Genomic DNA, 112,133 nt, shown 5'->3' with positions numbered 1-112,133 from the left:
GGCAGCGCGGCCGGCATCGCGCTCGGCACCGCGCTGGCGCAGCTGGCGCTCAAGCTGCTGGGCGGCGACCTCGGCGGCGGCTACTTCGACGGCGTGGCGCCGACCCTGCGCTGGAGCAGCGGCGCCGCCCTCGCCTACGGCGCCCTCGGCGTGCTCGCGGCCGGGGTCGGCGGCTGGTGGCCGGCACGGGCCGCCCAGGCGCTGCCCGAGGCCCAGACGCTCAAGGGCCTGGGTGCCGCGCCGGCCGGCGGCGGCAGGCACTTCGTCGCCTTGCTGCTGATCGCGGCCGGCGGCGCCCTGGCGCTGGCGCCAGCCATCCACGGCATACCGATCGCCGCCTATCTGTCGGTGGGTTTCCTGCTGGTGGGCGGCATCACGGCACTGCCCTGGCTGATCGCCGGCGTCTACGACCGCCTCGCGCCGCTGGCCGCGCAGCGCCTGCTGCCGCTGCTGGCGATCGAGCGCGCCCGGCGCATGCGCGGCACCGCCGCGGTGGCGGTCAGCGGCGTGGTCGCGAGCCTGAGCCTCGCGGTGGCGCTGACCGTGATGGTGGCGAGCTTCCGCGACTCGGTCACGCGCTGGCTCGACATCGTGCTGCCGGCCGACCTGTACCTGCGCAGCGCCGCCGGCCCGGGCGGCGAACAGGCGCTCTTCCCGCCGGCCTTCGTGCAGGCGCTCGGTCGCCTGCCCGGCGTGGCGCGCACCGGCACGCTGCGCACGCGCGCGCTCCTGATCGATCCGGCGCGGCCTTCGGTGACGCTGATCGCGCGCAGCCTCGACGAGGAGGTCGGCCGGTCGCTGCCCTTGCTGGGCCCGGCGCTGCCGGTGCCGGCGGGGCAGATCGGCATCTTTGTCAGCGAGGCCGTGGTCGAGCTCTACGGCGCCCGCCCCGGCAGCGCCTTCGAGCCTCTGGCAGGCGCCTGGGGACCGGTGCGCGGCGGCCTGCCGGCGCCTGTCTTCTTCGTCGCCGGCGTCTGGCGCGACTATGTGCGGCAGTTCGGCGCCATCACGATGGACGCGCGCGACTTCGAACGCCTCACGGGCGAAGGCGGCGCCAGCGACATCGGGTTGTGGCTGGCGCCGGGCGCGGCCGAGAGCACGGTGCAGCAAGCCGTGCAGGCGCTGGCGGCGCGCGAGGCGGCGGCGGCAGAGCCGGTCGAGATCGCCTCGGTGGCGCAGATCCGTGCCACCTCGCTGCGCATCTTCGACCGCAGCTTCGCGGTCACCTACTGGCTGCAGGCGGTGGCGATCGCGATCGGCCTGTTCGGCATCGCCGCCAGCTTCAGCGCCCAGGTGCTGGCGCGGCGCAAGGAGTTCGGATTGCTCGCGCACCTGGGCTTCACGCGCGGCCAGGTGCTGGCGATCGTGGCCGGCGAAGGCGCGGCCTGGACCGCGATCGGCGCCATCGCGGGCCTGGGACTCGGGCTCGCGGTGTCGGCGGTGCTGGTGCATGTGGTGAACCCGCAGAGCTTCCACTGGACCATGGACCTGCTGGTGCCCTGGGCGCGGCTGGCCGCGCTGTGCGCCGCTGTGGTCGCGGCCGGCACCGTCACGGCCTGGCTGGCAGGCCGCGCCGCCGCGGGCCGCGACGCCGTGATGGCGGTCAAGGAGGACTGGTGAAAGAAACCGGATCGAGCGGAAAGACCGGACGTCGCACTTTGCTGAAAGGGAACAGGCTGTAGTCCGAGCTGGTGACGCCGGGGCTGTCGCACTCCACCAATGCAGCCGACAGTGGCTCGAACACCGGCCGGCAGTACATGCGCGATTTGAGCAGAAGAAAGCGCTCCGTTCGTGGATCGAGCCCAGCGCACTCGAACACGCCGATATCCCACGGCTCCTGCGTGCGCTCGGTGATCACGATGCGTGCCGCGCCGATGTCGAACAGCACCGTGCGTCCCATGCTGCAGCGCTGGCCTGTGTAGGTGGGGCCGGTGATCACGTACTCGCCATCGCTGATGCAGCGCACAGTGCCGGTGAAGCGTACCGGCGTCTTCTTCAAGCCGATGCCTTCGAGCGAGACCTTGTTGCCGAGCGCGACCGTCACACGGGCACCCTCGCCTGCAGAGATCAGCTCCCGAACCGCCTCGGGGTCGCACAGCGGGCCCGCGCCGATGCCGTGCAGACCCTGCGCCAGCGCCTCCTGCAGCACGTCCATGGTGTCGCAGCTGCCGCCCGACATGCAGTTGTCGCCATGGTCGAGCAACAGCACCGGGCGAGTGGCGTCGCTGGCGATCCGCTTGGCGCGCGCGATCGATTCGACCAGGGGTTCACTGCGGTAGACGAAGGCCTCGCGCTCGTTCCAGATCTGCGCGGCGATGCGGTCGGCCGTCGCCTGCGCGCGCTCGGGCGATTGCGCATCGACCACGATCACGCTCATGCACGGAGCCTCGATGTCGGACAGCGAGAAGCCCGCCAATATCGACACCGCCAGCGATTCCGATTTCTCGGCCTCGCGCGCGGCCTCGATGGCCCGCTGCATCGCGCCGGTAAAGGAGGCGCTGCGCAGCGTATGCGCCATCAGGGGCAGCTGGTGCCAGCGCATCGCGGGCCTGCTGCGGCCCGCCAGCATGTCGAGCAGCAGGCGCCCGGCATGCGCGCCGGTCTCGTACATGTCGATGTGGGGATAGGTCTTGAAACCGACGATCACATCGGCGTTTCGGACCATCGCGGACGTGACGTTGGCGTGCAGGTCGAGCGCCACGCCGATCGGCACGCCGGGTGCTGCGGCACGCAGCCGCGCGAGCAGGTCGCCTTCGCCGTCCACGCTGTTGTGCGCCACCATCGCGCCGTGCAGGTCGAGCAGGATGGCGTCGCAGCCCGGTGCCGCATCGACGATGCACTGGGTCAGCAGGATGTAGGCCTGCTCATCGACGGGTCCGCTCGGGTTGGCCGACGCCGATACCGGCGTCACCAGCGTGGCGCCGGCCTCTTCGGCCAGGTCGATGAAGGCCGACATGGCGGTGCGCATGCCCTTGTTGTCGCGGTAAGCCCGCTCGCCGAAGGCAGGGCCATTGGCGCCGAAGGCCGCGAGTGGCGTGGGCACGGGCGAGAAGGTGTTGGTCTCGTGGTTGAGACGTGCGATCAGGATCTTCATGCCGTCACTCCCGAGACTGCCGCGACACCGGCGCTTTGCAGCATCGCCTGCAGCAGAATGTTGCAGCCGGCTTCCAGGTGCTCGGGCTGCGCGTCCTCGATCTCATTGTGGCTGATGCCGTCGAGACAGGGCACGAAGATCATCGCCGCGGGGCAGACGCGCGCGAGATACACCGCGTCGTGACCGGCGCCACTGATCACGTTCATCCATGTCAGGCCCTGCGCCTGCGCCGCATCGCGAACCGCCGACACGAGCTTCGGCGTGAAAGGCTGCGGCGGGAAGTACACGACCTGCTCCACCGTCATCTCGACCTTGGCCTTGGCAGCGATGCGCTGCACGGCCTCCTTCAGCGCGGCGTCCATGGCGGACAGCACCACGTCGTCCGCCGCGCGCAGGTCGACGCTGAGCCGCACGCGGCCCGGAATCACATTGCGCGAGTTCGGATAGTTCTCGATCCAGCCGACCGTGCCGCGCGCGTGCGGCGCATGGGCCAGCGCGATGCGGTTGACCTCGATCACCAGTTCGGAAGCCGGCAGCAGCGCATCCTTGCGCAGTTCCATCGGGGTCGGGCCGGCATGCGCTTCCATGCCCTGCACCACCACGTCATACCAGCGCTGGCCCAAGGCGCCCTCGACCACGCCGATCACGCGTTCGTTGGCTTCGAGCACCGGGCCCTGTTCGATGTGCGCCTCGAAGTACGCACCCACCGGCGACGCAGCCGCCGAGGCGGGCGCGCTACCGGCGTAGCCGATGGCCGCCAGCGCATCGGACACGCTGACGCCGTCGTTGTCGCGCTGCGCCAGCGCGTGTTCGAGCGTGAAGGCATCGGCGAAGACGCCCGAGCCCATCATCACGGGCACGAAGCGCGATCCTTCCTCGTTGGTCCACACCGCCACTTCGAGCGGTGCCTCCGTGACGACGCCCGCATCGTTGAGGGCGCGCACCACTTCGAGCCCTGCGAGCACGCCATAGTTGCCGTCGAACTTTCCGCCGGTCGGCTGGGTGTCGATGTGGCTGCCGGTGGTGACGGGCGGTAGCGCGTTGTCACGGCCCCGGCGGCGCGCGAAGATGTTGCCGATGGCGTCCACGCGCACCTCGCAGCCAGCCTCCCGCGCCCAGCGCGTGAAGAGGTCGCGGCCCTGGCGGTCGAGATCGGTCAGCGCAAGGCGGCAGACGCCACCCTTCGGGGTGGCGCCGACCTGAGCCAGCTGCATCAGCGAATCCCAGAGGCGCTGGCCGTCGATGCGAAGGTCGCGCACATCCGGTGCGGTGGGGGTTTCGTTTTGTGTTTTCATGCTTTTGACGAAGAGGTGCGAAAGGCGGGAGCGCGTTCAGGCGAGGCCCACGCCGAGGAAACGGTCCTTCACTTCATGGTCGGCCATGAAGGCGGCGTTACCGGCCTCGTGCACGATCACGCCCTGCTCCACGATGTAGTGGCGGTCGGCGAGCTGCACGCACACCTCGAGGTTCTGTTCGACCAGCAGGATGGCGACGCCGGCCGCCTTGATGGTCTTGAGCTGCGCCACGATCTCCTCGACGATCACCGGTGCCAGGCCTTCCACGGGCTCGTCGAGGATCAGCAGCCGCGGATGGTTCATCAGCGCGCGGCCGATGGCCAGCATCTGCTGCTCGCCGCCCGAGAGTTGCCCGCCGCCGTTGCGGCGACGCTCCTTCAGGCGCGGGAAGATGCGGTAGATATCCTCGAGCTGCCAGGGCGAATCGCGCCGCTGGCCGAGCATCAGGTTTTCTTCCACCGTCAGCAGCTTGAAGATGCCGCGGTGCTCGGGCACCAGGCACACGCCGCGCGTGGCGATGCGGTGCGGCGGCATGCCCGCCACGTCCGCGCCCTGGAAGCGCACGCGCCCGCTGGTGGGCGCGACCGCGCCGGCAATGCTCTTGAGCGTGGTCGACTTGCCCGCACCATTGCGCCCCAGCAGCGTGACGAGCTCGGCCTCGCCCACGGTCATCGACACGCCCTGCAGCACATGGCTCTTGCCGTAGTGCGCGTGCAGCGCCTCGACTTCGAGGATGTTCCCGCTCATGCCTTCCCCCCGGTGATCATGTTGCCCAGATACGCCGTGCGCACGCGCGCGTCGGCGCGAATGTCGCCCGGCAGGCCTTCCGCCAGCACGCGGCCCAGTTGCATGACTGTCACGGTGTCGGAGATGTCCATCACGATGTTCATGTTGTGCTCGATCAGCACCACGGTGTGGGCGTCGCGCAGGCTGCGGATCAGCCGCTTCATGTCATCGAGGTCGTCGATGCCCATGCCCGAAGTCGGCTCGTCCAGGAAGATCGCCTTGGGCTTCGCGGCCAGCGCCATGCCCACTTCGAGCCGGCGCTGCTGGCCGTGCGACAGCACATTGGCCGGCGTGTCGGCCAGCCGCTCGAGGCCGACGCGCGCCAGCACCTGCGCCACCGTCTCGGCGCAGGCACGGCCGCCGACCGGCTCGCGCCAGCAGTTCATGGCCTGCCGCGGCGCGATGCCCTGCGCCGCCACGCGCAGGTTCTCGCGCACCGACAGGCTGGCAAACAAGCTGGTCACCTGGAACGAGCGCGCCATGCCGCGCTGCACGCGCTTGTAGTCGGGCTCGGCAGTCACGTCGTGGCCGTCGAACAGGATGCGGCCGCCCGTGGTGGTGCCGGTGCCCGTGAGCATGTGGAACAGCGTGGTCTTGCCCGCGCCGTTGGGGCCAATCACCGAGTGCACGGTGTTGGGCAGTATCCTCAGGTCGACGCCGCCGAGCGCGGCGAACTTGCCGTAGTGCTTGGTGACGCCGATGGCTTCGATGAGTGCGGATTGCGTCATGCCTTTTCTCCCTGCGCTTCAGGCGCCTTGACCGCGGGCAGTGCCGATGCCTTGCGGAACACGCGCCGCCATGCGGCCTCGCCCAGCCCCCAGAGGCCGCGCTGCATGCCGACGCTCACCCCGATCAGCAGCAAGCCCAGCAGCAGCAGCCATCGTGGCCACAGCGTGGACAGCCAGTCGGCCAGCAGCACATAGAAGGCCGAGCCCAGCACCGAGGCGAAGAGATTCCCGGTGCCGCCGATCACGGTGATGACCAGGATCATCTCGCTGGTGTGGTACTCGGCGTTCGACAACGGTGCGATGCCGGTCATCATCGCGTGCAGCCCGCCCGCCAGGCCGGTGACCGCGCCGGAGATCACGAAGGCCAGCAGCTTGAAGCGCTTGAGGTTGTAGCCCACCGCGGCGGCACGGTCCTCGTTGTCGCGAATGGCGAGCAGCGTGCGGCCGAAGACCGAGTCGGTCACCTTGAGCAGCAGCGCGAAGGCGATCAGGAAGATGACGGCCACGAAGGCGTAGTACCCCCACGGCGTGTCCATGAACGCGGGGCGCGGCACGTCGAGCAGCCCGTTGTCGCCGCCGGTGAGGCCCGACGCCGTGTAAGCCACGAAATAGAACATCTGCGCGAAGGCCAGCGTGAGCATCACGAAGTACGTGCCACGCTGCCGGATCGCAACCCAACCGACCACCGCCGCGCCCAACGCGCCCATGGCAATGGCCGCCAGCAGAGCAAGCGGCATCGGCAATTGCAGCCGCGTGAGCAGGATCGCGATGGTGTAGCTGCCCAGCCCGAAGAAGATGCCCTGCCCGAACGACAGCAGGCCGGTGTAGCCCAGCAGCAGGTTGCAGCCCAGCGCGGCAAGCGCGTAGATCAGCACCTCGCTGGCGAGCGAACCCGAGCGCAGCACCAGCGGCAGTCCCAGCGCGACGATCAGCGCCAGCAGGAATGTGTATTTTCTCGGCATGACCATCATCCTTTGCGGCCGAGCAGGCCATGCGGGCGCAACAGCAGCACGGCGGCCATCGCGATGTAGATCATCAGGCTCGCCCCCGGCGGCCAGATGGTGCTCATGAGGCTCTGCACGATGCCGATGAGCAGGCCGCCGACGAGCGCGCCGCCGAAGCTGCCGAGCCCGCCGATCACCACCACCACGAAGGCCACGCCCAACGCCTCGACGCCCATGAAGGGCTCGGCTCCGCGGATCGGAGCGGCCAGAACGCCGGCCAGCGCCGCTGTCGCCGCGCCGAGCGCGAACACCAGGCTGAACACGCGGAACACGTTGATGCCGAGCAGCGACACCATCTCCGTCGATTCGCTGCCCGCGCGCACGGCGCTGCCCAGGCGCGTGCCTTCGAGCACCCACCAAAGAAGCACGGCCAGCAAGGCGGTGAAGCCGATCACGAACAGCCGGTACTTGGGGTAGACGAAGGCGCCCCACATGACCACGCCCTGCAGCAGGTCGGGCGTCGGCACGCTGTTGCCGAGCGGGCCCCAGAACACGATGACGATTTCCTGCACCGCGAGCGCAAGGCCCACCGTCACGAGGATGTGGAACTCATGCGCCTTGGCGTACACGCGGCGCAGCAGCAGCTTTTCAGCCAGCCAGCCGAGCGCACCGACGAACAGCGGCACCAGCACCAGCGCGACCCAGAAGTTCAGGCCCCACTGCATGGCCTGGAAGCACAGGTAGGCGCCCAGCAGATAGAACGCGCCGTGCGCGAAATTCACGAAGCGCAGCAGGCCGAACACGATGGACAGGCCAACGGCCAGCAGGAAGTACAGCATGCCGATGCCGATTCCGTTGATGGTCTGGAGCAGGTAGACGGTCATAGGGGTCGTGGGTGGCGGTCGGGTGGCAGCCGCCCTCGCCGCACCGGGAGGAACAGTGCGAGCGACGGCAGAACCAGGGAGGGCCTCAGGCCGGCTTGCAGCCGGTCTTGTCGACCGGGAGGAACGACTTGCCGGAACTCACGACATCGACGAAGTCGGCGGGGTTCTTCATCTTCGACTTGGCCTTGCCCTTGAGCAGGTAGTAGTCCTTGATCACCTGGTGGTCGGCCTTGCGGATTTCCTCGATGCCCGTGAGCCCTTCGTACTTCATGCCCTCGAGGGCCGCGATGACGGCCTTCTGGTCGACCGTGCCCGCCTTGACGATGCCGTCGATCAGGATCTTGGTGCAGATGTACGAGCCGGCCAGGCTGTAGTTGGGCACGATCTTGAGTTTGTCGGCGGTGCGCTTCACGAGGTCCTTGTTCAGCGTGGAGTCGGCCGTGTGCCAGTACTGCGCACCGAAGTAGACGTCTTCGCAGAGGTCGGCGCCCAGTTCGTCGAACTGCTCCAGCCCCGAAGCCCAGGCCATCAGGATCGTCATGTTCTTGTGCATGCCGAAGCTCACCGCCTGGCGCAGCGCGGCCGAGGACTGGGCGCCGAAGTTCAGCAGCAGCAGCACGTCGGGCTTGGCCGCCATGGCGTTGGTGAGATAGCCGCTGAATTCCTTCTCGTTGAGCGAGTGGTAGCTGTTGCCCACATGCTCGATGCCCTTCTCCTGGAAGATGTTCTTGGCCGCGCTCAGCAGGCCGTCGCCGAACACGTACTGCGGCGTGATCGTGTACCAGCGCTTGGCATTGGGCAGGGTGGCGATCAGCGGGCGCACCGTCTGCTCGATGGCGCCGAAGGTGGGCACCGACCAGCGGAAGGTGGCGGGGTTGCAGTCCTTGCCCGTGATTTCATCGGCGCCGGCGGTGGTGATGAACAGGCCGCCCGCCTTCTCGGCCTCCTTGCCCATGGCCAGCGCTTCCGACGACAGGATGCCGCCCGCGAAGAACCTGGTGCCCTGCTGCTGCAAGGCTTCCTGCACCTTGCGCACGGCGGTCGCGGGCTTGCCCTCGGTGTCGAGCACCGTGTAGGCCAGCGGGCGCTTGAGCACGCTGCCGTACTGCTCGATGGCCAGCTTCATGCCCAGGTCGGCGTACTTGCCGTTGGCCGCGAACGCGCCGGACATCGGAACCGGGCAGCCGAAGCGGATCGCATCGGCCGACTGGGCAACGGCGGCGCGGCCGGTCAGCAAGGAAGCGGGTGCGGCCGACAGGGCGGCGAGCTGGAGAAGGTGTCTGCGTTGCATGGGGAAACTCCGTTCGTGGTGGTGATGCAAGGAAAAGGGCTGCCGGCGATTGCTGGCGAATTTAAGCGGATAAATAGGATTAATATGCTGGTAAAAACCCGCTAGCAATCGCCGTGCCCAAAACCAAGCTCGCCTCTTCGATGACCCCGTTTAAGATCGCGCGCTGTTGCGCATCCCGCGCATCTCCCGATGGGCATGGAGCGTGTGCATGACAGTGGGGCAACACCGCCCAAAGCGGCAAAAGCTCTCGGACGTCATCGTCGAAGACGTCAAGCGCTGGATCGTGGCGGAGCGCAAGCAGCCCGGCGACCGGCTACCGAACGAGAAGGAACTGATCGAGCTTTTCGGCTACTCGAAGAGCACGGTGCGCGAGGCATTGAAGGCGCTGGAAGTCCGGGGCCTCATCGCCATTCGCACCGGCCCTGGCGGAGGGGCGTACCTGCAGCAGGTGTCGGTCGACCATGCGTCGGAGCCGCTGCGCAACTTCCTGCACTTCCATCATCTGGACGGGCACCACATCTACCAATTGCGCAAGGTGCTGGAACCCGAATTGGCCGCGAGCGTGGTCGGGCGTCTGACGCCCGAACAGTTCGAACGGCTCGAAGACAACGTGCGCCTGTGCACGATCGAGCCGGGCAACGAGGACGAACTGCGCACGCAGCGCGAGGCCGAACTCGCTTTTCACACCCTGTTGGCCGAAGCCTGCCCCAATCCGGTGCTCTCCTTCATGTGCCGCTTTCTCAACGACCTGCTGCGCGACCTCGTGGTCTACAAGAAGGCACTGGACCATCACCACTTCGGAGAAACCAACGTGGACTACCACACGCAACTTCTGGCGGCCTATCGCAAGGAAGATGCGGACGAAGTGCGCCGCTTGATGGCCGAGCACATGGTCGATGCGGAGGCGCACATGCACGAGATGGAGGCGCACATCGGGGCCCGGCACCTGTTGCTTCCCAGCGGACAGCGCTAGGCAGCGGGCACGGTCGATCGTCAAGCGTGGGCTTGCTCCAGACAAGCCTGAAACGCCAACACCGCCCGTGAAGGCTTCGGCGACCGCCGCAGCAAGCTCACGAACTTGCACGCGTAGTTGAAGCGTGCCGGCAGTACGGCCTTCATCAGTCCCCGCTGCTCGAACACTTGCGCGTAGTGGTCCGGCAGGAAGCCCAGGAAACGCCCCGACAGGATCAGCGTCGCGATCGCCTCCTGGTCGAAACCCGTGGCGTTGCGCGACAGCCGAGCCCGGTGGCTCAGCTCCATGTTCGGCGAGTGATACCCGAGTCCCGCGAAATGGTGCTCGCCAAGCTTCGACCAGCTGAGCTTCGCATGGGGGCGGTCGAACAGCGGATGGCCCTTGCCGCAGTACAGCAGCATCGTCTCGTCGAACAAGTCGGCGTACACCAGGCTCTTCGAGGCGCGGTGCGCAGGAATGATGCCGATCTGGAAGTTGCCCTCCAGCACGCCCTGCTCGATCGCGTTGATCGAGCCCACGTGCACCGCCAGGTTCACCTCGGGCGCCATCTCGGTGAAGCGCGCGATGGCCTCGCCGATGCGCGCCTTCGGGTTGGTCGCCGTCTTGTCGAACAGCGCCACCTCCAACTGTCCGCCCATGCGGTTGTGGATGTCGTCGATGCTCCCGCGAAAGGCGTCGACCGAGGCCAGCAGCCGAAGGGTCTCGTCGTACACGCGCTGCCCTTCTGCGGTGAGCGCGAAGCCGGCCCGGCCGCGCCGGCACAGCACCAGGCCGAGCCGCGTTTCCAGGTCCTTCACGTGCCGGCTGACGGTGGAGGTGCCGATGTTCAATTCCAGCTCGGCGGCCGCCATCCCGCCGCAGTCGACCACGCTCTTGAACACCTTGAGCAGGCGCAGGTCCATGTCACTGAGCTGCCCCAGCACCGCGCGGCTGCGGGTGCCAGGGGCAGCGATTTCGCCTTCGGCTTTTACTTGCATGAATTGTCAAGTGAACATTGATATCGCGCCATTCTCCACACTGAAGGCTCTGCGAACAATCGGCGCATCCCATCACCCCCGGAGCCCGCCCAGCGCGGGAAGCGCCATGACCCTTGCAGCACCCGCCATCGAACCGACGCCCGCTCTTCGCACCGACGCCGCCTGGCTCGACGCGCACTGGATGCCCTACACCGGCAACCGCAACTTCAAGGCCGATCCGCGGATCATCGTGGAGGCCAAGGGCGCCTACTTCACCGACAGCGACGGTCGCAAGATCTTCGATGGCCTGTCGGGCCTGTGGTGCTCGGGCCTGGGCCATGGCCGCCCCGAAATCACCGAAGCGGTGAGCCGCCAGATCGCCAGGCTCGACTACTCGCCTGCCTTCCAGTTCGGCCACCCGCTATCGTTCGAACTGGCCAACAAGATCAAGGAACTGACGCCCGCGGGCCTCGACTACGTGTTCTTCACCGGCTCGGGCTCCGAAGCCGCCGACACCTCGCTGAAGATGGCGCGCGCCTACTGGCGCACCAAGGGCCTGGCGAGCAAGACGCGACTGATCGGCCGCGAGAAGGGTTACCACGGCGTCAACTTCGGCGGCATCTCGGTCGGTGGCATCGCCGCCAACCGCAAGCTGTTCGGCCAGGGCGTCGAAGCCGACCACCTGCCGCACACACAGCTCGCATCGAACGCCTTCACGCGCGGCATGGCCGACAGTGGCGCCGAGTTGGCCGACCGCCTGCTCGACCTGATCGCCTTGCACGACGCCTCGAACATCGCGGCCGTGATCGTGGAACCCTTCGCGGGTTCGGCCGGTGTGGTGATTCCGCCCAAGGGCTATCTGAAGCGCCTGCGCGACATCTGCACGGCGAACAACATCCTGCTGATCTTCGACGAAGTGATCACCGGTTTCGGACGTTGCGGCGCGCTCACGGGCGCCGATGCCTTCGGCGTGACGCCCGACATCATGAACATCGCCAAGCAGGTCACCAACGGCGCGCAACCGCTGGGTGCCGTGGTCGCCAGCAAGGACATCCATGACACTTTCATGGCCGCAGGCGGTCCGGACTACATGCTCGAGTTCCCGCACGGCTACACCTACGGCGCGCATCCGGTGGCCTGCGCAGCGGGCATCGCCGCACTCGACGTGCTGCAGAAGGAAGACATGATCGGCCGCGTGCAGGCGCTGGCCCCGCACTTCGAGAATGCGGTGCACAGCCTCAGAGGCAGCAAGCACGTGACCGACATCCGCAACTACGGTCTGGCCGCCGGTCTCACGATCGCCGCCTTGCCTGGCGAACCCGCACGGCGGCCCTACGAAATCGCAATGAACTGCTGGAAGAAGGGCTTCTACGTGCGCTTTGGCGGCGACACGATTCAGCTCGCACCGCCCTTCATTGCCGAGAAGGCCGAGATCGACCGCATGGTCAACGCGCTGGCCGACGCCCTGGCCGAAACCAACTGATCACGGCATCGAGAACGTCGAGCACGCGGGCTACGCGTGCTCGAGCTGCCTGGAGACGGGTCAACGGCGACAATGCAGCCGATGAACGCCCCACTTTCCGCCAGCGGCTGGCTGAGCCAGGCGATCCTGCGCATCGAGGCCGACTACCTGCGCAGCGCCGACACCCACCTGATCCCGCTGCGCCTGCCGGTCTTCGCCGCCGACGGCATCGACCTCTACCTCAAGGACGAATCGACGCACCCGACCGGCAGCCTCAAGCATCGGCTCGCGCGCTCGCTGTTCCTCTATGCACTGTGCAACGGATGGATCGCCGAGGGCACGACGATCGTCGAAGCCTCGAGCGGTTCGACCGCGGTCAGCGAGGCCTACTTCGCGCGGCTGCTCGGCCTGCCCTTCGTTGCCGTGATGCCGCGCAGCACCTCGCCCGAGAAGGCGGCGCAGATCGCCTTCCACGGCGGGCGCTGCCATTTCGTCGCGCACGCGGGCCAGGTCTACGACGAGGCGCGCACGCTGGCCGAGCAGTGCGGCGGCCACTACATGGACCAGTTCACCTACGCCGAGCGCGCCACCGACTGGCGCGGCAACAACAACATCGCCGAGAGCATGTTCCAGCAGATGGCGCGCGAAAGGCATCCGGTGCCGTCCTGGATCGTGGTCGGCGCCGGCACCGGCGGCACCAGCGCGACGATCGGGCGCTACCTGCGCTTTCGCCGCCACGCCACGCAGGTGTGCGTGGCCGACCCCGAGGGCTCGGTGTTCTCCGCCTTCCACGCCAGCGGCGACGCCACGCTGACGGCACCCGGCTCACGCATCGAAGGCATCGGCCGGCCGCGCGTGGAGCCAAGCTTCGTGCGCACGCTGGTCGACCGCATGATCGAAGTGCCCGACCTGGAGTCGATCGCCGCGATGCGCTCGCTCTCGGCGCTGCTGGGGCGCAAGGTCGGCCCGTCGACCGGCACCAACTTCGTCGGCATGCTGGCTCTGGCCGGCGAAATGCGGGCCAGCGGCCAGCAGGGTTCGATCCTGTCGCTGCTGTGCGATGCGGGCGAGCGCTACCTGCCGAGCTACCACGATGCCGAATGGGTCCGCCGTACTTTCGGCGACATCGACGAAGCGCAACGGCGCATCGACGCCGCGCTGGCGGGTTGAGCATGCTGCCGATCGGCCTGTCGCGCCGCCTGCTGCTGCTGTCGGCATTGACGGCCCCGGCGGCCTGGGCGCTGCCGCCGCGCACGCTGCAGTTCCCGCGCGACTGCGGCAGCCACCCCGAACTGCGCACCGAATGGTGGTACATCACGGGCCATGCCGATGCCGGTGCACGCGCATTCGGCTTCCAGCTGACCTTCTTCCGCTCGCGCATCGATGCCACGCAGGCCATGAAGTCGGAGTTCGCGGCGAAGCAGCTGATCTTCGCGCATGCGGCAATCACCGACCTCGAAGGCCGCAAGCTGTGGCACGACCAGCGCATCGCGCGCGCCGGCTTCGGCATCGCGTCGGCATCGGAAGCCGACACCGACGTCCGCCTGCGCGACTGGTCGCTCGTGCGCGACGGCAGCGGCTATGCGGCGCGGCTGCCGGCCTCGGGCTTCGCGATCGACCTGCGCTTCGCGCCGACCCAGCCGCTGCTGCTGCAAGGCAGCGCCGGCCTCTCGCGCAAGGGCCCCGAGCCCGAGCAGGCCAGCTACTACTACAGCGAGCCGCAGCTCGCGGCCTCGGGCAGCCTGACGGTGCAGGGGAAGCGCTTCGAGGTCCAGGGCCGCGCCTGGCTCGACCACGAATGGAGCGAGGCGCTGATGCATCCCGAAGCCGTGGGCTGGGACTGGATCGGCATGAACCTGTTCGACGGCGGCGCCCTGACGGCCTTCAGGCTCAGGCGCCGCGACGGCAGCGCGCTGTGGCACGGCGGCTCGCTGCGCAGCGCCGACGGCCGGCTGCAGGTGTTCGGGCCCGAGGCGCTGCGCTTCGAGGCCGAGCACCGCTGGACCAGCCCGCGAACCCGCGCCGTCTATCCGACGCGATGGCGCATCGACACGCCCGCCGGAAGCTTCGGCGTGCGGGCCCTGCTCGACGACCAGGAACTCGACGGCCAGGGCTCGACCGGTACCGTGTACTGGGAAGGCCTCAGTGAGCTGCTGGATGCGAACGGCAAGCCGGTGGGCCGCGGCTACCTCGAACTCACCGGCTACGCGCAGGCATTGAAGCTGTAGGCGTTCAGAGATTCGCCTGCAGCGTGACCGACGGCGACTCGCCGAAGCGCCGGCTGTAGGCCTGCGAGAAGCGCCCCAGGTGCACGAAGCCGCAGTCCAGCGCCACGGCCGATACGCGCGTCGCCGCATCCGGCCGCTGCAGCCGCCGGTGCGCGAGTTCGAGCCGCATCTCTTTCAGGTACTGCATCGGCGAGTGGTCCCGAAAGCGCTTGAAGGAATCGAGCAGCGTGCGCACCGGCACCTGGGCCGCCTGCGCGATGTCGGCCAGGCACATCGGCTCCTCGACATGCGATTGCATGTAGGCTTCGGCACGGTGCACGCAGGCCGATGCGATGCCGCGCGCCGCGCGTGGCTCCGGCGCGGCCGCGCGACGGCCCTGGCCTTCGAGCAGCAGCAGCACCAGCAGCCGTTCGAGCTCGACCGCGATCAGCGGATTGCGCTGCGCCGATGCCAGCAGGAAGGGCGAGGTCGCCATCGCGCGCAGCTGCTCGAGCCAGGGCTGCAGCTCGGGCCGGCGCAGGTCGAGCTCCTCGTTGAAGTGCAGCTCGCCGCCGGCGTGGCCCTGCACCATCGCGCGGTCCAGCCGCACCACGAACTGCTCGCAGTCCGGTGACAGCGCCGCGCTGAAATCGCGGCCCGGGGCGCAGACGATGCCTTCGTGCGTGCTGGCCGCGATCGCGCGGCCGTCGACCCGCGTCTCGGCCCGGCCGCGCAGGCAGAACATCAGCAGGTGGTAGTCGTCGATCGCATCGACTTCGAGCTGCACGGCCTCGCCGAAATCGATGGTGCCGAGGCCGATGCCGCCGACGCGGACGAAATCCATGTGCGAGCTCGCGCCGCCATCGGCACGGCCGCCGACGCGCCACACCTCGTGCGGCTGCATCACGCGCGAGATGCGCTCGCGCGCCTCGTCGAGGTCGCGCGACTCGAACAGCCGGTTCGATCGCAGCACGCTGGGCTCGAAGGCGCCCATCCGGTGCGCCGACAGGGCGGGAGCGGCGGCGATGGCGGGAGTCATGAACCGATTTCAGCAAGAAGCGAGCCAAAGCGCCGCACGGTTCTCGCGCGATCCGGACAGGCCACCGCCGATGCTGCGCGAATCGGATAGCCGGCCGCCGATGGCTTCCGAAGAATGGACTGCACGCTGCAAGGCACAGCACCCGACCCGGAGCCCCACCATGAATCAGATCGTCGACACCAGCGCACTGCGCCCCTCGCCCGACCGGCTGCCAGCGGCCAGTTCGGTGCATTTCCCGCGCGCGGATGGTTCCCGCGTGCCCTACAAGGTCTTCAGCTCGCAGGAGGTCTACGAGCGCGAGCAGGAGCGCATCTTCCGCGGGCCGGTGTGGAACTTCGTCGCCCTCGAGGCCGAGATCCCGAAGCCCGGCGACTACAAGAGCACCTTCGTCGGCGACACGCCGGTGGTCGTCACGCGCACGCCCGAAGGCACGCTGGCGGCCTGGGTCAACCGCTGCGCGCACCGCGGCGCCACCGTCTGCCGCCACGCGCGCGGCAACGCGAAGTCGCACACCTGCGTCTACCACCAGTGGAGCTACGACGCCGCCGGCAAGCTCGAAGGCGTGCCCTTCCGGCGCGGCCAGAAGGACGTGGCCGGCATGCCGGCCGACTTCGACCCGAAGAACCACAGCCTGCGCCAGCTGCGCGTGGACAGCTACAAGGGCCTGGTGTTCGCGAGCTTCAGCGACCGCACGCCGCCGCTCTTCGACTACATCGGCGAGCAGATGCGCCCCTGGGTCGACCGCATCTTCCACAAGCCGATCGTCTACCTGGGCTGCACGCGCCAGTACGCGCACTCGAACTGGAAGCTCTACTACGAGAACGTGAAGGACCCGTACCACGCGAGCATGCTGCACCTGTTCCACACGACCTTCAACATCTTCCGCGTCGGCATGCAGGCGCGCTCGCTGCCCGATGCGACGCACGGGCTGCACAGCATCATCACCGCGACCAAGAAGGACGACAGCGACACCGCGAGCGCCTACAAGCAGCAGACCATCCGCTCGATGGACGACGGCTTCCACCTCGAGGACGACTCGGTGCTCGGCTTCGTGAAGGAGTTCGAGGAAGACTGCACCAACCACATCCAGACCCTCTTCCCGCAGCTGGTGATCCAGCAGATCCACAACACGCTGGTGGCGCGCCAGGTGCTGCCCAAGGGGCCGGACCAGTTCGAGCTGGTGTTCCATTTCTTCGGCTACGAGGACGACACGCCCGAGCTGCGCGCGCTGCGCATCAAACAGGCCAACCTGGTCGGCCCGGCCGGCTACATCTCGATGGAAGACACCGAGGCCACCGAGATGGTGCAGCGCGGCACGGTGCGCGACGGCGAGACCACCTCGGTGATGGACATGGGCCTGGCCAAGCCCGACCAGATCGACACGCTGATCACCGAGAGCCTGATCCGCAAGTTCTGGATGGGCTATCAAAAGCTCATGGACTACTGAAGGCACGCCATGAACATGATGACCATCGAACAAGCCGCCCCCACCGCGATCGAATCGATCGTGCTGTGGTTCGAGATCCAGCAGCTGCAGGAGCGCTACTGCGCCGCTCTCGACAACGACCGCCTCGAGGAGTGGGCCACGCTCTTCACCGAGGACTGCCTGTACGAGATCGTGCCGAAGGAAAACGCCGACATGGGGCTGCCGATCGGTGTCATCCACTGCGACAACCAGCGCATGCTGCGCGACCGCGTGCTGTCGCTGCGCCACGCCAACATCTACGAGGAACACGCCTCGCGCCACCTGACTTCAGGCCTGCGGCTGAGCCGCGTCGACGACGACACGGTCGATGCCGAGTCGAGCTACGTGGTGGTGCAGACGCGCACCAACGGCGAGTCCTTCGTCTACCAGGCCGGCCGCTACCTCGACCGCGTGGTGCGCACGCCCGAGGGCTGGCGCTACCAGAAGCGGCGCGCCATCTACGACACCTCCCGCGTGCAGACCCTGCTCGCGACGCCGATCTGAAGACGGGAAAGAACACGATGAACGACACCTCCGCACTCGCGGCCGCCCAGGCGCTCGACTGGCACGACGTCGGCGAGCCCGACGACTTCCCCGATGGCGCGGTCTGGCCCGTGATCGCCGCAGGCACGCCGATTGCTGTGTTCCGCCAGGGCGAAGCGCTGCATGCGCTGCACGACCTGTGCACGCACGGCAACGCGCGGCTGTCCGACGGCTACGTCGAGAACGGCTGCATCGAGTGCCCGCTGCACCAGGGCCTGTTCGACATCTGCACCGGCGAGACGCGCGGCGGCCCGGTGACCGAAGCGGTGCGCAGCTTTCCGGTGCAGGTGCGCGCGGGCCGCGTCGAGGTCGGCGTGCCCGCTGCCGATTGATCCCTTCTCTTCCTTTCATCAAACCACCATCGCCATGAACGCCACACTCCCGATGCCCTCCCTCCGTCGCAGCGCGGCCGCGCTCGCAGCCTTCGCGCTGAGCGCCGGCGCGCTCGCCGCCGACCCGATCAAGGTCGGCCTCGCACTCGACATCTCGGGCCCTTTCGCGACCGGCGGCGCCGAGGCGCGCGACGGCATCAACCTGGCGGTCAAGCTGCTGGGCAACAAGCTCGGCGGCCAGCCCGCGGAGTTCCTGCAGGCCGACACGGCGGGCAGCCCCGACCAGGCCAAGCAGGTCGTGGATCGCTTCATCCAGCGCGACAAGATCGACTTCTTCACCGGCCCGACGCCGTCGAACGTGGCGCTCGCCGTGGGCCCGACACTGTTCGCGGCCAAGGTGCCTTTCGTCACCAGCAACCCGGGACCGAGCCAGTACGCGGGCGCGCAATGCAACCCCTACTTCTTCGGCTCCGCCTACCAGAACGACACCTGGGACGAGGCCGCCGGCAAGTACGCGACCGAGAAAGGCTTCAAGAGCGCCGTGCTGATCGCGCCCAACTACCCGGCCGGCCGCGACCACCTGACGGGCTTCAAGCGCCGCTTCACCGGCAACGTGGCCGGCGAGATCTACAGCAAGGTCGGCCAGCTCGACTACGCGGCCGAGCTGGCGCAGATGCGCGCGGCCAAGCCCGAGGCGGTGTTCTTCTTCCTGCCCGGTGCGATGGGCATCAACTTCATCAAGCAGTTCGTGGCCTCGGGCCTGTCCAAGGACATCACGCTGGTGACCACGCCGGCCTCCGCCGACGAGGACACGATCGCCGCCGTCGGCGAGCCGATGCTCGGCCTGTTCAGCACCTCGCAGTGGTCGCATGACCTGCCGAACGCAGCCAACGAGAAGTTCGTGGCCGAGTTCCGCCGCGCCTACAACCGCTACCCGACCTTCTACGCGGCGCAGGCCTACGACGTGATCATGGCGCTCGACGCCGCGGTGCGCGACGTCGGCGGCAAGGTGCAGGACAAGCCGGCGGTGCTCAAGGCGCTGAAGGCGGCCAAATTCGACTCCGTGCGCGGCCCCTTCAAGTACGGCAACAACAACTTCCCGGTGCAGGACTACTACCTGCGCGTGATCGGCAAGAACAGCGAAGGCAAGATCACCAACCGCACGCTCTCGACGCCGCTCAAGGCCTATCGCGATGCCTACTTCGAACAGTGCCCGCTGAAGTCCTGAGCGCATGACGGCGACCCTCCTCATCGAGCAGCTGCTCAACGGCCTCGGCTACGGCCTGATGCTGTTCCTGCTCGCCGCCGGCCTGACGCTGGTGTTCGGCATCATGGACGTGATGAACCTCGCGCACGGCTCGCTGTTCATGGGCGGCGCCTACGTCGCGGCCGAGGTGCACACGCACAACGGCTCCTTCGTGGCGGCGGTGCTGGTGGCGATCGCGGTGGTGGTGATGGTCGCGCTGCTGCTCGAGGTGTTCCTGGTGCGCCGGCTGTATGGCCGCGACCACCTGTCGCAGGTGCTCGCGACCTTCGGCCTGATCCTGATCGCCGACGACCTCGTGAAGATGATCTGGGGACCTTCGCCGGTGATGGCCTCGGCGCCGGCCGCGCTGTCGGGGCCGGTCGAGCTGCTGCCCGGCCTCTTCTACCCGGCCTACCGCATCGTGCTGCTGGCCGCCGGCGTGGCGGTGGCGCTGGGCCTTTACCTGCTGGTCAACCGCACGCGCATCGGGATGGTGGTGCGCGCCGGGGCGTCGAACCGCGCGATGGCCGAGTTCATGGGCGTGCGCGTCGGCCGCGTGTTCTCGCTGGTGTTCCTGCTCGGGGCGGCGCTGGCGGCGCTGGCGGGCGCGCTGATGGGGCCGATCACGGCCGTGCAGATCGGCATGGGCGAGGACATCCTGATCCCGTCGCTGGTGGTGCTGGTGATCGGCGGCATCGGCTCGATCCGCGGCGCCCTGGTCGCGGCGCTGCTGGTCGGCCTGGTCGACACCATCGGCCGGGCCTTCGTGCCGATGCTGCTGGCGACCGCGCTGCCGCCGACCGTGGTCTCCGACCTCGCACCGGCCATCGCAGGCCTCGCGACCTACGCCCTGATGGCCGGCGTGCTGGTCTTCAAGCCGGCCGGGCTGTTCCCGGCACGGGGCTGATCCCATGACCCAAGACAAACTCGCATCGACCGCCGCGCGCTGGGCGCCGTGGCTTGCCCTGGCGCTGCTGGCGGCCTTTCCGCTGCTGGCGCCCGCCCTCGGCCTGGACTTCTATGTCGGCTTCGTGCGCCGCGCGCTGATCTTCGCGCTGGCCGCCGCAGGGCTCAACTTCATCCTCGGCTTCGGCGGCATGGCGGCGCTGGGCCATGCCGGCTTCATCGGCGTCGGCGCCTATGCGCTGGTGGCGCTGGCCGAGTCTGGCGTGCATTCGGCCTGGATCCTTTGGCCGGCCGCGGTCGCGGTCGCCGCCGGCGCGGCGGCCCTGATCGGCCTGGTGGCGCTGCGCACGCGCGGCGTCTACTTCATCATGATCACGCTGGCCTTCGCGCAGATGCTCTACTTCATCGCGGTCTCGCTGCGGGTCTACGGCGGCGACGACGGCTACAACCTGCCGGCGCGCCCGACCCTGGGCCTGGGCCTCGACCTCGCGCACGAGCCCACGCTCTACTGGGTGGTGCTGGCCCTGTTCGCCGGCATCATGGCCCTGCTGAACCGTGCCACCTTGTCCCGCTTCGGCCACGCGCTGACCGGCATCCGCGACAACGAGACCCGCATGCAAGCCATGGGCTACCCGGTGTTCCGGCTGCGCCTGGCGGCCTTCGCGATCGCCGGCGCGATCGCCGGACTGGCCGGCGCGCTGCTGGTCACGAACAACAGCTTTGTGAGCCCGGCCGTGATGCACTGGACGCAATCGGCCACGCTGATCGTGATGGTCGTCATCGGCGGCGTCGGCCGCCGCTGGGGCGGACCGGTTGGCGCCGGCGTCTGGATCCTGCTGGAGGAGATCACCCGGCAGCACACCGACTACTGGCACCTGCCGCTGGGCGTGCTGCTGCTGCTGATCGTCTTCCTGGCGCCGCGCGGCCTGGTCGCGGTGCTGCAGCGCAAGCCGCGCGCGGCACTCGCTGCAACCCCCGCAGGAGCAACCGAATGAGCCTCTTCAAGGTAGCAGGCCTGGTCAAGCGCTTCGGCGCGCTGCTGGCGACCGACCACGTGGACCTCGAGGTGCAGGCCGGCGAAATCCATGCCCTCATCGGCCCCAATGGCGCCGGCAAGTCGACCCTGGTCAACCTGATCTCCGGCCTGCATGCGCCCGACGCCGGCAGCATCGTGCTCGACGGCGTGGCACTCGCCGGGCTGCCGATGCACAAGCGCGTCGAGGCCGGGCTCTCGCGCTGCTTCCAGATCACGAGCATCTTCCGCGACGCCACGGTGCGCGACAACCTGCTGCTCGCGGCGCAGGCGCATGCGGGCAGTTCGCTGCGCTTCCTGCGCCCGCGCGATGCCGAGCCGGCCTTGTTCGAGGTGGCCCGGGCGCTGGCCGAGCGCGTCGGCCTCGCAGGCCAGCTCGAGCGCATCGCGGGCGCCCTGCCCCACGGCGCCCAGCGCAAGCTCGACGTCGCCTTGGCCCTGGCCGCACGCCCGAAGCTGCTGCTGCTCGACGAGCCGATGGCCGGCATGGGGCCGGAAGATTCGGAGCGCATGACCGAGTTGATCCACAGCCTGCGCGGCGACATGGCGATCCTGCTGATCGAGCACGACATGAAGGCCGTGTTCGCGCTGGCCGACCGGATCTCCGTGCTGGTCTACGGCCGCGTGCTGGTGGCCGGCGACGCGGCCACGATCAAGGGGCATCCTCAAGTGCAGGCGGTGTACCTGGGCACCGAGGACGAAGCGGTCGAGGCAACGGCATGAGCGACTCTTCACCACGCGCACTGCTGGCGGCCCGCGGTCTGGAGGCCGGCTACGGCGCCAGCCAGGTGCTGTTCGGCATCGACCTCGACATCCTGCCCGGCACCGTGACCACGCTGCTCGGGCGCAACGGCATGGGCAAGAGCACGACGATCAAGACGCTGATCGGCGCCCTCGCGCTGCGCGCCGGCGACATCCAATTCGGCGGCCAGCCGACCCGCGGCATGGCGCCCGATGCGATCGCGCGGCTGGGCGTCGCGATCGTGCCCGAGGGCCGCCAGTGCTTCCCGAACCTCAGCGTGCGGGAGCACCTGGTGGCCTTCGCGGACAACCGCAACGGCCTGCGCGACCACTGGACGCTGGAGCGGCTGTGGACGCTGTTCCCGCGCCTGCGCGAGCGCGCCGGCCACATGGGCAACCAGCTGTCGGGCGGCGAGCAGCAGATGCTGGCGATCGCGCGCGCGCTGTCGACCAACCCGCGCCTGCTGATCCTCGACGAGGCCACCGAAGGCCTGGCCCCGGTGATCCGCGAAGAGATCTGGCGCTGCCTGCGCCAGTTGAAGGAAGCCGGCCAGACGATCCTGGTGGTCGACAAGTACATCGACCGGCTGCTGGCCCTGGCCGACCACCACGTGGTGCTGGAACGCGGCCGCGTCGTGTGGCGGGGCGACTCGGCGGCGCTGGACGGCGACCGCACGGTCTGGCGCGACTACCTGGGGGTCTGAAGCGGGCCTGCAGGCAGGCCCTGCCTAGCCCCTGGCGGCGCCGCGCCGCCGATCGATGAAGGCGATGATCTCGCCCATGATCCCGCGGCGGAAGGCCAGCACGCAGATCACGAAGATCAGGCCCGTGACCATGGTCACCGACTCGCCCAGCGTGTTGAACCAGTCGACGGTCGTGATGCGGGCCAGCAGGTGGCCCAGTTCGCCGATCTTGTTCTCGAGCAGCACCACCACGGCCGAGCCGACCAGCGGGCCCGACAAGGTGCCGAGGCCGCCGACCAGCGTCATCAGGATGACCTGGCCCGACGCGCTCCAGTGCACGTCCGACAGCGTCGCGAAGCCCAGCACCAGCGTCTTGAGAGAGCCCGCGAGGCCCGACAGCGCGGCCGAGATCACGAAGGCCAGCAGCTTGAAGCGGCTGACGTCATAGCCCAGCGAGAGCGCGCGCGGCTCGTTCTCCTTGATGCCCTTGAGCACTTGGCCGAAGGGCGAATGGATGGTGCGCACGATCAGCAGGAAGGCGGCGACCACGATCACCAGCGTGACGTAGTACATCGTGAGGTCGCTCTGCAGGTCGACGACGCCGAACAGCTTGCCGCGCGGCACGCCTTGCAGGCCGTCCTCGCCGCCGGTGAACTTGGCCTGCAGCGCGACGAAGAACACCATCTGGGCAAGCGCCAGCGTGATCATCGCGAAGTAGATGCCCTGGCGGCGGATCGCGAGCATCCCGAAGATCCAGCCGAGGAAGGCGCCGGCCGCGGTGCCGGCGATCAGGCCCAGTTCGGGCGTCAGGCCCCAGACCTTCATCGCATGGCCGGCCACATAGGCCGAGCCGCCGAGGAAGGCCGCATGGCCGAAGGACAGCAGGCCGGTATAGCCGAGCAGCAGGTTGAAGGCAGAAGCGAAAAGTGCGAAGCACATCAGCTTCATCACGAACACCGGATAGGCGCCGGCGAAGGGAGCGACGAGCAGCGCGATCAGCAGCAGCGCGTAGACGACAGGGGTGATTTTTCTCATGGCTCTATGCGTTGGGGCCGCGTCATTTCTCTTTGCCGAACAGGCCGGCCGGACGGATGAGCAGCACGATCACCATGATCACGAACACCACGGTCGAGGAAGCCTCGGGATAGAACACCTTGGTCAGGCCTTCGATGACACCGAGCCCGAGCCCGGTCAGGATGGCGCCCATGATCGAGCCCATGCCGCCGATCACCACGACCGCGAAGACGACGATGATGAGGTTCTGCCCCATCAGCGGCGAAACCTGGATCACCGGCGCCGCCAGCACGCCCGCGAAGGCAGCCAGCGCGACGCCGAAGCCGTAGGTCAGCGTGATCATCAGCGGCACGTTGACGCCGAAGGCCTCCACCAGCCGCGGGTTCTCAGTGCCGGCGCGCAGGTAGGCGCCGAGCCGGGTCTTCTCGATCACGAACCAGGTCGCGAAGCAGACCACCAGCGAGGCCACCACCACCCAGGCGCGGTAGTTGGGCAGGATCATGAAGCCCAGATCGGTGGCGCTGGCGAGCGCGTCGGGCGTGTCGTAGGCCAGGCCCGAGACGCCGTAGATCGAACGGAACACGCCTTCGATCAGCAAGGTCAGGCCGAGCGTCAGCAGCAGTCCGTAGAGATGGTCGAGCTTGTAGATCCAGCGCAGCAGCAGGCGCTCGATCAGGATGCCGAACAGCCCCACGATGACCGGCGCCACCGCCAGCATGACCCAGTAGTTGACGTTGAAATAGTTCATCGCCATCCAGGTCAGCACCGCGCCCAGCATGAACAGCGCGCCATGCGCGAAGTTGATGACGTTGAGCAGGCCGAAGATCACTGCGAGCCCGAGGCTCAGGATCGCGTAGAACGACCCGTTGACCAGCCCCAGGAGGAGCTGGCTCAACAAGGCAGGCAGTGATATTTGCATGACGGAAGGGATCGCGATGAAAAGGTCAGGAGGTCAGCTTATTTCCAGATGGCGCACTTGCTCTCGGCCTTGGTCGTGAAGACCTCTTCGCCGGGCAGCTTGGCAACCACCTTGTAGTAGTCCCAGGGCTGGGTCGACTCGCTCGGGGACTTGACCTGCATCAGGTACATGTCGTGCACCATGCGGCCGTCGGCACGGATCGAGCCCTTGGCGTAGAAGTCGTTGATCGGCATCTTCTTGAGCTCGGCCATCACCTTGTCGGCATCGGTGCTCTTGGCTGCCTGCACGGCCTTCAGGTAGGTCGTCGTGGCCGAGTAGTCGGCGGCCTGGATGTCGGTCGGCATGCGCTTGGTCCTGTCGAAGAACTTCTTGCCGAAGGCGCGCGTCTGCTCGTTGAGGTTCCAGTCCCAGCTGGTGGTCAGCAGCAGGCCTTCAGTGTTCTTGAGGCCCAGGCTGTGGATGTCGGTGATGAAGACCAGCAGGCCGGCCATCTTCATGGTCTTCGTGATGCCGAATTCCTTGGCCGCCTTGATCGCGTTGATGGTGTCGCCGCCGGCGTTGGCGAGGCCCAGGATCTGCGCCTTGGAGTTCTGCGCCTGCAGCAGGAAGGACGAGAAGTCGGACGCGTTCAGCGGATGCTTGACGCCGCCGACCACCGTGCCGCCCTTCTCCTTCACGACCTTGGCGGTGTCGCCTTCGAGCGCCGCGCCGAAGGCATAGTCGGCCGTCAGGAAGAACCAGTTCTTGCCGCCGTTCGCGACCACCGCGCCGCCCGTGCCCTTGGCCAGCGCGACGGTGTCGTACGCATAGTGGACCGTGTAGGGGCTGCACTGCTCGTTGGTCAGGGCCGAGGTGCCGGCGCCGTTGACGATGAAGACGCGCTTCTTCTCCTGCGCCACCTTGGCCATCGCCAGGCCGGTGCCCGAGTTGGTGCCGCCGAACAGCATCGTCAGGTTGTCGGTGTCGATCCACTCGCGCGCCTTGGAGGCGGCGATGTCGGCCTTGTTCTGGTGGTCGGCCGTGACCAGTTCGATCGGCAGGCCGTTGACCTTGCCGCCGAAGTCGTCGATGGCCATCTGGATCGCGGTGGCGCCGTTCTTGCCTTCGACGTCGGCGTACAGGCTCGACATGTCGGTGATGAAGCCGATCTTGACCTTCTCCTGTGCTTGGACAGCGCCGGTCGCGAAGGCGACGGCCAGGGAGACAGCAGAAAGCGCGATTGTTTTTTTCATGGTCGGATCGATTGGGTGAGTGAGAGAAAAACGGGGAGTCGGCGCGTCATTTCCAGAGCGCGCACTTGGAGTCGGCCTTGGTCGTGAAGACCTGGTCGCCCGGCAGCGTGGCGTTCACCTTGAGGTAGTCCCAGGGCTGCTTGGAGTCGGCCGGCGACTTCACCTCGACCAGGTACATGTCGTGCACCATGCGGCCGTCGGCGCGGATCACGCCCTTGGCGTAGAAGTCGTTGATCGGCGTCTTCTTGAGCTCGGCCATCACCTTGTCGGAGTCGGTGGTCTTGGCTGCCTGCACCGCCTTCAGGTAGGTCGTCGTGGCCGAGTAGTCGGCCGCCTGGATATCGGTCGGCATGCGCTTGGTCTTGTCGAAGAAGCGCTTGGCGAACTTCCGGGTGTCGTCGTTCAGGTCCCAGTACCAGCTGGTGGTGTGCAGCAGGCCTTCGGTGTTCTTGAGGCCCAGGCTGTGGACATCGCTCAGGAAGATCAGCAGACCCGCCGTCTTCATGGTCTTGCCGATGCCGAATTCCTTCGACGCCTTGATCGAGTTGATGGTGTCGCCGCCGGCGTTGGCCAGGCCCAGGATCTGCGCCTTGGAGTTCTGCGCCTGCAGCAGGAAGGACGAGAAGTCCGAGGCGTTGAGCGGATGGCGCACCGCGCCGACCACCGTGCCGCCCTTGGCCTTGACCACCGCCGTGGTGTCGGCCTCGAGGGCATGGCCGAAGGCGTAGTCGGCGGTCAGGAAGAACCACGACTTGCCGCCGCGATCGACCACCGCTGCGCCGGTGCCCTTGGCGAGCGCCACCGTGTCGTAGGCGTAGTGCACCGTGTACGGGCTGCACTGCTCGTTGGTGAGCGCCGAGGATGCGGCGCCGTTGTTGAAGTAAACGCGCTTCTTTTCCTGCGCCACCTTCGCGGTGGCCAGCGCCGTGCCGGAGTTGGTGCCGCCGAAGATCATGGTCACGCCGTCGGTGTCGATCCACTCGCGCGCCTTCGAGGCCGAGATGTCGGCCTTGTTCTGGTGGTCGGCGGTCAGCAGCTCGATCGGCTGGCCCAGCACCTTGCCGCCGAAGTCGTCGATCGCCATCTGGATGGCGAGCGCGCCGTTCTTGCCTTCGAGGTCGGCGTACAGGCTGGACATGTCGGTGACGAAGCCGATCTTCACCTTTTCCTGCGCCTGCGCTGCGCCCGAGGCGAGCGCCAGGGCCGCGATGGCGAGGGTCAGCGCAGTGAACTGGTTCTTCATGGTTGTCTCCTTCCGATCTGGGGGTTGCAGAAAATCAGACACCGAGCAGTTCGTTGAGCACCGGCATCTTGGCTTCGAGCTCGGAGGCGGCGAACTTCTCGACGATGCGGCCGTGCTCCATCACGTAGAAACGATCGGCCAGCGGTGCGGCGAAGCGGAAGTTCTGCTCCACCATGACCACCGTGTAGCCCTTGCCGCGCAGCGTGTGGATCATCCGGGCCAGCGCCTGCACGATCACCGGCGCCAGGCCTTCGGAGATCTCGTCGAGCAGCAGCAGCCGCGCGCCGGTGCGCAGGATGCGCGCCACCGCCAGCATCTGCTGCTCGCCGCCCGACAGCCGCGTGCCCTGGCTGTTGCGGCGCTCGGCGAGGTTCGGGAACATGGCGTAGATCTCGTCGACCGACATGCCCTTGCCGGCGCCCTTCAGCGGCGGCGGCAGCAGCAGGTTTTCCTCGCACGAGAGGCTGGCGAAGATGCCGCGCTCCTCCGGGCAGTAGCCGATGCCCTGGTGTGCGATGCGGTGGGTCGGCATGTGGATCGTCTCGGTGCCGTTGACCTTGATGCTGCCCTTGCGGGCGCCGGTCAGGCCGAGCACGGCGCGCATGGTGGTCGTTCGGCCGGCGCCGTTGCGGCCCAGCAGGGTGACCACCTCGCCGGGCTGCACCACCATGTCGACGCCGTGCAGCACGTGCGATTCGCCGTACCAGGCCTGCAGGTCCTTGATTTCGAGTGCGGGGACGGCCATCAATGCGCCCCTTGGAGTGCGCCGTCGGTGGTGCCCATGTAGGCCTCCATCACCTGCGGATTCTTCGAGACCTCGGCATAGGGGCCTTCGGCCAGCACGGCGCCGCGCTGCAGCACCGTGATCGTGTCGGCGATGGTCGAGACCACGCTCATGTTGTGCTCCACCATCAGGATCGTGCGGCCGGCCGACACGCGCTTGATCAGTTCGGCGACGCGGTGCACGTCCTCGTGGCCCATGCCCTGCGTCGGTTCGTCGAGCAGCATCAGTTCGGGCTCCATCGCCAGCGTGGTCGCGATCTCGAGGGCGCGCTTGCGGCCGTACGGCAGGTTCACGGTCAGCTCGTCGGCCAGGTCCTCGAGGCCGACTTCGGCCAGCAGCGCCCGCGCGCGCGCATCGAGCGGCTTGAGCGACTTCTCGCTCTTCCAGAAGTGATAGGAGGTGCCGAGTGCGCGCTGCAAGCCGAGCCGCACGTTCTCAAGCAGGGTCAGGTGCGGGAACACCGCGGAGATCTGGAACGAGCGGATGATGCCGCGCCGCGCGATCTGCGCCGGCCGCTCTTTCGTGATGTCCATCCCGTTGAAGAGAATGGTGCCGGAGGTCGGCTCGAGGAACTTCGTGAGCAGGTTGAAGCAGGTGGTCTTGCCCGCACCGTTGGGGCCGATCAGCGCATGGATCGAGCCGCGCACGACCGAGAGATCGACCTTGCTGACCGCGGTAAAACCCTTGAATTCCTTGGTGAGCTGGCGTGTTTCGAGAATGATGTCGCTCATCTCGCGCGGTCACCCGATTGCTGGCAGGAAAGATCAGTCATGCGGTCCATTTATGCGTACTTCGAAACGCGGACCGCATTGTTTGCGGGGGTGGAAAGAATTTCCTACTGGGGCAAATGCCTATGCTGCAATGCAACCTGAACTCGCGCCCAGGTTGCCCGGCCGAAGATCAGTGCGCGCCGGCTGCGGCGTCGGAGGCTCCGGGGCCCTTGGCGGGTTTCGCCAGCCAGACCAGCGGAATCAGGAACAGGAACAGGATCGCCGAGCCGTAGAACACGTCGTTGGAGGCCAGCATGAAGGATTGCTGGTCGACCAGCCGATTGATCTGGCCCAGCACCTGCTCCGGACTGAAGCCGCTGGCGCCGAAGTTCGCGATCGCACTGTTGGCCGCGGTGCTGCCGCTGTTGACCGACTCGACCAGTTGCGCATGGTGCAGGGCGGCCCGGTTCTCCCACAGCGTGGTCGCGGCCGAAGTGCCGATCGCGCCCGCGGTGATGCGCAGGAAATTCGACAGGCCGGAAGCCGCAGGAATGCGATCGGGCGGCAGGCCCGACAAGGTGATGGTCACCAGCGGGATGAAGAAGAAGGCCATCGCCACGCCCTGGATGATGGTCGGGATCATGATCGTCCAGAAGTCGGCCTGGGTGTTGAAGTTGGAGCGCATCCACAGCACCAGCGCGAACACCAGGAACGAGAAGGTCGCGTAGCGGCGCGGGTCGACCTTGCCGACCGTGAGTCCGACGATCGGCGAGAAGATGATCGCCAGCATCCCGACCGGCGCCATGATCATGCCGGCCTGGGTCGCGGTGTAGCCCATGAACTGCTGCAGCCACAGCGGCAGGATCACGACGTTGCCGAAGAACAGGCCGTAGGCCACCGCGGTGGCGAACGCGCCCGACCAGAAGTTGCGCCGCTTGAACAGCGACAGGTCCACCACCGGATGCTTGTCGGTCAGCTCCCAGATCAGGAAGAAGGCGAAGCCGACCAGCGCCACCACGGCCAGTGTCAGGATCACGGCCGAATGGAACCAGTCGAGCTCCTTGCCCTTGTCGAGCATCAGCTGCATCGCGCCGACCCAGATCACCAGCAGCGCCAGCCCGATGCCGTCGATCGGCACCTTGCGCGTCGCGCTCTCCCGCTTGCGGTAGATGGCCCAGGTGATGCCCGCGGCGATCAGGCCGACCGGGATGTTGATGTAGAAGATCCAGGGCCAGGAGATGTTGTCGGTGATCCAGCCGCCGAGCAGCGGCCCCATCACCGGCGCCACCAGCGTGGTCATGGACCACATCGCCATCGCCAGCCCCGCCTTGGCGCGCGGATAGCTCGACAGCAGCAGCGTCTGCGACAGCGGGATCATCGGCCCGGCGACGAAGCCCTGCAACGCCCGGAAGGCGATCAGCGTCGTCATGTTGGGCGCCAGCCCGCAGAGCCACGAGCTGATGATGAACAGCAGCACGCTGGTCATGAACAGGCGTACCTGGCCGAAGCGCTGCGTCAGCCAGCCGGTCAGCGGCACCGCGATGGCGTTGGCCACCGCGAAGCTCGTGATGACCCAGGTGCCCTGCGTCGAGCTGACGCCGAGGTCGCCGGCGATGGCCGGCAGCGAGACGTTGGCGATCGACGTGTCGAGCACGTTCATGAAGGTCGCGGCCGACAGCGCGATCGTGCCCCAGACGCGGGCGGAGCCCTCGAGCGGCTGGATCGGCGTGGGAGCGGTGGCGTTCGACATCGCGCGCGGTCGCCCGATCAGCCCGGATGGGCTGGCGACGCAGCCGGTGCGGCCGGTGCGACGTTCGGGCCTGGCGCCTTGCGCTGCGCGTCACGGCCCAGGTTGGCGGCGATGATGCGCGCGACCTCGGCGTCCGCGCCGCTGTCGAGCTGGCTGTAGACCTGCGTCTGGATCAGCGCGCTGCCGCGCGGTGCATCGGCGAGCGCCTTGCCGTCTTTCTTGGAGACGTCGATCTCGGCGTCCATCGAGAGGCCGACGCGCAGCGGGTTGGCCTTGAGCTGCTCGGCGTCGAGCGCGATGCGCACCGGCACCCGCTGCACCACCTTGATCCAGTTGCCGGTGGCGTTCTGCGCCGGCAGCAGCGCGAAGGCGGCGCCGGTGCCGACGCCGAGGCCGGCCACCCGGCCGTCGTACTCGACCTTCTTGCCGTACAGGTCGGCCGTGAGCTTCACGGGCTGGTCGATGCGGATGTTGCGCAGCTGCACTTCCTTGAAGTTGGCATCGACCCACAGCTGGTTCAGCGGCACGATCGACATCATCGGCGTGCCGGCGGCCACGCGCTGGCCGAGCTGCACGGTGCGCTTGGCCACGTAGCCCTCGACCGGCGCCGGCATCGCCACGCGCTGGGTCGCGAGATAGGCCTCGCGCACCCTGGCCGCGGCGGCCAGCACGCTGGGATGCTGCTCGACGCTGGTGCCTTCGGTCAGCGACTGGTTGCTGGCGAGCTGCTCGCGGGCCGACAGCACGCCTGCCTGCGCCGCGGCCAGCTGGCTCCTGGCGTTGGCGAGCGCGGTCTCGGAGTGGTTCAGTTCTTCCTTCGACACCGCGCCGTTGCCGGCCAGGGCCTGGCGGCGCTTGAGGTCGTCCTGGGCCCGCGCGATGTCGCTCTGCGCGCGCACGATGTCGGCCTGCCGCAGCGTGACCTGGGCCGCCAGCGAACCGTTGTTGACATAGAGCGTGCGCGCCTGGCGCACCGCCTGCGCCAGCGCCGCCTCGGCCTGCTCGAGCGCCACCTTGGCGTCCGAGGGGTCGAGCTGCACCAGCGGCTGGCCGGCCTTCACCAGGTCGGTGTCGTCGGCCATGATCGCCATCACGGTGCCGCCGATCTGCGGCGTGATCTGGATCACGTTGCCCTGCACGTAGGCGTTGTCGGTCGATTCGTAGTGGCTGGCGACCAGCCATTCGTAGGCGGCCCAGCCGGCGCCGGCGAGGACCACGACCGAGGCCAGCGCGGTCAGCGCGCGGCGGCGCTTGCTGCTCGCCGCGGGCGCCTGGGTGACGGGTTCGACAGACGCAGCGGCTTGGGTGTTGTTGCTGTTTTCCATGACAGTGTCTTTCGGATTCGGAGCGATGTTCGGAGGTATCAGGGGTGCCGGGGCGCGGGCTCGGCGGCGGCGTGGTTGGCGTCCGTCGGCTGCCAGCCGCCACCCAGCGCGCGCGCCAGGCCGACCTGGCTCTCGAGCGCACGGCCGGCGAGGTCGACGCCATCGCGGCGCTGCGCCAGCACCGTGACTTCGGCGGTCAGCACGTCCAGGTAGTTGCCGAGGCCGGCGCTGTAGCGCTGCAGGCCGATGTCGTACGCAGCCTCGGCCGCTTCCTGCGCCTCTTTCTGCTGCACCTGCTGGCGCGCCACCGACTGCACGCTCGTCACCTGGTCGGCGACATCGCGCACCGCATCGATGACGGTGGCGTTGTAGCTGTCGATCGCGGCGTCGAGATCGGCCGACTTGCCGCGCAGGTTGGCGCGCAGGCGGCCGCCTTCGAAGATCGGCAGCCGGATCGCGGGACCCACGCCCCACTGCTGGCTGCTCGACTTCAGCAGGTTGTCGAAGCCGATGCTCTGGAAGCCCGCGAAGGCCACCAGGTTGACGTTCGGATAGAACTGCGTCTTCGCGTTGGCGACATCGCTGGTGGCGGCCTCGACGCGCCAGCGGGCGGCGGCGATGTCGGCGCGCCGGCCCAGCAGGTCGGCCGGGATGGTCTGCTGCAAGGCCATCGCCTTGAGATTGGCCAGCCTCGGCGGCGTCAGCGACTGCGTCGCGTTGGGCTTGGCGACCAGGGCGTCGAGCGCATGCCGCGCGATCGCGATCTGCTCGTTGATCGCCTCGATCTGCTGGCGTGCCTCGGGCACGCTGCTTTCGCTCTGCTTCAGCTGCAGGCGCGTGTCGAGACCGGCCGAGACGCGGTCGCGCACCAGCCTGAGCAGCTCTTCGCGCTGCGCCAGTGCGCGCTCGGCGACCACCAGCCGATCGTTCAGCCGCGCCCACTGGACGTAGCCGCGGGCCACGTTGCTGGCCAGCAGCACGCGTGCGGCATCGGCTTCGGCCGCGGCCGAATTGGCGGTGCCCAGCGCGGCCTCGATCGCAGTGCGGTTCTTGCCGAAGAAGTCGATCTCCCAGCCGGCGCTGAACTGCAGCGTGCCGGTTTCCTGGACCGAGCCGCCGAGCGGCGCCGGGTAGATGTAGTTCTCGCTGAACTTCTGCCGCGTGAGGTCGAGCCCGCCGTTGATCTGCGGCTTGTCGGCCGCCTCGGCGCTCATCACCGAGGCCCGGGCGCGCGCAAGACGGGCCTGGGCGACCTGCAGGTTGGGGTTGCCCGCGATGGCCTGGTCGACCAGCGCATCGAGCTGCGGGTCGCCGAAAGCCAGCCACCATTGGCTGTCGAGCGCCGGCGTCGCCGCTGCGGCACCGAGGCCGAGGCTCTCGGCGGTCTGCATCTTCGGGTTCGCGTTGATCGCGCCCATGTCGGCGCATCCCGCGATGGCCAGTGCCAGCACGGCGGCGGCGACAGGCGCGGCACGGCGCAAGGCACGCTCAGGAAGAAGTCGTTTCATCTTTTTTTTCTCCACGGGCCGACAGGGCCTGTGCGTTGTCGAGGATGCGGCGCAGGTAGCCCTTGAGCTGTTCCCACTCCTCATGGCTGAAGCCGGCCAGGTGCTCGTTCTGCACGCGGCTGAGAATCTCGGGCACCTCGCGGGCCGCGGCACGGCCCTCGTCGGTGAGTTCGATGTGGACCACGCGCCGGTCGGCGACCGAGCGCACGCGGCGGCACAGGCCCTTGGCCTCGAGGCGGTCGAGCAGGCGGGTCATGGCGCCGGTGTCGAGCTCGCATTCGCGCGCCAGTTCGGCCACCGTCGTGACCTTGCCCATGTGCAGCTTGTGCAGCGGCACCCACTGCGGGTAGGTCGGACCGCCGGGCTCGCACATGTTGAGCTCGACCGCCTGGGCCACCGCGCTCAGGATGCGGCGCATCATGTAGCCGATGCTCTCCTCGGCGCGATAGTTCTCGGCCTTGTAGAAGGCCTCGACCGCCGGCAGCTGGCTGGGCGCAGCCGGCTCGGGGCGCACTTCGGGGGTCTGGGATTCGGACATACCCGAATATTAGTTGCCTCGGCAATTACTGTCAAGGCTGCCTTTGGTGGGGCAAGCGTTTAGCTAGAATGACCGCGCTATGGCCTCCTCTTCCCCCTCGCCCGCCAAGGGATCGCCGAAATCCTTGTCGGGTCTGGCGCCTTTCCTGCGCCCCTATCGCACGCAGATCGTGCTCGCGATCGTCTTCCTGGTCATGGCGGCGGCGACCACGCTGGTGTTCCCGATCGCCTTGCGCAGCCTGATCGACGGCGGCCTCGTCAGCAACGACAAGGGCGCGCAGACCATGGCGCTGCGCGAGCATTTCGTCGCCCTGTTCGCAGTCGCGGTGGCGCTGGGGCTGTTCTCGGCGGCGCGCTTCTATACGGTCAGCTGGCTCGGCGAGCGCGTCACGGCCGACCTGCGCAACGCGGTCTACGCCCATGTGCTGCGCCAGAGCCCCGAATTCTTCGAGACCACCCAGACCGGAGAGGTGCTGTCGCGCCTGACCGCCGACACCACGCTGGTCCAGACGGTGGTCGGTTCCTCGCTGAGCATGGGGCTGCGCAACGCGGTCATGGGCGTCGGCGCGCTGGCGATCCTGGTCTGGACCAATCCCTACGTGATGGTCCAGGTGCTCGGCATCCTGGTGCTGGTGGTGCTGCCCAGCATGTGGTTCGGCCGCCGGGTGCGCAAGCTCTCGCGCGCCAGCCAGGACCGCGTGGCCGACTCCAGCGCGATCGCGGCCGAGGTGCTGAACGCGATTCCGGTGGTGCAGAGCTACACCGCGGAGGCCCGGGAGTCCGCGCGCTTCGACGCCTCGACCGACAGCGCCTTCCGCACCGCGGTGCGCCGCACGCGGGCGCGCTCGGTGCTGGTGGCCTTCATCATCATCGCCACCTCGGCCGCCTTGCTGTGGGGCCTCTACCAGGGCACGCAGGCGGTGCTGCGCGGCGACATCACGGCCGGCCACCTGGGCCAGACCGTGGTCTACGTGATCATCCTGGCCAGCGCCGCCGCGGTGCTCGGCGAGGTCTACGGCGACCTGCTGCGCGCCGCTGGCGCCACCGAGCGCCTGATGGAGCTGCTGCATGCGCGGCCCGTGATCCTGTCGCCCGAGCAGCCGGCCCAGGCGCCGGTGCCAGCGGCCGGCAGCGCCCTGCGCCTGGAAGGCGTGGGCTTCCACTATCCCTCTCGCCCCGGAACCCCTGCCCTGCGCGATTTCAGTCTCGATGTCGCGCCCGGCGAGACCGTGGCGCTGGTCGGATCGAGCGGCGCCGGCAAGAGCACCGTGTTCCAGCTGCTGCTGCGCTACTACGACCCCCAGTCGGGCCGCATCACGCTCGACGGCACGCCGCTCGCGGCGCTGTCGCTCGAGGCGCTGCGCCAGCGCATCGGCCTGGTGCCCCAGGACGCCGTGATCTTCTCGGCCAGCGCGCTCGAGAACATTCGCTACGGCCGGCCCGACGCCAGCGTCGAAGAGGTCCATGCGGCGGCCCGCGCCGCCTTCGCGGACGGTTTCCTGCGGGCCTTGCCCGAGGGCTACGACACCTTCCTGGGGGAGCGCGGCGTGCGCCTGTCGGGCGGCCAGCGCCAGCGCATCGCGATCGCGCGCGCGATGCTCAAGAACCCGCCGCTGCTGCTGCTCGACGAAGCCACCAGCGCGCTCGACGCCGAGAGCGAGCGGATGGTGCAGGCGGCGCTCGAATCGGCCATGGCGGGACGCACCACGCTGGTCATCGCGCACCGCCTGGCCACCGTGCAGAAAGCCGATCGCATCGTGGTGCTCGACCACGGCGGCATCGTCGAACAGGGAACCCACGCGGCGCTGGTGGCGCAGGACGGGGTGTACGCAAGGCTGGCCGCCCTGCAGTTCGCGGCGCCGCAGGCGGCGGCCGTGGCTGCCTGAGCGGCCGCCCGGCTACTACTGCAGCGTTTCCTTCAACGCCGCCGGCAGCGGCAGCGAAAACACCGGGATGCCCTCGTCGGCCAGGCTCTGCGCCTGTTCGGGCGTGGCCTTGCCGCGGATGCCGCGCTCCTCGGCTTCGCCGTAGTGCATCTTGCGCGCCTCGTCGGCGAAGCGCTCGCCGACGTCCTCGGTCCGGGCCATGACCTCGCGCACCGCGCGCATCCAGCGGGCCTCGGGCGAATCGACGGCCACGGGCTGCGCCGGCTTCTCGGCCGGCGGCTTCGAGCTGCCGAGGTTCAGCCGCGGCGCGGCCAGCAGCTTGGTGATGGCGGTGTCACCGCACATCGGACACTCGACCAGGCCGTCGGCAAGCTGGGTGTCGAATGCGTCCTGCGACGCAAACCACCCCTCGAAACCGTGGCCATGGGCGCACTGGAGGTTGAGGACCTTCATGCCCCGATTATCTGCCGACGGGCGAAGACGCGTCGTGCCAGTCGAGCACCCATGCGCCCGACAGCACGTTTTGCAGCCACAGGGTGCAGGTCAGGGTCTTGGCGTCCGACACCGTGCCGTCGCGGCACCAGGCCATCAGTTCCTCGGGCGTGGCCGCGATCACGTCGAGGAACTCGCCGTGGTCGAGCTGCCGGTCGCCCAGCGTCAGGCCGCGGGCGAAATAGACATGGATGATCTCGGTCGAATAGGCGACCGCCAGGTGCATCGCGCCGGCGCGCGCCCACTCGCGGGCCGTGTAGCCGGTTTCCTCGAGCAGTTCGCGTTGGCCGCACGACAGCGGCTCCTCGCCGGCGTCGAGCTTGCCCGCCGGGAACTCGGTCATCACATGGCCGACCGGGTAGCGGAACTGGCGCTCCAGCACCACGCGGCCGTCGTCGAGCAGCGGCACCACCACGACGGCGCCCGGGTGCACCACGTACTCCCGCGTCGCGCTGTGGCCGTCGGGCAGGCGCACCGTGTCGCGCTTGGCATGCAGGAAGCTGCCCTTGAACAGCAGTTCGCTGGCCGTGAGTTCTTCCTTGAGGTGCTTGTCGGTCATGTCAGTGCCCAGCGTGTCGGTGCTTCATGAGATAGCGCCAGGTGAAGCCGGGAAAGGCGAGCACCACGAAGAGCGCGCCCGTGACCGCATAGAACTCCCAGCCCTGAGATGCGATCTGCCCGACCCGGCGCTCGAACAGCAGTCCGATGCCGCCGGCGGCGAAATAGAGGATCACCAGTTCGCCCAGCCGGATGGCCAGCGACTTGCGGTGCGCCGCGAGCGGCACCAGCGCGAACAGGCGCTCGTTGAGGAAAGGCAGGTTGGCCGCCAGCAGCGCGACGCCCAGCACCATCCAGACCGACGCGCTCTGCGACACGTGGCGCTCAGGTGGCCAGAGTGGCCACGATCGCGTTCGCGCACAGCGTCATGAGGCCGCCAGGCACGATCCCGAGGATCAGGATCAGGGCGCCGTTGAGCGTCAGCACGGTGCGCACGTCGCCCGGTGCCGACACCGTGCTCGCCGTCACCGGGGCGTCGAAGTACATCACCTTGACGACCCGCAGGTAGTAGAAGGCGCCGATCAGCGACATCACGACCGCGAACACCGCGAGGCCGATGTAGATCGCCTGGCCCGAGGCGATCAGCGCCTGCAGCACCGCCAGCTTGGCGTAGAAGCCGACCAGCGGGGGAATCCCGGCCAGGGAGAACATGGCGATCGCCATCACGCCGGCGTACAGCGGGCTGCGCTGGTTGAGGCCGGCGAGATCGGTGATCTCCTCGCTCTCGAAGCCTTCGCGCGCCAGCAGCAGGATGATGCCGAAGCTCGCCAGCGTGGTCAGCACGTAGGTCACGATGTAGAACATCGCGGCGCTGTAGGCGAACTGGGCGTTGTAGGTGTTGCCGTTGACCACGCCCGCCACCAGGCCGAGCAGCATGAAGCCCATCTGCGCGATGGTCGAGTAGGCCAGCATCCGCTTGAGGTTGGTCTGCGCGATGGCCGCCAGGTTGCCCACGAGCAGCGAGGCGATCGCCAGCAGCGCCAGCATCTGCTGCCAGTCGAACGCCAGCGGCAGCAGGCCTTCGACCAGCAGGCGGATGATGATCGCGAAGGCGGCCAGTTCGGGCGCGGCACCGATCATCAGCGTGACCGCGGTCGGCGCGCCCTGGTAGACGTCGGGCACCCACATGTGGAACGGGGCAGCCCCGACCTTGAAGGCCAGGCCGGCGACGATGAAGACCAGGCCGAACACCAGCACCTGGTGGTTCACCTGGCGGCTGGCGATCGCCTTGACCACCTGGTTGATGTCGAGCGAGCCGGTGGCGCCGTACATCATCGACAGGCCGTACAGCAGGAAGCCGCTGGCCATCGCGCCGAGCACGAAGTACTTCATCGCGGCTTCGCTGGCGACCGCGTTGTCGCGGCGCAGCGCCACCAGCGCGTAGCTGGAGAGCGTCAGCAATTCGAGGCCGAGGTAGATCAGCAGGAAGTTGCTGCCCGAGATCATCACGAACATGCCCAGCAGCGAGAACAGGCTGAGCGTGAACATCTCGCCGCCGCGCAGCATGCCGCGGTCGGCCGCATAGGGCCGGCCGTAGACCAGCGTGACCATCAGCGCAAGGGTCGAGAAGCACTTGAGCCAGTTGCCCATCGGGTCGCTGACCACCATGCCGCCGAAGCCGTAGATCGTCTTGCCCAGGGAGGCGTTGAAGCCGGTCAGCACCGCGATGATCGCGAGCGTGAGCAGGGTCAGCACGTAGGTGCCGGTGCGGCGCGGGCTGGTCGAGGCGAGATCGACCAGCGCAATGACGCAGGCCATGATCAGCAATACCACCTCGGGGTAGATCGTCATCCAGCTGAGTTTGTCAATCATCTTTTTCTCTTACGGCAGCTTGGAGATGGACATGTGCTGCAGCAACCCATCCACGGAGGCATTCATCACATCGGTGAAGGGCTTCGGATAGAGGCCCATCCACAGCACCGCCGCAGCGAGCAGTGCCAGCATCAGGAACTCGCGTGCATCGATGTCGGAGAGTTCCTTGACATGGTCGTTGGCGACCGGTCCCAGGTAGACCCGCTTGTACATCCACAGCGTGTAGGCGGCGCCGAAGATCAGTGCCGTGGCGGCACCGAAGCCGAGCCAGAAGTTGGCCTTGACCGCGCCGAGGATCACCATCCATTCGCCGACGAAGCCGGCGGTCGCGGGCAGGCCGCAGTTGGCCATCGCGAACAGCAGCGCGAAGGCGGCGAACTTGGGCATGGTGTTGACCACGCCGCCGTAGTCGGCGATCTGGCGCGAGTGCACGCGGTCGTAGAGCACGCCGATGCACAGGAACATCGCGCCCGAGACGAAACCGTGGGCGATCATCTGGACGATGCCGCCGGCCACGCCGAGTTCGTTGAAGATGAAGAAGCCGAGCGTCACGAAGCCCATGTGGGCGACCGACGAATAGGCCACCAGCTTCTTCATGTCCTGCTGGACCAGCGCCACCAGGCCGACGTAGATCACCGCGATCAGCGACAGCGCGATCATGAGCCAGGCCCATTCGTGCGAGGCATCGGGTGCGATCGGCATCGAGAAGCGCAGGAAGCCGTAGGCGCCGAGCTTCAGCATGATCGCCGCCAGCACCGCGGAACCGCCCGTGGGAGCCTCGACGTGCACGTCCGGCAACCACGTGTGGACCGGCCACATCGGCACCTTGACCGCGAAGGCCGCGAAGAAGGCGAAGAACAGGAAGGTCTGCGCGGTGCCCGACAGCGGCAGCTTGTGCCAGGTCAGGATGTCGAAGCTGCCGCCCGACTGGTTGTACAGGTAGATCAGCGCGACCAGCATCAGGAGCGAGCCGAGCAGCGTGTAGAGGAAGAACTTGAAGGCCGCGTAGATCTTGTTCGGGCCGCCCCAGATGCCGATGATCAGGTACATCGGGATCAGCGTGGCTTCGAAGAAGACGTAGAACAGCAGGCCGTCGAGCGCCGAGAAGGTGCCGATCATGAAGCCCGAGAGGATCAGGAAGGCGCCCATGTACTGGTTCACGCGCTCGGTGATCACCTGCCAGGCCGAGATCACGACGATCACGGTGATGAAGGCGGTCAGCAGCACCAGCCAGAACGAGATGCCGTCCAGGCCGATGTGGTAGCTGATATTGAAGCGCTGGATCCAGGGCGCCTTCTCGACGAACTGCATCGCTGCGGTGCCGTTCTGGAAGCGCGACCAGAGCGGCAGCGTGACCAGGAAGCTCGCGATCGAGCCGACGAGCGCGACCCAGCGGACGCCCCTGGCGTGCTCATCCCGACCGAAGGCCAACAGCACGGCGCCGATGACGATCGGCATCCAGATGGCAAGGCTCAACAAACCCATTTTTGTTTTTCTCCAGAGAGCCGCTTAGCGCTTGAACCAGACGAAGTACGACATCAGGATGAAGATGCCGATCAACATCGAGAAGGCGTAGTGATAGATATAGCCCGACTGCAGCCAGCGCACCGCGCCGGCGATGCGGCCGACCAGCTTCCAGGAGCCGTTGACGATGCCGCCGTCGATGATCCCCTGGTCGCCGCCCTTCCAGAGCCCGGTGCCCAGGGCGCGGGTGGCGCGTGCGATGACGTTCTCGTTGAACCAGTCCATGTAGTACTTGTTCTCGAGCAGGGTGTAGATCGGGCCGAAGGCGCGCTTGATCGCGGCCGGCACTGCCGGATTGATCAGGTACAGGTACCAGGCCACCACCACGCCGGAGAGCGCGAGCCAGAACGGCGCTGCCGTCAGGCCGTGGATGGCCATCGCCACCGGGCCGTGGAAGGCCTCGGCCAGCTCCTTCATGGCTTCGTGCTTGCCGGCGTCGACGAAGATCGCGCCCTTGAAGAAATCGCCGTAGAGCATCGGCCCGATGGTCATGAAGCCGATCACGACCGACGGGATCGCCAGCGCCACCAGCGGCACCCAGACCACCCACGGCGACTCGTGCGGTTCGTGATGGTCGTCGTGGCCGTGGCCATGGTCGTCGTGGTGCGCGTCCGGGTTCTGGTCAAAGCGCTCCTTGCCGTGGAAGACCATGAAATACATGCGGAACGAATACAGGGCGGTGACGAACACGCTCGCCAGCACTGCGAAGTAGGCGAAGCCCGAACCCCACAGGTGGCTCTCGTGCACCGCCTCGATGATGCTGTCCTTCGAATAGAAGCCCGAGAAGAACGGCGTACCGATCAGCGCCAGCGAGCCCACCAGCGAGGTGATCCAGGTGATCGGCATGTACTTGCGCACGTTGCCCATCCAGCGCATGTCCTGGTTGTGGTGCATGCCGATGATCACCGAGCCGGCGCCGAGGAACAGCAGCGCCTTGAAGAAGGCGTGGGTCATCAGGTGGAACACGGCGACCGAGTAGGCCGAGGCGCCGAGCGCCACCGTCATGTAGCCGAGCTGCGACAGCGTGGAATAGGCCACCACGCGCTTGATGTCGTTCTGGATGACGCCCAGGAAGCCCATGAACAGCGCGGTGATGGCGCCGATCACGAGGATGAAGCTCAGTGCGGTGTCGCTCAGCTCGAACAGCGGCGACATGCGCGCCACCATGAAGATGCCGGCCGTGACCATGGTCGCCGCGTGGATCAGCGCCGAGATCGGGGTCGGGCCTTCCATCGAATCGGGCAGCCAGACGTGCAGCGGGAACTGCGCGCTCTTGCCCATCGCGCCGATGAACAGGCAGATGCAGATCACCGTGATCAGCATCCACTCGGTGCCCGGGAACGTGATCTTGGCCAGCGCATCGGCCTTGGCGAAGGCTTCGCCGTAGTTCAGCGTGCCGGCATAGGCGGCGATCAGGCCGATGCCGAGGATGAAGCCGAAGTCGCCCACGCGGTTGACCAGGAAGGCCTTCATGTTGGCGAAGATCGCGGTCGGCCGGTTGTACCAGAAGCCGATCAGCAGGTAGGACACCAGGCCCACCGCCTCCCAGCCGAAGAACAGCTGGAGCATGTTGTTGCTCATGACGAGCATCAGCATCGAGAAGGTGAACAGCGAGATGTAGGCGAAGAAGCGGTTGTAGCCCTCGTCTTCTTCCATGTAGCCGATGGTGTAGATGTGCACCATCAGCGACACGAAGGTCACGACGCACATCATCATCGCGGTCAGGCCGTCGACCAGGAAGCCGACTTCCATGCGCAGGCCGCCGACCATCATCCACTCGTAGATGGTGGCATTGAAATGCGCGCCGTCGCTCACCACGCTCTTGAGCGTCATGGCGGAGATGATGAAGGACACCAGCACGCCGAGGATGGTCAGCGAATGGGTGACGCGGCGGCCGATGTGGTTGCCGCCGAACTTGGTGCCGAACAGGCCGGCGACGACGGCGCCGACCAGCGGCGCCAGCGGAACGGCCAGCAGGGTGGATGCGGAAAGAGTAGCGCTCATGAGTAAACCTTCTTCAGCCCTTGAGCGCGTTGAGCTCGTCGACGTTGATGTTCGACTTGTTGCGGAACAGCAGCACCAGCAGCGCCAGCCCGATGGCCGACTCGGCCGCCGCGACCGTCAGGATGAAGAAGACGAAGATCTGGCCGTGCATGTCGCCGAGGAAATACGAGAAGGCGACGAAGTTCATGTTGACCGCGAGCAGCATCAGCTCCACGCACATCAGCAGCACGATCAGGTTCTTGCGGTTCAGGAAGATGCCGATCACCGACAGCGCGAACAGCATCGCGCCGAGCGAGAGGAAATGTCCGAGCGTGAGCGTCATGCCTTGGTCTCCGCTGCGGCCGCGGGTTGTTCCGCAACCGGTTCAGCCTGGCGCGTGACGGGCACCTGCACGATGCGCACGCGGTCGCGCGCCTTCACGCGGACCTGGTCGGCCGGGTTCACGTACTTGCTGTCCTTGCGGCGGCGCAGGGTCAGCGCGATGGCGGCGATGATCGCCACCAGCAGGATCACGGCGGCGATCTCCAGCGGGTAGAGATATTCCGTATAGAGCAGCTTGCCGAGTTCGAGCGTGTTCGAGGTGTCCGGGCCGGAAGCCAGCGGGCTCTTGGGCGCGCTCAGGCGGAAGCCGCCCATCAGCACCGCGGCCATCTCGAGCGCGATCAGCGCGCCGACGCCGGCGGCCAGCGGGAAGTGCTTCCAGAAGCCCTCGCGCAGGCCCTCGACATTGATGTCCAGCATCATGACGACGAACAGGAACAGCACCATCACCGCCCCGACGTAGACCAGCACCAGCGAGATCGCGAGGAATTCCGCGCGCAGCAGGAGCCAGATGGCCGATGCCTGGAAGAACGCCAGCACCAGGTAGAGCGCCGCATACACGGGGTTGCGCGCGGTGATGACGCGGAAGGCTGCGAACAGCAGCACCGCGGCAAACAGATAGAACAGACCGGTCTTGACGTCCATGGATCGACTTCGTTTTCTTCGAGCTTCGGGCTCAGGCTTCAGCGGTACTTGGCGTCGGCCGCCTTGTTGGCGGCGATCTCTTTTTCGTAGCGGTCGCCGACGGCGAGCAGCATGTCCTTGGTGAAGTACAGGTCGCCCCGCTTCTCGCCGTGGTATTCGAAGATGTGGGTCTCGACGATCGAGTCGACCGGGCAGCTTTCTTCGCAGAAGCCGCAGAAGATGCACTTGGTCAGGTCGATGTCGTAGCGCGTGGTGCGGCGCGAGCCGTCGTCGCGCACGTCGGATTCGATCGTGATCGCGAGCGCCGGGCAGACGGCCTCGCAGAGCTTGCAGGCGATGCAGCGCTCTTCGCCGTTCTCGTAGCGGCGCAGCGCGTGCAGGCCCCGGAAGCGCGGCGACAGCGGCGTCTTCTCTTCAGGGAACTGGACGGTGATCTTGCGGCTGAAGGCGTACTTGCCGGTCAGCGCCAGGCCCTTGAACAATTCCACCAGCATGAAGCTGGACAGGAAGTCCTTGAGCGAGAACGGCGCGGACGCAGTGGTGGAGGAGCGCGCAAGCGCGCTGGCGGAGGGCGCAGTCATGGCAGTTCCAGTTATTTCCAGATGTTGAAGGGGGTCTGCATCCAGGCGCCGACCACCACCAGCCACACCAAGGTGACCGGAATGAAGATCTTCCAGCCCAGCCGCATGATCTGGTCATAGCGGAAGCGCGGGAAGGTCGAGCGGACCCAGAGGAACATGGTGACCACGCAGAAGGTCTTGATGCCGAGCCAGATCCAGCCCGGGATGAAGGCCAGGAAGTCGAACGGGGGCAGCCAGCCGCCGAGGAACAGCACCGCGCACAGGATCGAGACCAGCCACATGTTGGCGTACTCGGCCAGGAAGAACATCGCGAAGCTCATGCCCGAGTACTCGATCATGTGGCCGGCGACGATTTCCGATTCGCCTTCGACGACGTCGAAGGGGTGGCGGTTGGTCTCGGCCAGGCCCGAGATGAAGTAGACGACGAAGATCGGCAGCAGCGACAGCCAGTTCCACGACAGGAAGCCGATGCCCATCGAGGCGAAGTGGCCCTTGCCCTGCCCGGTCACGATGTCGGTCATGTTGAGGCTGGCGGAGACCATCAGCACGACGACGAAGCAGAAGCCCATCGCGATTTCGTAGCTGACCATCTGGGCCGAGGCACGCAGCGCGCCCAGGAAGGCGTACTTCGAGTTCGAGGCCCAGCCGGCGATGATCACGCCGTAGACTTCGAGCGAGGTGATGGCCATCACGAACAGCAGGCCGGCGTTGATGTTCGCCAGCGCCACGTCGGGACCGAAGGGGATCACGGCCCAGGCGGCCAGCGCCGGCATGATGGTCATGATCGGGCCCAACAGGAACAGGCCCTTGTTGGCCGCCGACGGCAGGATGATTTCCTTGGTCAGGAGCTTGAGCGCGTCGGCGATCGGCTGCAGCAGGCCCAGCGGGCCGATGCGGTTGGGGCCGATGCGGATCTGCGTGAAGCCGATGGCCTTGCGTTCCCACAGCGTGAGGTAGGCGACCGCGCCCATCAGCGGGAGCACCACCACGATGATCTTGATCAGGGTCCAGATCACGGGCCAGACCACGCCGGTCCACCAGCCGGCGGAAACCAGGCCCATGCCGAAGCCGTGCAGTGCGTCGATCATGCCGACACCTCCTGGGCGGCCGCTGCCTGGCGGGCATCGGCGGTGAGTTGCAGCGAAGGCGCGCGGCGCACGATCGAGTCGAGCTGGTAGATGCTCGCGACCACCGGCACCGCCTGAGCGGCGCTGGTGTCGACGGCGGCGGCCGTGGCGTTGGCCAGCTTGCCGGCGGGCACCTGGGCCGGTGAATCGATGTCAGCCAGCACGTCGGCGGTGGATTCGAAGGCGAAGCCCGGCAGGCCGAGCAGGTTCGCCAGCACGCGCAGCACCTTCCAGGCCGGACGCGCTTCGCCCTGCGGCTTGACGACCGCATGGAAGCTCTGCAGGCGGCCTTCGGCATTGACGAAGGTGCCCGGGGTTTCGGTGAAGGGAGCGATCGGCAGCAGCACGTCGCTGAATTCGAGGTTGGCCTTGAAGGGGCTCAGCGTGACGACCATCTGCGCATGCGCGAGGCCTTCGACCGCGGCTTCGCCGGCGGCCGAGTCGAACACCGGCTCGGTGTTGAGCAGCAGCGCGGCCTTCAGCCCACCTGCGAGCATCTGGCCGGCATTCAGCGCGCCATCCCTGGGCAGCGCGCCGACCAGCTGCGCGCCGACCGTGTTGGCGGCTTCGGTCAGGTAGCCGACGCTGGCGCCGGTCTGGGCGCCGATCCAGTTGGCGAGCGCCAGCAGGCTGCTGGCGCGCGGATGGTGGGCTGCGGCATTGCCGAGCAGGATGGCCTTGCGCTCGCCGCCGAGCAGCGATGCGGCCAGGGCCTTGGCGGCGTCGCTGGCGGCGCCATCGAGTGCCACGGGCGCGGTGGCGCCGGTGCTTTCGGCGATCGCGCCGGCGAGTTCGACCAGCGCGGCCACCCACTGGTCGGCCGGCAGGATGGCGGCGTTCGCGATCGGCATGGCCCACGCATCGGCATCGGCCAGCAGTTCGGCCGAGGTGATGGCGCTCAGCGCCCCACCCTTGCGCACCGATTGGCGGATGCGCTGCGCGAACAGCGGATGGTCCTTGCGCAGGTTCGAGCCGATCACCAGCGTGCGCTGCAGCTGCGTCAGCGAAGCCACCGAAGTGCCGAGCCAGCGGATGCCTTCGGCGGCGCCGAATTCGGCGTTGCGCAGGCGGTAGTCGATGTTGCCGCTGCCCAGGCCGTGGGTCAGCAGCTTGGCCAGCTGCAACTCCTCGAGCGTGCTGTGCGGGCTGACCAGCGTGCCGATGCTCTGGGCACCGTGGTCGGCCTTGATCTGCTTCAGGCCATTGGCGACGTATTCGAGCGCGGTCTGCCAGTCGACCTGCTGCCACTGACCGCCCTGCTTGAGCATCGGCTGCGTCAGGCGCTCGGGGCCGTTGAGGGCCTCGTACGAGAAGCGGTCGCGGTCGGCGATCCAGCATTCGTTGACGTCTTCGTTCTCGAGCGGCACCACGCGCATCACGCGGTTGTTCTTGACCTGGACGATCAGGTTGGCGCCGGTGGAGTCGTGCGGGCTGACCGACTTGCGGCGCGACAGCTCCCAGGTCCGGGCGCTGTAGCGGAAGGGCTTGCTCGTGAGCGCGCCCACCGGGCAGATGTCGATCATGTTGCCCGACAGCTCGGAGTCGACCGAGTCGCCGAGGAAGGTCTCGATCTCGGAGTGCTCGCCGCGGTGCGACATGCCGAGCTCCATCACGCCGGCCACTTCCTGGCCGAAGCGGACGCAGCGCGTGCAGTGGATGCAGCGGCTCATCTCTTCCATGCTGATCAGCGGGCCGACATCCTTGTGGAAGACGACGCGCTTTTCTTCCTCGTAGCGCGAGGAAGAGCCGCCGTAGCCCACGGCCAGGTCTTGCAGCTGGCATTCGCCGCCCTGGTCGCAGATCGGGCAATCGAGCGGGTGGTTGATGAGCAGGAACTCCATCACCGACTGCTGGGCCTTGATGGCCTTGTCGCTCTTGGTGCGGACGATCATGCCCTGCGTCACGGGCGTGGCGCAGGCCGGCATCGGCTTGGGCGCCTTTTCGACGTCGACCAGGCACATGCGGCAGTTGGCCGCGATGCTGAGCTTCTTGTGATAGCAGAAGTGCGGGATATAGGTACCCGCCTTGTCGGCCGCATGCATGATCATGCTGCCTTCGACGATGTCGACCTTCTTGCCGTCGAGTTCGATTTCAACCATATGTTTTTCTTCTCGCGCTCGTCAGGCCCGGGCGGCCGTCTTCGGGACGTAGCCCGGGATCAGTGCCTCGAATTCGTGACGGAAGTGCTTGATCATGGCCCGCACCGGCATCGCGGCGGCATCGCCCAGCGCGCAGATGGTGCGGCCCTGGATGTTGTCGGCGACCGAGTTCAGCAGGTCCATGTCGGTGGCTTTGCCATGGCCGTTGTGGATGCGATCCACCACGCGCCAGAGCCAGCCGGTGCCTTCGCGGCAAGGCGTGCACTGGCCGCAGGATTCATGCATGTAGAAGTACGAGAGGCGCTTGAGCGACTCGACCATCGAGCGGCTGTCGTCCATCACGATGACCGCGCCCGAGCCCAGCATCGAGCCGGCCTTGGCGATGGAGTCGTAGTCCATCGTGCACTGCATCATGATGTCGGCCGGCAGCACCGGCGCCGACGAGCCGCCGGGGATCACGGCCTTGAGCTGGCGGCCCTTGCGCACGCCGCCGGCGAGTTCGAGCAGCTTCGAGAATGGCGTGCCCATCGGCACTTCGTAGTTGCCGGGGAGCTCGACGTCGCCGCTGACCGAATAGATCTTGGTGCCGCCGTTGTTCGGCTTGCCGCACTCGAGGTACGCCACGCCGCCGTTGTTGATGATCCAAGGCACCGCGGCGAAGGTCTCGGTGTTGTTGATCGTGGTCGGCTTGCCGTAGAGGCCGAAGCTGGCCGGGAACGGCGGCTTGAAGCGCGGCTGGCCCTTCTTGCCTTCGAGCGATTCGAGCAGCGCCGTCTCTTCGCCGCAGATGTAGGCGCCGAAGCCGTGCGCCGCATGCAGCTGGAAGTTGTAGGTGCTGCCCATGATGCCGTCGCCGAGATAGCCGGCCGCACGGGCTTCCTCGAGCGCCTCTTCAAAGCGGTCGTAGGTCTGGAAGATCTCGCCGTGGATGTAGTTGTAGCCCACGCTGATGCCCATCGCATAGGCGGCGATGGCCATGCCCTCGATCACGATGTGCGGATTGAACTGCAGGATGTCGCGGTCCTTGCAGGTGCCCGGCTCGCCCTCGTCCGAGTTGCAGACCAGGTACTTCTGACCCGGGAACTGGCGCGGCATGAAGCTCCACTTGAGGCCGGTCGGGAAACCGGCGCCGCCGCGGCCGCGCAGGCCCGAGGCCTTGACTTCGGCGATCACCTGGTCGGGCGTCAGGCCCTCGCTGAGGATCTTGCGCAGCGCCTTGTAGCCACCGCGCGCCTCGTAGTCGGCCAGGCGCCAGTTGGTGCCGTTCAGGCCGGCATAGATCTGCGGCTCGATGTGGCGGTCGTGGAAGCAGGTCTGGACGCCAGTGGCCTGGAACTGCTGGAGTACTTGCTCGGGCGACATCATTGGGCTCCCTTCGCGGTCGCGCCGCGCAAGCCGTCGATCAGCTGGTCGAGCTTCTCGTTGCTCATGAAGCTGCACATGGTGCGGTCGTTGACCAGCATCACCGGCGAATCGGCGCAGGCGCCGAGGCACTCGCTCTGCTGCAAGGTGAACATGCCGTCGGGCGTGGTCTCGCCCATGCGGATGCCGAGCTTCTGCTCGAGATGGGCCAGCGCCTTCGCGCCGTCGCGCAGCTGGCACGGCAGGTTGGTGCAGACGTTGAGCTTGTAGGCGCCCAGCGGCCGCTGGTTGTACATGTTGTAGAAGGTCGTGACCTCGTGCACCGCGATCGGCGCCATGCCGAGGTAGGCGGCGATCTCGCGCTCGCGCTGTTCGCTCACGAAGCCCTCGTCCTGCTGCACGATCGCCAGGCAGGCCATCACGGCCGACTGCTTGCCGGCCGGCGGGTACTTGGCGACCTCGCGGGCAAAACGCTCCAGCGTGGCGGCCGACAGCGCCGCTTGGCTGCCGTGGGAAGAAGAGTCGGAATGCATGGGATGGCTCATCGATCGATCTCGCCGAACACGATGTCCATGGTGCCGATCACGGCGACAGCGTCGGCAATCATGTGGCCGCGCGCCATTTCGTCCAGGGCCGCCAGATGCGGGAAGCCCGGTGCGCGGATCTTCAGGCGGTAGGGCTTGTTGGCACCGTCGCTCACGAGGTAGATGCCGAACTCGCCCTTGGGATGCTCGACGGCGGCATAGGCCTCGCCTTCGGGCACGTGGAAACCTTCGGTGAAGAGCTTGAAGTGATGGATCAGCTCTTCCATGTTGGCCTTCATGGACTCGCGCGCCGGCGCCGCCACCTTGTGGTTGGCCGTGATCACCGGGCCCGGGTTGGCACGCAGCCAGGCCGAGCATTGCTGGATGATCTTGTTGGCCTGGCGCATCTCCTCGACGCGCACCAGGTAGCGGTCGTAGCAGTCGCCGGTGACGCCCACCGGGACGTCGAACTCCATGCGGTCGTAGACGTCGTAGGGCTGCTTCTTGCGCAGGTCCCAGGCGATGCCCGAGCCCCGCAGCATCGGGCCGGTGAAGCCGAGATTGAGCGCGCGCTCGGGCGTAACCACGCCGATGCCCACGGTGCGCTGCTTCCAGATGCGGTTGTCGGTGAGCAGCGTCTCGTACTCGTCGACCATCTTCGGGAAGCGCTTGCAGAAGTCGTCGACGAAGTCGAGCAGCGAACCCTGGCGATTCTCGTTGAGCCGCTCGATCGCCTTCGCGTTCTTGATCTTGCTGACCTTGTACTGCGGCATCGCGTCCGGCAGGTCGCGGTAGACGCCGCCCGGACGGAAATAGGCCGCGTGCATGCGCGCACCCGACACCGCCTCGTACATGTCGAACAGGTCTTCGCGCTCGCGGAAGCAGTAGATGAGCATGTTCATCGCGCCGCAGTCCAGGCCGTGCGCGCCGAGCCACAGCAGGTGGTTCAGCAGCCGCGTGATCTCGGCGAACATGACGCGGATGTATTGCGCCCGCAGCGGCACGTCGAGGCCCATGAGGCGCTCGATCGCGAGGCAGTACGCATGCTCGTTGCTCATCATCGACACGTAGTCGAGACGGTCCATGTAGGGCAGCGACTGGATGAAGGTGCGCGACTCGGCCAGCTTTTCGGTGGCGCGGTGCAGCAGGCCGATGTGCGGGTCGGCGCGCTGGATCACTTCGCCATCGAGCTCGAGCACGAGCCGCAGCACGCCGTGTGCTGCGGGATGCTGCGGGCCGAAGTTGAGCGTGTAGTTCTTGATTTCAGCCATCAGTGCAAGCCACCGTAGTTGTCTTCGCGGATCACGCGCGGCGTGATCTCGCGCGGCTCGATCGAGACCGGCTGGTAGATCACGCGCTTCTGTTCCGCGTCATAGCGCATCTCGACATGGCCCGACACCGGGAAATCCTTGCGGAACGGGTGGCCGATGAAGCCGTAGTCGGTCAGGATGCGGCGCAGGTCGTCATGGCCTTCGAACACGATGCCGTAGAGATCGAAGGCCTCGCGCTCGAACCAGCCGGCAGCGTTCCAGACAGGGGTCAGGGAATCGATGACCGGCAGGTCTTCGTTGGGCACGAACACCCGCAGGCGCACGCGCTGGTTGAGACTCACCGACAGCAGGTGCGAGACGACGCCGAAGCGCTCGCCCTGCCACTCGCCTTCGCGGTAGTCGGAGTAGTCCATGCCGCAGAGATCGATCAGCTGCTCGAAACGGCAGCCCGGCGCGTCACGCAGCAGGATGGCAGCTTCGAGGTAGTCGGCGGCGCCGACGACCACCGTCACCTCGCCCAGCGCGAGCGTGACGCTCTTCGCCTTGGAGCCAAGTGTTTCGATGATCTGGGTCTGCAGCGCCTCGGGAGAAATGGCAAAGTCGGTCATGTCTCTCGCTCTTCAGGCGCGCGCGATCGTGTTGGTGCGGCGGATCTTCTGCTGGAGCTGGATCACCCCGTACAAAAGCGCCTCGGCGGTCGGCGGGCAGCCCGGCACGTAGACATCGACCGGCACGATGCGGTCGCAGCCGCGCACGACCGAATAGCTGTAGTGGTAGTAGCCGCCGCCATTGGCGCAGGAGCCCATCGAGAGCACCCAGCGCGGCTCGGGCATCTGGTCGTAGACCTTGCGCAGCGCCGGCGCCATCTTGTTGCACAGCGTGCCGGCCACGATCATCAGATCGGACTGGCGCGGGCTGGGGCGGAACAGCATGCCGAAGCGGTCGATGTCATAGCGGGCAGCGCCCGCATGCATCATCTCCACGGCACAGCAGGCCAGACCGAAGGTCATGGGCCACAGTGATCCGGTCTTGGCCCAGTTCACCACCGAGTCGTAGGTGGTGGTGACGAAGCCTTCCTTCATGACGCCTTCAATGGCCATTTTGCGGATTCCTTGTCATTCCCAATCGAGCGCGCCTTTTTTCCACTCGTAGATGAAACCCACGACGAGGATGGCCAGGAAAATCATCATGGCCCAGAAGCCGACGACACCGATCTCCTTGAGCGCGATGGCCCAGGGAAAGAGAAAAGCGATTTCGAGATCGAAGAGGATGAAGAGGATCGCGACCAGGTAGTACCGGACGTCGAACTTCATGCGCGCGTCTTCGAAGGCCTCGAAGCCGCATTCGTAGGGGGAATTCTTGGCAGCGTCCGGCCGATTGGGGCCGAGGATGTAACCCAGAACCTGAGGAGCAACGCCGACTCCGACGCCGACCAGGATGAACAACAGGACGGGGAGGTAGGAATCGAGGTTCATCAGGGGGTTCTATCACCGCTTGACACTGGCAGGAAGCACATTTCCTGCCAGTGAGATTTGGTGCGGTCGGCGAGACTCGAACTCGCACAGCTTTCGCCACTACCCCCTCAAGATAGCGTGTCTACCAATTTCACCACGACCGCGGTTTTTGCTGCCCGGATGGCATGAGGAACCTTGTAAGGTTTTGGCTTTCCGGAACAGCTTTAGAGTTTACCCTGAAATTTGGCCGATTTCACTCGACGGCCAACAAGTTCGCTAACGGATCACTTGCCCGGGATCTGGCCCGCGCCCGGGGCGGGCGCGGCCGGTGCCGAGGCCGGGGCCGCCGGCGTGGAAGCGCCGCCGCTGCTCGGGATCTGGGTCGCCGATTCGGGGGCCGCGGCAGGTGCGGGCGCCGGCGCCGGGGTACCGGTGGTCGCGCGTTCGAGCAGGCTGTTGCCGCCGCCGGCCGGCCGGGCGTGGCCGAAATAGGCCAGCATCAGGGTGCAGGCGAAGAACACGGCCGCCAGCACCGCGGTGGTGCGCGACAGGAAGTTCGCGCTGCCGCTGGCGCCGAACAGGCTGCCGGCGCTGCCGCTGCCGAAGGCGGCGCCCATGTCGGCGCCCTTCCCGTGCTGGATCAGGATCAGCCCGATCATGGCGAGCGCGGTGAGCATCTGCACGCCCACCAGGATGTTGAGGACCACATTCATTCGTTCTAACTCCTAAATTTTTGTCGTCGGCCGCGCTTCAGCGGGCCGCTGCAATGATCTGCAGGAAATCGGGGGCCTTGAGCGACGCGCCGCCGATCAGGCCGCCGTCGATGTCGGCTTCGGCCAGCAGTTCGGCCGCGTTGGCCGCGTTCATGCTGCCGCCGTAGAGGATGCGGATGCCGGCGGCATGCTCGCTGGCCGCGTGGTGCAGCTGCGCACGCAGCACGGCATGCACCGACTGGGCCTGTGCCGGCGTCGCCGTCTTGCCGGTGCCGATGGCCCAGACCGGTTCGTAGGCGACGACGATCTCGCTGATGCAATGGCCGTTGACATGGATCACCGCGGCCAGCTGGCGCTTGACGACCTCCTCGGTGCGCCCTGCTTCCCGCTCGGCCAGCGTCTCGCCGACGCAGACGATCGGCGTGATGCCGTTGGCCAGCGCGGCGGCGGTCTTGGCCGCCACGAGCTCATCCGTCTCGCCGTGGTACTGGCGCCGCTCGGAGTGCCCGACGATCGCGTAGCGCACGCCGAAGTCCTTGAGCATCGCCGCCGATTGCTCGCCCGTGAAGGCACCCTGCGGCTGGGCCGAGAGGTCCTGCGCACCGAGCGCGATCGGCGAGCCTGCCACCAGCGACTGCACCTGCGAGAGATACGGCGCCGGCACGCAGACCGCGACTTCGCAGGCGGGCGCGCCCACCCCGGCGAGCAAGGCCTTCACGAGCGCCTCGTTGGCAGCCAGGCTGCCGTTCATCTTCCAGTTGCCCGCGATCAGGTTCTTCTTGGTCGTCATGTCTGTCTAGTTCACCAGGTCAGCACGATCTTGCCGATGTGCTGGTTCGATTCCATCAGGACGTGGGCCTGCGCGGCGCCGCTGGGCTCCCCGGCCGCTGCGTAGCGGCTGTGGATGATCGGCTTGACCGCACCGCTCTCGAGCAGCGGCCAGACGCGCTCGCGCAGGGCCTTGGCGATCGCGCCCTTGAACGCGACCGGCCGCGGCCGCAGGGTCGAGCCGGTGATCGTGAGCCGGCGGCGCAGCACCAGGCCGGCGTTGACCTCGGCCTTGACGCCGCCCTGCACCGCGATGATCACCAGCCGGCCGTCTTCGGCCAGGCAGTCGATCTCCCGCGCCACGTAGCCGCCGGCCACCATGTCGAGAATGACGTCGACGCCCTTGCCGCCGGTGAGGCGCTTGGCCTCTTCGGCGAAATCGGCCGTCTTGTAGTTGATCGCGTGGTCGGCGCCGAGCTTCAGGCAGGCCTCGCACTTGTCGTCGCTGCCGGCGGTCGCGATCACGGTGGCGCCGAGCGCCTTGCCGAGCTGGATCGCGGTGACGCCGATGCCGCTGGTGCCGCCCTGGATCAGCAGGGTCTCGCCCTTCTGCAGGCGGCCGCGCTCGAAGACGTTGCTCCAGACGGTGAAGAAGGTCTCGGGCAGCGTGGCTGCCTCGACGTCGCTCCAGCCCTTGGGCACAGGCAGGCACTGGGCCACCGGTGCGACGCAAAGCTCGGCATAGCCGCCGCCGGCCACCAGGGCGCAGACGTGGTCGCCGATCTTGAAGCCGGCCTCGGCCAGCGCCTTGTCGTCGCCGGCGACGATTTCGCCCGCGACTTCGAGTCCGGGCAGGTCGGAGGCGCCCGGCGGCACCGGGTAGTTCCCGGTCCGCTGCAGCACGTCGGGGCGGTTGACACCGCTCGCGGCCACACGGATCAGCAATTCGCCCGCGCCGGCAACGGGCGCAGGACGTTCCACCATGCGCAGCACCTCGGGGGCGCCGAACGATGTGATCTCAATGGCTTTCATGGTCTCTTTCCGGGTAGCGGCCGCCGCGCACAATGCGGGCGGCACGCGGTCCAGCGCGATGGCGTCGCCGCCATCGCGGCTCATCAGGCCTGGCCGTCGCCGCGGTTCGATTCCTGAACCGGCTGCTGCTCGGCCACCTGCTCCACGGCCTGCTCGCCGCCACGCTCGTTGTTCTCGAAGCGCGGTGCGCGCTCGGCGCGCGGCGGACGATCGCCGCCGCGGTCGCCACGGTCCGAACGCTCGCGGCGCTCGCCACCGCGGTCGCCACGGTCGCCGCGGTCTTCACGCGGCGGGCGCTCGCTGAATTCCATGCCGGCCGGACGCTCGGTCAGCGCCTTCATGGACAGCTTGACGCGGCCCTTCTCGTCGGTCTCGAGCACCTTGACCTTGACGATCTGGCCTTCGCTCAGGTAGTCCGTGACCTTCTCGACGCGCTCGTGCGCGATCTGGCTGATGTGCAGCAGGCCGTCCTTGCCGGGCAGCAGGTTGATCAGCGCGCCGAAGTCCAGGATCTTGGTGACCGGGCCTTCGTAGACCTTGCCGATTTCGACTTCGGCGGTGATCTGCTCGATGCGCTTCTTGGCGGCTTCGGCCTTTTCCGGGTCGGTCGAGGCGATCGTGATGGTGCCGTCTTCGTCGATGTTGATCGTGGTGCCGGTTTCTTCCTGCAGGCCACGGATCACCGAGCCGCCCTTGCCGATCACGTCGCGGATCTTCTCGGGGTTGATCTTGAGCGTGGTCAGGCGCGGGGCGAAGGTCGACACCTCGGCCTTGGCTTCGCCCATCGCCTCTTGCATCTTGCCCAGGATGTGCATGCGCGCTTCCTTGGCCTGGGCCAGGGCGACCTGCATGATTTCCTTGGTGATGCCCTGGATCTTGATGTCCATCTGCAGCGCGGTGATGCCGTTGGTCGTGCCGGCCACCTTGAAGTCCATGTCGCCCAGGTGATCTTCGTCGCCCAGGATGTCGGTCAGCACGGCGAAGCGGTTGTCTTCCTTGATCAGGCCCATGGCGATGCCGGCCACGTGGGCCTTCATCGGCACGCCGGCGTCCATCATCGACAGGCAGCCGCCGCAGACCGAAGCCATCGACGAGGAGCCGTTCGATTCGGTGATCTCGGACACCACGCGGATCGTGTAGGGGAACTCTTCCTTGTTCGGCAGCACCGCGACCAGCGCGCGCTTGGCGAGGCGGCCGTGGCCGACTTCGCGGCGCTTGGTCGAGCCCATGCGGCCGACTTCGCCGGTGGCGAAGGGAGGCATGTTGTAGTGGAACAGGAAGCGGTCTTCGTACTCGCCCATCAGCGCGTCGATGCGCTGTGCGTCACGTTCGGTGCCGAGCGTGGTGACCACCAGCGCCTGGGTCTCGCCGCGGGTGAACAGCGCCGAGCCGTGGGTGCGCGGCAGCACGCCGTTGCGGATCTCGATCGGGCGCACGGTGCGGGTGTCGCGGCCGTCGATGCGGGGTTCGCCCGACAGGATCTGGCCGCGGACGATCTTCGACTCGATCGAGAACAGCAGGTCGCTGACCTTGCCGGCGTCGAAGGGTTCGCCGCTTTCCTTCAGCGCGTTCATCACGCTGGCGTTGGCTTCGCGCAGGGCCTGCGTGCGGGCCTGCTTGCTGCGGATCTGGTAGACCGCGCGCAGCTTCTCTTCGGCCAGGCCCTTGACCTTGGCGACGAAGGCTTCGTCTTCGGCCGGCGGCTGCCAGTCCCAGACCGGCTTGCCGGCGTCGCGCACCAGTTCGTGGATCGCGTTGATCGCGATGTTGGCTTGTTCATGGCCGAACACCACGCCGCCGAGCATGATTTCTTCGCTCAGTTGCAGGGCTTCGGACTCGACCATCAGCACGGCGGCTTCGGTGCCGGCGACGACCAGGTCCATCTGCGAATCCTTGCGGGCCGTCTGGCCCGGGTTCAGCACGTACTGGCCGTTGATGTAGCCCACGCGGGCGGCACCGATCGGGCCGCTGAACGGGATGCCGGAGATCGACAGCGCGGCGCTGACGCCGATCATGGCGGCGATGTCGGCGTCGACTTCGGGGTTGAGCGACAGCGTGTGGATGACCACGTGCACTTCGTTCAGGAAGCCTTCGGGGAACAGCGGGCGGATCGGGCGGTCGATCAGGCGGCTGGTCAACGTTTCGTGTTCGCTGGGCTTGGCTTCGCGCTTGAAGAAGCTGCCGGGGATCTTGCCGGCGGCGTAGGTCTTCTCGATGTAGTCGACGGTCAGCGGGAAGAAGTCCTGGCCGGGCTTGGCCGACTTGGAGGCGACCACGGTGGCCAGCACCACGGTGCCTTCGATGTCCACGGTCACGGCACCGCTGGCCTGCCGGGCGATCTCGCCGGTTTCCAGAACGACGGTCTTGCCGCCCCATTGGAAGGACTTGGTGACTTTGTTGAAGAGGCTCATGTTGTGCTCCTGTTTGGATGGCGGCGACCTGTGACGACCACGGGTCCCGCGGGGGCCGGAGCGCTTGTCAGAACACGATGCCATTCCAGGGAAGCTCGGTGAGAACCTCTCTGGAATGACACAGCTTCGCTCTGTTTTTGCGGCTCCGAAGTAAAAAACGCCTGAGCTAGCGGACTAACCCAGGCGTTTTTGCATGCGATTCGACTTACTTGCGCAGGCCCAGCTTGGCGATCAGCGCGGTGTAGCGGTCGGCGTCCTTGGACTTGAGGTAGTCCAGCAGCTTGCGGCGGCGGCTCACCATGCGCAGCAGGCCGCGGCGACCGTGGTGGTCCTTGGCGTGCGTCTTGAAGTGAGGCGTGAGCTCGTTGATGCGGGCGGTCAGCAGTGCGACTTGCACTTCCGGGCTGCCGGTGTCGTTGGCGGCGCGGGCGTTGTCCTTGACAACTTCGGCCTTGATGGAGGCTGCGATCATTGTGTTTCCTTCGTTCCGATCCCGGGGGGCGAACCGCCGGGATGTTTGACTTGCGGTGTGCGCTGGAACTGCACCCACCGTGCGCTTGCAACATGCAAAGCTTTGGGATTATATACCGAAAGCGCAACCCGCCCTATTGCGCCGCCAGCCAGCGCTTGAGGCGGTCGACCCCCTCGACCAGCCGGCCGGGGTCCTTCGACGCGAAGCACCAGCGCAGCCAGCCCTGGGCTTCGGGGGCGAAGGCGTTGCCGGGGGCCAGGCCGAGGCCGGCCTCGACCACCAGGCGCTTGGCGACCTCGAGCGAATCGCCGAAGCCCTCGAGCTGGAAGAAGGCGTACATGCCGCCGCGCGCCGGCGCGACCTTGACGCCGGGCACGTCGGCCAGCAAGGGCAGCAGCGTGTCGCGGCAGGCCTTGAGATGGGCCACGATCTTCGGCGTGATCTCGTCGCCATGCGCCAGCGCCGCGATGCCTGCGCGCTGCGTGAAGACGCTGGCGCAGGAGGTGTTGAACTCGATCAGCTTGCCCATGCCGTCCATCAGGGCCGGCGGCAGCACCAGCCAGCCGAGGCGCCAGCCGGTCATCAGGAAGCTCTTGCTGAAGCTGTGGGCGACCACCAGCCGGTCGTCGGCGCCCGCGATGTCGAGGAAGCTCGGCGCGCAGCCGTTGGGCGTCGGCTCGTAGTAGAGCCGCTCGTAGACCTCATCGGCCAGGATCCAGGTGCCGGTGCCGCGGCAGTGGTCGAGGATCGCCTGCTGCTCGGCGCGCGTGAGCGTCCAGCCGGTCGGATTGTTCGGTGCGTTGACGATCAAGAGCTTGGTGGCCGGCGTGACGGCCGCGCGTAGCGCGTCCAGGTCGAGCGTCCACTGCCCTGCCCTCGGCACCAGCGCAACGCAGCGCACGCGGGCGCCGAGGATCGCGGGCTGCGCCGTGAGGTTCGGCCAGACCGGCGTGACCGCCACCACCTCGTCGCCGGCATCGACCAGCGCCTGCACCGCCAGCATCAGCGCGCTGACGCCGCCCGAGGTGATCGCGATGCGCGAGGCCTCGATCTTCGGATGCAGCCCGCTCATGTAGGCGGCCACCGCCTCCCGCAGCTCGGGCAGGCCCAGGTTGTGGGCATAGAAGGTCTCGCCGCGCTGCAGCGAATCGATGGCGGCCTGGCGGACCACATCGGGCGTGACCTCGTCGCTTTCTCCGAACCAGAAGGCCAGCACGTCGCTGCGGCCGAGGCCGGCATTGGCCACCTCGCGGATCTTGGAGGCTTCGAGGTCGTGGATCGCTTGACGCATGGCTTGTCTTTCGGGTTCAGGGGCGCTGCATCTTGCAGCTGGTCGGCATTTCGGCGCGGCTGGCGGGGATGGTCTTGATGACCCGGAAGCCGTAGCCCGAGCCCTCGACATCGAACTTGACGCCGGGCGCACCCTGCCGGTCCATGACGCCGACCACCAGCTGCTGCTGGAACTGATGATCCTCGGCGCGCATGTGGCCGCGCTGGCCGGCCAGCGAGACGTCGGCCTTCTCGAGGGCGCGCGCGACGGCCACGGTGTCGACGCTGCCGGCCCGCTCGATGGCCTGCGCCAGCGCCTCGATCAGCAGCTGCATGCGCATGTGGACGTAGTCGTCGGAGGCCTTCGGAAAGCGGGTGCGGAAGTCGCGATAGAAGGCCTCGCTCTGCGGTGTCTGCACGTTCGGCAGCCAGTCCGCCACCGCCACCACGCGGCCGATGCCGGCGTCGCCGATGGCCGCCGGCGCGCCCAGTGCGTTGCCGTAGAAGGTGTAGAAGCTGCCGTTGAAGCCGGCCTCGCGCGCCGCCTTGACCAGCAGCGTGAGGTCGTTGCCCCAGTTGCCGGTGATCACGCCCTGCGCACCGCTGGCCATGATCTTCGTCGCATAGGGCGAGAAGTCCTTGACGCGGCCCATCGGGTGCAGCTCGTCGCCGACGATCTGCACGTCGGGGCGCAGCCCGGCCAGCTGGCGGCGCGATTCGCGCAGCACCGACTGGCCGAAGCTGTAGTCCTGCCCGATGAGGTAGACGCGCTGCAGCGCCTTGTCCTCCTGCAACACCTGCATCAGCGCCGTGACGCGCATGTCGGCATGGGCATCGAAGCGGAAATGCCAGAAGCTGCAGCGCTCGTTGGTCAGCGCCGGATCGACCGCCGAGTAGTTGAGGAACAGCACGCGCCGCGAAGGGTCGCGCTCGTTGTTCTTGTCGATGGCGTCGATCAGCGCCGCCGCGGTGGCCGAGGAGTTGCCCTGCAGCACGATGCGCGCGCCGTCGTCCATCGCCGCGCGCAGCGCCGACAGCGCCTCTTCGTTCTGTCCCTTGCTGTCGTAGCGATCGAGTTGCAGCATGCGGGCACCGCCCGGCAGCTTGACGCCGCCACGGGCGTTGACCCGCTCGACCGCCCACAGAAGATTGCGGAACACCGCCTCGCCGGTGTTGGCGAAAGGCCCGCTCATGCTCTCGATCAGGGCCAGCCGGATCGGTGGCGCCGACTGCGCCAGGGCGGCGGGGAGCGCCGGCGCGCATAGCGCCAGAGCGGCCAATTTCAAGGCGCGTCGACGCCAAATAAAGTTGGAAGGCATTGTCTTGAATCCCCTGTTGCAGCGCCTAGATGCGTTGGCATGCGGCACTTGTCTTGTTGAACGCCGCGCAGTGTAAGGGACACACATTCTTGTCCCGGAAGTCATCACTCAGCCCAGGAGTCTCACCATGTTTTTCGCCCCCGCAGTCCGCACCGCCCGCTTCGTTCCGCGCACCTATGACCGCAGCCTCGAGCGCTTCGTCAACCAGGCCTTCTCGGGTGCGCAGCGTTCGCTCAACGTCGAGCAGGACGACAAGACCTGGACCCTCACGCTCGACGTGCCCGGCCTGTCGCGCGACGACCTGACGATCGGCATCGAAGGCGCCGTGGTCCGCATCGAGAGCAAGGCCGAAGCCAAGCGCCAGATCAAGGCCGCCTACGAGCTGCCGCAGGACATCGACGTCGCGGCCAGCGAAGCCAAGCTCGAAAATGGCGTGCTGAGCCTGAAGCTCGGCAAGCTGGTGCCGGTCAGCAACGTCGCGCAACTCGCGATCAACTGATAGAAAACGCTATGCGCCCGGATCGGCCCGGGCGCAATTCCCCCAAATGGCCGGTGCTGTAACTTTCTGTTGCTTTAACAGTCAAGTTTGTAGCTCACAATAAGTGCGAAATTCGTCACGTTCTGTGACGAATTTTTCAATGCTTTCTTCTTAACTAGTGCCCGGAATCGCCGAAATGCGATGGCCGCAGACGGCAGGCACCCGATTGAAGCAACATGAAAACGCACTTGAAGTTCGCGAAAAACGACGTCCGATCCGACACGCTGCTGGTATTCCTTCCGGGTGCTTTCCTGAAGCCGGAGGAGTTCGAGCGCGAGGGTTTCGTGAACGCCGTGCGGGAACGCGAGTTCGAGGCCGACTCCCTGCTGGTCGACGCCGACGTCTCCTACTACTACGACCAGACTTTCATCGAGCGGCTGCATCAGGACGTCTTGCAGCCGCAGCGTGCGGCCGGCTACCGGTCGATCTGGCTGGTGGGCATCTCGATCGGCGGTTTCGGCGCCTTGATCCACGAACTGGCAAGGCCCGGCGCGGTCGACGGCATCGTTGCGCTGGCGCCCTATCTGGGCCGGCGGCCGATCGGCGCCGAGATCCACAAGGCCGGCGGGCTGCGCGCCTGGAAGGCGCCCGAAGGACCGCCGCCGGACGAGGAAGTGGATCGCAAGCTGTGGCCGTGGCTGCAGCAGTACGCCTCGCCGCAGCGCGCAAAGCACCTGCCGCCGCTGTACCTGGGCTTCGGGCTCAGCGACCGTTTCGCCTCCAACCATCAACTGCTGGCCGACGCGCTTCCGCCCGGCCATGTGTTCACCACGGAAGGCGGCCACGACTGGCCGCAATGGTCCAGCCTCTGGCGCAAGATGCTCGATGTGCTGCCGCTGCCTGCGCGGGCCCGGGAAGACCTCAGGCGGCCAGCAGCGACGAGTCCAGCGATGCCAATGGCCATCGCGGCTTGACGTCGAAGGCGTAGCGCTCGGTCGGCGGCTGCACGCCGGCCGCGAGCCGCATCGCCGCCGCCATCGCAATCATCGCGCCGTTGTCGGTGCACAGGTGAAGCTCCGGGTAGTGCACCCGCACGCCCCGCTTCGCGCAGGCCGCATCGAGTTGCTGGCGCAGCATGCGGTTGGCACCCACGCCGCCCGCGACCACGAATCGATCGAGTCCGGTCTGCTCGATGGCCGCCATCGACTTCTTCAACAGCACTTCGACGATCGCTGCCTGCGTCGAGGCCGCGAGATCGGCCTTGCGGGCCTCGAGCTGGTCGCCCAGCTTCCTGGCCTGAGTCAGCACCGCGGTCTTCAGTCCGGCGAAGGAAAAATCCAGGTTGCCGCTGTGCAGCAGCGGCCGCGGCAGCTTGAAGGCCTCGGCGTCGCCCGCCTCCGCCAGCTTGGCGAGCCAGGGACCGCCGGGGTACGGCAGGCCCATCAGCTTGGCGCTCTTGTCGAAGGCCTCGCCGGCGGCATCGTCGATGGTCTCGCCGAGCAGCTCGTAGCGCCCGACCCCCTCGACCTTCATCAGCTGCGTGTGGCCACCCGACACCAGCAGCGCGACGAAGGGGAACTCGGGCGGGTCGGCGCTCAGGAAGGGCGACAGCAGGTGGCCTTCGAGGTGGTGCACGCCGAGCACCGGCTTGCCGATCGCCGCCGCCAGCGCGCAGGCCACGCCGGCGCCGACCAGCAGCGCGCCCGCGAGGCCGGGCCCGCGCGTGTAGGCGACCACGTCGACCTCGGACAGTTGCCGGCCGGCCTCCGCGAACACCGTCTCGGTGAGCGGCAGCACGCGCCGGATGTGGTCCCGGCTCGCGAGCTCGGGCACCACGCCGCCGTAGGCCTGGTGCATGGTGATCTGGCTGTGGAGCGCATGCGCGGCGAGGCGCGGCAAGCCGCCGGCGCCGGCATCGACCAGCGCCACGCCCGTTTCGTCGCAGGAGGATTCGATTCCCAATACAAGCATGAGGGCGAGTGTAGGCGGCGCCAGTCGTCGGGGCACGGATGTTGCTCCAATCCCCTGAAACGGCCTTCGGGCCTCGAGAGCATCACGATGAAATCCGGTTTGAGCTTCCTGGTCGGCGCGCTGCGTTGCGAGATCGACGAGCTGGAGCAGCTCGCGCGCACCAGCGAGCTGGTGGCGACCATCGGCCGGCTGGTGCATGCCCTGCAGCGCGAACGCGGCATTTCGAATGTGCTGCTGGCCTCGCGCGGCCAGCGCTTCGCCCGCCAGCGCGACGAACAGATCGCCGAATGCCGGCAGCTGGAGGAAGCCGTGCGCCTGGCCTTCGATCAGCTCGATGCCGAGGGCCGGGTCGTCGGCAACGGCGCGCGGCTGTTCAGCCGCATCGCCTGGGTGCTGCCGGGGCTGGCCGCCCTGCCCGAGCTGCGCCGGCGCATCGGCGCGCTCGAGCTCGATGCCGGCCGGTCGACCGCGGCCTTCGTCAAGTTGGTCGCCGGCCTGATCACGGTGGTGTTCGAGGCCGCCGACGGCGCGACCGACCCGGAGATCTCGCGCCGGCTGGTGGCGCTGTTCAATTTCATGCAGGGCAAGGAGTTCGCGGGCCAGGAGCGGGCCTGCGGCGCCGCCGCCTTCGCTTCGGGCCGCAACGAGGCGGCGCGCCAGCAGCAGTGGCTGCACCTGATCGCCTCGCAGGAGCATTGCTTCCAGCTATTCACGGAGTTCGCCGCGCCCGGCCTGGCTGAAGCCTGGGGCGCGCTGCAGTCCCCTGCCCAGCTGGCCGAACAGGAGCGGCTGCGCCGCGTCGCCTGCGCTGCGCCGGCCGGCGTGGCGCTCGACAGCGAGCTGAGCCAGGCCTGGTTCGACTGCTGCTCGCGCCGCATCGACGCCATGCAATCGGTCGAGGAGCGACTGGCCGAAGACCTGCGGCAACTGTGCATGCAGAAGACCGCCCAGGCCCGCACCGAGCTGCAGGCCCACGAAGCCCTGCTCGCCAGCCTGCAGGACGACGACGGTGGCACGGCGGACTTCTTTCTCGATGCGGTCGCGGCGACGGACGCAGCGCCCGGCCCGTCCTCGCTGGCTGCCGGCGCGCCTTACGGCCGCCAGCTCGAACGTTCGATCCTCGACATGGTGCAGGAGCAGTCGCGCAGGCTGCAGGCCATGGGCGACGAGCTGGCCACCGTGCGCGCCGCGCTCAACGAGCGCAAGCTGGTGGAGCGCGCCAAGGGCCTGCTGATGGCGCACCGCCGCATCAGCGAGGAAGAGGCCCACAAGATGCTGCGCCAGACGGCGATGAACCAGGGACGGCGGCTGGTCGAGGTCGCCGAATCGGTGCTCGCGATGGCCGAGTACCTGCCTGCCGACAAGGCTTCCTGATGGGTGCGCCGAGCACCCGGAATGGTGCACCGCACAAGCAGGGCAGCGCGCAGGCGTTCATCCCGAAATCCTATCGCTTGCGAGCGCCAGAGCGATGTGGATGCTCCCTTATTGATAGCAATACAAGATTGGCACGCTGCTTGCTTTTCTCCCAGGCATAGACCGACGAAGGTCTTCAGGCAGGCGGCATCCAACGGCGGGTGCCGCTCACCGAACCGGACAAAGGCGTCCTTATCCCGCAGGGGCTCGACTCAGAGCAGCCAGTGCGCGATGAGGACGCCTTTTTTGTTTTGTTTTCCCGATTTCGTTTTTCATTTCCGGAGTACGCCCCATGACCGATGCACTGAAACACCCACTGAGTCGTCGCCGAGTGCTGCAGGCCGCTGCCGCCGGCGTGGTCGGGCTCGACCCCGCGCTGCGCGCCGCCGTCTGGGCCCAGGGCTCGGACAAGCCCGAGAAGGAGGAAGTCAAGATCGGCTTCATCCCGCTCACCGACTGCGCCAGCGTCGTGATGGCTTCGGTGCTCGGCATCGACAAGAAATACGGCGTCAAGATCGTGCCGAGCAAGGAGGCCAGCTGGGCCGGCGTGCGCGACAAGCTGGTCAACGGCGAGCTCGACTTCGCCCATGTGCTGTATGGCCTCGTCTACGGCGTGCACCTGGGCATCGGCGGCCCGAAGAAGGACATGGCGGTGCTGATGACCCTCAACAACAACGGCCAGGCCATCACGCTGTCGAAGAAGCTGGCCGACAAGGGCGCGGTCGACGGCGCATCGCTGGCCAAGGTGATGGGCAAGGAGAAGGCCGAATACACCTTCGCCCAGACCTTCCCCACCGGCACCCACGCGATGTGGCTGTACTACTGGATGGCCGCCAACGGCATCAACCCGCTGAAGGACGCCAAGGTCATCACCGTGCCGCCGCCGCAGATGGTGGCCAACATGCGGGTGGGCAACATGGACGGCTACTGCGTCGGCGAGCCCTGGGGCCAGCGCGCGATCATGGACGGCATCGGCATCACCGCGATCACCACCCAGGACATCTGGAAGGACCACCCGGAGAAGGTGCTCGGCACCACCGGCGACTTCGTGAAGAAGTATCCGAACACGGCGCGCGCCGTGACCGCCGCGATCATCGAGGCCGGCAAGTGGATCGACACCGGCCTGCAGAACAAGAACAAGATGGCCGAGACCATCGCCGACAAGAGCTACGTCAACACCAGCGTGGACGCGATCAACCAGCGCATCCTGGGCCGCTACACCAACGGCCTCGGCAAGAACTGGGACGACCCCAACCACATGAAGTTCTACGGCGACGGCGCGGTCACCTACCCGTACCTGTCGGACGGCATGTGGTTCCTCACGCAGCACAAGCGCTGGGGCCTGCTGAAGGAGCACCCGGACTACCTGCAGGTGGCCACGCAGATCAACCAGCTCGACATCTACAAGCAGGCCGCCGCCGCCACCAAGACGCCGGTTCCGAAGGACACGATGCGCAGCAGCAAGCTGTTCGACGGCGTGGTCTGGGACGGCAAGAACCCGAAGCAGTACGCCGAGTCGTTCAAGGTCAACGCCTGAGGAGCCCGCCATGGTCAGTGCAGTCTTCCACTCCCCCATCGAGGCCAAACCGGCGATGCCGGCCGCCAAGGCCCATCCCCAGGCCGCGCGGCCGGCAGCCGCGCCGGCCGCGGTCGAACCGGCGCCGCGCGTGCCGCGCGATTTCCGCGCCGTGTGGCTGCGCGTGCTGCCGCCGGTGCTCGGCTTCGCGCTGCTGGTGCTGGTCTGGGAACTGGTGGCGCTCAAGAGCACCACCGGCTTCCCCTCGCCGCTCGCGACCTGGCAGCAGGCGCTCTCGGTGTTCAGCGATCCGTTCTACAGCAAGGGTCCGAACGACCAGGGCGTGGGCTGGAACGTGCTCTCGTCGCTGCAGCGCGTGGCGCTGGGCTTCGGCCTGGCGGCCGCGGTCGGCATCCCGGCCGGCTTCGCGATCGGGCGCTTCGAGTTCCTGTCGCGGATGTTCAATCCGCTGATCAGCCTGCTGCGGCCGGTGTCGCCGCTGGCCTGGCTGCCGATCGGCCTGCTGGTGTTCAAGGGCGCCAACCCGGCCGCCATCTGGACCATCTTCATCTGCTCGATCTGGCCGATGATCATCAACACCGCGGTCGGCGTGCAGCGCGTGCCGAGCGACTACATGAACGTCGCCCGCGTGCTGAACCTCAGCGAATGGAAGATCTTCACCAAGATCCTGTTCCCCGCCGTGCTGCCCTACATGCTGACCGGCGTGCGGCTGGCGGTCGGCACCGCCTGGCTGGTGATCGTCGCGGCCGAGATGCTGACCGGCGGCGTCGGCATCGGCTTCTGGGTCTGGGACGAGTGGAACAACCTCAACGTCGCCAACATCATCATCGCGATCTTCGTCATCGGCATCGTCGGCCTGGTGCTCGAGTTCGCGCTCGTCAGGATCGCCACCGCGTTCACGTTCGAAGAGGTGAAGTCATGAATGATGACAACAAGTACATCAGCATCGAAGGCGTCGAACAGCGCTTCAAGACCGCCAAGGGCAGCTTCCTGGCGCTGCGCGAGGTGAACCTGAACGTCGCCAAGGGCGAGTTCATCACGCTGATCGGCCACTCGGGCTGCGGCAAGTCGACGCTGCTGAACCTGATCGCCGGCCTGACCACGCCGACGCAGGGCGTGCTGTTGTGCGCCAACCGCGAGATCAGGGGCCCGGGGCCGGAGCGCGCGGTGGTGTTCCAGAACCACTCGCTGCTGCCCTGGCTGACCTGCTACGAGAACGTCTACCTGGCGGTCGAGCGGGTGTTCGCGGCGACCGAGAGCAAGTCGCAGCTCAAGGCCCGCACCGAGGCGGCGCTGGCGCTGGTGGGCCTCACGCCGGCGGCGCAGAAGCGGCCCGGCGAGATCTCGGGCGGCATGAAGCAGCGCGTGGGCATCGCGCGCGCGCTGTCGATGGAACCCAAGGTGCTGCTGATGGACGAGCCCTTCGGCGCCCTCGATGCGCTGACCCGCGCCAAGCTGCAGGACGAGTTGCTCGCGATCGTGCAGAAGACCCGCAGCACGGTGGTCATGGTGACGCACGACGTCGACGAGGCGGTGCTGCTGTCGGACCGCATCGTGATGCTGACCAACGGCCCGGCAGCCACCATCGGCGAGGTGCTGGCGGTCGACATCCCGCGGCCGCGCAACCGCGTCGAGCTGGCCGAGGACCCGGTCTACGTGCACGCCCGCAAGGCCGTGATCGATTTTCTCTACACGCGCCAGGCGCACGTGGAGAAGTCCGCGGCTTGAAGCACGGCCTGCGTCGCGCATCGGGAGTCAGGACATGATGACCTGCAGGCTGTGTTCGTACGAGGCGGTGAGGCGCTCGAAGGTGTCGACCAGCGCATCGCTGGCGCGCACCAGCGAGGCACGGCCCTCGGCGCTGTCGAGGCCGCGCACGCCGCCCATCAGGTGCAGCCATTCGTCGCGCGCGATCGCCAGCGCGGCCCGGATCTCGGGCGAACTCAGCGGCGCCGCCTCGAGCTCGCGCAGCGCTGCCTCGAACTCGTCCATGGTGGCCGCCAGGCGCTGCTGCGAGTCGGCCGACGGCAGCATCGAGGCCAGCAGCGCATCCTTGGCCAGCCGCTGGGCCCGCATGCGCTGCCGGCCGCAGATGTTGACGATGCGCAGCGCCCGGCGGGCGCCGGAAGCTTCGAGCGTCTCGGTCAGCACCTCGGCAGCGGCCAGCAGGGCTTCGGCCCGGGCATCGATCGCGGCCAGCGCCGCCGGCCGCGCCGACAGTGCCTTCTCCAGGTCCTGCCATGCACTGCGAACCCGGGCCAGGGCTGCATTGCCGGCCTGGCCCAGCGCCAGGGTCGCCAGATGATCGAGGTTGTGCTGCACCCGCTCTGCGGACTGCGTGCGCAGCACCCGCGCGCGCCGCGCGTCGATGCCGGCCAGGCCTTGCGCGGCCACCCGCACCAGCCGCTGCGACAGCATGCGAAGCTGGCCGGCGCGATTGATCGCATCGGCCCACTGCGCGGCCTCGAGCACCGAGCGCGAGACCTCGCCGAGCCGCAGGTTGGCATGCATCGCAGCGCCGCGCAGCAGGCCGAAGGCCTGGTCCTCGTCGATGCCGCGCGCCGACATCAGCAGCCCCTTGGCGCGATCGATCCACTTGCGCTCGTCCAGGCGGGTGCGAAAAGCCTCCAGTTCGGTGCGCAGCGCGGCCTCGCGCTGCCAGCGCGCGCGGGCCCGGGCCAGCAACGCATCGAGCGACGGCGCATCGAGCGCATCCATGGGCGCCCAGGCATGCACGCCCAGCGCCACCAGTCGGGCGTGCGTGTCGGCATCGAGCGGCCCGCTGGCCAGGCTCAGCGCGCACGGCGGCGCGCCGGCCCAGGTCTGCAGCGCCTCGAGGAGCGATCCGGGCACCGGAACGGGCTGCCACAGAAGCACCTGTGGTGCTGCAGAAATCTCGACCTGGCGCACCAGATCGCTGCAGGGGATCGCGTCGATGCCGCGGCCGGCCAGCGCGCGCGTCAGCTCGGCGGGCAGCGCAGCCCCGGCGTGTTCAGGGGGAAGAACGACGAGAAGAGAGGTCACGGCAAAGTCTGGAGAGTGACGCAAAGCATAGGCGAGGCGGGCCTCAAGTTACTGGCACGTCTTTTGCGTCGTTTAGGGCGCGGTGTAACGAAGCACCGCATTGGTGAAGCGGCAGGTTCCTCGCCGCTCTCCGGCAGCGCCACGGCCGGAGCCACCCGTCAGGCCGCCGGCTTGCGCCGCTGCCACATCTCCCCAACCCCGTCCGACGACACGGCCTGCTCCCGGCCGGGCCGCGGCATTTCGCATTGACCGCCATGTCCAGCTTCAAGACGTTTCTGCAATCAGGCCACGGCCCGACGCTGTTCTCGGCCTTCCTGTACTTCTCGTTCTCGTGCTGCATCTGGGTGCTCAACGGCGCCATGGCGCCTTTCATCGGCGAGACCTTCGACCTCTCGCCGGCGCAGAAGGGGCTGATGCTGTCGGTGCCGATCATCGCCGGCGCGCTGATGCGCTTTCCGCTCGGCATCCTGTCGCAGTACATCGGCCGCAAGAACGCGACGCTGGTCGAGATGGGCCTGATCGCGGTGGCGATGCTGTTCGGCTTCTTCTTCGTGAAGAGCTTCAACGACCTGCTCGCGATGGGCGTGCTGCTGGGCATCGCGGGCGCCAGCTTCGGCGTCGCGCTGTCGCTGGGCTCGGGCTGGTTCCCGCCGCAGCACAAGGGCCTGGCGATGGGCCTGGTGGGCGCCGGCAACGTCGGCACCGCGGTGTCGGTGCTGGTGGCGCCGCCGCTGGCGCAATGGCTGGGCTGGCAGGCGGTGTACGGCGTCGCCGCCGGCGCGATCCTGCTGCCGATGGTCGTGATGATCGTGTTCGCCAAGGAGCCGCCGGACATCGACAGCCACGCCAGCTTCCGCGAGCACATCGCCTGCCTGTTCGAGAAGGACGGCTGGGTCTTCAGCCTGATCTACGGCGTGACCTTCGGCGGCTTCATCGGCCTCACCACCTTTCTGCCGTCCTACTACTACGACCAGTTCGGCGTGAGCAAGGTGCAGGCCGGCCAGCTGACCATGCTGGCCGCCTTCATGGGCGCCGCGGTGCGCATCGTCGGCGGCTGGATCTCCGACCGCTGGGGCGGCGTCAACACGCTGACCCTGGTGCTCACCGTGGTGGCCGTCGGCCTGGTGCTGGTGGGCATCTCGTCGTCGTCGCTGGTGCTCACGACGCTGCTGCTGATCGTCTGCTTCGCGGCCCTCGGCGCGGGCAACGGCGCCCTGTTCCAGCTGGTGCCGCTGCGCTGGCCGGCCAGCACCGCGGTGGCGGGCTCGATGATCGGCGAAATCGGCGCGCTTGGCGGCGGCCTGGTGCCCAATGCGATGGGCCTGTCCAAGCAGTACCTCGGCAGCTACACCTGGGGCTTCGTCTTCTTCGCGCTGCTGTCGGTGGTGATGCTCGGCGTGATGCGCGTGATGCAGATCCGCTGGACCCGCACCTGGGCCGAGAAAGGCGGGCGCGCGCGGGTCGCGGGCGCCCCCGCGGCGGCGAAGTACGTCGCCCCGCGCAAGACGGCGCGCCAGCGCTGAAGAGGCAAGCCATCATGTCAACGGGGCAGGAACAGCAGCCACAGCACGAGCAGTGCGTTGAAGAGCAGCGAAACGGCCAGCGCGATCTTGACCAGGGCGGCCGGATCGCGGCGGATCAGCGGCGTGTGGCCGGGCGGACCGACGGGACGCGAGGCCCCGCGCTCGAGCGCCAGCAGCAGTTCCTCGGCGGTCTCGAAGCGAAGCCGAGGATCGCGCGCCACCGCCTTGCACACCAGGTGGTCGAGCCAGACCGGCACGTCGGGCCGGATGCGCGACAGCGCTCCCGGATCGCGCCGGTAGCGCGCCAGCTGGTAGGGCTCGATCTCGCCGTAGGGCAGGCGTCCCGCCAGCCATTGGTAGAGCGTGACGCCGAGCGCGAACAGGTCGCTGCCCGCATCGGCTCCGGCGCCCTCCCATTGCTCGGGATTGATGTAGCTCGGCGTGCCGGCATGCAGCTCGCGCTGTGCCGTGCCCTCGCGGCCGGACAGCGCGACGCCGAGGTCGAGGATGCGCCAGCGGCCGTCATCGCCCAGGTGCAGGTTGCCGGGCTTGATGTCGCGATGCACCACGCCATGCCGGTGCAGCCGCCCCAGGGCCTTGGCGACCGCGATGGCCGCGGCGACCGCCTCGGCCGCGCTGCCGCGCGGGCCGGACTTCTGCAGCTGCTCGAGCGTGCGGCCGCCATGCCAGTCGAACACGATGTAGAGCGCGCTGGCGTTCTCGGCGCGTTCGTGCACGCGCACGAAGCCGCTGTCGGCACGCGTGCTGACGCGCAGCCCCAGCCAGGCCTCGTGCGCCAGCATGGCGCGCTCTTCAGGGTCGCCGGCGCGCGAGGGATGCAGCGTCTTGATCGCGACCAGTTCTCGCGTCACGGGGTGGCGCGCCTGGTAGAGCAGATGCACGCCGGTGTCGGCGACCCGCGCCGTGATGGTGTAGCCGTCGAGCGTGTCGCCCACCTTCAGCGCCGGCGGCGGTGCCAGACGGCGGACGTCGCCGAGCTCGTCGTCGAGCTGGCGCGCGTCGAGGCCGATCACGCGGATCACCAGCGCGGTGGCGTTGTCGCGCGTGCCGGCGGCGAGCGCCGCCCGCACCAGCGCCTCGCTGCCTTCGCGCGCCGTGCCCTGGAGCGCGAAGCGCGCCAGCTGCTGCGCCTTGAGCACGCCATGCACGCCGTCGGAAGTGAGCACGAAACAGTCGCCGACGCGCACGTCGCCCTGCGCGTAGTCGACCCGGACCTGGTCGTCGAGGCCGATCGCGCGGGTCAGCCGGCTGCGCAGGTCGGGGTGCTCGAAGGCGTGGTCCTGGGTCAGTGCCGCGGCCGGCTCGTCGTCGTCCCGCACGCGCCAGCCGCGGGTATCGCCGACATGGGCCAGCGTGTAGCTCTGGCCATGCAGCACCAGCGCGGTCAGCGTGGTGAGCGCGGTGCCGCCGCCGCCCTGCCGGCGCCGGTTGTGGTCGGCCAGCCAGGCGTTCTGGGCGCCGATGAGGCGGTCCAGCGCGGCGGTCGGTTCCCAGGTGTCGGGGGTCGCGAAGTAGTCGGCCAGGAGGCCCATGACGGTGGTCTGCGCGGCCTCCAGTCCGCGGCCGCCGGTGGACACGCCGTCGGCGATGGCGGCGATCAAGCCGCGCGCCTCGTCGCCGGCAGGCGCACGCACGGTGCCGGCGAAATCCTCGTTGACCTCGCGCGGCCCGCGCTGGCTGCTGTAGCCGATGTCCACTTCAAAGCTCATGGCGCGATTCTCCACGCGCATCGCGAGCCGCTCCGCCTGATTTGATTCCACGAAAGGTCCAGCCCCATGAAGAAGATGAAACTCGTGATGGTCGGCAACGGCATGGCCGGCGTGCGCACGCTCGAAGAGCTGCTGAAGATCGAACCCGATCTCTACGAGATCACCGTGTTCGGCGCCGAGCCGCATCCCAACTACAACCGGATCCTGCTGTCGCCGGTGCTGGCCGGCGAGCAGACGGTGGACGAGATCGTGCTCAACAGCTGGGAGTGGTACACCGAGAACCACATCACGCTGCACGCCGGCAAGAAGGTGGTCGAGATCGACCGCGTGAAGCGCGTGGTGCGCGCCGATGACGGCACCGAGGCCGCGTACGACCGGCTGCTGCTGTGCACCGGCTCCAACCCCTTCATGCTGCCGGTGCCCGGCCGCGACCTGAAAGGCGTGATCGCCTACCGCGACATCGCCGACACCGACTACATGATCGAGACCGCGCGCACGCACAAGAACGCGGTGGTGATCGGCGGCGGCCTGCTGGGCCTGGAAGCGGCCAACGGCCTGATGCTGCGCGGCATGACCGTGACCGTGGTCCACGTGATGCCCTGGCTGATGGAGCGCCAGCTGGACGACGTGGCGGGCAAGCTGCTGCAGAAGTCGCTGGAAGACCGTGGACTGAAGTTCATGATGGGCGCGCAGACGCAGGAGCTGGTCGGCGGACCCGAGGGCCGGGTCAGCGCGATCCGCTTCAAGGACGGCACCGAAGTGGCGGCCGACCTGGTGGTGATGGCGGTCGGCATCCGGCCCAACACCGAGCTGGCCGAGCGCGCCCGGCTGCACGTCAACCGCGGCATCGTGGTGAGCGACACGATGCAGACCGTGACCGACGCCCGGATCTATTCGGTCGGCGAGTGCGCGGCGCACCGCGGCATCGCCTACGGCCTGGTGGCGCCGCTGTTCGAGCAGGCCAAGGTGGCGGCCAACCACCTGGCGCAGTTCGGCATCGGCCGCTACCTCGGCTCGCTGACTTCGACCAAGCTCAAGGTGACGGGCATCGACCTGTTCTCGGCCGGCGAGTTCATGGGCGGCGAAGGCACGGAAGAGATCGTGATGAGCGACCCCTTCGGCGGCGTCTACAAGAAGCTGGTGATCAAGGACGACAAGCTGGTCGGCGCCTGCCTCTACGGCGACACGGTCGACGGCAGCTGGTACTTCAAGCTGTTGCGCGACGGCCGCAGCGTGCACGACATCCGCGACAAGCTGATGTTCGGCGAGTCGAACATCGGCGACACCGGGCACGAAGGCCACAGCAAGGCCGCCACGATGCCCGACGACGCCGAGGTCTGCGGCTGCAACGGCGTCAACAAGGGCACCATCTGCAAGGCGATCAAGGACAAGGGCCTGTTCACGCTGGAGGAAGTCAAGAAGCACACCAAGGCCAGCGCCTCCTGCGGCTCGTGCACCGGGCTGGTCGAGCAGATCCTGATGTTCACCGCCGGTGGCGACTACTCCGCGACGCCGAAGAAGAAGGCGATCTGCGGCTGCACCGACGTCAGCCACCAGGACGTGCGCGACGCGATCCGCAGGGACCACTACCTCACGCACGACGAGGTGTACCGCAACCTCGGCTGGCGCACGCCCAACGGCTGCGCGAGCTGCCGTCCGGCGATCAACTACTACCTGATCTCGACCTGGCCCAAGGAGGCGAAGGACGATCCGCAGAGCCGCTTCATCAACGAGCGCAGCCACGCCAACATCCAGAAGGACGGCACCTACTCGGTGATCCCGCGCATGTGGGGCGGCCACACCACGCCCGACGAGCTGCGGCGCATCGCGGACGCGGCCGACAAGTACAAGATCCCCACCGTCAAGGTCACGGGCGGCCAGCGCATCGACCTGCTGGGCGTGAAGAAGGAAGACCTGGAGAACGTCTGGAAGGACATCGGCATGCCCTCGGGCTTTGCCTATGCCAAGTCGCTGCGCACCGTGAAGACCTGCGTCGGCAGCGAGTGGTGCCGCTTCGGCACCCAGGACTCGACGCAGATGGGCAAGGACCTCGAACGCGCGCTCTGGGCGATGTATTCGCCGCACAAGGTCAAGCTGGCGGTCTCGGGCTGCCCGCGCAACTGCGCCGAATCGGGCATCAAGGACGTCGGCGTGATCGGCGTCGACTCGGGCTGGGAGATCTACATCGGCGGCAATGGCGGCATCAAGACCGAGGTGGCGCACTTCCTGGTCAAGGTGAAGAGCGCCGAGGAGGTGATGGAGTACGCCGGCGCCTTCCTGCAGCTCTACCGTGAGGAAGGCTGGTATCTCGAGCGCACGGTGCACTACATCGGCCGCGCCGGGCTCGACCATGTCAAGAAGAAGATCCTCGAGGACGCCGAGGGCCGCAAGGCCCTGTGGGAGCGGCTGCAGTTCGCGCTCGACGGCGAGCCCGATCCGTGGTTCGAGTCGAGCCAGGCAGCGGTCGACGTCCGCCAGTTCACGCCGGTGGCGGTGGTCGCCGCGCCTGCGCAAACCGTTTGAGGAGCACACCGCCATGAGCCAATGGAAACCCATCTGCCGCGTCGAGGACATTCCGGTGCTGGGCGCGCGCCGCGTGGCCCGGCCCGCGGGCGTCGATGTCGCGGTGTTCCGCAACGCCGACAACCAGGTCTTCGCGCTGCTCGACCGCTGCCCGCACAAGGGCGGCCCGCTGAGCCAGGGCATCGTCTTCGGCACCAGCGTGGCCTGCCCGCTGCACAACTGGACGATCGGACTCGACGACGGCTGCGCGAAGTCGCCCGACGAGGGCTGCACGCCGCGCTTCGCGGTCAAGGTGGCGGATGGCGTGGTGCACCTCGACAGCGAGGAACTGGCGAACCACGCCACCGATCTCGTGCGGCCGGTGGCCGGCCCGAAGCGGTCGGTCACAGCTTGAACTCAGGAACACCATGAACGAAACACGCTCCACCTGCCCGTACTGCGATCTCGCCGCTGGTGCGGCGAATCGCTTTGCGAGCAACGGAAAACTCCGCAATAGGGGCTTGGCATCGTGAAGCAAACACGCTCCACCTGCCCCTATTGCGGAGTGGGTTGCGGCGTGATCATCGAATCCGATGGCGCGCAGATCACGGGTGTTCGCGGCGATCCCGACCATCCGGCCAACTTCGGCCGCCTGTGCACCAAGGGCTCGACCCTGCACCTCACGGCCAGCGCCGCGGTCACGGTGCAGACGCGCCTCTTGCGGCCCATGCAGCGCGCCACGCGAGGCTCGGCGCCCGAGCCGATCGGCTGGGACGGCGCGCTCGACCTCGCGGTCGAGAAGTTCGCCCAGGTGATCCGCGACCACGGGCCGGACGCCGTGGGCTTCTATGTCTCGGGCCAGCTGCTGACCGAGGACTACTACGTCTTCAACAAGCTGGCCAAGGGCCTGATCGGCACCAACAACATCGACACCAACTCGCGCCTGTGCATGAGCAGCGCGGTGGCCGGCTACAAGAAGACGCTGGGCGCCGACGCGCCGCCGGCCTGCTATGACGACCTCAAGTCCGCCGACTGCCTGTTCATCGTCGGCAGCAACACGGCCTGGGCGCACCCGATCCTGTTCCGGCGCATCGAGGACGCCAAGGCCGCCAACCCGGCGCTGAAGATCATCGTGGCCGACCCGCGCCGCACCGACACGGTCGAGATCGCCGACCTGTTCCTGCCCATCCAGCCCGGCACCGACGTCATGCTGTTCAACGGCATGCTGCACCTGATGCTGTGGGAAGGCTGGACCGACGCCCGCTACATCGCCGAGCACACCAGCGGCTTCGACGCGCTCAAGGCCACGGTGCGCGACTGCACGCCCGAGCGCGTGGCGCAGGTCTGCGGCATCGCCCAGGACGACCTGCTGCAGGCCGCGCGCCTGTTCGCGACCTCCGCGGCCACATTGAGCCTGTACTGCCAGGGCCTCAACCAGTCCTCCTCCGGCACCGCCAAGAATGCCGCGCTGATCAACCTGCACCTGGCGACGGCGCAGATCGGCAAGCCCGGGGCCGGCCCGTTCTCGCTCACCGGTCAGCCCAACGCGATGGGCGGCCGCGAGGTCGGCGGGCTGGCCAACCTGCTGTCGGCGCACCGCGATCTCGCGAACCCCGAGCACCGCGCCGAAGTTGCCGCCCTGTGGGGCGTGCCGGAGGTCCCCGAAAAGCCCGGCAAGACCGCGGTCGAGATGTTCCAGGCCGCCGCCGACGGCGAGATCCGCGCGCTGTGGATCGCCTGCACCAATCCGGCGCAATCGATGCCGGACCAGGCCACCGTGCGCCGCGCGCTCGAGCGCTGCGAGTTCGTGGTGGTGCAGGAGGCTTTCTCGACCACCTCGACCTGCGACTTCGCCGACCTCTTGCTGCCGGCCACCACCTGGGGCGAGAAGGAAGGCACGGTCACCAACAGCGAGCGCCGCATCTCCCGGGTGCGCCCGGCCGTGCCGGCGCCGGGCCAGACCCGCGACGACTGGGCGATCGGCGTGGCCTTCGCGCGCAAGCTCGAGGCCCGGCTCGCGCGCCCCGCCAACCCGAGCACGCTGTTCCCCTACGGCAATGCCGAATCGGTCTGGAACGAGCACCGCGAAAGCACCCGCGGCCGCGACCTCGACATCACCGGCATGAGCTACGCGATGCTGGAGGCGGCGCCGCAGCAATGGCCGCTGCGCGAGGGCGAGACCACGGGCCTCGCACGGCTCTATGAAGACGGCGTGTTCCCGACGCCGGACGGCCGCGCCCGCTTCGTCGACACGGTCTACAAGCCGGTGGCCGAGGCCCGCGAGGCCCGCTATCCCTTCTCCCTCAACACCGGCCGGCTGCGCGACCAGTGGCATGGCATGAGCCGCACCGGCACGCTGGGCCGGCTGTTCGGCCACGTGGCCGAGCCGAGCGTGCAGATGCATCCGCAGGACATGGCGCGCCGCCAGTTGGCGGAAGGCGACCTGGTGCACGTGACTTCGCGCCGCGGCTCGATCGTGCTGCCGCTGGCTGCCAGCGCGGAAGTCGGCCTGTCGCAGGCTTTCATCGCGATGCACTGGGGCGGCGAGTACCTGAGCGGCAGCTCGAGCACCGGCGAGCGGCTGGCGGGCATCAACGCGCTCACCACGCCGAGCTACTGCCCCGACTCGAAGCAGCCCGAACTCAAGCACGCGGCGGTCAAGATCCTCAAGGCCGAGCTGCCCTGGTCGCTGCTCGCCGCCGCCTGGCTGCCGCAGGATGCGGCGCTGGGCGTCGCCAGCGAGCTGCGCGGCCTGATGCAGACCTTTCCTTTCGCCAGCTGCGTGCCCTTCGGGACCGGCGGCGCACTCGAAGGCGGCGGCGCCGAGCGTACCGGCATCCTGTTTCGCGCCGCAGCCTACGAGGCCCCGCCCGACGCCGTGCTGGCCCGCATCGAGGCCCTGCTGGCGCTGGGCGGCATCGACACCCTGCGCTACGCCGATGTCCGGCGCGGCCAGCGGCGCGCCGTGCGCCTGGTGCGCGACGGCGAGGAGGCCCGGCTCGAGGGCTTCCTGCTCGGCGGCGACACCCGCGCCGAGGCCTGGATCAAGGCCCTGCTCCAGGACCGCCTGCCGGCCCAGGCCTACGGCCGCCAGCTGCTGCGCCCCGGCGCCGCCGCACCGGTCGGGGTGGCGGCGCGCGGCAAGGTGATCTGCAGCTGCTTCGGCATCACGCAGACCGCCATCGAGGCGCAGCTGGCGACCGGCTCGGGCGACGAGGCTGAGCGCCTGGCCTCGCTGCAGGGTGCGCTCAAATGCGGCACCAACTGCGGTTCCTGCCTGCCCGAGCTCAAGCGGATGGTGCGCGCGGTCGCAGTGCATAAGCACACTGCCCAACCGGCATAAGGCATGCGGGACAATCCGGCACCCATGGGAATCAGTCACTACATCAAGGAAATCGGCCGCGGCGCGCGCGGTGCGAAGCCGCTCGCGCGCGAGCAGGCCTCGGACCTGTTCGGCCAGGTGCTCGACGGCAGCATCTCCGACCTCGAGATGGGCGCCTTCTGCCTGGCGATGCGCATCAAGGGCGAGACGCCCGAGGAGCTGGCCGGCTTCCTCGACGCCACCCACGCCCGGCTGGCCCGCTTCCCAGCCACCGACCGGCCGCTGGTGGTGCTGCCGAGCTACAACGGCGCCCGCCGACTGCCGGTGCTGACGCCGCTGCTGGCGCTGCTGCTGGCGCGCGAGGGCCTGCCGGTGCTGGTGCACGGCGCCGCCACCGAGTCGGCCCGGGTGCTGGCCTCCAGCGTGCTGGCCGCGCTCGACGTGCCGGCGCTGGCGGCGATCCGCCCGATCGCCGGCGGCGAGGCCGTGTTCGCGCCCACCGCGCTGCTGAGCCCCGGGCTCAAGCGCCTGCTCGACGTGCGCCGCGTGGTCGGCCTGCGCAATCCCGGCCACAGCGTGGTCAAGCTGATGCAGCCCGGCCTGGGCGACTGCGTGGTGGTCGGCAGCTACACCCACCCCGAATACGCACGCTCGATGGCCGCCACCTTCGAGCTGACCGGCATGACCGCCCTGCTCTCGCGCGGCCTCGAGGGCGAGAGCGCGGCCGACCCGCGCCGCACCGCGCAGGTCGACGGCTTCGTGCGCGGCGAGCGCATCGCGCTGCAGGCGCAACAGCCCGGCACCCAGGCCGAGGTGCCCGGCCTGCCGGCCGAGATCGACGTCGACACCACGGCCCTCTATACGCGGCAGGTGCTGGCCGGCGAACTGCCCGTGCCGGGCGCCATCGCCCAGCAGGTCGGCCACATCCTTCAACTGGCGCAGCGCGCCCAAGAAACGCAACCCGCGGAGACCCCATGACCCCCCCTTCACTCCAAGGCAGCTGCACCCTGGTCGGCGCCGGCCCCGGCGACCCCGAACTGCTGACGCTCAAGGCGGTCAAGGCGATCCAGGCCGCGACCGTGCTGCTGGTCGACGACCTGGTCAATGACGAGATCCTGGCCTATGCGCGCCCCGGCGCCCGCATCGTCCACGTCGGCAAGCGCGGCGGCTGCCGCAGCACGCCGCAAGCCTTCATCGAGCGGCTCATGATCACGGCGGTGCAGGAAGGCGAGACCGTGGTGCGCCTCAAAGGCGGCGATCCCTTCATCTTCGGCCGCGGCGGCGAGGAGGTCGAGCATCTGCGCGAGGCCGGCATCGAGGTCCGGGTGGTCAACGGCATCACGGCCGGGCTGGCCGCGGTCACGGCGCTGGGCGTGCCGCTGACCCATCGCGACCATGCGCAGGGCGTGGTGTTCGTCACCGGCCATGCAAAGACCGGCTACGCCGCCGGCGAGCACCCGACCGACTGGCGGCAGCTGGCCGCCACCGCGCGCGACGCCCGCCTGACGCTGGTGATCTACATGGGCGTCGCCGGCGTCGCCCACATCCAGGACGAGCTGCTGCACGGCCTGTCCGGCGACACCCCGGTCGCCGTGATCCAGCACGCCAGCCTGCCGCAGCAGCGCCATATCGCGACCACGCTGGCGCGGCTGCGCGCCGACATCGCGAGCGCGGCCATGGCCAGCCCGTCGGTGATCGTGGTCGGCGACGTGCTGCGCGGCCTGGCCGCGGCCGGCCTGCCCTCGACCCGCTTCGGCACATGAGCCAGATTTCTTGAACCCCTTCGACGTCGTCGTCATCGGCGCCGGTGCCGCCGGCCTCTTCTGCGCCGGCCTGGCGGGCCAGCGCGGCCTGAAGGTGCTGCTGCTCGACCACGGCGAGCGCATCGCCGAGAAGATCCGCATCTCGGGCGGCGGCCGCGCCAATTTCACCAACCGCGACCTCGACGTGCGCGCGCCGCAGCGCCACTTCATCGGCGACAACCCGAACTTCTGCCGCTCGGCGCTGTCGCGCTACACGCCGCAGCAGTTCATCGCGCTGGTGCAGCGCCACGGCATCGCCTTCCACGAGAAGCACAAGGGCCAGCTGTTCTGCGACGGCCCCTCGCAGCAGATCATCGACATGCTGCTGGCCGAATGCGCCGCCGGCGGCGTGACGCACTGGCAGCCCTGCGGCGTCGGCGAGATCGCCTGGTCGGCCGAGGGCGGCTACGAGATCCAGACCCGCCGCGGCGCGGTGCGCTCGCCCCGGCTCGTGATCGCCACCGGCGGCCTTTCGATCCCGCAGATCGGCGCCAGCGACTTCGGCTACCGCATCGCCGCCCAGTTCGGCCTGCGCGTGGTCGCACCGCGGCCGGCGCTGGTGCCGCTGACTTTCGGCGGCGAGGCCTGGGAGCCCTACGCGGGCCTGGCCGGGCTCGCGCTGCCGGTGCAGATCGAGACCGGCAGCAAGAAGGAGCGCATGACCTTCCACGAAGACCTGCTGTTCACCCACCGCGGACTGTCGGGGCCGGCGGTGCTGCAGATCTCGAGCTACTGGAAGCCCGGCGCGCCGCTGACCCTCGACTTCGCCCCCGGCACCGACGTCGCGGCCGCGCTCTCCGAGGCCAAGCAGCGCTCCCGCAAGCGGATCGGCAATGAGCTGGCGGCCTGGGTCCCGTCCCGGCTGGCCGACGCCTGGGTCGGGCAGGACGCCGCCCTGCAGCGCCCGATCAACGAAGCCGCCGACCGGGCGCTGGCCGGCCTGGCGGAGCGCATCGCGCGCTGGCAGATCACGCCCAGCGGCACGGAGGGCTACAAGAAGGCCGAAGTGACGGCCGGCGGCGTCGACACCCGCGACCTGTCGTCGCAGACGCTGGAATCGAAGCAGCCCGGGCTCTACTTCATCGGCGAAGTGGTGGACGTCACCGGCTGGCTGGGCGGCTACAACTTCCAGTGGGCCTGGGCCAGTGCCCACGCCTGTGCACAGGCACTGGCACCGGAAGCCAAAGCTGACGCTATAATGTCGGGCTAACTTCGGCCTCCCCTCAACGGCCCACCCCTTTTTCAGTTGAGGAACCCCGGCCCGGGGCCTCGATCTCCCCAGGCCAAATTGAACCAACCGATCCTTCAATGACCACCATCCGCGTAAAAGAAAACGAGCCTTTCGACGTTGCACTGCGCCGCTTCAAGCGCACCATCGAAAAGCTCGGCCTGCTGACCGACCTGCGTGCCCGCGAGTTCTACGAGAAGCCGACTGCCGAGCGCAAGCGCAAGAAGGCTGCGGCCGTCAAGCGCCACTACAAGCGCGTGCGCAGCATGCAGCTCCCGAAGAAGCTGTACTAAGCACTTCGCAGCGTTGGCTTCAGGGCCATCGCCCGGTTCAGCCCGGATCGAGCCGCGCCAGGGATACCTGCCGCGGCTTTTGTTTTTCTCGCCCCATCAACGAAAGCCCGCCATGAGCCTCAAGGACCAGATCACCGAAGACATGAAGACCGCGATGCGCGCCAAGGACTCCGAGCGCCTGGGCACCATCCGCCTGCTGCTCGCGGCGCTCAAGCAAAAGGAAGTCGACGAGCGGATCGAGCTCGATGACGCGATGGTCGTCGCGATCGTCGACAAGCTGGTCAAGCAGCGCAAGGATTCGGTCGCCGCCTTCACCCAGGGCGGCCGCACCGACCTGGCGGACAAGGAAGCAGCCGAGATCAAGGTGCTCGAGGTCTACCTGCCGCAGCGCATGAGCGCCGACGAGGTCGCGGTCGAGGTCAAGGCGATCGTCGCCGAACTCGGTGCCAAGGGCCCGGGCGACATGGGCAAGGTGATGGGCGCGGTCAAGACCCGCCTGGCCGGCAAGGCCGACATGGGTCAGGTCAGCGCCGCGGTCAAGGCCGCGCTGTCGGGCGCCTGAGGTGGTGAAGGCGCGCCCGGTCCTCAAGGCCTGCGCCTGCCTGGTCGATGCCCAGGGCCGGCTGCTGGTGTTCCACCATCCCGAGGACATGGGCATGCAACTGCCCAAAGGCACCGTCGAGCCCGGCGAGCCGCCCGAGGACGCGGTGCGGCGCGAGCTGCTGGAAGAGTCGGGCATCGACTACCAGGGCCCGCTGCAGCCGCTGGGGACCATCGACCGCTACTGCGAGGCCGGCGTCGAAGGCAACAAGCACCGCCATCCGCAGCTGTGGCACCTGTTCCTGATGCGCACCGAAGAGGCCCTGCCCGAGACCTTCGACCATGTCGCGATGGGCAGCCCGGAAGAGGATGGCCTGGTGTTCAGCTTCAGCTGGCTGGCGCCTGATGCGCCGGTCGAAGGCTTCGCGGCGCCCTATGTGCGGGTGATCGCGAAGGTGCGCGAGGCCTTGTCGAGCTAGCCGAAGGGGTTGAACAGTTCGACCCCGAAGCCGCTGAAATCCGCGGTATTGCGGGTCACCACCTTCAGTTGATGGCGCATCGCGGTTGCCGCGATCATGGCGTCCTCGTACAGGGCGTCGGAGCGCTGATGCATCAGGCGTGCCCACAGGCGGAAAGTCTCGGCATCCATCGGCAGCGCGTTGTACGACGAAGCCACTGCATCGGCCCACTGCTCGATCTCCGCCGCCTTGGCCTCGTCCTGCTCACGGGTGATCTCGATCCCCCCTGGATCTCGCCCAGCGACACGGCGGACACATGCAGGTCGCTGTCGGGCACGGATTGCAGCCACGCCAGCACTGCCCCATGCGGGCGCGGGCGCCGCAACTCTGAAATCACGTTCGTGTCGAGCAAGTACATGCAGCAACGTCAGTCCAACGCCTCGGTCTTGCGCCGGCGCGCCCCGCCACTCGGAGGCACCAGCGCCTCGGTGCGCGCGGAATCGGCCAACAGCAGTGCCTTCAGCGAGGGTCGGGCCGCCGCTTGAAGCCGCCTCCATTCCGCCGCGGGAACCAGCACCGCCGCCTCCGCACCGCGGCGCGTCACCATTTGCGGCCCCTCGGCCAGGCAGGTTTCGAGGAACTCGCTGAACCGCGCCTTCGCGTCCTGGACCGGCCAAGCTTTCATGTTCACCCCATCAGACTAGTCAGATGACCAGTCTAGCAAAGAGATCAAGAGCCCGCCACCTTCATCCGGTTGATCAGCAGTGAACCGGTGGTCTTCGCCCCGTAGTTGTAGGCATCCGCGCCCACCGCCTCGATGCCGAGCAGCATCTGCTTGAGATTGCCCGCGATCGTAATCTCCTGGACGGGGAAGGCGATACGGCCCTTCTCGACCCAGAAACCGCTGGCGCCACGCGAATAGTCGCCGGTGACGTAGTTCACGCCCTGCCCCATCAGCTCGATCACCAGCAGGCCGGTGCCCAGCTTCTCGAGCATGGCGCCGAGGTCGTCGCCCTTCTTCGTCAGCCGCGAGGTCAAGGTCAGGTTGTGCGAGCCGCCGGCGTTGCCGGTGGTCTTCATGCCCAGCTTGCGCGCCGAGTAGGTGCTGAGGAAGTAGCCCTCGAGCCGCCCGCCGTCGACCACCTTGCGCTTGCGCGTCACGACGCCTTCGTCATCGAAGGGCGAGCTGCCCTTGCCGCGCAAGAGATGCGGGTCCTCGACCACGTCGATGTGCTTGGGCAACACCTTCTTGCCGAGCGAATCGAGCAGGAAGCTGCTTTTGCGATACAGCGCACCGCCGCTGGTGGCCTGCACCAGCCCGCCCAGCAGCCCGGCCGCCAGCGGCGACTCGAACAGCACCGGGCATTCGGTGGTCTTGATCTTGCGCGACTTGAGGCGGCTCAGGGCCCGCTCGGCGGCGTAGCGGCCCACGGCCACGGGGCTCGCCAGCTCGTCGGCCGAGCGCATCGAGCTGTACCAGGCGTCGCGCTGCATGTCGTCGCCCTTGCCGGCGATCGGCGCCACCGAGATCGAATGGCGCGAGCTGGCATAGCCGCCGCGGAAGCCGCGGGTATGGGCACTGAAGAAATGGCTTTGCTGCGCCGAGACCCCGGCACCTTCGCTGTTGGTGATGCGCTTGTCGGTCGACAGGGCCGCGGCCTCGCACTCCAGCGCCAGCTGGGCGGCCTGTTCGCTCGTGACATCCCAGGGGTGGAACAGGTCGAGATCGGGCCGCTCCTTGGCGATGTCGGCCTCGTCGGGCAGGCCGCTGACCGGGTCCTCGGCCGTGAAGCGGGCGATGTCGTAGGCCGCCTGCACGGTCTGGGCGATGGCTGCCTCGGAGAAATCGGAGGTGCTGGCATTGCCGCGGCGGTGGCCCACGTAGACCGTGACGCCCAGCGACTTGTCGCGGTTGCGCTCGACGTTCTCGAGCTCGCCCTTGCGCACCGAGACGCTCAGGCCGCAGCCCTCGGACGCCTCGGCGCCGGCATCGGTCGCTCCGAGCTTCTTGGCGTGGGCCAAGGCCGAGTCGACCAGGTTTTCGAAGAAAGGACGGCTGTAGGCGAAGCCGGAGTCGGCGCGCGAGGAAGTTGTGGTCATGTGTTGGCTATGATACTTGCGCCCCCTGTTCCCGATGGTGCGGCCAACGATTGCATCTATGTCCCGCAAACCCAAAAAAGGCTACTTCGTCCGTGGCGAGTTCGTGGCCGAAGGCAGCGAACTCGATCTGGAGCTCAAGCGCGAGCTCAAGGGCACCGACGCCGCCAGCAAGACCGACCTCAAACGCGAGAGCGCCGAACTGCAGGCGCTGGGCGAAGCCCTGCTCGGCCTGCGCGCCGGCCTGTTCGACACGCTCGACCTGGGCGACAAGCTCAAGGACGCGATCGCCGACGCCAAGCGCATCACCAACTTCGAGGGCAAACGGCGCCAGATGCAGTTCATCGGCAAGCTGATGCGCGGCCTCGATGCCGAGGTGCTCGACACTGTCCGCGCCGCCCTGGCCGAGCAGGACCGCCTGCCGGCCGAGGAAACCGCGGCGCTGCACGAGGCCGAGCGCTGGCGTGACCGCCTGATCGCCGACGACGACGCGCTGGGCGGCTGGATCGAGACCCACCCGGCCACCGATTCCCAGCAGCTGCGCGCGCTGGTGCGCCAGGCCCGCAAGGACATCAAGGCCGGCCCGCCCGGCGAGGCACCGCGCCAGGGCAAGGCCTACCGCGAGGTGTTCCAGATCGTGCGGGCCCAGCTGCGGGTGCACGGCACGGCCGACCTCGCCGACGAGGCCGCCGAACAGGCGCGCGAGGACGACGCATGACGGCGCTCGATCCGGTCCGCATCGGCATCGTCTCGGTCAGCGACCGCGCTTCCAGCGGCGTCTACGAAGACAAGGGCCTGCCGGCGCTCAAGGAATGGCTGCAGCGCGCGCTGCGCAATCCGCTCACTTTCGAATCGCGCCTGATCCCCGACGAGCAGGCCGGCATCAGCGCGGCACTGATCGAACTGGTCGACGCCGGCTGCTCGCTGGTGCTGACCACCGGCGGCACCGGCCCGGCCCTGCGCGACGTCACGCCCGAGGCCACGCTGGCCGTGGCCCACAAGGAAATGCCGGGTTTCGGCGAGCAGATGCGGCAGATCAGCCTCGCCTTCGTGCCGACCGCGATCCTGTCGCGCCAGGTCGCGGTGATCCGCGAACGCAGCCTGATCATCAACCTGCCGGGGCAGCCGAAGGCGATTGCCGAGACGCTCGAAGGACTGCGCAATGCCGACGGCACGCAGGCGGTGCCGGGCATCTTCGCGGCGGTGCCGTACTGCATTGACCTGATCGGCGGGCCCTACCTGGAGACCGACGACGCGGTCTGCAAGGCGTTTCGGCCGAAGTCCGCGATTCGGTCCAGCTAGTCAGTTGAGGACAGAGCAAAAACCGCTGCGCGGTTTCTTGGTCTGTCCTGCAAGGACTCAGCAGGTCGAGGACAGGATGAGTACTGCTGCGCAGGTTCTTGATCCAGTCCAATGACGGTGTTGGCGCGAGCCGGTGACCCAAAGGACGGGGAGGCGGGAGGCATGGCTACAACCACTACAACAACGACGGACAGCGCGCTGCTGCCGCGCATCGAGGGGCGCATCCAAGTGCTGCGCGGGCTGAAGGTGATGATCGACGCCGACCTGGCCGAGCTCTACGGCGTGCCGACCAAGGCGCTGAACCAAGCCGTCAAGCGCAATGCAGCACGCTTTCCGCCGGATTTCATGTTCCAACTCGACGCCGCAGAAAAGGCCGAGGTGGTCACAAACTGTGACCACCTCTCGAAATTGAAGTTCTCGAGGACGCTGCCATTCGCGTTCACGGAGTTCGGCGCGGTGGCCCTGGCCAACGTGTTGGCCTCGGCACAGGCTGTAGAGATGGGCATCTACGTGGTGCGCGCTTTCGTGCGGCTGCGGCAAGCGGCCAGCTTGCATGAGGATTTGGCTAGGCGACTGGCCGAGATCGAGGAGAAGACAGAGCGGCTGGAGCTATCGCACGACATGTTCAGCCGCAACACGCGCAATCAACTGCGCCAATTGTTCGAGGCCATGCGTGCTCTGACGGTGCCTCCCGATCCGCCCAAACGGCCTATCGGGTTCGTGCCGCTCGAAGAGAAGAAGACACCGAAGGCGTGCAGCAAGAAGTAGTCGATCGAATCGAGCTGCATCGACAAGTCAGATGAGGACAGAGCAAATCTGCTGCGCAGGTGTCGTTGGCTGTGGCCAGCGCCTCCTCGTAGTTCTTCACCCGGATCACGCTCGCCACCGGCCCGAAGATCTCTTCCTTGTTGATGCGCATCGACGCCGCCGACTCGCTGAACAGCGCCGGCGACATGTAGTAGTCGCCCCTGCAAATCGCTCCCCTCCCGCATGAACGCTCGATCCGAGCGACATTTCCGCCGCCTAAGTCTCCCAGATCTGATTGCCCGGGGTGCTGATTCCTGGGAGATTCCCGCATGCCCGAGTCTGCCGACACTCCCGATTTCTTCTGCCCCCGCCTGGTCGAGATGATCGAACTGCGCCACCCGCTGGCGGTGCTGGCCAAGCTCCATTGAGATGAGCTGCTCCGATCAAGGCCCGCGCCGCGCCGTCTCCTTCGCTCTGCTGCTGCCGCTGCTACTGGCCGCACAGCCGGTCGCCACCGATAGTTATCTGCCGGCGCTGCCTGAGATCGCCCGCGACCTCGGCTCGGCCAGCAGCAGCCTGACCGTGTTCGTGCTGGCCTTCGGCGTCGCCCAGCTCGTGTGCGGGCCCCTGGCCGACCGCTTCGGACGCCGGCCGGTGCTGCTGACGGGGCTGGCCTGCTATACGGTAGCGGCGGCCGGCTGCGCGCTGGCGGGCAGCGCGGACGCTCTGGTGGCCTGGCGCGCCGTGCAGGGCGCGGCCATGGCGTCCATCCTGGTGTGCGCTCGGGCCGCGGTGCGCGACCTGTATCCGGCCCATGAAGGGCCGCACGTCATGGCTCACGGCCTGAGGGGCTTGGGCATCGTGGCCCTGGTGGGGCCGATAGCCGGTGCATGGGGAGTCCAGACCGCAGGCTGGCGCTGGGTGCTGGCGGCGATGGGCGTCTACTCGCTCACGTTGCTGGCGTTGTGCTGGCGCACTTTCGGCGAGACGCGGCAAGTGGCGGCGAGGCCGGCCCCGGTCCTCGCATCCGTATCCACTGGCGGTATGCGCCAGGTGTTCGCCAGCCCCAGCTTTCGCGCCTGGACAGCGCTGACCGCGACCACCTACGGCGGCATCTTTTGCTTTTTGCTGCTGTCGCCGATGGTGTACGTCGACCTGTTTGGCCTGTCGCCTGCGCTCTACGGCTGGATTCCAGCGGGCGGCTCGCTGGTCTACATCCTCAGCATCACATGGTGCCGGCGTTTGCTATCGCAGCGCGGGCCGGTGCGCACGGTGCAGTTGGGCGCCTCGCTCAGTCTGCTGGGGCCGTGCATCCAGATTGCTGGCTGCGTGCTGGCGCCGACCTCGCCCGTTCCATTGTTGGTAGGGCACGCGGTGTACGCACTGGGCAATGGCATTCACCAGCCCTGCGGCCAAGCGGGCGCGGTGGGTGACCTGCCGCCGCAGCTGGCCGGGCGGGCCGTGTCGTTTTCGGGCTTCGTGATGATGTGCGTGGCCTTCTGCGCCGGCCAGTTGGCGGCGGGCTTTGTCGACCCGACGATGCGCCACGGTGCCTGGCCGATGGTGTTGCCCATGGCGCTGGCGGGCGTTGTGCTGGTAATGATCGCCTTTGTGTGGCTGCCGCGGTTGTATCCGGTGCGGGCGGCGGAAACGATCTGCCGGGGGTGCTGATTCCTGGGAGATTTTCCGCACGCCCGAGTCTGCCGACTCTCCCGATTTCTTCCGCCCCCGGCTGGTCGAGATGATCGACCTGCGCCACCCGCTGGCGGTGCTGGCCAGCCGCCTGGCTCGGCATCGAGCAGCTTGAGGCCGCAGGGTCAGGCCAGCGTGTAGGCCGTCTTCACCACCGTGAAGAACTCCTGCGCATACCTGCCCTGCTCGCGCGGCCCGTAGCTCGATCCCTTGCGGCCGCCGAAGGGCACGTGGTAATCCACCCCCGCCGTCGGCAGGTTGACCATCACCATGCCGGCCTGGCTGTGGCGCTTGAAGTGCGTCGCGTGGTTCAGCGAGGTGGTGGCGATGCCGGCCGACAGGCCGAACTCGGTGTCGTTGGCCGTGGCCAGCGCCTCCTCGTAGTTCTTCACCCGGATCACGCTCGCCACCGGCCCGAAGATCTCTTCCTTGTTGATGCGCATCGACGCCGCCGACTCGCTGAACAGCGCCGGCGACATGTAGTAGCCGTCGGTGTCGAGCTTGAGCCGCTCGCCGCCCGCGGCCAGCGTGGCGCCCTCGCCCTTGCCGATCGCGACGTATTCCAGGTCCTGGTCGAGCTGCGACTTCGAGGACACCGGACCGATGTCGGTGCCCTGCGCCAGTGCATCGCCGACCTTGATCTTCGCCATGCGGGCCTTCATCGCCTCGATGAACTTCGGATAGATCCCTTCGGTCACGATCAGCCGGCTCGACGCGGTGCAGCGCTGGCCGGTCGAATAGAAGGCGCTCTGCACGCTGAGCTCCACCGCCTGGTTCAGGTCGGCGTCGTCCAGCACCACCTGCGGGTTCTTGCCGCCCATCTCGAGCTGCACCTTCTTGTGGTTCGTTGCGCACTGCACCGCGATGTTGCGGCCCACGCCGACCGAGCCGGTGAAGCTGATCGCGTGGATGCCCGGGTGGTTGACCAGCGCATCGCCGATCACGCTGCCGCGGCCCATCACGAGGTTGAACACGCCCGCCGGGATGCCCGAACGGCTGATGATCTCGGCCAGCGCCCAGGCGCAGCCCGGCACTAGGTCGGCCGGCTTCATCACCACGCAGTTGCCGAAGGCCAGCGCCGGGGCGATCTTCCAGGCCGGGATGGCAATCGGGAAGTTCCACGGCGTGATCAGGCCGACCACGCCGACCGGCTCGCGCGTGATCTCGATGCCGATGCCCGGGCGCACCGACGGCAGCACCTCGCCCGACAGGCGCAGGCATTCGCCGGCGAAGAACTTGAAGATCTGCGCCGCGCGGGTGGCTTCGCCGATGCCTTCGGCCTTGGTCTTGCCCTCTTCGCGGGCCAGCAGCGTGCCGAGCTCTTCCTTGCGCGCCAGGATCTCGTTGCCGATCTTGTCCAGCGCCTCGGAGCGCGCCTGGATGCCGCCGGTCGACCAGGCCGGGAAGGCGGCGGTGGCGGCCGCCACGGCGGCGTCGACCTGGGCCGCGTCGCCCTGCGCGTACTGGCCCAGCACGTCGCCGAGATTGCTCGGGTTGACGTTCGGGCTGTAGCTGGCAGCCGCACGCCATTCGCCGTTGATGAGGTTGTCGAAGTTCTGCATGGCAGGGTCCTTGGGAATCGGGGTGGAGATAGGCAGCTTACTGTGGCGGGCGCACCGCCTGGCGGGCCAGCAGCTTCCAGTCGCCGCCCGGGCCCTGTTGCTGCCAGACGCCGAGGATCTTGATGCTGACCTTGCCGGGCTTGCCGGAGTCGTTGGTGTCGGCCGTGAGCGTATGGCGCACGATCGCGACGTTGTCGATGACCTTGATGGTCTGCTCGGTGATCGCGATGGTCACGAAGTCAGACTTGCCGTCCATCAGGTCGCTGATGAAGCTGGTCTTGGTGTCGACCTTGCCGCCCGAGTGGCCGTAGCTCAGGTCGTCGGCCACCAGCGCATTGAGCGCTGCAGGCGTCGGGTCGATCATCGCCACGCGCAGCTTCTCTGCCGCGGCGGCGACTGCCGGCGACTTGGCCGCCTCGTTGCCGCGCATCGTGGTGCAGCCGGCGAAAGCCGCGGTGGCGGCAGCGATCAAGACCAGTTTCTTCAGCATTTTTTTGTCTCCTGTTGTTGTGATTGAAAGCGCTTGGGAAATTACTGCGGGCCGAGCTTGTCGATCAGCGCGGCCAGGGCCTGGTATTCGTCGGCCTTGAGCTCGGTCAGCGGCGTGCGCACCGGACCGGCATCGTGGCCGACGATCTTCGCGCCGGCCTTCACGATGCTCACGGCGTAGCCCTGGCCCTTGTTGCGGATGTCCAGGTAGGGCATGAAGAAGTCCTTCAGCAGGCGGTGCTGCGTCGAGATGTCGTCCTTGGCGACCGCATGGTAGAAGTCCATCGCGGTCTTCGGAATGAAGTTGAACACCGCCGACGAATACACCGGCGTGCCGAGCGCCTTGTAGGCCGCGGCATAGACCTCTGCCGTCGGCAGGCCGCCGAGGTAGGCGAAGCGGTCGCCCATGCGCAGGTGGATCGCGCTCATGAGTTCGATGTCGCCGATGCCGTCCTTGAAGCCGACCAGGTTCGGGCAGCGCTCGGCCAGCTTCTCGAGCGTGTCGGGGTAGAGCTTGCTCTGGCCGCGGTTGTAGACGATGACGCCGAACTTCACGCTCTTGCAGACCGCCTCGACATGCGCCGCCAGGCCTTCCTGGCCGGCTTCGGTGAGGTAGTGCGGCAGCAGCAGCACGCCATGGGCGCCGGCCTTCTCGGCCGCCTGTGCGCACTGGATCGCGAAGCGCGTCGGGCCGCCGGCGCCAGCGATGATCGGCACCACGCCGCGGCAGGTCTGGACCGCGGTCTCGATGATGGCCGGGTATTCGTCGGCGGTCAGGGAGAAGAATTCACCGGTGCCGCCGGCCGCGAACAGCGCGCTGGCGCCATAGGGCGCGAGCCATTCGAGCCGCTTCTCGTAGCTCTTCTTGTCGAAGTCGCCGTCGCGGTCGAAATCGGTGAGCGGGAAGGACAGCAGGCCGGAGCCCATGATGGTCTTGAGTTCTTGGGGATTCATTTTGAAGAACAGGGTGGTGGAGAGGGGTGGATGAAAGGCTCTGACTAGTCCAGCTTGATCTGGGCGGCGTTCACGACCTTGGCCCAGCGGGCGCGTTCCTTCTCGAAGAACTGGTCCTGCTCGGTGGGCGTCATGGTCACGACCTCGGCGCCCTGGCCGGCCAGCCGCGAGCGGATGTCGGGCGAGCGGATGATGGCGATCAGTTCCTTGTTGAGGCGCTGCACCAGCGCCTCGGGGGTGCCGCGCGGCGCCAGCACGCCTTGCCAGGTGCCGGATTCGAAGCCGGGCACGCCCTGCTCCGCAATGGTCGGCACTTCGCCGATCAGCGGCATGCGCGTGCCCTTGGACACGCCCAGCACCTTGAGCTTGCCGCTCTGCACATGCGGCAGCGTCGCCAGCATGCCGTTCATCAGCACCTGGGTCTGGCCGGCCACCGTGTCCTGCACCGCCTGCACGCCGCCCTTGTAGGGCACGTAGACCCAGCGCGCGCCGCTCGCGCGCTCGAGCGCGACGCCGGCCAGGTGCGGCGCGCTGCCGGTGGCGGTGACCGCGAAATTGAGGTCGGACTTCTTCGACAGCGCGACCAGTTCCTTCAGGTTGTTGGCCGGCACCGACGGATGCACCACCAGCAGGTGCGGCGAGTAGGCCAGCATGGTCACGCCGCGCAGGTCCTTGGCGGGATCGAAGGACAGCTTGGTGTAGACCGAGGGGCTGATCGCCAGCGCGCCGACGTCGCAAAGCAGCAGCGTGTAGCCGTCGGGCTGGGCCTTGGACACCAGATCGGCGCCGAGATTGCCATTCGCGCCGGCGCGGTTCTCGACGATCACGGATTGCTTGAGTGCCTCCGACAGCGGCACGCTGATCGAGCGGGCGATGATGTCGGACGACCCGCCGGGCGGGTACGGCACGACGATGCGGATCGGCTTCGAAGGCCAGGCGTCGGCGGCCTGTGCGGCACCACCGGCGGCCAGCAGTCCGCTGCCGAGTGCACCTAGGACCAGATGGCGGCGATTCAAGCGCATGGGTTTGTCTCCAGGTTCGTTGAGGAATGAGAATCGCATGGTAGCGATGTCGTCAGTCATCGTACAACTAGATCCGGCAGATGTCCAGCAAAAGACCTGCGCGCCGCTCAGGCCGCCGGCCCCTGCCCTGCGGCCGCGGTCTGCTCGGCGTCGAGCCGGGCCGCTTCCTGGGCGAGCCGAAGCCGTTCGCGGCTGTTGGTGAGATGGATGCGCATCGCCGCGCGCGCCGACTCGGCGTCGCGGCGCGCGATCGCCGCGTAGATTTCCTCGTGCTCGCGGTTCACGCGGCTCAGGTATTCGCCGCGCCGGTCGTGATTGCGGATGGCGGTGATCCGGGTGCGCGGAATGATCGTGGTGCCGAGGTGGCTCATGATGTCCGCGAAGTAGGGATTGCCGGTTGCCTGCGCGATCTGCAGGTGGAAGCGGAAATCGGGCGCCACGGTGTCGCCGGCGGTCGTCACGTTGTGTTCGAAGTCGTCGAGCGCCTGCCGCATGGCGGCCAGCTGCTCCTCGGTGCGGCGGGTCGCGGCCAGGCCTGCGGACTCGGTCTCCAGGCTGATGCGCAGTTCGAGCACCGCGAGCACGTCGACCGAGGTCGCGATGTCCGAGGCCTCGAGCCGGAACATGCCGGCCGCGCGCGGCTGCAGCACGAAGGTGCCGATGCCATGGTGGGTCTCGACCAGCCCGCCGGCCTGCAGCTTGGAGAGCGCCTCGCGCACCACGGTGCGGCTCACGCCGTAGGTCTGCATGATGGCCGACTCAGTCGGCAGCTTGTCGCCCGGGCGCAACTGCTGGCTGCGGATCTTGTCGCCGAGGTCGTCGACCAGGCCATGCGCCAGGCCCCGCACCCTGCGGCGCGGAGGAGCGCCGCCGGCGGCAGCTTCGGTGGTTGCGGTAGACCCCGTTGACAGGTTCGACATGGCGTGATGATAATCGCCTCTACGTTGTACGACAACCGATAACTTACGTCATCCGACAGAGACACGAATGAGCGCCGCTTCCGCTACCCCTTCCTCCCCCGCCCCCCAAGTCGGCCGCCTCCTCCTGACCGGCGCCGCCGGCGGCCTGGGCAAGGTCCTGCGCGAACGCCTGCGCCCCTACGCGGGCGTGCTGCGCCTCTCCGACATCGCATCGCTGTCAGCGGCCGAAGGCCCGCACGAGGAAGTCGTCGCCTGCGACCTGTCCGACAAGCAGGCGGTCGATGCGCTGGTGGCCGGCTGCGACGCCATCGTGCATCTGGGCGGCGTGTCGGTGGAGCGGCCCTTCGAGGAGATCCTCGAGGCCAACATCAAGGGCGTGTTCCATATCTACGAAGCCGCCCGCCGGCACGGCGTGAAGCGCGTGGTGTTCGCCAGTTCCAACCACGTGATCGGCTTCTACAAGCAGACCGAGCCCCTGGACGCCCGCAACACGCGCCGGCCCGACGGCTACTACGGCCTGTCGAAATCCTTCGGCGAGGACGTGGCCCAGTTCTACTTCGACCGCTGGGGCATCGAGACCGTGAGCATCCGCATCGGCTCCTCGTTCCCCGAGCCCCTCAACCGCCGCATGATGAGCACCTGGCTCAGCTACCGCGACCTGACCACGTTGATCGAGAAGTCGCTGTTCACGCCGGGCGTCAGGCACACGGTGGTCTATGGCGTGTCGGCCAACCGCGACGTCTGGTGGGACAACTCGGGCGCCGCCATCCTCGGCTACGCGCCGCAAGACACGTCCGAAGTCTTTCGCGACAAGGTCGAGCAGCAGCCACCGGTCGCTTCCACCGACCCCAACGCCATCTACCAGGGCGGCGCCTTCACCGCCCAGGGTCCGTTCGGAGACTGAGCGCCATGGGGAGCCAAGCCGAACTCGTGGTCGACGCGCGCTGCGGCACGGGCGAGAGCCCGGTGTGGTCGGTGGCGGAGTCCGCCTTGTACTGGGTCGACATTCCCGGCCGCGCGCTGCACCGCTGGTCGGCGGCCGGCCACACGCAGTGGGCCAGCGACGAAATGCCGGCCTGCATCGCGCCGCGCGCCGACCTGCCGGGCAGCTGGATCGCCGGCATGGAAAGCGGCCTGTTCTCGCTCACGCCGCAGGACGGCGGCACGCTCGCGGCCACCCGGCTCGCCGAGGTGTCGCACGCGCGGCCCGGCATGCGCTTCAACGACGGCCGCTGCGACCGCCAAGGCCGCTTCTGGGCCGGCACGATGCTGATGGACATGGCTGCCGGCGCCCGCGTCGGCCGGCTCTACCGCCACGACAAGGGCAGCCTCGCAGCGTCGCTGCAGCTCGATGACCTGATCGTGCCGAACGGACTCGCCTTCAGCCCCGACGGCCGCACGATGTACCTGTCGGACTCGCATCCCAGCGTGCAGACGATCTGGGCCTTCGACTACGACACCGCCACCGGCACGCCATCGAAGCGCCGCGTGTTCGTGGACATGAACCCCCTGCCCGGCCGTCCCGACGGCGCCGCTGTCGATGCCGACGGCTGCTACTGGATCTGCGGCAACGACGCCGGCCAGGTGCACCGCTTCACGCCCGAGGGACGGCTCGACCGTTCGCTCGAGGTCCCGGTCAAGAAGCCGGCGATGTGCGCCTTCGGCGGCCCCAAGCTCGACACCCTGTTCGTCACCTCGATCCGCCCGGGCGGCGACCTGTCGGACCAGCCCCTGGCCGGTGGCGTGTTCGCGCTGCGGCCGGGCACGCAGGGCATTCCGGAGCCGGCCTTCGGCGCCTGAAGCGATCGATTTCAATTTTTCACGACAACCACCAGCAAGAGGAAGACAAATGAAGTTCAACAAGCACGCACTCATCGTCGCCATCGCGGCCGGCATGACCGCGATGGCCGCACAGGCCACCGAGTTCCGGTCGGCCGACATCCACCCCGACGACTACCCGACCGTGACCGCGGTCAAGTTCATGGGCGAACGGCTCAAGGAGCTGTCCGGCGGCAAGGACACCATCAAGGTGTTCAACAACAGCGCCCTGGGCAGCGAGAAGGACACCATCGAGCAGACCAAGATCGGCGCGCTGCAGATGGTGCGCGTGAACATCGCGCCGATGAACAACATCTGCCCCGAGACGCAGGTGCCGACGATGCCCTTCCTGTTCCGCTCGGTCGACCATCTGCACAAGGTGCTGGACGGCCCGATCGGCGAGGAAATCCTCAAGTCCTGCGAGAAGCAGGGCTTCATCGGCCTGGCCTACTACGACAGCGGTGCGCGCTCGATGTTCACGGCCAAGAAGCCGGTGCGCAGCTTCGCCGACATGAAGGGCCAGAAGGTCCGCGTGCAGCAGTCCGACCTGTGGGTCTCGATGCTCGAGGCGATGGGCGCCAACGCCACGCCGATGCCGATGGGCGAGGTCTACACCGGCCTCAAGACCGGCCTGATCGACGCCGCCGAGAACAACTACCCGACCTATGAAAGCTCGCGCGCCTTCGAGGTCGCCAAGTACTACACCAAGACCGAGCACTCGATGGCCCCCGAGATGCTGCTGTTCTCCAAGCGCGCGTGGGACAAGCTGACGCCGCAGGAGCAGGGCTGGCTGCGCCAGGCCGCCAAGGAGTCGGTGCCCTACATGCGCAAGCAATGGCAGGAGCGCGAAGTGAAGTCGCTCGCGACCGTGAAGGCCGGCGGCGCCGAGATCATCGACATCGACAAGGCCCCGTTCCAGGCCGCGATGAAGCCGGTGTACGACAAGTTCATCGTCGACGCCAAGCTCAAGGACCTCGTCAAGCGCGTGCAGGAAACGAAGTAATCGTCTGAGCCCGGCCGCCCTCCCCGCACGCGGGAGGGCGTCGCCAACCCACATCATCATGTACACGAAAATCTGCCGCACGCTGGCTCGCGCCTGCATGTGGCTGGGCATCTTCGGCCTCGTCGCGGTGATCTGCGCCGTGAGCTGGCAGGTGTTCGGCCGCTACGTCCTCAACAACACCCCCACCTGGGCCGAGAGCTTGGCGCTGCTGCTGGTGCTCTACGTCACCATGCTCGGCGTCGCCGTCGGCGTGCGCGATGCGGGCCACATCGGCCTCGAGTCCTTCCTGGTGCTGGCGCCCGACTGGCTGCGCCTCAAGATGGAATTCCTGATCCACTTCCTGATCCTGCTGTTCGGCGCCGCGATGGCCTGGAACTGCGCCTCGCTGGCCGAATCGGTCTGGGGCTACCGCCTTCCCACGCTGTGGATCTCCGAAGGCTGGAAATACGTGCCGGCCGCAGTGTCCGGCGTCCTCATCGTGATGTTCTCGATCGAACACATCATCGCGCTCGCCCAAGGCCGCGAAGTCGAACCCGCCTGGGGCTGAGCCATGACCATTCCTCTCCTGATCCTCTGCATCTCCTTCACGGTCTTCCTGCTGCTGGGCGTGCCGGTGGCGTTCTCCATCGGCCTGTCGGCCCTGTCCACCCTGCTCTACGAAGGCCTGCCGCTGGAAGTCGGCTTCCAGCAGATGACCTCCGGCATGGGGATCTTCTCGTTCCTCGCGATCCCGTTCTTCATCTTCGCCGGCGAGCTGATGCTCTACGGCGGCATCGCCGACCGCATCGTCAACTTCGCGCGCAACCTCGTGGGCCACGTGCGCGGCGGCCTGGGCATGTCGAACGTGGTGGCCTGCACCTTGTTCGGCGGCGTCTCGGGCTCGCCCGTGGCCGACGTCTCGGCCATGGGCGCCGTGATGATCCCGATGATGAAGAAGGAGGGCTATCACGCCGACTACGCGGTCAACGTGACGACCCACGCGGCCCTGGTCGGCGCGCTGATGCCGACCAGCCACAACCTGATCATCTATTCGCTCGCGGCGGGCGGCAAGGTGTCGATCGCGGCGCTGATCCTCGCGGCACTGCTGCCCGCGGCGGTGCTGACCATCAGCAACCTGGCGGCGGCCTACCTGGTGGCGGTCAAGCGCGGCTATCCGGCCGGCACCTTCCCGGGCTGGCAGATCGTGGCCCGCTCGTTCGCGGCCGCACTGCCGGGCCTGTTCATCGTCGTGCTGATCCTCGGCGGCATCCTGTCGGGCGTCTTCACCGCGACCGAATCGGCCGCCGTGGCCGTGCTCTATGCGCTGGCGCTGACGATCCTGGTCTACCGCACGCTGAAGTGGGAGCACTTCATCAAGGCGGCGGCGAAGGCGGTCCGCACCACGGGCGTGATCCTGCTGCTGATCGGCATCTCGAGCACCTTCGGCTATCTGATCAGCCTCTACGGCGTGGCCGAACTCACCGGGCAGATGCTGTCGCAGATCACGACCACGCCGTGGATGATCTTCCTGCTGATCAACGTCATCCTGTTCGTGCTGGGCACCTTCCTGGACATGGCGGCGACCATCCTGCTGTGCACGCCGATCTTCCTGCCGATCGCGCAGCAGTACGGCATGACTTCGGTGCAATTCGGCGTCGTGATGCTGATCAATTGCGCCCTGGGCCTCAACACCCCGCCGGTGGGCACGACCCAGTTCGTCGGCTGCGCGATCGGGGGGGTCTCGGTCGGCACCGTGATGAAGACCATCTGGCCCTTCTATGGCGCGCTGATCTTCGCGCTCGGCGTCGTCACCTTCGTGCCGGCCTTCTCGACCTGGCTGCCGGGCCTGTTCATGGTGGTCAAGTAAGGGAGCGCACATGTCCGAAGCCGTCAAGCCGCCGCTCACCATCCGCATGCACGAGAACGACAACGTCGCGATCGTGGCCAACGACGGCGGCCTGGCGGGCGGCACGGTGTTCCCCTCGGGCCTGGTGCTGCGCGAGAAGGTGCCCCAGGCGCACAAGGTGGCGCTGATCGACATCCCCGAGGGCGGCGTGGTGCGCCGCTACGACGTGCCGATCGGCTACGCGCTCAAGGACATCCCGGCCGGCAGCTGGGTGCACGAGCGGCTCCTGAAGATGCCCGCCGCGCGCGAGCTCCAGGGCCTGCCCATCTCCACCGTCAGGCCGCCCGCGGCGGCGGCGCTAGAGGGCTACACCTTCGAGGGCTTTCGCAACCCCGACGGCTCCGTCGGCACCCGCAACATCCTGGCCATCACCCAGACCGTGCAGTGCGTGGCCGGCGTCACCGATTTCGCGGTCCAGCGCATCAAGGCCGAGCTGCTGCCCCGGTTCCCCAACGTCGACGACGTCGTCGCCCTCGCCCACGGCTACGGCTGCGGCGTGGCGATCGACGCCCCCGACGCCGTCATCCCGATCCGCACGCTGCGCAACATCAGCCTCAATCCGAACTTCGGCGGCGAGGTGATGGTGGTCAGCCTGGGCTGCGAGAAGCTGCAGCCCGAGCGCCTGCTGCCCCCGGGCAGCATCGCGCTGGTGGACGAGCGCAATGTGGCCGACGTCGGCGACAGCGCCGACGCCAAGCTCGACGTGGTCTGCCTGCAGGACGAGGCCCACGTGGGCTTCATGTCGATGGTCGACTCGATCCTGCGCCAGGCCGAGGAGCACCTGGAGCGCCTGAACGCCCGCCGGCGCGAGACCGTGCCCGCCAGCGAGCTGGTGGTGGGCGTGCAGTGCGGCGGCAGCGACGCCTTCTCGGGCGTGACGGCCAACCCGGCGGTGGGTTTCTGCACCGACTTGCTGGTGCGCGCCGGTGCCACCGTGATGTTCTCCGAGGTGACCGAGGTGCGCGACGGCATCGACCAGCTGACCTCGCGCGCCAGCACGCCCGAGGTGGCCGAGGCGATGATCCGCGAGATGGCCTGGTACGACGCCTACCTGGACCGCGGGCGCGTGGACCGCAGCGCCAACACCACGCCCGGCAACAAGAAGGGCGGGCTCTCCAACATCGTGGAGAAGGCGATGGGCTCGATCGTCAAGAGCGGCAGCGCGCCGATCTCGGGCGTGGTCGCGCCGGGCGAGAAGGCACGCCAGAAGGGGCTGCTGTACGCCGCCACGCCGGCGAGCGACTTCATCTGTGGCACCTTGCAGCTGGCCGCGGGCATGAACCTGCACGTCTTCACCACCGGCCGCGGCACGCCCTACGGCCTGGCCGAGGTGCCGGTGATCAAGGTCGCCACCCGCAGCGACCTGGCGCGCCGCTGGCACGACCTGATGGACGTCAACGCCGGGCGCATCGCCGACGGAGACGCCACCATCGAGGACATCGGCTGGGAGATGTTCCGACTGATGCTCGAAGTCGCCAGCGGCCGCCGCAAGACCTGGGCCGAGCAGTGGAAGCTGCACAACGCACTGGTGCTGTTCAACCCGGCACCGGTCACCTGAGATCTTGCGGGACAGACCAAGAAACTGCGCAGCAGTTTTTGCTCTGTCCTCAACTGACTAGAAAGCGACAGCCCAAAAAACCGAGACAGCCGTGCCTTGCTCTGTCCCCAACTGACTAGAAAAGAAAGCACAACCATGGAAGACCTCAAGAACCGCAGCGCCCTGATCACCGGCGCCAGCACCGGCATCGGCGCCGCCGTCGCCATCGCCTACGCCGCGCGCGGCATGCGCGTGGCCGTCCACTACAACAGCTCGACCGCGGCCGCCGAACAGGTCGTCGCCACCATCCAGGCGGCCGGTGGCGAAGCCTTCGCGCTGCAGGGCGACGTCCGCGACAGTGCCGCGATCCGGCGCCTGGTCGCGCAGGCCGACGAGCGGCTCGGCGGTATCGACGTGCTGGTCAACAACGCCGGCAGCCTGGTCAAGCGGGTGCCGATCGCCGACTTCGACGACGCCCTGTTCGACGAAGTGCTGCACATCAACGCCCGCTCGGTGCTGGCCTGCTGCCGCGAGGTGGTGCCGCGGATGCGTGCCCAGGGCCGCGGCGGCAGCATCATCAACGTGTCGTCGATCGCGGCGCGCAACGGCGGCGGCCCGGGCGCCTACCTCTATGCCGGCGCCAAGGGATTCGTCAGCACCGCCACGCACGGCCTGGCCAAGGAACTCGCGCCCGACGGGATCCGCGTCAACGCGGTGTCGCCGGGCGTCATCCTGACGCCGTTCCAGGACCGCTTCTCGACCCCGCAACTGCTCGAATCGTTCAAGGCCGGGATCCCGATGGCCCGCCTCGGCGAGCCGGACGACTGCGTCGGCGCCTTCCTGTACCTGGCGTCGCCGCAACTCTCCGGCTACGTGACCGGCCAGATCCTCGAAGTGAACGGCGGCCAGTACATGCCCTGAACCCCGCGCACACTTTCACTCGCGCACCCGCGCATTCCATCGACAACAACGGAGACAAAGCATCTTGAAAAACAAATCGAACTTCCTGCGCAGCCTGGCCGCGATCTCGTCGGCCACCCTCCTGTCGCTCGGCCTTGGCGCACCTGCCGCCGCTGCCGACACCGACTTCCCGAACCGCACCATCGAGCTGCTGGTGCCCTACCAGCCCGGCGGCGGCACCGATGGCCTCGCGCGCACCTTCGCCGACGCCAGCCGCAAGCACATGTCGCAGAGCATGGTGATCGTCAACCGGCCCGGCGCCGGCGGCGCGATCGGCTGGACCGAGGTGATCAATGCCAAGCCCGACGGCTACAAGCTCGCGGTGCTCACGGTGGAACTGCTGACGCTGCCGCACCTGGGCCTGGCCAAGTTCAACTACGACGACTTCCAGCCGATCGCGCAGCTCAACGCCGACCCGGCCGCGATCACGGTCAAGGCCGACGCGCCCTGGAACACGATCGAGGAATTCCTGGCCGCCGCGAAGAAGTCTCCCGAGAGCGTGCGCGTGGGCAATTCGGGCAACGGTTCGATCTGGCACCTGGCCGCGGCCGCGCTGGAGGACAAGACCGGCGCCAAGTTCGGCCACATCCCGTTCCAGGGCGCCGCACCCGCGGTGCTGGCCCTGCTCGGCGGCCACATCGAGGCCGTGGCGGTGAGCCCGGCCGAGGTCACGACCCATGTGCAATCGGGCAAGCTCAAGATGCTGGCGGTGATGGCCGACCAGCGCGTCAAGGGCTTCGAGAAGGTGCCGACCGCCAAGGAGCGCGGCATCGATCTGTCGATCGGCACCTGGCGCGGGCTCGGCGCACCGAAGAACACGCCGCCCGAGGTCATGGCCAAGCTGCGCGAGATCACCGCCAAGACGGCGGCCGAGCCGATGATGCGCGAAGCCATGGACAAGCAGAACCTGGGTTACGTCTACACCGACGGCGCCGTGTTCAAGGAAACCCTGGCCAAGGACAACGCCTACTACAAGGCGCTGATCACCAAGCTGAACATCAAGCCCTAAGACCAGCCCTGAGACCTTGCGGGACAGACCCACAAACCGCGCAGCGGTTTTTGCTCTGTCCTCAACTGACTAGGAAGAACCCCCATGCAACGCCGCACCCTCATCCACACCGCCCTAGCCACGCTGGCAGCCGGCCTGCCCGCCATGCCAGCCTTCGCCCAGGCCCCCTCCTGGCCGACGGGCAAGGCGATCACCTACCTGGTGCCCTTCCCTGCCGGCGGCACGACCGACGTGCTGGCCCGATTGATCGGCCAGAAGCTCGGACCGGCACTGGGCACCAGCATCATCATCGACAACAAGGGCGGCGCCGGCGGCAGCGTCGGCTCGGAGATCGCGGCACGCGCGGCGCCCGACGGCTTCACGCTGCTGGGCGGCACGGTCAGCTCGCACGCGATCAACATCAGCCTCTATCCCAAGCTCGGCTACGACCCGCAGAAGTCCTTCATGCCGGTCACGCTGATCGGCACCAATCCGGTGGTGCTGGTGGTGAACCACGCCAGCCCCTACAAGACGCTCAAGGACCTGCTCGAGGCCAGCCGCGCCAAGCCGGGCGGGCTGTCCTCGGCATCGGCCGGCACTGGCACCTCGCAGCACCTGGCGCTCGAACTGCTGGCCTACAAGTCGGGCGTGAAGTTCACGCACGTCCCTTACAAGGGCAGCGGCCCGGCGATCCAGGACGTGATCGGCGGCCAGGTCGACATGATGTTCGACACCACCGTGGTCGCCGGTCCGCACATCCAGAGCGGCAAGCTGCGCGCCCTGGCCGTGACCTCGCCCCGGCGCCTGGCCTCGATGCCCGACGTGCCGACGGTCGCCGAGTCGGGCATTGCCGGCCTGGCCGATTTCCAGGTGGCGTCGTGGCAGGCGATCTTCGTGCCGGCCGGCACGCCGGCGCCGATCGTCGACCGCCTCCACACCGAGATCCGCAAGATCCTGGCGACGCCCGAGATGCAGGAGAAGCTCAAGGGCTTCGGCATGGAGCCGGCCGACCTGACGACAGCCCAGATCGCGGCCTTCCAGAAGGCCGAGGTCGAGAAATGGGCGCAGGTCATCAAGGCGGCGAACATCAAGCCTGAGTAGTGTTGCCCCCACGCTCCCCACTTCGTGTGGTCGCTGCCCCCCGAGGGGGCCGCAGGCCGCCTTGGGGCGGCCCGGCGCCGGCCTGTGTGGCCCCCACGCTCCCCCACTTCGTGTGGGTCGCTGCCCCCCGAGGGGGCCGCAGGCCGCCTTGGGGCGGCCCGGCGCCGGCCTGGGCCCCCACGCTTCCGCACTGCGCGGGGTCGCTGCCCCCCGAGGGGGCCGCAGGCCCGGCGTCGGCTTCGTCCTGCGAAACGCGTGCGGAGCGGTCTATAGAATCGCCTTCCTCTCTCCTGGGAACACCCTTTGTCCGATCGCCTCCCCGTCCTGCCGCAGTACCTGTTTCCCAAGCAGGCACTGACCTCTTTCGCCGGCTGGGTTGCGGGCAAGGAGCGCGGGTCGGTCACGACGTGGATCATCCGCCGCTTCGTCGCCAAGTACGGGGTCGACATGAGCGAGGCGCTCGACAGCGACATCGCCAGCTACGCCAGCTTCAATGCCTTCTTCACCCGGGCCCTCAAACCCGGCGCGCGTCCGCTGGCGCAGGCCGACCTGATCTCGCCGGTGGACGGCGCGATCAGCCAGTTCGGCGCGATCGAGGGCGACCAGATCTTCCAGGCCAAGGGCCACCGCTATTCGACCACCGCACTGGTCGGCGGCGACGCTGCGCTGGCCGCGCAGTTCGAGCACGGCAGCTTCGCCACGCTCTACCTGAGCCCGAAGGACTACCACCGCATCCACATGCCCTGCGACGGCCGGCTGCTGCGCATGACCTACGTGCCCGGCGATCTGTTCTCGGTCAACCCGACCACCGCGCGCGGCGTGCCCGGCCTGTTCGCCCGCAACGAGCGCGTGGTCTGCGTCTTCGAGTCGGCGCGCGGCCCCTTTGTGCTGGTGCTGGTCGGCGCGACCATCGTCGGCAGCATGGCCACCGTCTGGCACGGCGTGGTGAATCCGCCGCGCGGCGGCGAGATCCGCGAATGGCGCTACGAAGACCAGCAGGTGGTGCTGCGCCAAGGCGAGGAAATGGGTCGCTTCCTGCTCGGCTCCACGGTCGTGATGCTGTTCCAGGCGCCGCCGCTGGACTTCACGCCCGACTGGGCGCCGGCACGCCCCGTGCGACTCGGCGAAGCGATGGCCAACTACCCCTCCGCCTGAGGCCGTGATCCCACGGGCCGCAGCCTGCTTGCCGCCATAGCTATAAAACTTGTAGCAACCAGCCATCTGGGCTATAGTCGCCGGCCGATTCCGGGTGGTCCCCCACCGACTATAAAAACTGCGGCACCCCGAGGAGATGAAGTCGATGAGCAGCAAGGAAAACGCGGCGGTCAGTCAACTGCTGGCGCTGCTGGAGGCCCGTTACGCGCTGCGCGTCCTCTGGGCCCTGCGGGACGGCCACGCCCAGACCTTCCGCCTGCTCCAGGACAGCGTCGGCAGCATCACGCCGAACACCCTGAACACCCGCATCAAGGAACTCCGCGAAGCCGGCCTCGTGAACCACGGCAGCGAGGGCTACAGCCTGACGCTGAGCGGCCAGGACCTGCTCAAGCGCCTGTCGGACCTGCAGGCCTTCGCGGGCAAGTGGCAGCAGACCCAGGTCAAGAAGACGGCGGCGCCACCGGCGCCGTAGCGGCTTGCCGGGTCGTTAAACTGCCCGGTTTTCCACCCCTTTTTCCAAATTCCCAAGGAGCGCACCATGCCCACCACTCCCTCCGGCCTGCAATACGAAGACACCACGGTCGGCGACGGCGCCGAAGCCAAGGCCGGCCACCACGTGCACGTGCACTACACCGGCTGGCTCTACAACGACGGCGTCCAGGGCGCCAAGTTCGACTCCAGCCGCGACCGCAACGACCCCTTCGCCTTCTCGCTCGGCGCCGGCCAGGTCATCAAGGGCTGGGACGAAGGCGTCGCCGGCATGAAGATCGGCGGCCAGCGCACCCTGATCATCCCGGCCGCCCTCGGCTACGGCGCCCGCGGCGCCGGCGGCGTGATCCCCCCCAACGCCACCCTCAAGTTCGACGTCGAACTGCTAGACGCGCACTGATTGGCCCCCACGCTCCTCACTGCGTGTGTCGCTGCCCCCCGAGGGGGCCGCAAGCCGCCTTGGGGCGGCCCGGCGCCGGCTTGGTTCCCGGCGCTTCCCAGTCCCCAGAATGCGCCTTCGGGCGCATTTTTTGTCTTGAAAACTGCCTGGACAGCCCCAAATGGCTGGCTATTGTTCGTTTTTCATTGAATTCCGGCATGGCCCGGCTTTTTGAGCATGTCTGACCCGCAAAACACCCCCATTCATCCCGACACCCTGCAAGGCGAGCCCAGCCCCGAAGAGCTCGAGGCCGCCCAGGCAGCGAACGAAGCCGACGCACTGGCGGCAGCCCAGGCCGAGATCGCCGCGCTGCAGGCCAAGAATGCCGAGCTCGCCGACCAGTTCCTGCGCGCCCAGGCCGACGTCCAGAACGCCCGCCGCCGCGCCGACGAAGAGATCACCAAGGGCCGCAAGTTCGCGATCGAGGGCTTCGCCGAGAGCCTGCTGCCGGTGCTCGACAGCCTCGAAGCCGGCCTGGCGATCCCCGACGCCACCACCGAGCAGCTGCGCGAGGGCACCGAAGCCACGCTGCGCCAGCTCAAGAGCGCGCTCGAGCGCAACAAGGTGATCGAGATCGCGCCGCCGGCCGGCAGCAAGTTCGATCCGCACCAGCACCAGGCGATCTCGGTCGTGCCGGCGCCGGGCCAGGAGCCCAACACCATCGCCAGCGTGCTCCAGAAGGGCTACACGATCGCCGATCGCGTGCTGCGCCCGGCCCTCGTCACCGTCAGCAGCCCGAGCTGAGAACCAACAAGAAACCCACAGGAAATCCCCGCTCCGTCCCTTGAATCGCAGCGGGTTATCCACAAGTTCACAACAACCTAATTTCAGAGTCCAGGAGAAAAAACATGGCCAAAATCATCGGTATCGACCTCGGCACCACCAACTCGTGCGTGTCGATCATGGAAGGCAACACCACGCGTGTGATCGAGAACTCGGAAGGCGCCCGCACGACCCCCTCCATCGTGGCTTACCAGGAAGACGGCGAAGTGCTGGTCGGAGCCTCGGCCAAGCGCCAGGCGGTCACCAACCCCAAGAACACGATCTACGCCGTCAAGCGCCTGATCGGCCGCAAGTTCGAAGAGAAGGAAGTCCAGAAGGACATCGACCTGATGCCCTACAGCATCACCAAGGCCGACAACGGCGACGCCTGGGTCGAAGTGCGCGGCAAGAAGCTCGCGCCGCAGCAGATCAGCGCCGAAATCCTGCGCAAGATGAAGAAGACCGCCGAAGACTACCTCGGCGAGCCGGTCACCGAGGCCGTGATCACGGTGCCCGCCTACTTCAACGACAGCCAGCGCCAGGCCACCAAGGACGCCGGCCGCATCGCCGGCCTCGACGTCAAGCGCATCATCAACGAGCCGACCGCCGCAGCGCTGGCGTTCGGCCTCGACAAGCACGACAAGGCCGACCGCAAGATCGCCGTCTATGACCTCGGCGGCGGCACCTTCGACATCTCGATCATCGAGATCGCGGACGTCGACGGCGAGAAGCAGTTCGAAGTGCTGTCGACCAACGGCGACACCTTCTTGGGCGGCGAGGACTTCGACCAGCGCATCATCGACTACATCATTTCCGAGTTCAAGAAGGAACAGGGCGTCGACCTCAGCAAGGACGTGCTGGCTCTGCAGCGCCTCAAGGAAGCGGCCGAAAAGGCCAAGATCGAACTGTCGAACGGTGCCGCCACCGACATCAACCTGCCCTACGTGACGGCCGATGCCTCGGGTCCGAAGCACCTGAACATCAAGCTGTCGCGCGCCAAGCTCGAAAGCCTGGTCGACGAGCTGATCGAGCGCACCATCGCCCCCTGCCGCACCGCCATCAAGGATGCCGGCGTCAGCGTGACCGACATCAGCGACGTGATCCTGGTCGGCGGCATGACCCGCATGCCCAAGGTGCAGGAGAAGGTCAAGGAGTTCTTCGGCAAGGAGCCGCGCAAGGACGTGAACCCCGATGAAGCCGTGGCCGTCGGCGCCGCCATCCAGGGCCAGGTGCTGTCGGGCGACCGCAAGGACGTGCTGCTGCTGGACGTCACCCCGCTGTCCCTCGGCATCGAGACCATGGGCGGCGTGATGACCAAGATGATCACGAAGAACACCACGATCCCGACCAAGTTCGCCCAGACCTTCTCGACCGCCGAGGACAACCAGCCGGCCGTGACGATCAAGGTGTTCCAAGGCGAGCGCGAGATCGCCTCGGGCAACAAGCTGCTCGGCGAGTTCAACCTCGAGGGCATCCCGCCGGCCTCGCGCGGCACGCCCCAGATCGAGGTCAGCTTCGACATCGACGCCAACGGCATCCTGCACGTCGGCGCCAAGGACAAGGGCACCGGCAAGGAAAACAAGATCACCATCAAGGCCAACTCGGGCCTGTCGGAGGACGAGATCCAGAAGATGGTGAAGGACGCCGAGCTCAACGCCGCCGAGGACAAGAAGAAGGTCGAGCTGGCCCAGGCCCGCAACCAGGGCGAAGCCATGGTGCACAGCGTCAAGAAGTCGCTTGGCGAGCACGGCGCCAGCCTGGACGCCGGCGAAAAGGAAAAGATCGAAGCCGCGATCAAGGACGTCGAAGAAGCCCTCAAGGGCGAGGACAAGGCCGCGATCGACGACAAGACCAACACGCTGATGAGCGCCAGCCAGAAGCTCGGCGAGAAGATGTACGCCGACGCCCAGGCGGCCGCGGGCGCCGCCGGCGGCCCGGGCGCTGGCCCGGAAGCTGCAAGCGCCCCGGCGGACGACAACGTGGTCGACGCCGAGGTCAAGGAAGTCAAGAAGGGCTGATCTCCCCACCCTGAACGAGGCTGGACCCCCTGGCAAGGCGGTCCGGCCTTTTCCGCTTTCTGATCACCCCGAAATCGCCCCCCGACCATGGCCACCAAACGCGACTACTACGAAACCCTCGGCGTCCCCAAGAACGCCAGCGAGGACGAAATCAAGAAGGCTTATCGCAAGCTCGCGATGAAGCACCACCCCGACCGCAACCACGGCGACGCCGGCAAGGAATCCGAGGCCAAGTTCAAGGAAGTCAAGGAAGCCTATGAGATGCTGTCGGACAGCCAGAAGCGGGCTGCCTACGACCAATACGGACACGCCGGCGTCGACCCGAACATGCGCGGCGGCCCGGGCGCGGAAGGCTTCGGCGGCTTCGCCGAGGCCTTCGGCGACATCTTCGGCGACGTCTTCGGCGGCGCCCGCGGCGGCCGCCAGGGCAGCGGGCGCCAGGTGTTCCGCGGCAGCGACCTGAGCTACGCGATGGAAATCACGCTCGAGGAAGCCGCCGACGGCAAGGACGCCCAGATCCGGATCCCCAGCTGGGACGACTGCGACACCTGCAAGGGCAGCGGCGCCAAGCCCGGCACCAAGCCGATCACCTGCACCACCTGCCACGGCCAGGGCGCGGTCCAGATGCGCCAGGGCTTCTTCAGCGTCCAGCAGACCTGCCCGACCTGCCACGGCTCGGGCAAGATCATCCCCGAGCCCTGCGCCACCTGCCACGGCCAGGGAAAGATCAAGAACAACAAGACGCTCGAAGTCAAGATCCCGGCCGGCATCGACGACGGCATGCGCATCCGCAGCACCGGCAACGGCGAGCCGGGCACCAACGGAGGCCCGCCGGGCGATCTTTACATCGAGATCCGGCTCAAGAAGCACGAACTGTTCGAGCGCGACGGCGACGACCTGCACTGCGTGGTGCCGGTCAGCATCACGACGGCGGCGCTGGGCGGCGAGATCAACGTGCCGACCCTGAAGGGCGCGGCGGCCATCGACATCCCCGACGGCACCCAGAGCGGCAAGCAGTTCCGGCTCCGCGGCAAGGGCATCAAGGGCGTGCGCTCGAGCTATCCGGGCGACCTGTACTGCCATGTCCGGGTCGAGACCCCGGTCAAGCTGACCGAGCACCAGCGCAAGCTCATGAAGGAGCTCGACGAATCGCTGCGCAAGGGCGGCGAGAAGCACAGCCCGACCGACAAGGGCTGGTTCGACAAGGCGAAGGAATTCTTCAGCTGAGCGCCGCCGGAAGGCGGCCGCCGGGCTTGTGCCGGCGAATTCGAGGAGCGGCCTGCGGGCCGCTTTTTCGTTGTTGTCGCTTTCCCGTAGGCGGCGCGAGCCGCACGCGCGTTGGTCCCTGAACAGATCAACGCGTCATATGAATAGAACCTACATTCGCCGGCGATTCACGCCGACAGGCGCGCGCCGTGCAGGAAGCTCAGCATGCTCGTAGGATGGGCGCATGGAGGCGCACGATGAGAGCCGATTTCGCCAATTGCTGCCGCTTTCCGTTGGAACTTTTAGACGCGCATGAAATTCTTATCCGAAAAGCAATTTGCTCGAAGCGCTCTTTGTTCTATGCTTTGAACAAGTTCATGCCCGAGGGTTTTTTCCAAAGCGTGCACACATCACCTGGCACCATTCCTGCGAAGAACGATGCGACGTGTGCGGCACGGATTTCCCGGGCAGCGCCCGGCTGACTCGATGGAGGTGTCTATGGTGGATGTCATCAGCAACTTCGCAGCGCGATATGAGCGCACTCGCGAAGAGGTCTTGTCCCTTCAGGAATACCTGGAGATCTGCAAACGGGAGCCGATGGCCTACGCCACCGCTGCCGAACGCATGCTCAAGGCCATCGGGGAGCCCGAACTGGTCGACACGCGCAACGACTCCCGCCTGTCCCGGATCTTCGCCAACAAGGTCATCAAGATCTACCCGGCCTTCCGCGAGTTCTACGGCATGGAAGACGCCATCGAACAGGTGGTGTCGTACTTCCGGCACGGCGCCCAGGGCCTGGAAGAAAAGAAGCAGATCCTGTATCTGCTGGGTCCGGTCGGCGGCGGCAAGAGCTCGATCGCCGAGCGCCTGAAGCAGCTCATGGAGCACGTGCCCTTCTATTCGATCAAGGGTTCGCCGGTCAACGAGACGCCGCTGGGCCTGTTCGACGCCGCCGAGGACGGCGAGATCCTCGAAAAGGAATACGGCATCCCGCGCCGCTACCTGCAGCGCATCCTGTCGCCCTGGGCCGTCAAGCGGCTCGAGGAGTTCGGCGGCGACATCCGCAAGTTCCAGGTGGTCAAGCGCTACCCCTCGGTGCTGCGCCAGATCGCGGTCGCCAAGACCGAACCGGGCGACGAGAACAACCAGGACATCTCCTCGCTGGTCGGCAAGATCGACATCCGCAAGCTCGAGGACTACGCCCAGGACGACCCGGACGCCTACGCCTATTCCGGCGGCCTGTGCCTGGCGAACCAGGGCCTGCTCGAGTTCGTCGAGATGTTCAAGGCCCCGATCAAGGTGCTGCACCCGCTGCTGACGGCCACCCAGGAAGGCAACTTCAAGGGCACCGAGGGCTTCGGCGCCATCCCCTTCGACGGCATCGTGCTGGCCCACAGCAACGAGAGCGAGTGGAAGGCCTTCCGCAACAACAAGAACAACGAGGCCTTCCTCGACCGCATCTACATCGTCAAGGTGCCCTACTGCCTGCGCGTGTCGGAAGAGATCAAGATCTACGAGAAGCTGGTGCGCAACTCGTCGCTGTCGGCGGCGCCCTGCGCCCCGGGCACCTTGCGCATGATGGCGCAGTTCTCGGTGCTGACACGGCTCAAGGAGCCCGAGAACTCCAGCATCTTCAGCAAGATGCAGATCTATGACGGCGACAACCTCAAGGACACCGACCCGAAGGCCAAGTCGATGCAGGAGTACCGCGACTACGCGGGTGTCGACGAAGGCATGAGCGGCACCTCGACCCGCTTCGCCTTCAAGATCATCTCGAAGGTCTTCAACTTCGACAGCAGCGAGGTGGCGGCGAATCCGGTGCACCTGATGTATGTGCTTGAGCAGCAGATCGAGCGCGAGCAGTTCGCGCCCGAGACCGAGCAGAAGTACCTCTCGTACATCAAGGAGCTGATGGCGCCGCGCTATGCGGAATTCATCGGCAAGGAGATCCAGACCGCGTACCTGGAGAGCTACTCGGAGTACGGCCAGAACATCTTCGACCGCTACGTCACCTACGCCGACTACTGGATCCAGGACCAGGAGTACCGCGACCAGGACACCGGCGAGGTCTTCGACCGCGGCTCGCTCAACGCCGAGCTCGAGAAGATCGAGAAGCCCGCGGGCATCAGCAACCCGAAGGACTTCCGCAACGAGATCGTCAACTTCGTGCTGCGCGCGCGGGCCGGCAACGCAGGCAAGAACCCGCTGTGGACCAGCTACGAGAAGCTGCGCACCGTGATCGAGAAGAAGATGTTCTCGAACACCGAGGAGCTGCTGCCGGTCATCAGCTTCAACGCCAAGAGCAGCGCCGACGAGATGAAGAAGCACGAGGACTTCGTCAACCGCATGGTCCAGAAGGGCTATACGGCCAAGCAGGTCCGCCTGCTGTGCGAGTGGTATTTGCGGGTTCGCAAGAGTTCATGATGAACTGAAGGAGTTCTGTCCGTGGCCATGCTGCAGCAGATCATCGACCGCCGGTTGTCGGGCAAGAACAAGTCCATCGGCAACCGCGAACGTTTCCTGCGGCGCTACCGCGAGCAGATCGGCGAAGCGGTGCGGCGCGCGGTCAGCGGCCGCGGCATCCGCGACCTCGAACAGGGCGAGGACATCACGCTGCCCAAGCGCGATGTCTCCGAGCCCGTGTTCGGCCACGGCCAGGGCGGCGACCGCGAGTACGTGCATCCGGGCAACAAGGAGTACGTCAAGGGCGACCGCATCGAGCGGCCGCAGGGCGGCGGCGGCTCGGGCAGCGGCTCGCAGGCCGGCGACGGCGAAGGCGGCGAGGACGACTTCGTCTTCAGCCTGACCAAGGAAGAGTTCATGCGGGTCTTCTTCGAGGACCTCGCCCTGCCCCACCTGATCCGCACCCAGCTGGCCGAAGTGCCCGAGTGGAAGAGCCACCGCGCCGGATTCGTGAGCGACGGCAATCCGAGCAACCTGCACGTGGTGCGCTCGATGCGCGGAGCGCTCGCCAGGCGCATCGCGCTCGGCGGCGACTCGCGGCGCGAGATCCGCGAGCTCGAGGCGCACCTGTTGCACCTGCAGCGCAGCCCGCGCGTGTCCGATGCGCTGGTGCAGCGCGAGATCCGCGAGACCGAGGCCAGGCTCGAGGAGCTGCGCAGCAAGGCCAGGCACGTGCCCTTCCTCGATCCGATCGACCTGCGCTACCGCAACCGGGTCAAGGTGCCGGTGCCGTCGGCCAAGGCCGTGATGTTCTGCGTGATGGACGTCTCGGGCTCGATGGACGAGGCGCGCAAGGACATGTCCAAGCGCTTCTTCATGCTGCTCTACATGTTCCTGACGCGGCACTACGAGAAGATCGACCTGGTCTTCATCCGCCACCACACGCAGGCCTCCGAGGTCACCGAGGAAGAGTTCTTCCATGCCACCGAAACCGGCGGCACCGTGGTCTCCAGCGCCCTCACGCTGATGCTCGACATCGTGCGTGCCCGCTACCCCAGCGGCGAGTGGAACATCTACGGCGCCCAGGCCAGCGACGGCGACAACTGGCACCAGGACTCGGGCCGATGCCGCGAGCTGCTGGCCGACCACCTGCTGCCGCTGGTGCGCTACTACGCCTACGTGCAGGTGGCCGAGGCCGAGCAGAACATGTGGGAGGAATACACCCAGCTGGCCGACTCCCACAAGAATTTCGCGATGCGCAAGGTCAGCTCCGCGCAGGACATCTATCCGGTGTTCCGCGACCTGTTCAAGAAAGAGAGGGGACCGGCGTGAACGAGACCACGAAGACACGGACGCCATTGCCCAGTCCCTCCGACTGGACCTTCGAGCTGATCGAGCAGTACCACACCGAGATCGCCCGGGTGGCCAGGGGCTACAAGCTCGACACCTACGCCAACCAGCTCGAGATCATCACGGCCGAACAGATGATGGACGCCTATGCGTCGGTCGGCATGCCCGTCATTTACCGCCACTGGTCCTACGGCAAGCAGTTCATCGCCACCGAGAAGAACTACCGCCGCGGCCACATGGGGCTGGCCTACGAGATCGTGATCAACTCCGATCCCTGCATCGCCTACCTGATGGAAGAGAACACCATGGCCATGCAGGCCCTGGTGATCGCCCATGCGGCCTACGGCCACAACAGCTTCTTCAAGGGCAACTACCTGTTCAAGATGTGGACCGATGCGTCGTCGATCATCGACTACCTGGTCTATGCGCGGAACTACATCAGCGAGTGCGAGGAGCGCCATGGCGTCGGCGCGGTCGAGGACCTGCTTGACTCCTGCCACGCGCTCATGAACCACGGCGTCGACCGCTACCGCCGGCCGCAGCGGTTGTCGCTGAGCCAGGAGCAGGCCCGGCGCGAAGAGCGCGAGCACCATCTGCAGCAACAGGTCAACGACCTGTGGCGCACCCTGCCGCGCAAGAGCGGTCGGACGGCGGAGGACGAGGAGGCATCGAAGCGCTTCCCGGCCGAGCCCCAGGAGAACCTGCTCTACTTCATCGAGAAAAATGCACCATTGTTGGACCCCTGGCAACGCGAAGTGGTGCGCATCGTGCGCAAAATCGGGCAGTACTTCTATCCGCAGCGCCAGACCCAGGTCATGAACGAGGGCTGGGCCACCTTCTGGCACTACACGCTGCTCAACACGCTCTACGACGAAGGCCTGCTGGCCGACGGCTTCATGATGGAATGGCTGCAGTCGCACACCAACGTGGTGTTCCAGCCGCCGATCGGCCATCGCGCCTACAGCGGGATCAATCCCTATGCGCTGGGTTTCGCGATGTTCACCGACCTGCGACGCATCTGCGAAAAGCCGACCGAGGAAGACCGGCGCTGGTTCCCCGACATGGCGGGTTCCGACTGGCTGACCTCGCTCGATTACGCGATGCGCAATTTCAAGGACGAGAGCTTCATCGGGCAATTC

At 67.5% G+C, this 112,133-nt stretch carries 107 protein-coding genes, 1 tRNA gene and 1 pseudogene (2 of these 109 running past the window's edge); 52 read left to right on the top strand and 57 right to left on the bottom strand.

Annotated features, from left to right (window positions below; translation table 11 throughout):
- Positions 1–1,620, top strand: partial view of an FtsX-like permease family protein gene (locus tag QTI45_RS01945; RefSeq protein ID WP_286371424.1) — the 3' portion only. 933 nt of this gene lie to the left of the window's left edge; only the last 1,620 of its 2,553 coding nucleotides appear in the window; the start codon falls outside the window, past its left edge; it ends in the stop codon at positions 1,618–1,620.
- Here QTI45_RS01945 and QTI45_RS01940 read toward each other — a convergent pair.
- The 7 genes from QTI45_RS01940 to QTI45_RS01910 all read right to left on the bottom strand — a co-directional run bounded on the left by QTI45_RS01940 (position 1,604) and on the right by QTI45_RS01910 (position 9,022).
- On the bottom strand, positions 1,604–3,094 hold the full coding sequence (locus tag QTI45_RS01940; protein WP_286371423.1) for a M81 family metallopeptidase: 1,491 nt from the start codon (positions 3,092–3,094) through the stop codon (positions 1,604–1,606). The genes QTI45_RS01945 and QTI45_RS01940 overlap by 17 nt on opposite strands.
- Entirely contained in the window at positions 3,091–4,389 is a 1,299-nt protein-coding gene (locus QTI45_RS01935; protein ID WP_286371422.1) for a Zn-dependent hydrolase, read from the bottom strand. The genes QTI45_RS01940 and QTI45_RS01935 overlap by 4 nt, the downstream gene beginning before the upstream one ends.
- Positions 4,390–4,425: 36 nt before the next feature.
- Entirely contained in the window at positions 4,426–5,136 is a 711-nt protein-coding gene (locus tag QTI45_RS01930; protein WP_286371421.1) for an ABC transporter ATP-binding protein, read from the bottom strand.
- Positions 5,133–5,903, bottom strand: a complete 771-nt coding sequence (locus QTI45_RS01925; RefSeq protein ID WP_286653329.1) for an ABC transporter ATP-binding protein — start codon at positions 5,901–5,903, stop codon at positions 5,133–5,135. The genes QTI45_RS01930 and QTI45_RS01925 overlap by 4 nt, the downstream gene beginning before the upstream one ends.
- Positions 5,900–6,865, bottom strand: a complete 966-nt coding sequence (locus QTI45_RS01920; protein ID WP_286371419.1) for a branched-chain amino acid ABC transporter permease — start codon at positions 6,863–6,865, stop codon at positions 5,900–5,902. The genes QTI45_RS01925 and QTI45_RS01920 overlap by 4 nt, the downstream gene beginning before the upstream one ends.
- Positions 6,866–6,870: 5 nt before the next feature.
- Complete coding sequence (locus tag QTI45_RS01915; RefSeq protein WP_286371418.1) at positions 6,871–7,731, bottom strand: branched-chain amino acid ABC transporter permease; 861 nt, start codon at positions 7,729–7,731, stop codon at positions 6,871–6,873.
- 85 nt (positions 7,732–7,816) lie between these two features.
- Complete coding sequence (locus QTI45_RS01910; RefSeq protein WP_286371417.1) at positions 7,817–9,022, bottom strand: ABC transporter substrate-binding protein; 1,206 nt, start codon at positions 9,020–9,022, stop codon at positions 7,817–7,819.
- Between the two features lie 208 nt (positions 9,023–9,230).
- On the opposite strand from QTI45_RS01910, the gene QTI45_RS01905 reads away from it, so the two are divergent.
- Complete coding sequence (locus QTI45_RS01905) at positions 9,231–9,995, top strand: FadR/GntR family transcriptional regulator (RefSeq protein ID WP_286653328.1); 765 nt, start codon at positions 9,231–9,233, stop codon at positions 9,993–9,995.
- A 20-nt stretch (positions 9,996–10,015) separates the two neighbouring features.
- Here QTI45_RS01905 and QTI45_RS01900 read toward each other — a convergent pair whose 3' ends face one another.
- The gene (locus QTI45_RS01900; protein ID WP_286653327.1) at positions 10,016–10,972 is read right to left on the bottom strand and encodes a LysR family transcriptional regulator; all 957 of its coding nucleotides are present in this window, start codon (positions 10,970–10,972) and stop codon (positions 10,016–10,018) included.
- A 106-nt stretch (positions 10,973–11,078) separates the two neighbouring features.
- Here QTI45_RS01900 and aptA point away from each other — a divergent pair, with 106 nt between their 5' ends.
- The 3 genes from aptA to QTI45_RS01885 all read left to right on the top strand — a co-directional run bounded on the left by aptA (position 11,079) and on the right by QTI45_RS01885 (position 14,641).
- Positions 11,079–12,434: an omega-aminotransferase AptA gene (gene aptA / locus QTI45_RS01895; RefSeq protein WP_286371414.1), complete on the top strand. Its 1,356-nt coding sequence runs from the start codon at positions 11,079–11,081 to the stop codon at positions 12,432–12,434.
- A gap of 72 nt (positions 12,435–12,506) precedes the next feature.
- Complete coding sequence (locus tag QTI45_RS01890) at positions 12,507–13,583, top strand: PLP-dependent cysteine synthase family protein (RefSeq protein WP_286371413.1); 1,077 nt, start codon at positions 12,507–12,509, stop codon at positions 13,581–13,583.
- A 2-nt stretch (positions 13,584–13,585) separates the two neighbouring features.
- The gene (locus QTI45_RS01885) at positions 13,586–14,641 is read left to right on the top strand and encodes a lipocalin-like domain-containing protein (protein ID WP_286371412.1); all 1,056 of its coding nucleotides are present in this window, start codon (positions 13,586–13,588) and stop codon (positions 14,639–14,641) included.
- Positions 14,642–14,645: 4 nt separating this feature from the next.
- On the opposite strand, the gene andR is transcribed toward QTI45_RS01885, so the two are convergent.
- Positions 14,646–15,659, bottom strand: a complete 1,014-nt coding sequence (andR, locus tag QTI45_RS01880; protein WP_286371411.1) for an anthranilate 1,2-dioxygenase regulatory protein AndR — start codon at positions 15,657–15,659, stop codon at positions 14,646–14,648.
- 160 nt (positions 15,660–15,819) lie between these two features.
- Between andR and andAc the strand changes: the two genes are divergently transcribed.
- From andAc to QTI45_RS01840, 8 genes are read left to right on the top strand one after another with little or no spacing between them, the layout of a single operon-like run.
- Positions 15,820–17,106, top strand: coding sequence for an anthranilate 1,2-dioxygenase large subunit AndAc (gene andAc, locus QTI45_RS01875; RefSeq protein WP_286371410.1), 1,287 nt, complete (start codon positions 15,820–15,822; stop codon positions 17,104–17,106).
- A gap of 9 nt (positions 17,107–17,115) precedes the next feature.
- Positions 17,116–17,628, top strand: a complete 513-nt coding sequence (gene andAd / locus QTI45_RS01870) for an anthranilate 1,2-dioxygenase small subunit AndAd (RefSeq protein ID WP_286371409.1) — start codon at positions 17,116–17,118, stop codon at positions 17,626–17,628.
- A gap of 17 nt (positions 17,629–17,645) precedes the next feature.
- Positions 17,646–17,999 carry a non-heme iron oxygenase ferredoxin subunit gene (locus tag QTI45_RS01865; protein ID WP_286371408.1) on the top strand — a complete coding sequence of 118 codons (354 nt, stop codon included), beginning with the start codon at positions 17,646–17,648 and terminating at the stop codon, positions 17,997–17,999.
- 34 nt (positions 18,000–18,033) lie between these two features.
- Positions 18,034–19,227, top strand: a complete 1,194-nt coding sequence (locus QTI45_RS01860; protein WP_286371407.1) for an ABC transporter substrate-binding protein — start codon at positions 18,034–18,036, stop codon at positions 19,225–19,227.
- A gap of 4 nt (positions 19,228–19,231) precedes the next feature.
- The gene (locus tag QTI45_RS01855; protein WP_286371406.1) at positions 19,232–20,152 is read left to right on the top strand and encodes a branched-chain amino acid ABC transporter permease; all 921 of its coding nucleotides are present in this window, start codon (positions 19,232–19,234) and stop codon (positions 20,150–20,152) included.
- Positions 20,153–20,156: 4 nt separating this feature from the next.
- Complete coding sequence (locus QTI45_RS01850) at positions 20,157–21,146, top strand: branched-chain amino acid ABC transporter permease (protein WP_286371405.1); 990 nt, start codon at positions 20,157–20,159, stop codon at positions 21,144–21,146.
- Positions 21,143–21,907, top strand: coding sequence for an ABC transporter ATP-binding protein (locus tag QTI45_RS01845; protein ID WP_286371404.1), 765 nt, complete (start codon positions 21,143–21,145; stop codon positions 21,905–21,907). Before QTI45_RS01850 ends, QTI45_RS01845 begins: the two co-directional genes overlap by 4 nt.
- The gene (locus QTI45_RS01840; protein WP_286371403.1) at positions 21,904–22,629 is read left to right on the top strand and encodes an ABC transporter ATP-binding protein; all 726 of its coding nucleotides are present in this window, start codon (positions 21,904–21,906) and stop codon (positions 22,627–22,629) included. Before QTI45_RS01845 ends, QTI45_RS01840 begins: the two co-directional genes overlap by 4 nt.
- 24 nt (positions 22,630–22,653) lie before the next feature.
- Here the strand turns inward: QTI45_RS01840 and QTI45_RS01835 are convergent, their stop codons facing one another.
- From QTI45_RS01835 to QTI45_RS01790, 10 genes are all read right to left on the bottom strand, one after another.
- Positions 22,654–23,643 carry a branched-chain amino acid ABC transporter permease gene (locus QTI45_RS01835; protein ID WP_286371402.1) on the bottom strand — a complete coding sequence of 330 codons (990 nt, stop codon included), beginning with the start codon at positions 23,641–23,643 and terminating at the stop codon, positions 22,654–22,656.
- Positions 23,644–23,665: 22 nt separating this feature from the next.
- Positions 23,666–24,541 carry a branched-chain amino acid ABC transporter permease gene (locus QTI45_RS01830; protein ID WP_286371401.1) on the bottom strand — a complete coding sequence of 292 codons (876 nt, stop codon included), beginning with the start codon at positions 24,539–24,541 and terminating at the stop codon, positions 23,666–23,668.
- A gap of 38 nt (positions 24,542–24,579) precedes the next feature.
- A complete protein-coding gene (locus QTI45_RS01825) occupies positions 24,580–25,773 on the bottom strand; it encodes an ABC transporter substrate-binding protein (RefSeq protein ID WP_286371400.1) in 1,194 nt (397 codons plus the stop codon).
- 46 nt (positions 25,774–25,819) lie between these two features.
- A complete protein-coding gene (locus tag QTI45_RS01820) occupies positions 25,820–27,016 on the bottom strand; it encodes an ABC transporter substrate-binding protein (protein ID WP_286371399.1) in 1,197 nt (398 codons plus the stop codon).
- Between the two features lie 34 nt (positions 27,017–27,050).
- The gene (locus QTI45_RS01815; protein ID WP_286371398.1) at positions 27,051–27,761 is read right to left on the bottom strand and encodes an ABC transporter ATP-binding protein; all 711 of its coding nucleotides are present in this window, start codon (positions 27,759–27,761) and stop codon (positions 27,051–27,053) included.
- Positions 27,761–28,531 (bottom strand): ABC transporter ATP-binding protein, encoded by a 771-nt coding sequence (locus QTI45_RS01810; protein ID WP_286371397.1) that lies wholly within the window; start codon positions 28,529–28,531, stop codon positions 27,761–27,763. Before QTI45_RS01810 ends, QTI45_RS01815 begins: the two co-directional genes overlap by 1 nt.
- Before the next feature lie 169 nt (positions 28,532–28,700).
- Entirely contained in the window at positions 28,701–30,260 is a 1,560-nt protein-coding gene (locus QTI45_RS01805) for a DHA2 family efflux MFS transporter permease subunit (protein ID WP_286371396.1), read from the bottom strand.
- 17 nt (positions 30,261–30,277) lie between these two features.
- The gene (locus QTI45_RS01800) at positions 30,278–31,585 is read right to left on the bottom strand and encodes an HlyD family secretion protein (protein WP_286371395.1); all 1,308 of its coding nucleotides are present in this window, start codon (positions 31,583–31,585) and stop codon (positions 30,278–30,280) included.
- 38 nt (positions 31,586–31,623) lie between these two features.
- On the bottom strand, positions 31,624–33,093 hold the full coding sequence (locus QTI45_RS01795) for an efflux transporter outer membrane subunit (protein ID WP_286371394.1): 1,470 nt from the start codon (positions 33,091–33,093) through the stop codon (positions 31,624–31,626).
- Entirely contained in the window at positions 33,074–33,631 is a 558-nt protein-coding gene (locus tag QTI45_RS01790; RefSeq protein WP_286371393.1) for a MarR family winged helix-turn-helix transcriptional regulator, read from the bottom strand. The genes QTI45_RS01795 and QTI45_RS01790 overlap by 20 nt, the downstream gene beginning before the upstream one ends.
- 79 nt (positions 33,632–33,710) lie before the next feature.
- Between QTI45_RS01790 and QTI45_RS01785 the strand changes: the two genes are divergently transcribed.
- The gene (locus QTI45_RS01785) at positions 33,711–35,516 is read left to right on the top strand and encodes an ABC transporter transmembrane domain-containing protein (RefSeq protein ID WP_286371392.1); all 1,806 of its coding nucleotides are present in this window, start codon (positions 33,711–33,713) and stop codon (positions 35,514–35,516) included.
- Positions 35,517–35,531: 15 nt separating this feature from the next.
- On the opposite strand, the gene QTI45_RS01780 is transcribed toward QTI45_RS01785, so the two are convergent.
- From QTI45_RS01780 to QTI45_RS01660, 25 genes are all read right to left on the bottom strand, one after another.
- The gene (locus QTI45_RS01780; protein WP_286653326.1) at positions 35,532–35,969 is read right to left on the bottom strand and encodes a DUF1178 family protein; all 438 of its coding nucleotides are present in this window, start codon (positions 35,967–35,969) and stop codon (positions 35,532–35,534) included.
- A gap of 7 nt (positions 35,970–35,976) precedes the next feature.
- A complete protein-coding gene (locus QTI45_RS01775) occupies positions 35,977–36,567 on the bottom strand; it encodes an NUDIX domain-containing protein (RefSeq protein ID WP_286371390.1) in 591 nt (196 codons plus the stop codon).
- A gap of 1 nt (position 36,568) precedes the next feature.
- Entirely contained in the window at positions 36,569–36,883 is a 315-nt protein-coding gene (locus tag QTI45_RS01770; RefSeq protein WP_286371389.1) for a DUF2818 family protein, read from the bottom strand.
- Between the two features lie 7 nt (positions 36,884–36,890).
- Entirely contained in the window at positions 36,891–38,378 is a 1,488-nt protein-coding gene (gene nuoN / locus QTI45_RS01765; RefSeq protein ID WP_286371388.1) for an NADH-quinone oxidoreductase subunit NuoN, read from the bottom strand.
- 9 nt (positions 38,379–38,387) lie between these two features.
- A complete protein-coding gene (locus tag QTI45_RS01760) occupies positions 38,388–39,863 on the bottom strand; it encodes an NADH-quinone oxidoreductase subunit M (RefSeq protein ID WP_286371387.1) in 1,476 nt (491 codons plus the stop codon).
- A gap of 24 nt (positions 39,864–39,887) precedes the next feature.
- On the bottom strand, positions 39,888–41,906 hold the full coding sequence (nuoL, locus tag QTI45_RS01755; protein ID WP_286371386.1) for an NADH-quinone oxidoreductase subunit L: 2,019 nt from the start codon (positions 41,904–41,906) through the stop codon (positions 39,888–39,890).
- A gap of 13 nt (positions 41,907–41,919) precedes the next feature.
- Positions 41,920–42,228, bottom strand: coding sequence for an NADH-quinone oxidoreductase subunit NuoK (nuoK, locus tag QTI45_RS01750; RefSeq protein WP_286371385.1), 309 nt, complete (start codon positions 42,226–42,228; stop codon positions 41,920–41,922).
- The gene (locus QTI45_RS01745) at positions 42,225–42,872 is read right to left on the bottom strand and encodes an NADH-quinone oxidoreductase subunit J (protein WP_286371384.1); all 648 of its coding nucleotides are present in this window, start codon (positions 42,870–42,872) and stop codon (positions 42,225–42,227) included. Before QTI45_RS01745 ends, nuoK begins: the two co-directional genes overlap by 4 nt.
- A gap of 38 nt (positions 42,873–42,910) precedes the next feature.
- Positions 42,911–43,453, bottom strand: a complete 543-nt coding sequence (gene nuoI / locus QTI45_RS01740; RefSeq protein WP_286371383.1) for an NADH-quinone oxidoreductase subunit NuoI — start codon at positions 43,451–43,453, stop codon at positions 42,911–42,913.
- A gap of 11 nt (positions 43,454–43,464) precedes the next feature.
- Entirely contained in the window at positions 43,465–44,541 is a 1,077-nt protein-coding gene (gene nuoH, locus QTI45_RS01735) for an NADH-quinone oxidoreductase subunit NuoH (RefSeq protein ID WP_286371382.1), read from the bottom strand.
- Positions 44,538–46,679 carry an NADH-quinone oxidoreductase subunit NuoG gene (nuoG, locus tag QTI45_RS01730; protein WP_286371381.1) on the bottom strand — a complete coding sequence of 714 codons (2,142 nt, stop codon included), beginning with the start codon at positions 46,677–46,679 and terminating at the stop codon, positions 44,538–44,540. The genes nuoH and nuoG overlap by 4 nt, the downstream gene beginning before the upstream one ends.
- 21 nt (positions 46,680–46,700) lie before the next feature.
- Entirely contained in the window at positions 46,701–48,041 is a 1,341-nt protein-coding gene (nuoF, locus tag QTI45_RS01725; RefSeq protein WP_286371380.1) for an NADH-quinone oxidoreductase subunit NuoF, read from the bottom strand.
- Positions 48,041–48,574, bottom strand: a complete 534-nt coding sequence (locus QTI45_RS01720; RefSeq protein WP_286371379.1) for an NADH-quinone oxidoreductase subunit NuoE family protein — start codon at positions 48,572–48,574, stop codon at positions 48,041–48,043. Before QTI45_RS01720 ends, nuoF begins: the two co-directional genes overlap by 1 nt.
- A gap of 8 nt (positions 48,575–48,582) precedes the next feature.
- Positions 48,583–49,836, bottom strand: coding sequence for an NADH-quinone oxidoreductase subunit D (locus QTI45_RS01715; protein ID WP_286371378.1), 1,254 nt, complete (start codon positions 49,834–49,836; stop codon positions 48,583–48,585).
- Entirely contained in the window at positions 49,836–50,444 is a 609-nt protein-coding gene (locus QTI45_RS01710) for an NADH-quinone oxidoreductase subunit C (RefSeq protein WP_286371377.1), read from the bottom strand. The genes QTI45_RS01715 and QTI45_RS01710 overlap by 1 nt, the downstream gene beginning before the upstream one ends.
- 12 nt (positions 50,445–50,456) lie before the next feature.
- Positions 50,457–50,936, bottom strand: a complete 480-nt coding sequence (locus QTI45_RS01705; protein ID WP_012748606.1) for a NuoB/complex I 20 kDa subunit family protein — start codon at positions 50,934–50,936, stop codon at positions 50,457–50,459.
- 15 nt (positions 50,937–50,951) lie between these two features.
- Entirely contained in the window at positions 50,952–51,311 is a 360-nt protein-coding gene (locus QTI45_RS01700; protein ID WP_286371376.1) for an NADH-quinone oxidoreductase subunit A, read from the bottom strand.
- 58 nt (positions 51,312–51,369) lie between these two features.
- Positions 51,370–51,454, bottom strand: a tRNA-Leu gene (locus QTI45_RS01695).
- 120 nt (positions 51,455–51,574) lie between these two features.
- Positions 51,575–52,003: a preprotein translocase subunit SecG gene (gene secG, locus QTI45_RS01690; RefSeq protein ID WP_286371375.1), complete on the bottom strand. Its 429-nt coding sequence runs from the start codon at positions 52,001–52,003 to the stop codon at positions 51,575–51,577.
- 37 nt (positions 52,004–52,040) lie between these two features.
- A complete protein-coding gene (gene tpiA, locus QTI45_RS01685; RefSeq protein ID WP_286371374.1) occupies positions 52,041–52,793 on the bottom strand; it encodes a triose-phosphate isomerase in 753 nt (250 codons plus the stop codon).
- 11 nt (positions 52,794–52,804) lie between these two features.
- Positions 52,805–53,803 carry an NAD(P)H-quinone oxidoreductase gene (locus tag QTI45_RS01680; RefSeq protein WP_286371373.1) on the bottom strand — a complete coding sequence of 333 codons (999 nt, stop codon included), beginning with the start codon at positions 53,801–53,803 and terminating at the stop codon, positions 52,805–52,807.
- Positions 53,804–53,886: 83 nt separating this feature from the next.
- Positions 53,887–56,214, bottom strand: coding sequence for a polyribonucleotide nucleotidyltransferase (pnp, locus tag QTI45_RS01675; protein WP_286371372.1), 2,328 nt, complete (start codon positions 56,212–56,214; stop codon positions 53,887–53,889).
- 205 nt (positions 56,215–56,419) lie between these two features.
- A complete protein-coding gene (rpsO, locus tag QTI45_RS01670; RefSeq protein ID WP_007837783.1) occupies positions 56,420–56,686 on the bottom strand; it encodes a 30S ribosomal protein S15 in 267 nt (88 codons plus the stop codon).
- Between the two features lie 133 nt (positions 56,687–56,819).
- Positions 56,820–58,088: a pyridoxal phosphate-dependent aminotransferase gene (locus QTI45_RS01665; RefSeq protein ID WP_286371371.1), complete on the bottom strand. Its 1,269-nt coding sequence runs from the start codon at positions 58,086–58,088 to the stop codon at positions 56,820–56,822.
- A complete protein-coding gene (locus QTI45_RS01660; protein WP_286371370.1) occupies positions 57,994–59,274 on the bottom strand; it encodes a branched-chain amino acid ABC transporter substrate-binding protein in 1,281 nt (426 codons plus the stop codon). Before QTI45_RS01660 ends, QTI45_RS01665 begins: the two co-directional genes overlap by 95 nt.
- 127 nt (positions 59,275–59,401) lie before the next feature.
- Between QTI45_RS01660 and QTI45_RS01655 the strand changes: the two genes are divergently transcribed.
- Together QTI45_RS01655 and QTI45_RS01650 are read left to right on the top strand one after the other, a co-directional pair.
- Positions 59,402–59,773 (top strand): Hsp20/alpha crystallin family protein, encoded by a 372-nt coding sequence (locus QTI45_RS01655; protein ID WP_286371369.1) that lies wholly within the window; start codon positions 59,402–59,404, stop codon positions 59,771–59,773.
- 227 nt (positions 59,774–60,000) lie between these two features.
- A complete protein-coding gene (locus QTI45_RS01650; RefSeq protein ID WP_286371368.1) occupies positions 60,001–60,726 on the top strand; it encodes an alpha/beta hydrolase-fold protein in 726 nt (241 codons plus the stop codon).
- Here QTI45_RS01650 and tsaD read toward each other — a convergent pair.
- On the bottom strand, positions 60,674–61,723 hold the full coding sequence (gene tsaD / locus QTI45_RS01645) for a tRNA (adenosine(37)-N6)-threonylcarbamoyltransferase complex transferase subunit TsaD (protein ID WP_286371367.1): 1,050 nt from the start codon (positions 61,721–61,723) through the stop codon (positions 60,674–60,676). The genes QTI45_RS01650 and tsaD overlap by 53 nt on opposite strands.
- Before the next feature lie 87 nt (positions 61,724–61,810).
- Between tsaD and QTI45_RS01640 the strand changes: the two genes are divergently transcribed.
- From QTI45_RS01640 to QTI45_RS01625, 4 genes are all read left to right on the top strand, one after another.
- Positions 61,811–63,097: a nitrate regulatory protein gene (locus tag QTI45_RS01640; protein ID WP_286653325.1), complete on the top strand. Its 1,287-nt coding sequence runs from the start codon at positions 61,811–61,813 to the stop codon at positions 63,095–63,097.
- Positions 63,098–63,428: 331 nt separating this feature from the next.
- Positions 63,429–64,673, top strand: coding sequence for a CmpA/NrtA family ABC transporter substrate-binding protein (locus tag QTI45_RS01635; protein ID WP_286371365.1), 1,245 nt, complete (start codon positions 63,429–63,431; stop codon positions 64,671–64,673).
- Between the two features lie 10 nt (positions 64,674–64,683).
- Positions 64,684–65,595, top strand: coding sequence for a nitrate ABC transporter permease (gene ntrB / locus QTI45_RS01630; protein WP_286371364.1), 912 nt, complete (start codon positions 64,684–64,686; stop codon positions 65,593–65,595).
- Positions 65,592–66,401 carry an ABC transporter ATP-binding protein gene (locus QTI45_RS01625; protein ID WP_286653324.1) on the top strand — a complete coding sequence of 270 codons (810 nt, stop codon included), beginning with the start codon at positions 65,592–65,594 and terminating at the stop codon, positions 66,399–66,401. The genes ntrB and QTI45_RS01625 overlap by 4 nt, the downstream gene beginning before the upstream one ends.
- Positions 66,402–66,428: 27 nt before the next feature.
- On the opposite strand, the gene QTI45_RS01620 is transcribed toward QTI45_RS01625, so the two are convergent.
- Positions 66,429–67,697, bottom strand: a complete 1,269-nt coding sequence (locus QTI45_RS01620) for an ANTAR domain-containing protein (protein WP_286371362.1) — start codon at positions 67,695–67,697, stop codon at positions 66,429–66,431.
- Between the two features lie 254 nt (positions 67,698–67,951).
- On the opposite strand from QTI45_RS01620, the gene QTI45_RS01615 reads away from it, so the two are divergent.
- A complete protein-coding gene (locus tag QTI45_RS01615; RefSeq protein ID WP_286371361.1) occupies positions 67,952–69,220 on the top strand; it encodes an MFS transporter in 1,269 nt (422 codons plus the stop codon).
- A gap of 17 nt (positions 69,221–69,237) precedes the next feature.
- Here QTI45_RS01615 and QTI45_RS01610 read toward each other — a convergent pair whose 3' ends face one another.
- Positions 69,238–70,950, bottom strand: coding sequence for a bifunctional protein-serine/threonine kinase/phosphatase (locus QTI45_RS01610; RefSeq protein ID WP_286653323.1), 1,713 nt, complete (start codon positions 70,948–70,950; stop codon positions 69,238–69,240).
- 66 nt (positions 70,951–71,016) lie between these two features.
- Between QTI45_RS01610 and nirB the strand changes: the two genes are divergently transcribed.
- From nirB to QTI45_RS01565, 9 genes are all read left to right on the top strand, one after another.
- Positions 71,017–73,473, top strand: coding sequence for a nitrite reductase large subunit NirB (gene nirB, locus QTI45_RS01605; protein WP_286371359.1), 2,457 nt, complete (start codon positions 71,017–71,019; stop codon positions 73,471–73,473).
- 13 nt (positions 73,474–73,486) lie between these two features.
- The gene (gene nirD, locus QTI45_RS01600) at positions 73,487–73,867 is read left to right on the top strand and encodes a nitrite reductase small subunit NirD (RefSeq protein ID WP_286371358.1); all 381 of its coding nucleotides are present in this window, start codon (positions 73,487–73,489) and stop codon (positions 73,865–73,867) included.
- A gap of 114 nt (positions 73,868–73,981) precedes the next feature.
- Positions 73,982–76,795 carry a nitrate reductase gene (locus QTI45_RS01595; RefSeq protein ID WP_286371357.1) on the top strand — a complete coding sequence of 938 codons (2,814 nt, stop codon included), beginning with the start codon at positions 73,982–73,984 and terminating at the stop codon, positions 76,793–76,795.
- 24 nt (positions 76,796–76,819) lie between these two features.
- Complete coding sequence (ybiB, locus tag QTI45_RS01590) at positions 76,820–77,752, top strand: DNA-binding protein YbiB (RefSeq protein ID WP_286371356.1); 933 nt, start codon at positions 76,820–76,822, stop codon at positions 77,750–77,752.
- Positions 77,749–78,537: a uroporphyrinogen-III C-methyltransferase gene (cobA, locus tag QTI45_RS01585; protein ID WP_286371355.1), complete on the top strand. Its 789-nt coding sequence runs from the start codon at positions 77,749–77,751 to the stop codon at positions 78,535–78,537. The genes ybiB and cobA overlap by 4 nt, the downstream gene beginning before the upstream one ends.
- A 10-nt stretch (positions 78,538–78,547) precedes the next feature.
- Positions 78,548–79,786 carry a BaiN/RdsA family NAD(P)/FAD-dependent oxidoreductase gene (locus QTI45_RS01580; RefSeq protein ID WP_286371354.1) on the top strand — a complete coding sequence of 413 codons (1,239 nt, stop codon included), beginning with the start codon at positions 78,548–78,550 and terminating at the stop codon, positions 79,784–79,786.
- 98 nt (positions 79,787–79,884) lie between these two features.
- Positions 79,885–80,097: a 30S ribosomal protein S21 gene (gene rpsU, locus QTI45_RS01575; protein ID WP_007833691.1), complete on the top strand. Its 213-nt coding sequence runs from the start codon at positions 79,885–79,887 to the stop codon at positions 80,095–80,097.
- 112 nt (positions 80,098–80,209) lie between these two features.
- Positions 80,210–80,659 (top strand): GatB/YqeY domain-containing protein, encoded by a 450-nt coding sequence (locus tag QTI45_RS01570; RefSeq protein ID WP_286371353.1) that lies wholly within the window; start codon positions 80,210–80,212, stop codon positions 80,657–80,659.
- A gap of 4 nt (positions 80,660–80,663) precedes the next feature.
- Complete coding sequence (locus QTI45_RS01565) at positions 80,664–81,116, top strand: NUDIX domain-containing protein (RefSeq protein WP_286371352.1); 453 nt, start codon at positions 80,664–80,666, stop codon at positions 81,114–81,116.
- Here the strand turns inward: QTI45_RS01565 and QTI45_RS35510 are convergent.
- Genes QTI45_RS35510 through pmbA form a run of 4 tightly spaced genes read right to left on the bottom strand, consistent with a single transcriptional unit; the run spans position 81,113 to position 83,195 of the window.
- Entirely contained in the window at positions 81,113–81,313 is a 201-nt protein-coding gene (locus tag QTI45_RS35510) for a PIN domain-containing protein (protein ID WP_444813241.1), read from the bottom strand. The two genes, QTI45_RS01565 and QTI45_RS35510, sit on opposite strands and share 4 nt — an antisense overlap.
- Positions 81,250–81,513 (bottom strand): PIN domain-containing protein, encoded by a 264-nt coding sequence (locus QTI45_RS35505; protein WP_444813240.1) that lies wholly within the window; start codon positions 81,511–81,513, stop codon positions 81,250–81,252. Before QTI45_RS35505 ends, QTI45_RS35510 begins: the two co-directional genes overlap by 64 nt.
- Positions 81,514–81,522: 9 nt before the next feature.
- A complete protein-coding gene (locus QTI45_RS01555; protein ID WP_286371350.1) occupies positions 81,523–81,780 on the bottom strand; it encodes a type II toxin-antitoxin system Phd/YefM family antitoxin in 258 nt (85 codons plus the stop codon).
- Between the two features lie 44 nt (positions 81,781–81,824).
- The gene (gene pmbA, locus QTI45_RS01550; protein ID WP_286653321.1) at positions 81,825–83,195 is read right to left on the bottom strand and encodes a metalloprotease PmbA; all 1,371 of its coding nucleotides are present in this window, start codon (positions 83,193–83,195) and stop codon (positions 81,825–81,827) included.
- 58 nt (positions 83,196–83,253) lie between these two features.
- Here pmbA and yjgA point away from each other — a divergent pair, with 58 nt between their 5' ends.
- From yjgA to QTI45_RS01535, 3 genes are all read left to right on the top strand, one after another.
- A complete protein-coding gene (yjgA, locus tag QTI45_RS01545) occupies positions 83,254–83,910 on the top strand; it encodes a ribosome biogenesis factor YjgA (protein WP_286371348.1) in 657 nt (218 codons plus the stop codon).
- The gene (gene mog, locus QTI45_RS01540) at positions 83,907–84,494 is read left to right on the top strand and encodes a molybdopterin adenylyltransferase (RefSeq protein ID WP_286371347.1); all 588 of its coding nucleotides are present in this window, start codon (positions 83,907–83,909) and stop codon (positions 84,492–84,494) included. The genes yjgA and mog overlap by 4 nt, the downstream gene beginning before the upstream one ends.
- Positions 84,495–84,656: 162 nt before the next feature.
- Positions 84,657–85,262, top strand: coding sequence for an ORF6N domain-containing protein (locus tag QTI45_RS01535; protein WP_286371346.1), 606 nt, complete (start codon positions 84,657–84,659; stop codon positions 85,260–85,262).
- Positions 85,263–85,320: 58 nt separating this feature from the next.
- On the opposite strand, the pseudogene QTI45_RS01530 reads toward QTI45_RS01535, so the two are convergent.
- Positions 85,321–85,518: pseudogene (locus tag QTI45_RS01530) on the bottom strand (aldehyde dehydrogenase family protein); the annotation flags it as partial.
- 152 nt (positions 85,519–85,670) lie between these two features.
- Here QTI45_RS01530 and QTI45_RS01525 point away from each other — a divergent pair.
- Entirely contained in the window at positions 85,671–86,912 is a 1,242-nt protein-coding gene (locus tag QTI45_RS01525) for an MFS transporter (RefSeq protein ID WP_286371345.1), read from the top strand.
- Between the two features lie 146 nt (positions 86,913–87,058).
- Here the strand turns inward: QTI45_RS01525 and QTI45_RS01520 are convergent, their stop codons facing one another.
- From QTI45_RS01520 to QTI45_RS01500, 5 genes are all read right to left on the bottom strand, one after another.
- A complete protein-coding gene (locus tag QTI45_RS01520; RefSeq protein ID WP_286371344.1) occupies positions 87,059–88,495 on the bottom strand; it encodes an aldehyde dehydrogenase family protein in 1,437 nt (478 codons plus the stop codon).
- Positions 88,496–88,532: 37 nt separating this feature from the next.
- Complete coding sequence (locus QTI45_RS01515) at positions 88,533–88,985, bottom strand: nuclear transport factor 2 family protein (RefSeq protein WP_286371343.1); 453 nt, start codon at positions 88,983–88,985, stop codon at positions 88,533–88,535.
- Between the two features lie 41 nt (positions 88,986–89,026).
- Positions 89,027–89,938, bottom strand: coding sequence for a 5-dehydro-4-deoxyglucarate dehydratase (kdgD, locus tag QTI45_RS01510; RefSeq protein ID WP_286371342.1), 912 nt, complete (start codon positions 89,936–89,938; stop codon positions 89,027–89,029).
- 44 nt (positions 89,939–89,982) lie between these two features.
- Positions 89,983–90,960, bottom strand: coding sequence for a Bug family tripartite tricarboxylate transporter substrate binding protein (locus tag QTI45_RS01505; protein WP_286371341.1), 978 nt, complete (start codon positions 90,958–90,960; stop codon positions 89,983–89,985).
- Positions 90,961–91,067: 107 nt separating this feature from the next.
- Positions 91,068–91,880, bottom strand: a complete 813-nt coding sequence (locus tag QTI45_RS01500) for a FadR/GntR family transcriptional regulator (RefSeq protein WP_286371340.1) — start codon at positions 91,878–91,880, stop codon at positions 91,068–91,070.
- A gap of 67 nt (positions 91,881–91,947) precedes the next feature.
- Here QTI45_RS01500 and QTI45_RS01495 point away from each other — a divergent pair, with 67 nt between their 5' ends.
- The 18 genes from QTI45_RS01495 to QTI45_RS01410 form a co-directional block, all read left to right on the top strand.
- Positions 91,948–92,784 carry an NAD-dependent epimerase/dehydratase family protein gene (locus QTI45_RS01495; protein WP_286371339.1) on the top strand — a complete coding sequence of 279 codons (837 nt, stop codon included), beginning with the start codon at positions 91,948–91,950 and terminating at the stop codon, positions 92,782–92,784.
- A gap of 5 nt (positions 92,785–92,789) precedes the next feature.
- The gene (locus tag QTI45_RS01490) at positions 92,790–93,680 is read left to right on the top strand and encodes an SMP-30/gluconolactonase/LRE family protein (RefSeq protein WP_286371338.1); all 891 of its coding nucleotides are present in this window, start codon (positions 92,790–92,792) and stop codon (positions 93,678–93,680) included.
- Positions 93,681–93,729: 49 nt separating this feature from the next.
- Positions 93,730–94,701 carry a TRAP transporter substrate-binding protein gene (locus tag QTI45_RS01485; RefSeq protein WP_286371337.1) on the top strand — a complete coding sequence of 324 codons (972 nt, stop codon included), beginning with the start codon at positions 93,730–93,732 and terminating at the stop codon, positions 94,699–94,701.
- Positions 94,702–94,759: 58 nt separating this feature from the next.
- Positions 94,760–95,248, top strand: a complete 489-nt coding sequence (locus QTI45_RS01480) for a TRAP transporter small permease (protein ID WP_286371336.1) — start codon at positions 94,760–94,762, stop codon at positions 95,246–95,248.
- A 3-nt stretch (positions 95,249–95,251) separates the two neighbouring features.
- Positions 95,252–96,547: a TRAP transporter large permease gene (locus tag QTI45_RS01475; protein WP_286371335.1), complete on the top strand. Its 1,296-nt coding sequence runs from the start codon at positions 95,252–95,254 to the stop codon at positions 96,545–96,547.
- A 10-nt stretch (positions 96,548–96,557) separates the two neighbouring features.
- On the top strand, positions 96,558–98,144 hold the full coding sequence (gene garD / locus QTI45_RS01470; RefSeq protein WP_286371334.1) for a galactarate dehydratase: 1,587 nt from the start codon (positions 96,558–96,560) through the stop codon (positions 98,142–98,144).
- A 135-nt stretch (positions 98,145–98,279) separates the two neighbouring features.
- On the top strand, positions 98,280–99,044 hold the full coding sequence (locus QTI45_RS01465; RefSeq protein WP_286371333.1) for an SDR family NAD(P)-dependent oxidoreductase: 765 nt from the start codon (positions 98,280–98,282) through the stop codon (positions 99,042–99,044).
- Positions 99,045–99,108: 64 nt separating this feature from the next.
- Positions 99,109–100,092, top strand: coding sequence for a Bug family tripartite tricarboxylate transporter substrate binding protein (locus QTI45_RS01460; protein ID WP_286371332.1), 984 nt, complete (start codon positions 99,109–99,111; stop codon positions 100,090–100,092).
- 84 nt (positions 100,093–100,176) lie between these two features.
- Positions 100,177–101,172, top strand: coding sequence for a Bug family tripartite tricarboxylate transporter substrate binding protein (locus tag QTI45_RS01455; protein ID WP_286371331.1), 996 nt, complete (start codon positions 100,177–100,179; stop codon positions 101,170–101,172).
- 303 nt (positions 101,173–101,475) lie between these two features.
- Entirely contained in the window at positions 101,476–102,327 is an 852-nt protein-coding gene (asd, locus tag QTI45_RS01450) for an archaetidylserine decarboxylase (RefSeq protein WP_286371330.1), read from the top strand.
- A gap of 145 nt (positions 102,328–102,472) precedes the next feature.
- A complete protein-coding gene (locus tag QTI45_RS01445; RefSeq protein WP_286371329.1) occupies positions 102,473–102,799 on the top strand; it encodes a winged helix-turn-helix transcriptional regulator in 327 nt (108 codons plus the stop codon).
- A gap of 66 nt (positions 102,800–102,865) precedes the next feature.
- Positions 102,866–103,216, top strand: coding sequence for an FKBP-type peptidyl-prolyl cis-trans isomerase (locus QTI45_RS01440; protein ID WP_286371328.1), 351 nt, complete (start codon positions 102,866–102,868; stop codon positions 103,214–103,216).
- Between the two features lie 216 nt (positions 103,217–103,432).
- Positions 103,433–103,999: a nucleotide exchange factor GrpE gene (grpE, locus tag QTI45_RS01435; RefSeq protein WP_286371327.1), complete on the top strand. Its 567-nt coding sequence runs from the start codon at positions 103,433–103,435 to the stop codon at positions 103,997–103,999.
- Between the two features lie 104 nt (positions 104,000–104,103).
- Positions 104,104–106,035, top strand: a complete 1,932-nt coding sequence (gene dnaK, locus QTI45_RS01430) for a molecular chaperone DnaK (RefSeq protein ID WP_286371326.1) — start codon at positions 104,104–104,106, stop codon at positions 106,033–106,035.
- An 87-nt stretch (positions 106,036–106,122) separates the two neighbouring features.
- Positions 106,123–107,262 carry a molecular chaperone DnaJ gene (gene dnaJ / locus QTI45_RS01425; protein WP_286371325.1) on the top strand — a complete coding sequence of 380 codons (1,140 nt, stop codon included), beginning with the start codon at positions 106,123–106,125 and terminating at the stop codon, positions 107,260–107,262.
- Between the two features lie 480 nt (positions 107,263–107,742).
- The gene (locus QTI45_RS01420) at positions 107,743–109,665 is read left to right on the top strand and encodes a PrkA family serine protein kinase (RefSeq protein WP_286371434.1); all 1,923 of its coding nucleotides are present in this window, start codon (positions 107,743–107,745) and stop codon (positions 109,663–109,665) included.
- 27 nt (positions 109,666–109,692) lie between these two features.
- The gene (locus tag QTI45_RS01415) at positions 109,693–110,976 is read left to right on the top strand and encodes a YeaH/YhbH family protein (protein WP_444813169.1); all 1,284 of its coding nucleotides are present in this window, start codon (positions 109,693–109,695) and stop codon (positions 110,974–110,976) included.
- Positions 110,973–112,133, top strand: partial view of a SpoVR family protein gene (locus QTI45_RS01410; protein WP_286371322.1) — the 5' portion only. Its footprint extends 363 nt past the window's final position; the window shows 1,161 of its 1,524 coding nt (coding positions 1–1,161); its start codon is at positions 110,973–110,975; its stop codon lies off the right edge, out of view. The genes QTI45_RS01415 and QTI45_RS01410 overlap by 4 nt, the downstream gene beginning before the upstream one ends.

Source organism: Variovorax saccharolyticus, assembly GCF_030316765.1.
GTDB lineage: Bacteria > Pseudomonadota > Gammaproteobacteria > Burkholderiales > Burkholderiaceae_C > Variovorax > Variovorax saccharolyticus.
This window is presented reverse-complemented; position numbering and strand designations above follow the sequence as displayed.

What these genes read in the sequence shown, in the direction of transcription:
- QTI45_RS01940 (WP_286371423.1), bottom strand. Translation starts at nt 3,094, where the DNA reads ATGAAGATCCTGATCGCACGTCTCAACCACGAGACCAACACCTTCTCG.
- QTI45_RS01935 (WP_286371422.1), bottom strand. Translation starts at nt 4,389, where the DNA reads ATGAAAACACAAAACGAAACCCCCACCGCACCGGATGTGCGCGACCTT.
- QTI45_RS01930 (WP_286371421.1), bottom strand. Translation starts at nt 5,136, where the DNA reads ATGAGCGGGAACATCCTCGAAGTCGAGGCGCTGCACGCGCACTACGGC.
- QTI45_RS01925 (WP_286653329.1), bottom strand. Translation starts at nt 5,903, where the DNA reads ATGACGCAATCCGCACTCATCGAAGCCATCGGCGTCACCAAGCACTAC.
- QTI45_RS01920 (WP_286371419.1), bottom strand. Translation starts at nt 6,865, where the DNA reads ATGCCGAGAAAATACACATTCCTGCTGGCGCTGATCGTCGCGCTGGGA.
- QTI45_RS01915 (WP_286371418.1), bottom strand. Translation starts at nt 7,731, where the DNA reads ATGACCGTCTACCTGCTCCAGACCATCAACGGAATCGGCATCGGCATG.
- QTI45_RS01910 (WP_286371417.1), bottom strand. Translation starts at nt 9,022, where the DNA reads ATGCAACGCAGACACCTTCTCCAGCTCGCCGCCCTGTCGGCCGCACCC.
- QTI45_RS01905 (WP_286653328.1), top strand. Translation starts at nt 9,231, where the DNA reads ATGACAGTGGGGCAACACCGCCCAAAGCGGCAAAAGCTCTCGGACGTC.
- QTI45_RS01900 (WP_286653327.1), bottom strand. Translation starts at nt 10,972, where the DNA reads ATGCAAGTAAAAGCCGAAGGCGAAATCGCTGCCCCTGGCACCCGCAGC.
- aptA (WP_286371414.1), top strand. Translation starts at nt 11,079, where the DNA reads ATGACCCTTGCAGCACCCGCCATCGAACCGACGCCCGCTCTTCGCACC.
- QTI45_RS01890 (WP_286371413.1), top strand. Translation starts at nt 12,507, where the DNA reads ATGCAGCCGATGAACGCCCCACTTTCCGCCAGCGGCTGGCTGAGCCAG.
- QTI45_RS01885 (WP_286371412.1), top strand. Translation starts at nt 13,586, where the DNA reads ATGCTGCCGATCGGCCTGTCGCGCCGCCTGCTGCTGCTGTCGGCATTG.
- andR (WP_286371411.1), bottom strand. Translation starts at nt 15,659, where the DNA reads ATGACTCCCGCCATCGCCGCCGCTCCCGCCCTGTCGGCGCACCGGATG.
- andAc (WP_286371410.1), top strand. Translation starts at nt 15,820, where the DNA reads ATGAATCAGATCGTCGACACCAGCGCACTGCGCCCCTCGCCCGACCGG.
- andAd (WP_286371409.1), top strand. Translation starts at nt 17,116, where the DNA reads ATGAACATGATGACCATCGAACAAGCCGCCCCCACCGCGATCGAATCG.
- QTI45_RS01865 (WP_286371408.1), top strand. Translation starts at nt 17,646, where the DNA reads ATGAACGACACCTCCGCACTCGCGGCCGCCCAGGCGCTCGACTGGCAC.
- QTI45_RS01860 (WP_286371407.1), top strand. Translation starts at nt 18,034, where the DNA reads ATGAACGCCACACTCCCGATGCCCTCCCTCCGTCGCAGCGCGGCCGCG.
- QTI45_RS01855 (WP_286371406.1), top strand. Translation starts at nt 19,232, where the DNA reads ATGACGGCGACCCTCCTCATCGAGCAGCTGCTCAACGGCCTCGGCTAC.
- QTI45_RS01850 (WP_286371405.1), top strand. Translation starts at nt 20,157, where the DNA reads ATGACCCAAGACAAACTCGCATCGACCGCCGCGCGCTGGGCGCCGTGG.
- QTI45_RS01845 (WP_286371404.1), top strand. Translation starts at nt 21,143, where the DNA reads ATGAGCCTCTTCAAGGTAGCAGGCCTGGTCAAGCGCTTCGGCGCGCTG.
- QTI45_RS01840 (WP_286371403.1), top strand. Translation starts at nt 21,904, where the DNA reads ATGAGCGACTCTTCACCACGCGCACTGCTGGCGGCCCGCGGTCTGGAG.
- QTI45_RS01835 (WP_286371402.1), bottom strand. Translation starts at nt 23,643, where the DNA reads ATGAGAAAAATCACCCCTGTCGTCTACGCGCTGCTGCTGATCGCGCTG.
- QTI45_RS01830 (WP_286371401.1), bottom strand. Translation starts at nt 24,541, where the DNA reads ATGCAAATATCACTGCCTGCCTTGTTGAGCCAGCTCCTCCTGGGGCTG.
- QTI45_RS01825 (WP_286371400.1), bottom strand. Translation starts at nt 25,773, where the DNA reads ATGAAAAAAACAATCGCGCTTTCTGCTGTCTCCCTGGCCGTCGCCTTC.
- QTI45_RS01820 (WP_286371399.1), bottom strand. Translation starts at nt 27,016, where the DNA reads ATGAAGAACCAGTTCACTGCGCTGACCCTCGCCATCGCGGCCCTGGCG.
- QTI45_RS01815 (WP_286371398.1), bottom strand. Translation starts at nt 27,761, where the DNA reads ATGGCCGTCCCCGCACTCGAAATCAAGGACCTGCAGGCCTGGTACGGC.
- QTI45_RS01810 (WP_286371397.1), bottom strand. Translation starts at nt 28,531, where the DNA reads ATGAGCGACATCATTCTCGAAACACGCCAGCTCACCAAGGAATTCAAG.
- QTI45_RS01805 (WP_286371396.1), bottom strand. Translation starts at nt 30,260, where the DNA reads ATGTCGAACGCCACCGCTCCCACGCCGATCCAGCCGCTCGAGGGCTCC.
- QTI45_RS01800 (WP_286371395.1), bottom strand. Translation starts at nt 31,585, where the DNA reads ATGGAAAACAGCAACAACACCCAAGCCGCTGCGTCTGTCGAACCCGTC.
- QTI45_RS01795 (WP_286371394.1), bottom strand. Translation starts at nt 33,093, where the DNA reads ATGAAACGACTTCTTCCTGAGCGTGCCTTGCGCCGTGCCGCGCCTGTC.
- QTI45_RS01790 (WP_286371393.1), bottom strand. Translation starts at nt 33,631, where the DNA reads ATGTCCGAATCCCAGACCCCCGAAGTGCGCCCCGAGCCGGCTGCGCCC.
- QTI45_RS01785 (WP_286371392.1), top strand. Translation starts at nt 33,711, where the DNA reads ATGGCCTCCTCTTCCCCCTCGCCCGCCAAGGGATCGCCGAAATCCTTG.
- QTI45_RS01780 (WP_286653326.1), bottom strand. Translation starts at nt 35,969, where the DNA reads ATGAAGGTCCTCAACCTCCAGTGCGCCCATGGCCACGGTTTCGAGGGG.
- QTI45_RS01775 (WP_286371390.1), bottom strand. Translation starts at nt 36,567, where the DNA reads ATGACCGACAAGCACCTCAAGGAAGAACTCACGGCCAGCGAACTGCTG.
- nuoN (WP_286371388.1), bottom strand. Translation starts at nt 38,378, where the DNA reads ATGATTGACAAACTCAGCTGGATGACGATCTACCCCGAGGTGGTATTG.
- QTI45_RS01760 (WP_286371387.1), bottom strand. Translation starts at nt 39,863, where the DNA reads ATGGGTTTGTTGAGCCTTGCCATCTGGATGCCGATCGTCATCGGCGCC.
- nuoL (WP_286371386.1), bottom strand. Translation starts at nt 41,906, where the DNA reads ATGAGCGCTACTCTTTCCGCATCCACCCTGCTGGCCGTTCCGCTGGCG.
- nuoK (WP_286371385.1), bottom strand. Translation starts at nt 42,228, where the DNA reads ATGACGCTCACGCTCGGACATTTCCTCTCGCTCGGCGCGATGCTGTTC.
- QTI45_RS01745 (WP_286371384.1), bottom strand. Translation starts at nt 42,872, where the DNA reads ATGGACGTCAAGACCGGTCTGTTCTATCTGTTTGCCGCGGTGCTGCTG.
- nuoI (WP_286371383.1), bottom strand. Translation starts at nt 43,453, where the DNA reads ATGACTGCGCCCTCCGCCAGCGCGCTTGCGCGCTCCTCCACCACTGCG.
- nuoH (WP_286371382.1), bottom strand. Translation starts at nt 44,541, where the DNA reads ATGATCGACGCACTGCACGGCTTCGGCATGGGCCTGGTTTCCGCCGGC.
- nuoG (WP_286371381.1), bottom strand. Translation starts at nt 46,679, where the DNA reads ATGGTTGAAATCGAACTCGACGGCAAGAAGGTCGACATCGTCGAAGGC.
- nuoF (WP_286371380.1), bottom strand. Translation starts at nt 48,041, where the DNA reads ATGTCGCCCGAGCAAGTACTCCAGCAGTTCCAGGCCACTGGCGTCCAG.
- QTI45_RS01720 (WP_286371379.1), bottom strand. Translation starts at nt 48,574, where the DNA reads ATGCATTCCGACTCTTCTTCCCACGGCAGCCAAGCGGCGCTGTCGGCC.
- QTI45_RS01715 (WP_286371378.1), bottom strand. Translation starts at nt 49,836, where the DNA reads ATGGCTGAAATCAAGAACTACACGCTCAACTTCGGCCCGCAGCATCCC.
- QTI45_RS01710 (WP_286371377.1), bottom strand. Translation starts at nt 50,444, where the DNA reads ATGACCGACTTTGCCATTTCTCCCGAGGCGCTGCAGACCCAGATCATC.
- QTI45_RS01705 (WP_012748606.1), bottom strand. Translation starts at nt 50,936, where the DNA reads ATGGCCATTGAAGGCGTCATGAAGGAAGGCTTCGTCACCACCACCTAC.
- QTI45_RS01700 (WP_286371376.1), bottom strand. Translation starts at nt 51,311, where the DNA reads ATGAACCTCGATTCCTACCTCCCCGTCCTGTTGTTCATCCTGGTCGGC.
- secG (WP_286371375.1), bottom strand. Translation starts at nt 52,003, where the DNA reads ATGAATGTGGTCCTCAACATCCTGGTGGGCGTGCAGATGCTCACCGCG.
- tpiA (WP_286371374.1), bottom strand. Translation starts at nt 52,793, where the DNA reads ATGACGACCAAGAAGAACCTGATCGCGGGCAACTGGAAGATGAACGGC.
- QTI45_RS01680 (WP_286371373.1), bottom strand. Translation starts at nt 53,803, where the DNA reads ATGAAAGCCATTGAGATCACATCGTTCGGCGCCCCCGAGGTGCTGCGC.
- pnp (WP_286371372.1), bottom strand. Translation starts at nt 56,214, where the DNA reads ATGAGCCTCTTCAACAAAGTCACCAAGTCCTTCCAATGGGGCGGCAAG.
- rpsO (WP_007837783.1), bottom strand. Translation starts at nt 56,686, where the DNA reads ATGATCGCAGCCTCCATCAAGGCCGAAGTTGTCAAGGACAACGCCCGC.
- QTI45_RS01665 (WP_286371371.1), bottom strand. Translation starts at nt 58,088, where the DNA reads ATGTCGAGGGCTCGGGCTACGGCTTCCGGGTCATCAAGACCATCCCCG.
- QTI45_RS01660 (WP_286371370.1), bottom strand. Translation starts at nt 59,274, where the DNA reads ATGCCTTCCAACTTTATTTGGCGTCGACGCGCCTTGAAATTGGCCGCT.
- QTI45_RS01655 (WP_286371369.1), top strand. Translation starts at nt 59,402, where the DNA reads ATGTTTTTCGCCCCCGCAGTCCGCACCGCCCGCTTCGTTCCGCGCACC.
- tsaD (WP_286371367.1), bottom strand. Translation starts at nt 61,723, where the DNA reads ATGCTTGTATTGGGAATCGAATCCTCCTGCGACGAAACGGGCGTGGCG.
- QTI45_RS01640 (WP_286653325.1), top strand. Translation starts at nt 61,811, where the DNA reads ATGAAATCCGGTTTGAGCTTCCTGGTCGGCGCGCTGCGTTGCGAGATC.
- QTI45_RS01635 (WP_286371365.1), top strand. Translation starts at nt 63,429, where the DNA reads ATGACCGATGCACTGAAACACCCACTGAGTCGTCGCCGAGTGCTGCAG.
- ntrB (WP_286371364.1), top strand. Translation starts at nt 64,684, where the DNA reads ATGGTCAGTGCAGTCTTCCACTCCCCCATCGAGGCCAAACCGGCGATG.
- QTI45_RS01625 (WP_286653324.1), top strand. Translation starts at nt 65,592, where the DNA reads ATGAATGATGACAACAAGTACATCAGCATCGAAGGCGTCGAACAGCGC.
- QTI45_RS01615 (WP_286371361.1), top strand. Translation starts at nt 67,952, where the DNA reads ATGTCCAGCTTCAAGACGTTTCTGCAATCAGGCCACGGCCCGACGCTG.
- QTI45_RS01610 (WP_286653323.1), bottom strand. Translation starts at nt 70,950, where the DNA reads ATGAGCTTTGAAGTGGACATCGGCTACAGCAGCCAGCGCGGGCCGCGC.
- nirB (WP_286371359.1), top strand. Translation starts at nt 71,017, where the DNA reads ATGAAGAAGATGAAACTCGTGATGGTCGGCAACGGCATGGCCGGCGTG.
- nirD (WP_286371358.1), top strand. Translation starts at nt 73,487, where the DNA reads ATGAGCCAATGGAAACCCATCTGCCGCGTCGAGGACATTCCGGTGCTG.
- ybiB (WP_286371356.1), top strand. Translation starts at nt 76,820, where the DNA reads ATGGGAATCAGTCACTACATCAAGGAAATCGGCCGCGGCGCGCGCGGT.
- cobA (WP_286371355.1), top strand. Translation starts at nt 77,749, where the DNA reads ATGACCCCCCCTTCACTCCAAGGCAGCTGCACCCTGGTCGGCGCCGGC.
- rpsU (WP_007833691.1), top strand. Translation starts at nt 79,885, where the DNA reads ATGACCACCATCCGCGTAAAAGAAAACGAGCCTTTCGACGTTGCACTG.
- QTI45_RS01570 (WP_286371353.1), top strand. Translation starts at nt 80,210, where the DNA reads ATGAGCCTCAAGGACCAGATCACCGAAGACATGAAGACCGCGATGCGC.
- QTI45_RS35505 (WP_444813240.1), bottom strand. Translation starts at nt 81,513, where the DNA reads ATGTACTTGCTCGACACGAACGTGATTTCAGAGTTGCGGCGCCCGCGC.
- QTI45_RS01555 (WP_286371350.1), bottom strand. Translation starts at nt 81,780, where the DNA reads ATGAAAGCTTGGCCGGTCCAGGACGCGAAGGCGCGGTTCAGCGAGTTC.
- pmbA (WP_286653321.1), bottom strand. Translation starts at nt 83,195, where the DNA reads ATGACCACAACTTCCTCGCGCGCCGACTCCGGCTTCGCCTACAGCCGT.
- yjgA (WP_286371348.1), top strand. Translation starts at nt 83,254, where the DNA reads ATGTCCCGCAAACCCAAAAAAGGCTACTTCGTCCGTGGCGAGTTCGTG.
- mog (WP_286371347.1), top strand. Translation starts at nt 83,907, where the DNA reads ATGACGGCGCTCGATCCGGTCCGCATCGGCATCGTCTCGGTCAGCGAC.
- QTI45_RS01535 (WP_286371346.1), top strand. Translation starts at nt 84,657, where the DNA reads ATGGCTACAACCACTACAACAACGACGGACAGCGCGCTGCTGCCGCGC.
- QTI45_RS01525 (WP_286371345.1), top strand. Translation starts at nt 85,671, where the DNA reads ATGAGCTGCTCCGATCAAGGCCCGCGCCGCGCCGTCTCCTTCGCTCTG.
- QTI45_RS01520 (WP_286371344.1), bottom strand. Translation starts at nt 88,495, where the DNA reads ATGCAGAACTTCGACAACCTCATCAACGGCGAATGGCGTGCGGCTGCC.
- QTI45_RS01515 (WP_286371343.1), bottom strand. Translation starts at nt 88,985, where the DNA reads ATGCTGAAGAAACTGGTCTTGATCGCTGCCGCCACCGCGGCTTTCGCC.
- kdgD (WP_286371342.1), bottom strand. Translation starts at nt 89,938, where the DNA reads ATGAATCCCCAAGAACTCAAGACCATCATGGGCTCCGGCCTGCTGTCC.
- QTI45_RS01505 (WP_286371341.1), bottom strand. Translation starts at nt 90,960, where the DNA reads ATGCGCTTGAATCGCCGCCATCTGGTCCTAGGTGCACTCGGCAGCGGA.
- QTI45_RS01500 (WP_286371340.1), bottom strand. Translation starts at nt 91,880, where the DNA reads ATGTCGAACCTGTCAACGGGGTCTACCGCAACCACCGAAGCTGCCGCC.
- QTI45_RS01495 (WP_286371339.1), top strand. Translation starts at nt 91,948, where the DNA reads ATGAGCGCCGCTTCCGCTACCCCTTCCTCCCCCGCCCCCCAAGTCGGC.
- QTI45_RS01490 (WP_286371338.1), top strand. Translation starts at nt 92,790, where the DNA reads ATGGGGAGCCAAGCCGAACTCGTGGTCGACGCGCGCTGCGGCACGGGC.
- QTI45_RS01485 (WP_286371337.1), top strand. Translation starts at nt 93,730, where the DNA reads ATGAAGTTCAACAAGCACGCACTCATCGTCGCCATCGCGGCCGGCATG.
- QTI45_RS01480 (WP_286371336.1), top strand. Translation starts at nt 94,760, where the DNA reads ATGTACACGAAAATCTGCCGCACGCTGGCTCGCGCCTGCATGTGGCTG.
- QTI45_RS01475 (WP_286371335.1), top strand. Translation starts at nt 95,252, where the DNA reads ATGACCATTCCTCTCCTGATCCTCTGCATCTCCTTCACGGTCTTCCTG.
- garD (WP_286371334.1), top strand. Translation starts at nt 96,558, where the DNA reads ATGTCCGAAGCCGTCAAGCCGCCGCTCACCATCCGCATGCACGAGAAC.
- QTI45_RS01465 (WP_286371333.1), top strand. Translation starts at nt 98,280, where the DNA reads ATGGAAGACCTCAAGAACCGCAGCGCCCTGATCACCGGCGCCAGCACC.
- QTI45_RS01455 (WP_286371331.1), top strand. Translation starts at nt 100,177, where the DNA reads ATGCAACGCCGCACCCTCATCCACACCGCCCTAGCCACGCTGGCAGCC.
- QTI45_RS01445 (WP_286371329.1), top strand. Translation starts at nt 102,473, where the DNA reads ATGAGCAGCAAGGAAAACGCGGCGGTCAGTCAACTGCTGGCGCTGCTG.
- QTI45_RS01440 (WP_286371328.1), top strand. Translation starts at nt 102,866, where the DNA reads ATGCCCACCACTCCCTCCGGCCTGCAATACGAAGACACCACGGTCGGC.
- grpE (WP_286371327.1), top strand. Translation starts at nt 103,433, where the DNA reads ATGTCTGACCCGCAAAACACCCCCATTCATCCCGACACCCTGCAAGGC.
- dnaK (WP_286371326.1), top strand. Translation starts at nt 104,104, where the DNA reads ATGGCCAAAATCATCGGTATCGACCTCGGCACCACCAACTCGTGCGTG.
- dnaJ (WP_286371325.1), top strand. Translation starts at nt 106,123, where the DNA reads ATGGCCACCAAACGCGACTACTACGAAACCCTCGGCGTCCCCAAGAAC.
- QTI45_RS01415 (WP_444813169.1), top strand. Translation starts at nt 109,693, where the DNA reads ATGCTGCAGCAGATCATCGACCGCCGGTTGTCGGGCAAGAACAAGTCC.